Genomic DNA, 111,747 nt, shown 5'->3' on the forward strand with positions numbered 1-111,747 from the left:
CCTTTCGCAGCCTGCGGCAGCGGCTACAAAAGCTTCATCAGGTGGTCATGAAAGTGTGGGCGCCTTACCCCCAATCTCTGTGGAGCTGCTTGTGGACAACCTGAGTGCAAGCGGCTACAGGCCATGTTGGCTGTGCCCTACAGACAGGCGATCATTTTTTGATCAGGCCTGGTAAGCACGGCTGAACGCGGCGGAGTTGGAGCGCTAATAGTGATTCCGCTGGAGGTCCTTCGGACCTTTCGCAGCCTGCGGCAGCGGCTACAAAAGCGTCATCAGGCGGTCATGAAATTGTGGGTGCCTTACCCCCAATCTCTGTGGAGCTGCTTGTGGATAACCTGAGTGCAAGCGGCTGCAGGTCAGGCTGGCCGTGCCCTACAGACAGGCGATCATTTTTTGATCAGGTCTGGTAAGCACCGCTGAATACTGCGAAGCGGGAGCATAAATAGTGATGCCGCTGGAGGTCCTGCGGACCTTTCGCAGCCTGCGGCAGCGGCTACAAAAGCTTCATCAGGNGGTCATGAAAGTGTGGGTGCCTTACCCCCAATCTCTGTGGAGCCGCTTGTGGATAACCTGAGTGCAAGGGGCTGCAGGCCATGCCGTACAAGCCCTGCAGAGCACTGAACATTTTTTGATCACCCCTTGTATAAGCCACTGCGGGGCGCATGGAGCATTGGCGGCGGGCCTGCCTCGGGTAGAATGCCTGGCTTATTCCGCCACGCCGCCGCCCGCCATGACTTTATCCAGCACCACCCTGCCCCATCACGTCGCCATTATCGGTGGCGGCCCCGCCGGCTTGATGGCGGCCGAGGTGCTGAGCCTGGCAGGCATCCGCGTCGATCTCTATGACGGCATGCCGTCGGTGGGCCGCAAGTTTTTGCTGGCCGGGGTCGGCGGCATGAACATCACGCATTCCGAGGCCTACCCGGTCTTTCTCTCGCGTTATGCCGAACGGGCTCCGCAGATGGCCCCGCTGTTGCGCGAGTTCGGCAGCGAGGCGCTGTGCCAATGGATTCACGGCCTGGGCATCGAGACTTTCGTCGGCAGCTCGGGCCGGGTGTTCCCCACCGATATGAAAGCCGCGCCGCTGCTGCGCGCCTGGCTCAAGCGCCTGCGCGATGCCGGCGTGGTTATCCACACCCGCCATCGCTGGCTCGGCTGGAATGTCGATGGCAGCCTGCGCATCCACAGCCCGGAAGGTGAAAAGTCGGTCCAGGCCGACGCCCTGCTGCTGGCGCTGGGCGGCGGCAGCTGGGCACGCCTGGGTTCGGATGGGGCCTGGATGCTGCCGCTGGAACAGCACGGCGTGCAACTGGCGCCCCTGCAACCGAGCAACTGCGGGTTCGAAGTGCAGGACTGGAGCGATCTGCTGCGCAGCAAGTTCGCCGGCGCCCCGCTGAAGAATGTGGCCATTGGCCTGAACGACGATATCCCCCGCCTCGGCGAATGCGTGATCACCACCACCGGGGTCGAGGGCAGCCTGATCTATGCGCTGTCGGCGCCGATTCGGGACGCGATCAACCGCCACGGCTCGGCCACCGTGCATATCGACCTGCTGCCGGGCAAACCCCATGACCGGATCCAGGCCGCGCTGAGCAAGCCACGGGGCTCGCGCTCCATGGCCAAGCACCTGCACAGCCAGCTGGGCATCGACGGGGTAAAGGCCGCACTCTTGCGCGAACTGACCACTGCCGATTGCTTCGCCGACCCGGCGCTGCTGGCCAAGGCGATCAAGGCCCTGCCGTTGACCCTGGTGAGGACCCGGCCGCTGGACGAAGCCATCAGCAGCGCCGGCGGCGTGACGTTCGAGGCCATGGACCAGCGCTTGATGCTCAAGCAATTGCCCGGCGTGTTCTGCGCCGGGGAGATGCTCGACTGGGAGGCGCCCACCGGCGGCTACCTGCTCACCGCGTGTTTCGCCAGCGGGCGGGCAGCGGGATTGGGGATGATCGAGTGGTTGCGGGAAAAGGCCTGAGGCCTTTCGTGTAGCCGCTGGCGCAGCCTGCGATCGGTCTGGGCGGCATTGCGACGTAACGGCGTAAAACCAAACGCCCCGGTTTTCCAGGAAAACCGGGGCGTTCGTTTTTGCGAGGACTTCGTCCTCGATCGCAGGCTACGCCAGCGGCTACAGAAGCGAGCGGTGTTGAACGCTCGCCAGGCTTACGGCTTGCGCTTGCGCGGCCCGGTGTTGAACGCCGGCACCTTGCGCACCGGTTTCACCGCCGGGGCTTCGGCCACTTCGCCGCTGTCCACCCACTTGCCCAGGTTGCGCTTGCCGCCACCGCCGGAAGCCTTGGGCTTCTTCGGCTTTTTCGGCTTCTTGATCACCTGGCCGCTGGCGTCGGTTTCCGGCACCCGGTGATCCGGAATGAAGTCCGGCTCGTCATGGCGCTTGAGGGTCTGGCGGGTCAGCATCTCGATGGCCGACAGCAGGTTCACTTCATCGGCGCACACCAGCGAGATCGCCTCACCGGTGGAGCCGGCGCGGCCGGTACGGCCGATGCGGTGGATGTAATCCTCGGCGACGATCGGCAGGTCGAAGTTGACCACCAGCGGCAGGTCCTCGATGTCCAGGCCACGGGCCGCCACATCGGTGGCCACCAGGATCTGGATCTCGCTGGCCTTGAAGCGGTCCAGCGCACGCTGGCGGGTGGCCTGGGGTTTGTCGCCATGGATGCCGTCGGCATTCACGCCCTGGCCCTGCAGCCTTTCCACCAGCGCGTCCACGCCGTTGCGGGTCTTGGCGAATACCAGCACCTGCTTCCAGCGGTTCTTGCGCAGCAGGTGGCTGAACAGCTCCGGCTTGCGCTTCTTGTCCACCGTCACCACCCATTGCTTGACGGTGTTGGCGGCAACGTTGCGCGGGCTGACTTCAATGCTCAGCGGATCGTTGAGCATCTGCCCGGCCAACAGGCGGATGGCGTCGGAGAAGGTCGCGGAGAACAGCAGGGTCTGGCGCTTTTTCGGCAATGCCGCGTAGATGTCCTTCAGCTCTTCGGAGAAACCCAGGTCGAGCATGCGGTCGGCTTCGTCCAGCACCAGGGTCTGCAACTGGCTGAACTTCACCGCGTTCTGCCGGTACAGGTCGAGCAGGCGCCCCGGGGTCGCCACCAGCAGGTCGATGCCTTTGCGCAGCTTCATCATCTGCGGGTTGATGCTGACGCCGCCGTACACCGCGTAGGTGCTCAGCGGCAGGTGCTCGGCGTACTGGCGCACGCTCTCGTGCACCTGTTCGGCCAGCTCGCGGGTCGGCACCAGGATCAGCGCGCGTACCGAGTTGCTGGCCACTTTCGGCCCTTCCAGGGTCAGCGATTGCAGGAGCGGCAAGGCGAAGCCGGCGGTCTTGCCGGTGCCGGTCTGGGCCGCGGCCATCAGGTCGCGACCGCCCAGCACCGCCGGAATGGCTTGCGCCTGCACCGGTGTCGGGGTCTGGTAGCCAAGCGTTTCGAGGGCGCGCAGCAAGGGTTCGATCAGGCCAAGAGTGGCGAATGTCATGGGGATACCGTAGGGAAAAAAGTCAGCGCAGGTGTGCAATGGGCGGCAGTTTACCCTAATTCAGGCGGGTTTCTTTCGGGCTGACGAGTTGCCCTGCCTCCCGCCGTTACGGGGCCCCGGGCGGTGAGCAGCGATAATCTTTGTAGACGCGCCTGGAGCTGCCGGGAGAGGATTCAGTTCTTTTATCCCCATCGCCCCGTCGAAGATCCAGGAGCCTGACCCGTATGGACACCCCCAACCCCTTCCAGACACCGGCCGCCGAGTTGCAGACCCCGGCTGCATCGACCGAGCCATTACGCCTGTACAGCATCAACGCCGTCGGCCTTGCCACCTTCCTCGGCACTTCCCTGGCGGGGTCCTACATCATCGCTGCCAACCTCAAGACGCTCGGCCGCGAAAGCGAAGTGAAGAAGGCCTGGTATGTCGGTATCGGCCTGCTCGTCCTGATGATGGTGTTGAGCGCAGTGTTGCCGGAAAGCGTTCCAGCCGTGGTCTTCGTACTGCCACCGCTTTTTGCGATGAACACCTACGCGCGCCAGCTCTTCGGTCCGGTCGTCATCGAACACAAACTCAGCAAGGGGCCTTTCTTCTCCTTATGGCGCGTCGCCGGGATCAGCCTGCTGTTCATGCTGGCCTTCGTCGTGGCGCTGATACCGCTGGTGATGCTGTTCAACCCGGCCTGAGTACGACAGGCTGGAACAAAAACGCCGGGCAATGCCCGGCGTTTTCGATCGTGCGCCAACCGGCCACTTCAAGCGGTGGCTTCTTCCTGTATCGCGGCGGCTTTTGGCTTGCGCCATTGCGGCAGGCCGATCAACACCACGGCACTGATGATCACCACCATCGCCAGCGCCTCCTCCAGGCCGATGGTCTCGCCGACAAACACGATCCCCAGCAGCACCGCCACCGCAGGGTTGACGTAGGCATAGCTGGTGGCCGCCGCCGGGCGCACGTGCTTGAGCAGGTACATGTAGGCGTTGAAGGCGATGATCGAGCCGAAGCCGGTCAGGTACGCCAGGGCCGCCCAGCCTTCGATCGGCGGAACGGCGGCCAGTTGTTCACCGCTCCACCAACTGCCGATCAACAGCACCGCGCCACCCACCAGCATCTCGACGGCACTGGCCATCGCCCCTTGCGGCAACGGCAGGTGCTTGCTCCACACCGAACCGAAGGCCCAGGCCGCCGCCGCGAACACCAGCAGGGCCGCGCCGGTCGGGCTCGACTGCAGGTTGGAACCGAGGTTGAGCATGGCGATGCCGATCAGCCCGAGGACGATCCCGGCCCATTCCAGGCGGGTGTTGCGCGCGCCCCAGAAGTAACCGCACAGCAGGGTGAACAGCGGCACCGTGGCCACCGCCAGGGCTGCCACTCCGGACGCCACGCCCATGTGTTCGGCGACGGTGACCGCGCCATTGCCGCAGCTCAGCAGCAGGATGCCGATCACCCCTGCCGCCCGCCATTGCGCCCAGGTCGGCGCCGGTGCCCCGCGCCAACGCAGGAAGCCGTACATCAGGCTGCCGGCGATGACAAAGCGGATGCCCGCGAGCATCAGCGGCGGCCAGTATTCGACACCGATACGGATCACCAGGTAGGTCGACCCCCAGATCACGTACAGCGCAAAAAAAGCGGCAATCAAAGGCAAGGGAAAACGGCGTAGACCAGGCATGGGAAGCTCGAAGACAGGCAAGGGAGAGGGCTTATTCTAGAAAGCCGGCCGGCGGAACTTAAGTTACAAAACCTGTTTAAAGCGCCAGTACACTTTTCAAAACACGGAGATTGTGGCTATAACCCATGCTTTCGAAAGTCGCTGTATTTGGAAGCCTTATCATGGACAAATATGACCGCATGCTCCTCGCCGCCCTGCTGGAAAATGGCCGGGCGAGCTACGCCGAACTGGCGCGCAAGGTGAACCTCTCCGCTCCGGCCGTGGCCGAGCGGGTGGCCAAACTCGAAGCCAGCGGAGTGATCACCGGCTACCAGGCCAAGGTCGACCTGGCCAAGCTCGGGCTGCCGATCCAGTGCGTGATCGAACTGCGCATGGCCCAGCACGGCAATCAGAAGGCCTATGACGAACTGAGCCGGATCCCGCAACTCACCGAATGCCAGCGGGTCACCGGCGATCCGTGCGTGATCATGCGCGCCGCCGTCGGCTCGATGCCGGAGCTGGAAGAGCTGATCAACCGCGTTGCCCAGTTCGGGTTCAGCAAGACCTCGATCGTGCTCTCCAGCGCCATCGAACAGCGCGTGCCGCTGGGGCATCTGGAAAGCAACGGCAAATAAGCCAATCCACGCCGCCTGTAGCCGCCTGTAGCCGCTGCCGAGCCCCAGCGAGGCTGCGATCGGCTCCGCAGGAGACGCGCTCTTGAGGGCCTTGGAAGGCTCTTCGAGCCTTATCGCAGCCTCGCCAAGGCTCGGCAGCGGCTACAGATGGCTACAGGCGGCTACAGGGATTACGGATCAGGCGTCGCGATGACGCTTGAGGTGTTCGCCGATCTTGGCGGCCGGCACTTTCTGCAATTTGCACAGGAAGTCGTGGGACAGCTCGCGCAGCCCGTGTTTCTGCCGCAGCTCCAGCGCCAGGTGCGCGGTGAGGTTGGCGGCCATTTCCGCGTCGGCCATGGCCCGGTGAGCCTGGCCGGTATGGGGCAGGCAGGCGAACGTGGTGAGAGTGCCGAGCTTGTGGTTGGGCGCCGCTGGCATCAGGCGCCGGGCCAGCAACAGGGAACAGGCAAAGTTCTGCAAGCGGGTGCGCTTGATCCGGCCCAGCTCGTAGTCCCAGAACTTCTGGTCGAACGCGGCGTTGTGCGCCAGCAGCGGCGTGGTGCCGACGAACTCGTTGACCTCGTTCATCACCTGCTCGGCCGGCGGCGCGCTGCGCAGCATGGCGTTGCTGATGCCGGTCAGCTGTTCGATGAAGGCCGGCACCCGCACGCCGGCATTCATCAGGCTCTGGTAACGCTCGACGATGCGCCCCTGCTCAAGGATCACCACGGCGATTTCCGTGGCCCGGCAACTGCTGCTCGGGGAGATCCCGGTGGTTTCAAAGTCGATGACTGCGATGCGTTCCAAACCTGTCCAGCTCCATACAAAAAATAGTCAGCTCAGCTTTTGAGCAGTAGCGCGCCTTCGATCGGCACGTAGCGCGTGGCCGCGCGAATCAGCGAATTGGCGGTGAGTCCCGGTACGCCATAGGCAACCGCTTCGACGCCGTGCTTGCTGATGATGCGCTCCAGCAACAGGTCGAAATCGCCATCACCGGAGGCCAGCACCACTTCGTCGACATGGTCGGCGGCGTCCATGATGTCGATGGTGATACCCACGTCCCAGTCGCCCTTGGCCGAGCCGTCGCTGCGCTGGATATAGGGTTTGAGTTTTACCGTGAAGCCCAGGTTGCGCAGGATCTGCTGGAACTGCTGCTGCTTGCTGTCGCCCCGGTCGATCGCATAGGCATAGGCCTCGACTATCTGCCCGCGTTGGCTGATGTCGGCCCACAGGGCGGCATAGTTGAAGTGGCAGCCATAGGCCTGGCGCACGGTGTAATAGAGATTCTGGACATCGGCGAACACAGCGATTTTTTTCACCGCTTATCCTCATGGCGCTCACGCGCGCGAACTGGGCCGGGACTCAAACCCTGAAAAGTCGCCCAGTATGCCAGCCAGAAGGAAGGTTCCGCGAATAATCGGTCCGGGACGCAGTGGCGTTCCGGACCGATGGCGGATCAGACGAAGGAATCGTCGTCGGAAAAGAACGAGCTGTCGTCGTTGCCGTAGTCGGCATCGCTGAAGCCGCCCTGGTCGTTGTTGCCCCAGGAGTCGTTGTTGGCCATGCGCTGCTCGTCATTGCCCCAGCCACCCGCGTTGTCGCTGGCGGGTGCCGGTTCTTCCTTGATCACTTCGACGATTTCCTGTGGCTGCTGGTTGCCATGGAACAGGCTGCTGAGGCCTTGCGCCAGCATCACGCCACCCGCCACGCCGGCGGCGGTCTTCAGCGCGCCGCCGAGGAAGCTGCTGCCAGCCGCGGCCGGAGCCTGCTGGGGCGCTGCATAGTTTTGCTGGGGATAGCTCTGTTGCGGGTAATTCTGCTGCGGCGCGCCGAAGTTCTGCTGCGGCTGCGGGCTGAACGCCGGCCGCGCCGGCTCGCGCCAGCCACCGCCGGACGAGGCCGGAGCACTTTGCGTCGGCGCCGGCTGCGGATCGCGGGAACCACCACCGAAGATGCTCGAAAGGAACCCGCCACCGCTGCTGGGCGCCGGTGCCGCGGCCTGGGACCTGGCCTGCTGCAGCTCGGCCTGCAATTGCTGGACCTGCTGGGTGAGTTGCTTGTTCTGCTCGTCGAGGCTCTTGATTGCCGCCTCTTGCACCAGAATCGCCTGGGTCATGAAATACCCGGCGGCAGGCTGCCGGGCCAGATGCTCCTTGATCCGCGTCTCGGCCTGGGCGTCACGCGGGGCTGAATCCTTCTCGGCTTGCTGCAACCGTGAAAACAGTCCATCGATCAGGGTTTGCTCTTCGCTGTTCATGGCGACCTCTTTAGATTGCCGGTAAAAAACTGGGCCTTGCCTGTCATGCACAAGGTGCAACCAGTAATGGGGCTGCCCAGCGGGCTTTCAATAGCCTTTACCTAACGTTTACGTTTGCTCGCCCGGGGGCTGCATCGGTTAAAGTGTCCAACCGCTTTTTGTGATCTGCGATAACCACTGATGAATCCGTTAACCGTTCTGCGCGACTCCCTGTACTTCTGCCAGCGCAACCTGGGGCGCATCGTCCAGCTGTGCCTGCCGCTGGTGGTCCTCGAAGCGCTGCTGCAGCAGGCGGTGGACAGCTCGCTGGGCCCCGAGGCCTTTCCCGGCTACAGCGTGGTCGTCGGCCTGCTGATCTACCCGCTGTACACCGGGGTGCTGATCCTGTTCCTCGATGCCCGCAGCCGTGGCGAATCGCCACTGGCCCGCGACCTGCTCGCCGCGACTGTCAGCCTGTGGCCGCGTTTTGCCCTGCTGACCGCCATCAACACCCTGCTGATCCTGCTGGGCCTGTCGCTGTATTTCCTGCCCGGGCTGTGGCTGATGGTGACCCTGGCCTTCGCCGAATACCTGCTGGTGCTCAAGGGCCTGCAACCACTGGCCGCGATCAAGGAAAGCTTCCGCCTGACCCGCGGGCACTTCCTGCGGATCCTGGTCTGCATCCTGGCCGTGATGGCCCCGCTGTGGGTGCTCAAGGGGGCCAGCCTGGCGGCGTATCCCGAGCCGGGTCCGATGCTGTCGCTGCTGATCGAAAGCGCCCACAGCTTCCTGCAATTGTTCACCAGCGTAGTGGTGTTCCGGCTGTTCATGCTGATCGGTGACTCGCCCGAACAGGCGTGACGCCAAGGTCCGGCCGCTCTACCCCTTGGGCCGCGGCCCCGCTCTCGGTTATGCTCGGGCTCAATCTTGCAACGCCATAAGCCGAGCCGATGCCCCGTCCACTTCGCCTCATCCTCCTGGGCCTGCTGATCAGCGCAGGCCTGTTGTCAGCCCTGGTCTACAGCCTGACCTGGCGCCCCGACGCCAAGGAGCCGCTGCCAGTCGCCTGCACGGGCAAGGTGCCCAGCCTGGTGCCGGGCCAGGCGCTGAAGGTGATGACCTGGAACGTGCAGTACCTGGCGGGCAAGCGCTACGTGTTCTGGAACGACCAGGCCCGGGGGCCGGACGAGCGCCCGACCCCGGAGGACATGGCCTTCAGCCTGGACGAGGTGGCCCGGGTGATTCGCGACGAGCAACCGGACATCGTGCTGGTGCAGGAACTGGACGACGGCGCCAAGGCCAGCGATTACCAGGACCAGCTCAAGCTGCTGCAGGAACGCCTGACCGACCTGTATCCCTGCAGTACCCGGGCCTTCGACTGGAAGGCCGATTTCGTACCCTCCCCGCACATCTTCGGCAGCGTTGGCCGGCAACTGGCGACCTTGAGCCGCTACAACATCAAATACGCCGAACGCCTGCAATTGCCGGTGCCCGAGGCCAATTTCATCAGCCGCCAGTTCCAGCCGAAAAATGCCGTGCTGGTCAGCTACCTGCCGTTAAGCGACGGCGGACAGATGGCGGTGCTCAACACCCACCTGGACCGCGCGACGAAGCCCGACGACACCCTGCAAGCCCAGGTGAACGCGGTAACCAGGATCCTCGACCGCTTCGAAGCCCGCGGCACGCCCTGGCTGATCGGCGGCGACTTCAATCTGCTGCCCCTGGGCCAGTACCAGCGGCTCGCCCCCGAGCAACGCACGCCCTACTCCGCCGACAGCGCGTTGCACAGCCTCTGGGACAAGTACCCGATGATCCCCACCAACAACGAAGCCAGCGGCATCGACCGCGCCCTGTGGCTGACCCACTACCCCAACGACCCGGCCCTGAACGGCCCGGATCGCACCGTCGACTACCTGCTCCACAGCCCACGGATCAAACGGGTCGAGGCCCAGGTACGGCAGGACGACACCCTGCGCATCTCCGACCACCTGCCGCTGATCGCCCGCTTCCTGCTGCCCGCCGCGCAGTAACCTGTAGCCGCTGCCGCAGGCTGCGATCGACCTGGGCGGCATTCCGACAACGCGGGCGCAGGATCTTGAGACCGCTGAAGGCCTTCGGCCTTATCGCAGCCTGCGGCAGCGGCTACACGGTAGGTTACTTGCGCGGTTTGGCGCGGGCCGTGGCCTCGGCCACCAGCGGGTCATCCGGCCAGTAGTGTTTCGGGTAGCGGCCCTTGAGGTCCTTCTTCACCTCGGCGTAGGTGCTGCGCCAGAAGTTCGCCAGGTCCTGGGTGACCTGCACCGGCCGCTGTGCCGGGGACAGCAGGTGCAGCTTGACCACCTGCCGGCCACCGGCGATCCGTGGTGTTTCCGCCAGGCCGAACAGCTCCTGCAAACGCACCGCGAGAATCGGTGGCTGCTCGCTGTAGTCGAGGCGGATCGACGAGCCGGACGGCACCGTCAGGTGGTGCGGCGCCAGCTCGTCCAGGCGCTGTGGCAATGGCCATGGCAGCAGGTTGTGGACAATGCTGGCCAGCTCCAGGTTGGCGAAGTGGCTGAGGCGCGAAACCTTGCCCAGGTACGGCAACAGCCAGCTCTCCAGGCTCTTGAGCAAGGCCACGTCGCTGACATCCGGCCACTGGCTTTCGCCCGTGGCCTCTAGATCGAGCTGGCGCAACAAGGCCACCCGCGCCTGCCACTGGCGCAGTTCCGGGGTCCAGGGCAACAGCTCCAGGCCCTTGCGCCGCACCAGATTGACCAGGGCCTGGCACCGCGCCGCCTCGTCCAGCCCGGTCAGCGGCTCACGGCTGAGCACCAGTTCGCCGACCTTGCGCTGGCGCTCGGCACGCAACACCCCTTCGCGCTCGTCCCAATCAAGCTGGTCGACGCTGCGCACCTGCTCGGCCAGGACCGAGTCGAACAGCGCCGGATCGAAGTCCGCCGCCAGGTAGATGCGCTCTTCCCGCTGCCCCTGGCGACTGCCCAGGTCGGCGATCACCAGCCAGGGTTGCTTCATCAGGCTGTCGGTTTCGCTGAACAATGCCGCGCGGCCGTTGGCCAGCCGGTACTCGGCACCGCCAGGACGGCGTTGCTGGGCGACCCGATCCGGATAGGCCAGCGCCAGCAAGGCGCCCAGCCAGCGCGGATGGTCCGGGTCCGCCACCGCCTGGCTCGGCTGCCCACGCAGATAACCGCGGTACTGCCGGGCCAGTTGCCGAGCCCGCTGTACGCCGCCCTGGGCGCCGCGGGCCGCGCGCTCTTCGCCGGACAGCAGCACCAGACGGCTATGCAGGTCGGCACCGCCGCCGCGCAGGATGTCGCGCTCGCCGAGCAAGGCGGCGACGTCGCAGGCCATGTTCGCCAGCCCCAGGGCCTGGCCGCGCAACAGCAGATGGGCAATGCGCGGATGGGCCGGCAACTCGGCCATCGCCTGGCCATGGGCTGTCAGCTTCCAGTCTTCGCCGGCTTTGGCGGTCAGGGCGCCGAGGCGTTCAAGCAGATCCTGGGCCTGGGCATAGGCCGCGCCAGGCGGCACATCCAGCCACACCAGTTGCGCTGGCGTCACCCCCCAGCGCGCCAATTGCAGGGCCAGGCCCGCCAGGTCCGCCTGGAGAATCTCCGCGCTGCCATAGGCCGCCAGCTGTTCGTGCTGGTCCTGGGACCACAGGCGATAACACACGCCCGGTTCCAGACGCCCGGCCCGACCGGCGCGCTGGGTGGCGCTGGCCCGGGAAATACGCTGGGTGTCGAGACGGGTCATGCCACTGCCCGGGTCGAAACGCGGCACCCGCGCCAGACCGGCATCGACCACCACGCGCACGCCGTCGATGGTCAGGCTGGTCTCGGCGATATTGGTCGCCAGCACCACTTTGCGCTTGCCGGGCGGTGCCGGTTCGATGGCCGCGCGCTGCGCCGCCAGGTCCAGCTCGCCGTGCAGCGGACAGAGCAGGATTTCCGGGCGCTCGCCCACGGCATCGGCCAACTGCTGATGCACCCGGCGGATCTCGGCCTGCCCCGGCAGGAACACCAGGACGCTGCCGCTTTCATCGTTCAACGCTTCAAGGATGGTCTGCACCAGCCGCGGCTCGATGAACTCGCCCGGCAGGAAAGGCCGCCCCCAGCGCACATCGACCGGGAACATGCGGCCTTCGCTGCGCAGGATCGGCGCGTCGTCCAGCAGCCCGGCCAGGCGCTCGCCTTCCAGGGTCGCCGACATCAGGAGGATTTTCAGCGGCTGCTCGTCACGGAACAGATCACGGCCATTGAGGCTCAAGGCCAGGGCCAGGTCGGCGTCGAGGCTGCGCTCGTGGAATTCGTCGAAGATCAGCAGGCCGACGCCTTCCAGCGCCGGATCGTCCTGCAGGCGGCGGGTCAGGATCCCCTCGGTGACCACCTCGATGCGGGTGTTCGGGCCGACCTTGCTGTCGAGGCGAATACGGTAGCCCACGGTTTCGCCGACCTTTTCCCCCAGTTCGCTGGCCAGCCGTTCGGCCGCCGCCCGCGCCGCCAGGCGCCGTGGTTCGAGCATGAGAATGCGTTGTCCGGCCAGCCAGGGTTCGTTCAACAGGGCCAAAGGCACGCGGGTGGTCTTACCGGCGCCGGGCGGTGCTTCGAGCACGGCCTCGTGGCGTGTCGCCAGGGCTTCACGCAGGGCAGGTAAAACTTCATCAATTGGCAAAGAATTCATACTGGCTCCCAAACAGAGGCGCGAGTATAACGGCGAACTGCCTGGCGTTAATCACGGTCTGAATTCATACCGGCAACGCTTCAGCCTTGCTCTTTCGTGTCTGTTCAGGAGATTTACATGCGTATTCCTTTCCGCATCATCGGTGGCGTCCTGGTTGCCACCCTGCTGACTCAGCTCACCGCCTGCGGCTCGATCTTCTTCCCCGACCGGCGCGGCCAGATCGACGGCAAGATCGACCCGCTGGTAGCCGTGCTCGACGCCGTGGGCCTGCTGTTTTATGTGATCCCGGGGCTGATCGCCTTTGGCGTCGACTTCGCCACCGGCGCCATCTACCTGGAGCCGGGCAAGACCGCGCAGGTCGACCCGCACAAGCTGCAACAAGCCATAGGCGCCGACGGCCAGGTCGATAACCACAAGTTGCAGGCTATCCTCGAAAGCGAGCTGGGCCGCAGCTTCCCGCTGGACGATCCACGCCTGATCCAGCACAAGGGCAGCGCGCAGCAGCTGGCCCTGTACGGTCTGCAACCGGCAGCCTGACCCTCGCGTTTCTTGAAGGAACAAGCCTTGTATGAGCAGTAGCCCGGAACACGCGCGCCTGTTGCGCCTGGCGACCCGCGCCTCGCTGGCGGTGGCCAGTATCCTGATCGTGGCCAAGGCCATCGCCTGGTGGCTGAGCGGCTCGGTCAGCCTGCTGGCGGGCCTCACCGACTCGCTGCTCGATGGCGCCGCGTCGTTCCTCAACCTGCTGGCCGTGCATTACGCCCTGCGCCCGGCCGACGCCGATCACCGCTACGGCCATGGCAAGGCCGAGTCCTTGTCGGGCATGGCCCAGGCGCTGTTCATCGCGGTGAGCGCGGTGCTGATCGGGGTACAGGCCGTCGAGCGCCTGCAGAACCCGGAACCGCTGGGCGCTCCGTGGGTCGGTATCGGCGTGATGCTGCTGTCCCTGGCGCTGACTGTTGCATTGCTGATGGTGCAACACCGGGTGATCCGCGAAACCGGCTCCACGGCGGTGCGTGCCGATTCGCTGCACTATCGCTCCGACCTGCTGCTCAACGGCAGCATCCTGCTGGCGCTGGTGCTGGCCAGTTTCGGCTGGCAGCAACTGGACGCCTGGTTCGGCCTGGCGATTGCCGTCTACATCCTGTGGAGCGCGATCCAGATCGCCCGCGAAAGCGTGGCGGTGCTGATGGACGAGGAGCTGCCGCCCGAGGTCAGCCAGCACATGCTGGAACTGGTGTGCGCGGTGCCCGGGGTACTCGGCGCTCATGATCTGCGCACGCGGATTTCCGGCAACCACTGGTTCGTGCAACTGCACCTGGAATTACCCGGGGAGCTGACCCTGTCGGTGGCCCACGGCATCAGCGATCAGGCCGCCGAGGCGATTCATGCGGCCTATCCGCGGGCCGAGGTGCTGGTGCACGCCGACCCGCAGGAAGTGGTGCAGGCCGCCCGGGCTCAGTAAGTCACCTGATAGCCGCGCGAGCTCAGGCAACCACCCTGGGCCTGGCGGTAGGTCTGGACCACTTCCGGCGCCGGTGGATAGGTCATTGCCGCCGGATCGAAGCCACTCTGCTGCACCGCCCAGCGATAACAGTCGTAGCGATCCTGATTGATCTGCTGCGGGCTCTGCCCCCTGACCGGGTAGGCCAGCACGTTGTAATCATTGCCGGCCTGCGGTGGCGGGCTGGCCGCAGGCGGCTCGACCACCACGTACTGCTGGGTACTGGCCTCGTAGCTGTAGTAGGCACCCGCGGCCAGGAAGAACAGCGCGCTGCCGATCCACACTTCCCGCGCGTAGTCCGGCAGGTAGGCCACACGGATCCCGTAGGGTGGGCGCACCACCACATACCGTGGGCCTTGCGGGCGGTACCAATAGCCACCGGAGAAGTAATAGTCCCGGCCGCGATAAGGAACGCGGTAATGCCGGTCCGGGAAGCGATCGATCACATAACCCGGCCGATATTGCGGACCTGGCCCCCAGCCATTGCCACGCCCCTCCGGACGGCCCGGCCAGCGATAGTCGTAAGGACGCGAGCCCGGTCCGCCGGTCTGCCAATGCGGGTTGTAGTCGTTACGGCGCGGGATGTCCTGGTAATAACCCTGGCGCGGTTCCTGGGTCTGGCGGACGGTATCGGGGCGGCCCTGGATCGGCAGGTTGGCGGATGGCTGTGCCAGTCGTCCCCGCCCTTGATCATTCGGCCCGTGGTTCTGCCAGCGCCCGTTCTCGACGTTGCGCTCGAACTGCTGGCTGTTGTCGCCGCGAATGATTTCAGTCTGCTGGCGCGACTGATGGCTTTCGCCTCGCCCCTGGCCGTTGCCCGGATAGCCGTCGTTGCTGCGCTGGCCGCCATTGGACCAGCCACGGCCGTCATTGCGGTCATCGGCGAGCCCCTGCGCACTGACGCCCACACAGAGCAAACCAACACCTGCCAAACGCCAGATGCGCGATTTCATGCTATTCCTCACTACGGATAGGGGCCTGTAGATAAGACTGGAAAAGCCCAGGCCGGTTCTGCCACAGGTTATCAGTCGCAACACTTATTTATTGAGGGCGCCACGGGATATTTCCTGGCGCGCAGGCAATAAAAAAGAGGGACCCGTCGGCCCCCCTTTGAGAATTTCGTCCGTGCTCGACGCTTATGACGCCGGCTCACCTCACGCCGTCTTCTGGACAGTGTGTAGCCCGGGGGCCGGCTCAACCCTGTGGGATTGGCGGCCGCGGCAGGCCTGATTCGGCGGGCCGCAGTGGACTCTATGTCCGGGCAGTGATTCTGGTGATAAGAATAGGCCTGGCGCGCCGACAGAGGATTGCGAAGATTGCTCCAATAAACATGACTTGCGCAATTTTTAACCCAGGATAGATAATATCGCGCAATAGTTATGACAAAGGCCTGATCCATGAGCAAACTCGACCGATACGACCTCAGCATTTTGGCGGAATTGCAGCGCGACGCCCGCATCTCCAATCAGGAACTGGCCGAACGTATCGGCCTGTCGCCTTCGCCGTGTTCGCGTCGGGTCAAGCAACTGGAAGACGACGGCTACATTTCCCGCCAGGTCGCCCTGCTGGACCGCAAGATGCTCGGCCTGAGCCTGACCGCCTACGTGCTGATCGGCATGGACCGCCACACCCCCGAGCGTTTCGAGAACTTCGAGGCGGCGATCCGCAGCCTGCCGCAGGTCCTCGAATGCAGCCTGGTGACCGGGATGGACGCTGACTACCAGCTCAAGGTGGTGGTGCCGGACATGGACCACTACCAGAAACTGCTGCTGGGCCATCTGACCCGCATCGAAGGCGTGACCAGCGTGCGCTCCAGCTTCGTGCTCAACCAGGTGCTCAACAGCACCGAATTGCCGCTGACCCACCTGCGCAACTGATCTGTATCTGTAGGAGCAAGGGGGACGCCCAGTTCTTGCTCGCGATAAATGTTCCTGGCTACACATCACCTGAACCCAGAGATTGCTATCGCGAGCAAGCTTCGCTCCTACAGAAGATCCCGATGGTGTGACGACGAAGCGCACCTGGATCAATGCCCGGCCGCGGCCCCTTGGCGTATACTCGCCCGCGCCTTTTAGCCTTGCCTGTGCTGGAGATATTCGATGGATCCTGCAGTATTCGAAGAGTGGATGATGACCGGCCTGGTAACCATCCTGATCATTTTCATGGCCTTCATCGTCTGGGATCTGGCGAAGAAGTCCAAGGCCGGACGCTTCGGCTCGTTCATCCTGTTCTTCGTCCTGGGCCTGGGCGTGGCCGCGTTCATCATCAAGAGCGTGGTGATCGGCCTGATCGAATCCGGCGCCTTATAAACGCGCCGGAACCTCCTTCCACTGGCCCTGATCGAGCCCTTCGATCGTCCAGTCGCCGATCCTGACCCGCACCAGGCGCAATGTCGGCAAACCCACGGCAGCCGTCATGCGCCGCACCTGGCGATTGCGCCCTTCACGAATGATCAACTCCAGCCAGCTGGTGGGCACGCTCTTGCGAAAGCGTACCGGCGGGTTGCGCGGCCACAGCTGCGGTTCCTCCAACTGCCGGGCTTCGGCCGGCAGGGTCATGCCGTCATTCAATTCCACGCCATCGCGCAGACGCTGCAATTGCTCGGCCGTGGGCTCGCCTTCCACCTGCACCCAATAGGTCTTGGCCAGCTTGTGCTTGGGATCGGCGATGCGCGCCTGCAACTGGCCGTCGTTGGTCAGCAGCAGCAAGCCTTCGCTGTCGCGGTCCAGGCGGCCGGCCGGGTAGATGCCGGGTATCGCGATGAAGTCCTTGAGGGTCGCCCGCCCTTCGCCGTCGCTGAACTGGGTCAGCACATCGAAGGGTTTGTTGAACAGGATCAGCTTCGGCTCGGCCGGTGGCGCTTTGGCAACACGGCGTGGCGCGGAGGAAGACGAAGGACTCTTCACGCCAGGGCGGCGGGAAGCGGGACGCGGAGGACGAGACATGGCGGACAGAACATCTAACGGTCAGGGCCGACCATGCTAGTGGCCCGACCGTTAAATGACCATCCCGCGATCAGCGGAACGGCGGCTCGTCGAAGCTGCGCAGCTTGCGCGAGTGCAGCGAATTGAGCTCGGTACGCAGCAGGTCCACCGCGGCGATACCGATCTTCAGGTGCTGGCTGACCGCGCGCTCATAAAAGGCGTTGGCCGAACCCGGCAGCTTGATTTCGCTGTGCAGCGGCTTGTCCGAGACGCAGAGCAACGTGCCGTACGGCACCCGCAGGCGATAACCCTGGGCGGCGATGGTGCCGCTTTCCATGTCCACCGCCACGGCGCGGGACAGGTTGATCAGCGGACGCTCCTGGGCCCAGCGCAACTCCCAGTTACGGTCGTCATAGGTCAGCACGGTGCCGGTGCGCAGGCGTTTTTTCAGGTCGTCGCCCTTCTCGCCGGTGACGTTGGCGGCGGCCTGCTGCAACGCCAGTTGCACTTCGGCCAGGGCCGGAATCGGAATGTTCGGCGGCACCACGCGATCGAGAATGCCGTCGCGACGCATGTAGGCGTGGGCCAGCACGTAGTCGCCGATGGTCTGCGACTGCCGCAGGCCGCCGCAGTGGCCGATCATCAACCAGCAATGCGGACGCAATACCGCCAGGTGGTCGGTGATGTTCTTGGCATTGGACGGGCCGACGCCGATGTTCACCAGGGTCACGCCGTGGCCGTCGCTGGCCAGCAGGTGATAAGCCGGCATCTGGTAGCGGTGCCAGACCACCCCGGCGGCGATCGACGAGGCTTCGCCGTGGTCCATGCCCTTCTCGATGATCACATTGCCCGGCAGGACCATGCGCACGAACCGCGGATCGCTGCGCAGCTGTTCAAGACCGTGGGTGATGAACTGGTCGACATAACGGTGGTAGTTGGTCAGCAGGATCCATGGCTGCACATGGCGCCAGTCGCTGCCGGTGTAGTGCACCAGGCGGCGCAGGGAGAAATCCACCCGCGCGGCATCGAACAGCGCCAGGGGCAGCGGGTTGGTGTTTTCCCAATCGTACAGCCCGTCGGCGATGCCATCGGTGGCGGCGGACAGGTCGGTGCTGGGGAATACCCGCGCCAGCACCGCGGCGGTGACGCCGGAACCGGCCAGTTCATCGCCCTGCTCGACCACGTACGGATACGGGATGTTCTGCTCGCTGACACCCACTTCCACAGTCACGGTGAAGTCGTGCATCAACGGCACCAGCTGTTCCAGCAGGTACTTACGGAAGGCGGCGGGATGGGTGACCGTGACGCTGTAGGTGCCCGGCAACTGGACCTTGGCGTAGGCGCGGGTGGTCTGCGGGACCTCGCCCTGGCAGTGATAGGTCAGGCGCAATTGCGGGTAACGAAACAGGGCGCGCTGTTCGGCGTCGGGTTCGACGCGGTCCTTGAGGTAACGCTTGAGCGCCTGGCTCAGCGACGTGGTGGCCCGCTCATGCAAAGCGGCAAGCCGGTCCACGGCTTGCTCGGCGGTTTGAACGACAATAAAAGCTTCGGTCACGGTAAGCATCCTGTGTTCTGATCTTGCAGGCCTTCATCTTGCCTGCAACGCCGTCTCACGGGAACAACGGAATATCTGCCAGGAACGAGCCTGCTCGCGAAAGACCTTTCAAGCCCCAAGGAATCGGTGGCCCGGAATATTTATCGCGAGCAAGCTCGCTCCTACACCTGGCGGCGTCAGAAGCCTGCCGGGGTCGAGCGCGCGACTATCGCCTCGACATCCAGCCCCCGCGGCAAGGTGCCGTAGACCCTTCCTCCCGAACCCAGGCGACTGGCAATAAAGGCATCGCTGACCACCGCGTTGCCGGCTTCCAGCAACAGCTTGGCCTGCAGGCCCAGGGCGATGTCCTCGGTCAGTTGGCGGGCGCGGTACTGAATGTCGTCGGTGTCCTGGAAGGCGCCTTTCAGGTTGGCGATATGCGCGGCCAGGCGCCTGTCGCCATGGCCGTCACCCAGCTCGGCGAACAAGGCATCGAGCACACCCGGCTCCTTGGACAAGGCGCGCAGCACGTCCAGGCACTGCACGTTGCCGGAACCTTCCCAGGTCGAGTTGACCGGCGCTTCGCGGTACAGCCGCGGCAGGATGCTCTCCTCGACATAACCGGCGCCGCCCATGCACTCGGCGGCCTCGTTGATCATCGCCGGGGCCCGCTTGCAGATCCAGTATTTGCCCACCGCGGTCACCAGTCGCGAGAACATTGCTTCTTGCGGGTCATCCAGATTGTCCAGCGCGCGACCCATACGCAGGCTCAAGGCCAACGCCGCCTCGCTTTCCAGCGCCAGGTCGGCCAGCACGTTCTGCATCAAGGGCTGCTCGCTGAGCACCCGCCCGCCCACCAGCCGATGGGCGCAGTGATGGCTGGCCTGGGTCAGGGCCTGGCGCATCAGCGAGCTGGAACCGACCATGCAATCGAAGCGAGTCATGGCCACCATCTCGATGATGGTCGGCACACCGCGCCCCTCTTCCCCGACCATCCACGCCAGAGCCCCGCGGAACTCCACTTCGCTGGAGGCATTGGAGCAGTTGCCGAGCTTGTTTTTCAGGCGCTGGATATAGAACTGGTTGCGGCTGTCGTCCGGACGGTGGCGAGGCAACAGGAAGCAGGTCAGGCCTTTTTCGGTCTGGGCCAGGGTCAGGAAGGCGTCGCACATCGGCGCCGAGCAGAACCACTTGTGGCCCACCAGTTCATAGGCCTGCCCCGGCCCCGTAGCGCCCACCGGATATGCCTTGGTGGTGTTGGCGCGCACATCGGTACCGCCCTGTTTCTCGGTCATCGCCATGCCGATGGTGACGCCGGCCTTGTGGGCCATGCCGACATTGCGCGGGTCATATTCGGTGGCGAGCACTTTCGGCAGCCATTGCTCGGCGAGGTCCGGCTGCAGCTTCAGCGCCGGCACACAGGCGAAGGTCATGGTCAGCGGACAACCGCTGCCGGCTTCGGCCTGGCTGTGCAGATAGGACATGGCGGCGCGGGCGACATGCGCCCCAGACTGCGGATGAGTCCAGGGCAAGGACGTCAGGCCGTGCTCGATGGCGGTACGCATCAGCTCGTGATACGCCGGGTGAAACTCCACCAGGTCGAGACGATGCCCATAACGGTCATGGCTGGTGAACACCGGCTTGTTCTGGTTGGCCAGGAACCCCGCCTCCATCAACGGCCCACCAGCCAGGGCACCGTAAGCGTCGATCCGCGATTCGGCCCAGCCGGCGCCAAAACGCCGTGCCCACTCCTGCAACGGCAGATCGATTCGATAGAGGTTGGTACCGTCCAGGGAAGGTGGCTGGTTGGTGACTTCGTGGGTCTCGGCGAACTGGTGCAGGTTCATCTCGGGGGCTCCTTGAGGGGTGTGCCAGAACCTCAGTTAAGCACCCCCTCCCCGACGAACAAAGTGGCATACCCGCCTAAATACCGGCGCTTTCGCCCTGTTCCGGAGCCAGCACACGACGCGCCAGAACGCTTTGCAACTCTTCGAATTTCACCGGCCAGGAGAGGTAATCGAGCAGGCAGCGCTCAGCCTCCAGGCCATGTGCCGAGGCCGACACCAGCAGCACCGGCAACCCGGCGCAACCCGGCATGCCATGCACCTGGTCGCACAGTTTGAGCGCCTCGGCCTGCTCGATCTGGCAATCGAGCAGCACCGCATCCACCGACTCTCGGCGCAGCAACGCCAACGCCCCGCGAGCATTCTCCGCCGTGCGCACCTGATACCCCAGCTTGAGCAGCATGCCGCGGATCACCAGCTGATTGATGCTGTTGTCGTCCACCAGCAGCACGCTGCAATCCTGCGGCAGGCGCCGGACGGAGCGGACCCGCAAGGCCGGCTGGGACGCCATCGGCTGTTCGCCGTCCAGATCAAAGGTCACCTCCAGGCGGAAACAGCTGCCGCGCCCCGGCTCCGATTCATGGGTCAGATGGCCACCCAACAGATCCACCAGTTGCCGACAGATCGCCAGCCCCACGCCCAGCCCGCCATATTCGCGGGTCATCGAACCATCGAGCTGGAAGAAACGCTGATACAGCGAAGCCTCATCGAGATTGACGAAACCGATGCCGGTGTCGATCACCGCGAAGGTCATCGCCAGCCGTCCCGGCGCCGTCGGCTTGCCGGTCACTCGCAGGACCAGGCCGCCCACCCGGGTGAACTTGATGGCATTGTCCAACAGGCACTCCAGGCACTGGCTCAACTTGCCGCGATCGCCTAAAAGCCGGTCAGGCAGCCCGGCGGCCAGGTCGACATCGAAGCCCAATCCCTTGGCCGAGGCATTGGCGCAAAACTGGCCCCGCAAGGCATCGAGCAGCGAACGCAGGCTGAAGGTCTCACGCTGGGCGCTGAGCTTGCCGGCCTGCAGCTCGGTCAGGGTCAGGATGCCGTTGACCATGCGCATCATGTCCCGGGCCGAACCGGCGGCGGTCTGCTGGTACTGCTCCAGCTCCGGGTCGAGATCGACGGTCTGCATCAGCTCCAGGGAACCGATCACGCCATTCATCGGCGTGCGCAGTTCGTGGGTCAGGGTGGCGAGGAATTCATCCTTGAGCCGGTTGCTGTGGGCCAGCTGCTGGTTGAGCACTTCGAGCTTCTGCCCGGCATCGAACAGGGTCTGGGCCTGCTGTTCGCGCATCGAATTGATGCGGTCGGCCAGGGCCAGTGACAACAGCGCCACTTCGATGGCCGAACCGATCTGGCTGGAATACATGGTCAGGAACATATTCGGCAGATAGCCCAGCACCATCAGAGTATTGATGATCCCGCCCACCAGGAACGCCGACCAGGCGATGATGAAGTAGCGCGCCACGCGCATGCCGCGGCACCAGGCGACGATGCCGGAGACGAAGATCACCACGGTAAAGATCAGCGCCAGGGCCGTGGCCAGGCGCAACGCCAGGGCGTAGCTGGTCATCAGCGACAGGGCAACCACCACGGCGCTGCACAGGATCAGCACCAGCAGCAGGCGATCGACCCAGCGGCTGTGGCGGGCGGTCTGCAGGAAGCTGCGGGCGAACAGGCTACCGAACAGGGCCGCCGCGCCAATGAAGAATGGCGTCGCCGCGTTGGCCCACCACGGGTTGTCCGGCCAGAAGTACTCCACCGCGGCGCCGTTCACCGACACCTGGTACAGCCCGAACGAGGCGATGTAGAGGATGTAATAGAGGTAACTGGTGTCGCGCACGCTCAGGTAAATGAACAGGTTGTAGACCAGCATCCCCAGCAGCACGCCGTAGATCAGGCCGAGCACATACAGGCGCACCGGCTGCGCTTCCAGGTACGCCGTGCTGGACCAGAGCGTCACCGGCGCCTGGACCGAGCCCTGGCTCTGCAGGCGCAGGAACAGGGTCTTTTGCTCGTAGGGCGCAAAACTCAGGTCGAACAGGTAATTGTTCTGGCGGATCTGCCGGCTGTCGAACGGCAAGGCATCGCCGGTACGCTGGGCCAGGCGGTAGCCACCGGCCTCATCGGGCAGATACAGCTCCAGATGATCGAGCGGCGGATAGGCCAGTTCCAGCAGCCAGGTGTGTCGTATGGAGGGGTTGGCGGGACGGTAGCCGAGGTCGATTTTCAGCCAGAATGCCGAGCGGGAGTAACCGGCGTTGAGGGTGGGCTTGTCATGGGCTTTGAAACTGCCGGCCATGGCCGGTGAACTGACATCCGCGATCGTTGCCTGACCACTCGCGTCTTCAAACACTTGCATCACCCGACCCAAGGGCAGGCTCTGGGTGAACTCGTCGAACTCGACCGCGCCAGCCAGCATCGGCAAGCTCAACAGCAACATCAGCAAATAGCGCATAAAGCCCCAGCGTGGCCTGTCCGGTGGTGTCAGGAAGCCCCCCATTTCCCTTTGAGTAGACGTGAAACCGGCATGACCTGTTATTGGTTTGGATCCACTCTAGCATAGCCGTTGGTGGCCAAAGAACACCATGAAAAGTTTTAGTTTAAAGGCTCTAGAACGGGCGTTTCAGCGCTATCCGTTGATCTAGAGCTGTTGCCTCGGTCAACTTGTCGGCAAGGTGGAAAATCCAGCCCCGGCCGACACGCGAGGAGCCGTGCAAAAAAGACGTTTGGTGGTAAGCTCGCGCACCATGAATATCTACAGCTCTCGCCCCGTTGTCCTCTGTCTCTCCGGCCACGACCCCAGTGGTGGCGCCGGCCTGCAGGCAGATATCGAAGCCCTGCTCGCCCAGGGTTGCCATGCAGCTCCCGCTGTGACCGCGCTGACCGTGCAGGATACGGTCAACGTCAGCGACTTCCGTGTGCTGGATCGCGAGTGGGTGCTGGCCCAGGCCAACGCGGTGCTCAACGACTCCACGGTCGCGGCGGTCAAGCTGGGCATGCTCGGCTCGCTGGAAATGGTCGACACCGTGGTCGAGCTGTTGCAGGCGCACCCGCATCTGCCGATGGTCTGCGACCCGGTGTTGCGCGCAGGCGGCGGTGGACGCCTGGGCAAGGACGAGGTCGGCTACGCCATGCGTGAACGCCTGCTGCCACTGGCGACCATCGCCACCCCGAATCTTCCGGAAGCGCGAATCCTCGCCGAGTTGCCCGAAGGCAGCGCGGATCAGTGCGCGGAAAAGCTCCTGCCGTTCGTCAAGCACCTGCTGATCACCGGCGGTCATGGTGACGAGCATGAAGTGCATAATCGCCTGTACAGCCGCGATGGCAGTCGTCACACCTACACCTGCCAGCGGCTGCCGGGCAGCTATCACGGTTCCGGTTGCACCCTGGCCAGCGCCCTGGCCGGACGCTTGGCCCAGGGCGAAAGCCTGGCCAGCGCCGTGAAGTCGGCCCTCGATTACACCTGGCGCACCCTGCGCGACGCCGAGCAACTGGGCCAAGGCCAGTTCGTACCGCGCCGTCTGCCGCTGGACTTCTGCTCGTAAGCCATGAGGCCCGCTCGATGAAACTACGTGGTCTGTATGCCATTACCGACAGCCAATTGTTGGCCGGCAAATTCCTGCAGTACGTGGAGGCGGCGCTCGACGGTGGCGTGACCCTCCTGCAATACCGCGACAAGAGCAGCGACGAAGCCCGCCGCCTGCGCGAAGCCGAAGCCCTGCACAGCTTGTGCGAGCGCTACAAGACCCAACTGATCATCAACGACGATGCCGAACTGGCTGCGCGCATCGGCGTCGGCGTGCACCTGGGCCAGACCGACGGCCCGCTGACTCCGGCCCGCGCCCTGCTCGGCCGCCAGGCGATCATCGGCTCGACCTGCCACGCCCAACTGGAACTGGCCGAGCAAGCCGCCAAAGAAGGCGCCAGTTATGTCGCCTTCGGTCGCTTCTTCAATTCCAACACCAAGCCCGGCGCACCGGCGGCCAACCTGGAGCTGCTGGACCAGGCCCGCCCCCGGCTGCACCTGCCGATCTGCGCGATCGGCGGCGTCACCCTGGAGAACGCCGCGCCGCTGGTCGCCCATGGTGTCGACCTGCTGGCCGTGGTCCATGGCCTGTTCGGCGCCGATAGCACCCAGGAAGTGACCCGCCGTGCCCGCGCCTTCAACGCCCTCTTCTAACCGCTGATTTCCGAGAGCCCGATCATGTCTCGTTCCGAAACCCTGTTTGCCAATGCCCAGAAACACATCCCCGGTGGCGTGAACTCGCCCGTGCGCGCGTTCAAGAGCGTGGGTGGCACGCCGCTGTTCTTCAAGCACGCCGAAGGCGCCTACGTCACCGACGAAGACGACAAGCGTTATGTGGACTACGTCGGTTCCTGGGGCCCGATGATTCTCGGCCACAGCCATCCGGACGTGCTGGACGCGGTGCGCAAACAGCTGGAACACGGTCTGTCCTACGGCGCCCCAACCGCCATGGAAACCGAAATGGCCGACCTGGTCTGCTCCATCGTGCCGTCCATGGAAATGGTGCGCATGGTCAGCTCCGGCACCGAAGCGACCATGAGCGCGATCCGCCTGGCCCGTGGTTTCACCGGCCGCGACAGCATCATCAAGTTCGAAGGTTGCTACCACGGCCACTCCGACAGCCTGTTGGTCAAGGCCGGCTCCGGCGCGCTGACCCAGGGCGTGCCTAGCTCGGCCGGCGTACCGGCGGCCTTCGCCAAACACACCCTGACCCTGCCGTTCAACGACATCGACGCGGTCGAGAAGATGCTCGCCGAAGTCGGCCAGGAAGTAGCCTGCATCATCGTCGAGCCCGTGGCCGGCAACATGAACTGCGTGCCACCGGCGCCGGGTTTCCTCGAAGGCCTGCGCAGCCTGTGCGACAAGCACGGCGTGGTGCTGATCTTCGACGAAGTGATGACCGGTTTCCGCGTCGCCCTCGGCGGCGCCCAGGCGCACTACGGCGTTACCCCGGACCTGTCCACCTTTGGCAAGATCATCGGCGGCGGCATGCCGGTGGGCTGCTTCGGCGGCAAGCGCAAGATCATGGAACACATCGCGCCGCTGGGCCCGGTCTACCAGGCCGGCACCCTGTCGGGCAACCCGCTGGCCATGGCCGCCGGCCTGACCACCTTGCGCCTGATCAGCCGCCCGGGCTTCCACGCCGAGCTGAGCGACTACACCAGCCGCCTGCTCGACGGCCTGCAGCAACGCGCTGACGCCGCCGGTATCCCGTTCGTGACCACCCAGGCGGGTGGCATGTTCGGCCTGTACTTCAGCGGCGCCGACGACATCGTCACCTTCGACGACGTGATGGCCAGCGATGCCAACCTGTTCAAGCGCTTCTTCCACCTGATGCTCGAAGGCGGTGTCTACCTGGCCCCGAGCGCCTTCGAAGCCGGCTTCACCTCGATCGCCCACGGCGACGCCGAGCTGAAACTGACCCTGGATGCGGCCGAACGCGCTTTCGCCGCCCTGAAGTAACCCTCCCCGTAAAACCGGCTCCAGCACTTCCTGGCGCCGGTTTTACGCGGCATTCGCGCCCCAACTCCCGAAACAGCCCCGAAAGCGGCGGATATCGCGCCCGCGCAGCAGAAAAACGAGTAAAGACTTTGTAAGGTTGGCCCTGCTTATTTCATAATGCGCGCTTATTGGATCCCTCGATGGGTCCGCGCGCCCTTCAGAGGTAAGTCGATTCCCATGAACCGCACCGGCCGCGCCCTTGCACTGGGCTGCCTGTTGCTCCTTCAGCCCCTGCTCGCGCACGCACAAGCAGGCGGCAACTCGTTGTTGATCCCAGCGATGGGTCGCTGCACCCTCAATACTCAGTCACAGGATCTGTCCGAGGCCCTGGCGGTCTGCCAGAAGGCGGCTGACGAAGGGGATGCGCAAGCGCAATACGAGTTGGGCGAGTTCTACTACGAAGGTAAAAATACCCCGCGCGATCTCAATCAGGCCCTGAGCTACTTTGAAAAGGCCTCGCTGCAAGGCCACGCCCAGGCGCAATTCAAGCTCGGCACCATGTTCTTCCGTGGCGAAGGCGTACCGGCCAACAACGTTCAGGCTTATATCGTGCTGAAGATGGCGGCGGTCAATGGCGCCGAAGAGGCACTGGACACGGCCGACGAAGTGGCCGAGCACATGCAGCGCGATGAGCTGGAAGTCGCCACCCAGGTGCTGGGGCAGATTTTCCGCAAATACCTGATGGAACTGCAGAGCGCCGACGGGCGTTCGCCCTTCTCCCCCCTGCCTTGATGACATCGCGAGCAAGCTTGCTCGCGATAACACACTCGATACAGCCCTTACTTCTCAGGCATCGGCATCGGAAACGGCATGACGTTGCTCACGCCACGCGCCTCGCTGATCTTCGGCGTGCCCAGGCGCTCGACCTCGTCGATACGCACGATCGAATGCATCGGCACAAAGCTGCGCACCACACCTTCGAACTGGGCCTTGAGCTTCTCTTCGCTCGGATCGACGACCACTTGCGTGCGCTCGCCAAAGACGAACTCTTCCACCTCCAGGAAACCCCACAGATCACTTTGATAGATCTGCTTGGCGTACATTTCGAACACCTGTCCCTGGTTGAGGAAAATCACCTTGTAGATTGGAGCTTCACGTTTGGTCATGGTGGGCGGGTAACACATCGGGGATATAAAAGAGGGCGCGAACTATAGCATAGCCACCGGACGCGCAGCGGTAGGAACCTAAGGCCATGTTCCCTATAATGCGCGGTTCTTTGAATCACGTGATGACCCCTTCCATGGCCAAGAAGCTTTACATAGAAACCCACGGTTGCCAGATGAACGAGTACGACAGCTCGCGCATGGTCGATCTGCTGGGTGAACACCAGGCCCTGGAAGTCACCGCCCGCGCCGAAGACGCGGACGTCATCCTGCTCAACACCTGCTCGATCCGCGAGCGGGCCCAGGACCGGGTGTATTCCCAACTGGGTCGCTGGCGCGAGCTGAAGCTGGCCAACCCGGACATGGTCATCGCCGTCGGCGGTTGCGTGGCCAGCCAGGAAGGCGCGGCGATCCGTGACCGGGCACCGTACGTCGACGTGGTCTTCGGCCCGCAGACCCTGCACCGCTTGCCGGAAATGATCGATGCAGCCCGCAGCAGCAAGCTGCCGCAGGTCGACGTCTCGTTCCCGGAAATCGAAAAATTCGACCACCTGCCAGAGCCGCGCATCGACGGCCCGAGTGCCTATGTCTCGGTGATGGAAGGCTGCAGCAAGTACTGCACCTTCTGCGTGGTGCCCTACACCCGTGGCGAGGAAGTCAGCCGGCCGTTCGACGACGTGATCTCCGAAATCATCCACCTGGCGGAAAACGGCGTGCGCGAAGTCACCCTGCTGGGGCAGAACGTCAACGGCTACAGGGGCCAGACCCATGACGGCCGCCTGGCCGACCTCGCCGAACTGATCCGCGTGGTCGCGGCGGTCGATGGCATCGAGCGCATCCGCTACACCACCTCCCATCCGCTGGAGTTCTCCGACAGCCTGATCCAGGCCCACGCCGAGGTTCCGGAACTGGTGAAACACCTGCACTTGCCGGTGCAGTCGGGCTCCGACCGGATTCTCGCAGCCATGAAGCGCAACCATACGGCGCTGGAATACAAGTCCAAGCTGCGCAAACTGCGCGCCGCCGTGCCGGGTATCTGCATCAGCTCGGACTTCATCGTCGGTTTCCCCGGTGAGACCGAAAAAGACTTCGAACAAACCATGAAGCTGATCGAAGACGTCGGCTTCGACTTCTCCTACTCGTTCGTCTACAGCCAGCGCCCGGGCACCCCGGCGGCAGATCTGGCGGACGACACCCCGGAAGAGTTGAAAAAGGAACGCCTGAACGCGCTGCAACACCGGCTGAACCAGCAAGGATTCGAAATCAGCCGACAGATGGTCGGCTCGATCCAGCGCATCCTGGTTACCGATTACTCGAAGAAAGATCCGGGCGAACTGCAGGGGCGGACCGAGAACAACCGTATCGTCAACTTCCGCTGCGACAATCCAACCCTGATCGGCCAGTTTGCCGACGTGCATATCGACTCGGCCCAGCCTCACTCGCTGCGCGGATCGCTGCTGCAATAACCTCCTGCCGATGCTGGCTGACCAGCGGTAGCGGCCTCGGGCACGCCATCGCCGGGAAGCCGGCCTCCAAGGAAAATGTGGCGAAAGACATTGCTTCGTATAAGAGCTTTCGCACCCAGGCCTCTGGCGTTATCCTTGATTTCATCCTTTATTGCCGTTGGGCGGCTAAAAAACGACCTTGAACGCACCCATAGAACCACATCGTTTTATCCTCGAGCCCTTTGAGGCTCGCCGCTTCGCCAATCTGTGCGGGCAATTCGACGAGCATTTGCGCTTGATCGAACAGCGCCTGACCATCGAGATCCGCAACCGCGGCAATCAGTTCGAGCTGATCGGCGAACCCAAGCACACCACCTCCGCGGAAAACCTCCTGCGCCGCCTGTACCGGGAAACCAAGGGTACCGAGCTGTCGCCGGACATGGTGCACCTGTTCCTCCAGGAATCCGCCGTCGAAGAGCTGAACAACCACCCTGTCGCCGAAGCGGCCGTGGCCCTGCGCACCAAAAAAGGCATGATTCGCCCACGCGGTTTGAATCAGCAGCGCTACGTCAAGGAAATCCTCGGCAACGACATCAACTTCGGCATCGGCCCGGCCGGTACCGGCAAGACCTACCTAGCCGTGGCCTGTGCGGTAGACGCACTGGAGCGCGAGCAGGTACGGCGCATCCTGCTGGTGCGCCCGGCGGTCGAGGCCGGCGAGAAACTCGGCTTCCTGCCTGGCGACCTGGCCCAGAAGATCGACCCGTACCTGCGCCCGTTGTATGACGCCCTGTATGAAATGCTCGGCTTCGAGCATGTCGCCAAGCTGATCGAGCGCCAGGTCATCGAGATTGCGCCGCTGGCCTACATGCGCGGCCGTACGCTGAACAACAGCTTCATCATCCTCGACGAAAGCCAGAACACCACCGTCGAGCAGATGAAGATGTTCCTGACCCGGATCGGCTTCGGCTCCACTGCCGTGATCACGGGCGACATCACCCAGGTCGACCTGCCCAAGGGCACCAAGTCCGGCCTGGCCCATGTGATCAACGTCCTCAAGGATGTGCCGGGCATCAGCTTCACCCACTTCATGCCCAAGGACGTGGTGCGCCATCCGCTGGTGCAACGCATCGTCGAAGCCTACGAGCGTTTCGAACAGCGCGTGGCCGACGAGTCCGCCCAGCCCGCCGCGGAAAAAGGCAATCGCCACGATGCTTGAGCTTGATCTGCAACTGGCAAGCGACAAGCCTGCTCCCAGCGAAGCCCTGTTCCGCCAATGGTGTGAGCTGGCCTTGCGCCAGCGCACCGCCGACTCGGAACTGACCATCCGTCTGGTGGACGAGCCTGAAGGCCGCGAACTGAACCGCACCTGGCGGCAGAAGGACTATGCCACCAACGTCCTGTCGTTCCCCGCCGATGTACCGGACGAGCTGCTGGACATTCCATTGCTCGGCGACCTGGTGATCTGCGTCGAAGTGGTCGAGCGCGAAGCCGCCGAACAAGGCAAGGACCTCCAGGCCCACTGGGCCCATCTGGTGATTCACGGCTGCTTGCATCTATTGGGTTACGACCACATAGATGACGACGAAGCCGAAGAAATGGAAGCACTGGAACGAACGTTGCTTGCAGAACTGGGTCATCCCGACCCTTATGCGGACGACGAAACCGAAGAACATCCATCTGTAACAACCAAGGATTTAGAGTAATCGCTATGAGCGAAGACCGATCGAGCAGCGGGCAAAAGTCGTGGCTGGGAAAACTGACCCAGGCTTTTGCCCATGAGCCGAAAAACCGCCAGGAGCTGCTGGAGCTGCTGCGCGAAGCCCATCAGAACAAGTTGCTGGACAGCGAAGCGCTGGCCATCGTCGAAGGCGCCATCCAGGTCGCTGACCTGCAGGTACGGGACATCATGGTTCCGCGCTCGCAGATGATCAGCATCAAGGCGACCCAGACTCCCCGCGAATTCCTGCCGTCCGTCCTCGATTCCGCGCACTCGCGGTATCCGGTGATCGGCGAAAGCCATGACGACGTCATGGGCGTTCTGCTGGCCAAGGACCTGCTGCCGCTGATCCTCAAGGAGAACGGCGACAGCTTCAACATCAAGGACCTGCTGCGTCCAGCGACCTTCGTGCCCGAGTCCAAGCGCCTGAACGTGCTGCTGCGCGAGTTCCGCGCCAACCACAACCACATGGCCATCGTCATCGACGAATACGGCGGCGTGGCGGGGCTGGTGACCATCGAGGACGTGCTGGAACAGATCGTCGGCGACATCGAAGACGAGCACGACGTCGAGGAAGACAGCTACATCAAGCCCCTGCCGAGCGGCGATTTCCTGATCAAGGCGCTGACGCCGATCGAGAACTTCAACGAGTTCTTCGACAGCGAGTTCTCCGACGACGAGTTCGACACCGTCGGCGGCCTGGTGATGAGCGCGTTCGGGCACCTGCCTAAACGCAACGAAATCACCGAAATCGGTGCCTATCGCTTCCGTATCCTGAATGCCGACAGCCGTCGGATTCATCTGCTGCGACTAACACCTATCCCCCGTTAAGGATCGACATGCTGCGCTTAACCCGCCCCGGCTGGCCCGGTAACCTGCTGGCCATGGCGGCTGGCGCAATCACCACCCTGGCCCTGGCGCCATACGACATCTGGCCGCTGGCACTGCTGGCGGTCGGCTTCTTTTATGCCGGCCTGCGCGAGCTGAGCCCGCGTCAGGCGCTGTGGCGCGGCTGGTGTTTCGGCTTCGGCCTGTTTGCCGCCGGCACGAGCTGGATCTACGTCAGCATCCATACCTACGGTGGCGCCTCGGTGCTGCTGGCCAGTTTGCTGATGCTGGCCTTCATTGCCGCCATCGCCTTCTTTTTCGCCCTGCCGGCCTGGATCTGGGCGCGCTGGCTGCGGCGCAATGAGGCCCCCCTCGCCGACGCCCTGGCCTTCGCCGCCCTCTGGGTGGGCCAGGAAGCCTTCCGCGGCTGGTTCCTGACGGGCTTCCCCTGGCTCTACTCCGGCTACAGCCAGCTCGACGGCCCTCTGGCCGGCCTGGCCCCGCTGGGTGGCATGTGGCTGATCTCCTTTACCCTGGCGCTGACCGCCGCCCTGCTCTACAACCTGCCGGGCCTGATCCGCGCCGGACGCAAGGGGTTTATCGCCGCCGGCCTAGTGCTGCTGGTCGCCCCCTGGGTGATCGGCATCGCGCTCAAGGGACACGCCTGGACCAGCCCGTCGGGCGAGCCGCTGACCGTGGCGGCGATCCAGGGCAATATCGAACAGAGCCTGAAGTGGGACCCCGCACAGCTCAACTCCCAACTGGCGCTGTACCGCGACATGAGCTTCGGCTCCAAGCGCGTGGATCTGCTGGTGTGGCCGGAAACCGCGGTGCCGGTGCTCAAGGAGTCGGCCGAAGGTTATCTGAACATGATGGGCAACTTTGCCGCCGACCGGCATTCGGCGCTGATCACCGGCGTACCGATCCGCCAGGAAGTGCACCACCAGAAACGCTACTTCAACGGCATTACCGTGGTCGGCGAAGGCGATGGCGAATACCTCAAGCAGAAGCTCGTGCCCTTCGGTGAGTATGTGCCCCTGCAAGACCTGCTGCGCGGCCTGATCGCGTTCTTCGACCTGCCCATGTCGGACTTCGCCCGCGGCCCTGCCGACCAGCCTTTGCTGCAAGCCAAGGGCTACCAGATCGCGCCGTTCATCTGCTATGAGGTGGTGTATCCGGAATTCGCCGCCGGCCTGTCAGCCCGCAGCGACCTGCTGCTGACCATCAGCAACGACACCTGGTTCGGCACTTCGATCGGCCCGTTGCAACACTTGCAGATGGCCCAGATGCGCGCCCTGGAAGCCGGCCGCTGGATGATCCGCGCTACCAACAACGGGGTGACCGGCCTGATCGACCCGTTCGGCAAGATCACCGTGCAGATTCCGCAGTTCGAACGCGGGATCCTGTACGGCGAAGTGGTGCCGATGCACAACCTGACGCCTTACCTGCAGTGGCGCTCCTGGCCACTGATCATCCTGAGCGTCCTGCTATTCGGCTGGGCCCTGCTGGCCAGCCGGATCGCCAAGACCGTCTGACCTCATCGCGAGCCTGCTCGCTCCTGCCGGGGATTTGCGATTCCCGTGGGGGCGGACTGGCTCGAGATGAACCTAGTCCTCTCCACGATAAAACAGCTTGTAGCCCACCAGCCCCACCGCCTCGTTCAGTAACTGGCCGCTCTGCCAGATCGACTTGAACTCCGGCATCCAGCCGCCCAGCGGCCTGGCGTTATCCACCCCGAGGAATCCCACGGGGGCCGGCACCACGGTGAATCCTGCCTGCTCGAAACTCCAGACAGCCCGCTGCATATGCCAGGCCTGGGTGACCAGCACTATGCGTTTGACACCTTGCGGCTCCAGCACTTGTGCGGTGAATTGGGCGTTTTCCCAGGTCGTGCGGCTACGCCCTTCCTGCCAGCGCACCTTCACGTCGAAATCGTTCAGCAACGACTCGGCCATCAGCGCCGCTTCCGTAGGCGGCGTGCCGTAGTGCAGGCCTCCGCTGGTCAGGATCGGCAACCCGGAAGCCTTGGCCAGGCGCGCCGCGTAACGCTGACGCTCGAGCCCGACCCCGGTCGGCTGGTCGGATCCCCAGGCCGGATCGCCACGTTCCCGCCCCGAGCCCAGCACCACGATCGCATCGGCCTGTTCGGCCAGGGTCGACCACTGGCTTTGCGTCAGCGCCGGCTCACTCTCCAGGGCACCCGCGCCCCACTCCACCATCACAGGCAGGCTCATCAACCAGAACCCGCCCAGGCCGAGGGCAAAACACACACCGGCCAATCGTGGCCTAGAGCGGCGAAACCACCAGGCGAACAGAAGCAACAGCAACAGAAGGCCGGGCGGCAGGAGTAGTTGTTTGACGAAATAACGAAAAGGCATCGAGCATCTCCAAAGATGCTCGAAGCCTAAGTGGGTAAAAGCAAAGCAACAACAGATACGAAACAGATTTTGCGCACAAGGTACGCGGCGTTGACGCTGCGCAGATGCCCGAACGGGCTGCGCAGACTCACTTGAAGTGCAGGGATCGGACCTTTACCGCATCCCGGGCGGGCACCTTGTCTTTCAACCAGATGACCTTGGCCGAATGTGGAGTCACTTCGTGCCTCAGGCATTCGAGCACGCTCAATTGCGTCTCACGTTCGCTACGATCCAGATAGGCTTTGATCACCTCGAGCTCGGCATGACTCAGGCCCCGCAACTCCAACTCCGCAGGACGCTCATTACGCAAGCTTCCTGCTGTTCTCGCTGTATCCAGGGCCAAAGCCAGACGATCTATCAATCGTTCGTACAACTCGGGTTTTGTAACTTTCCGCTGCGACTCAACCATCCACTCACCTCATGAAAGTAAGACTCACTCCCCTTTTTGAGCTTAGCCGCACTGCCGAAACCGGCCGGGTGCCGCGACCAACGGCCCACGGCGCGTAATCAGGGTTTCCCTCGGTAGAGCGCGGTCATGTATGCTACGGCGCTTCCTGTAACTCCACTTCCAGCTCGACTGGGTAGCGAAAACGCCACATTTGGCGTCATCACCGCCCAACGTTGCATTGAAGAGGATTAGGCCACCCCTATTCAGTTCAAAAGTAGCCATGCACGAACACTATCAGCCCCGTGAAATCGAAGCCGCCGCCCAGTCGTTCTGGGATGAGCAAAAGTCCTTTGAAGTCAGTGAACAGCCAGGCAAGGAGACTTACTACTGCCTGTCGATGTTCCCTTACCCCAGCGGCAAGCTACACATGGGGCATGTGCGTAACTACACCATCGGCGACGTGATCTCCCGCTACCAGCGCATGCAAGGCAAGAACGTGCTGCAACCCATGGGTTGGGACGCCTTCGGCATGCCGGCGGAAAACGCCGCGATGAAGAACAACGTCGCACCGGCCAAGTGGACCTACGAAAACATCGCCTACATGAAGTCCCAGCTGCGCAGCCTGGGCCTGGCGGTGGACTGGTCCCGCGAAGTCACTACCTGCAAGCCGGACTACTACCGCTGGGAACAGTGGTTGTTCACCCGCCTGTTCGAAAAAGGCGTGATCTACCGCAAGAACGGCACTGTGAACTGGGACCCGATCGACCAGACCGTCCTGGCCAACGAACAGGTGATCGACGGTCGCGGCTGGCGCTCCGGCGCGCTGATCGAAAAACGCGAAATCCCGATGTACTACTTCAAGATCACCGCCTACGCGGATGAGCTGCTGGAGAGTCTCGACGAGCTGCCGGGCTGGCCCGAGCAGGTCAAGACCATGCAACGCAACTGGATCGGCAAATCCCGTGGCATGGAAGTGCAATTCCCCTACGACCAGGCCTCCATCGGCGAAGCGGGCGCACTGAAAGTCTTCACCACCCGCCCTGACACCCTGATGGGAGCGACCTATGTTGCCGTGGCCGCCGAGCACCCGCTGGCCACCCTGGCGGCGCAGAACGATCCGGCGCTGCAAGCCTTTATCGCCGAGTGCAAGGGCGGCAGCGTCGCCGAAGCCGATATCGCCACTCAAGAGAAGAAAGGCCTGCCGACTTCGCTGTTCGTCGAACACCCGCTGACCGGTGAAAAACTCCCGGTATGGGTCGCCAACTACGTGCTGATGCACTATGGCGATGGCGCGGTAATGGCTGTTCCGGCGCACGATGAGCGCGACTACGAATTCGCCACCAAGTACAACCTGCCGATCAAGAACGTGGTGCGCACCAGCGCTGGCGACGAAACGCCTGCGCCTTGGCAGGACGCCTACGGCGAGCACGGCGAACTGATCAATTCCGGCGAGTTCAACGGCCTGGATTTTGCCGGTGCCTTCGACGCCATCGAAGTGGCCCTGCTGAAGAAAAACCTTGGCCAATCCCGTACCCAGTTCCGCCTGCGCGACTGGGGCATCAGCCGTCAGCGCTACTGGGGCTGCCCGATCCCGATCATCCACTGCGACAGCTGTGGCGATGTACCGGTACCGGAAGACCAGCTGCCGGTAGTACTGCCGGAAGACGTGGTGCCGGACGGCGCCGGTTCGCCACTGGCGCGCATGCCCGAGTTCTACGAGTGCAGCTGCCCGAAATGCGGCAAGCCTGCCAAGCGTGAAACCGACACCATGGACACCTTCGTCGAGTCCTCGTGGTACTACGCCCGCTACGCCTCGCCAAAATACGAGGGTGGCCTGGTCGACCCGGCCGCGGCCAACCACTGGCTGCCGGTGGACCAGTACATCGGCGGTATCGAACACGCGATCCTGCACCTGCTCTACGCTCGCTTCTTCCACAAGCTGATGCGCGACGAGGGCCTGGTCAGCTCCAACGAGCCGTTCAAGAACCTACTGACGCAAGGCATGGTGGTCGCCGAGACCTACTACCGCCGCGAAGCCAACGGTGCCTACACCTGGTACAACCCGGCCGATGTCGAGCTGGAGCGTGACAGCAAGGCCAAGATCGTCGGCGCCAAGCTGATCAGCGACGGCCTGCCGGTGGAAATCGGCGGTACCGAGAAAATGGCCAAGTCGAAGAACAACGGCGTCGACCCTCAGTCGATGATCGAGCAGTACGGCGCGGACACCTGCCGCCTGTTCATGATGTTCGCTTCGCCACCTGACATGAGCCTGGAATGGTCCGACTCCGGCGTCGAGGGTGCCCATCGCTTCCTCAAGCGCGTCTGGCGCCTGGCCCAGTCTCACGTAGCCCAGGGCCTACCGGGCGCACTGGAACTGGGTGCGCTGAACGACGAACAGAAAGTCATTCGTCGCGCCATCCACCTGGCGATCAAGCAAGCTAGCCAGGACGTCGGCCAGAACCACAAATTCAACACCGCCATCGCTCAGGTCATGACGCTGATGAACGTGCTGGAAAAAGCACCGCAAGCCACCCCGCAGGACCGTGCCCTGTTGCAGGAAGGCCTGGAAACCGTGGCCCTGCTGCTGGCGCCGATCACCCCGCACATCAGCCACGAGCTGTGGAGCCAGCTGGGTCGCAGCGGCGCCATCATCGACGCCGGCTGGCCGGTGCTGGATGAGAACGCGCTGGTTCAGGACAGCCTGCAACTGGTCATTCAAGTGAATGGCAAACTGCGTGGCCAGATCGAAATGCCAGCCAGCGCCAGCCGTGAAGAGATCGAAGCCGCCGCTCGGAGCAACGAGAACGTGCTGCGCTTCACCGAAGGCCTGACGATTCGTAAAGTGATCGTCGTGCCTGGCAAGCTGGTCAATATCGTCGCTAGCTAATTGGATCAGGCGTCAGCCCAAGGCTGACGCCGAATAAAACCTCCAGGGCCGCCCTGTCGGCCCACATGGTTTCAAGGGGAGCAACAAGATGATCAAACGCAACCTCCTGGTGATCGGCCTGGCCGTACTGCTGAGCGCCTGCGGCTTTCAGCTGCGCGGTACCGGCACCACCGAACTGGCGATCAAGGAACTCGACCTGAGCGCCCGCAACGCTTACGGCGAAACCGTGACCCAACTGCGCCAGGTCCTGCAGAGCAGTGGCGTCAAGGTCTATGCCGGCGCGCCTTACAAGCTGGTGCTGACCCGCGAACAGGAATCCCAGCGCAGCCTCAGCTACGCCGGTGCCGGTCGTTCGGCCGAGTATGAAATGACCACCGTGCTGAACTACGAAATCCAGGGCCAGAACAACCTGTCCCTGCTCAGCGACAAACTGCAAGTGCAGAAGGTCTACATCCACGACGGCAACAACCTGGTGGGCTCCGACCAGGAGTCGCTGGAAGTGCGCAAGGAAATGCGTCGCGACCTGGTGCAGAACATGATGCTGCGCCTGCAACTGCTGACCCCGACCCAGCTGGATCAACTGCAGCAGACCGCGGATGCTCGTGCCAAGGCCGAGGCCGAGGCGCTGGAAGCCGCGCAGAAGGCTGAGGCGGAAACCCCGCAACAGTCGCCCATGCAGTTGCCGAACCAGTAAGTCTCGTGGGGCGCGCAAGCGCCCCGCTTGCCCTTCCTTATGAAACTCGCCCCCGCTCAACTCGGCAAACACCTGCAAGGCACGCTCGCACCGGTCTACGTCATCAGTGGCGATGATCCGTTGCTGTGCCAGGAAGCCGCCGATGCCATTCGCAGCGCCGCCCGCCAGCAGGGCTTCGATGAACGCCAGGTATTCAGCGCCGACGCCAATTTCGATTGGGGCACCCTGCTGCAAGCCGGTGCGAGCATGTCGCTGTTCGCCGAAAAACGCCTGCTGGAACTGCGCCTGCCTTCCGGCAAGCCCGGCGACAAAGGCGCAGCGGCCTTCATCGAATACTGTTCACGGCCGGCCGAAGACACCCTGCTGCTGATCAGCCTGCCCAAGCTCGATGGCAGCGCGCAAAAGACCAAGTGGGGCAAGGCCCTGATCGATGGCGAGCAGACCCAGTTCATCCAGATCTGGCCGGTGGATGCCAGCCAGTTGCCGCAGTGGATTCGCCAACGCCTGTCCCAGGCCGGGCTTTCCGCCAGCCAGGACGCCGTGGAACTCATCGCGGCCAGGGTAGAAGGCAACCTGCTGGCCGCGGCCCAGGAAATCGAAAAGCTCAAGCTGATGGCCGAGGGCGGCCAGATCACGGTGGAAACCGTGCAAGCGGCAGTCGCCGACAGTGCGCGCTTCGACGTTTTCGGGCTGGTGGACGCGATCCTCAACGGTGAGGCCGCGCATGCCCTGCGCATGCTCGAAGGCCTGCGCGGCGAAGGTGTCGAGCCTCCGGTGATTCTCTGGGCACTGTCCCGGGAACTGCGGTCGCTGGCCAATATGTCGCTGCAGTACAGCCATGGCACTCCGCTGGATAAAGTGTTCAGCCAGGCCCGCCCGCCCGTCTGGGACAAACGCAAGCCGCTGATGAGCAAGGCCCTGCAGCGCTATTCCGCGCCACGCTGGGCGCAATTGCTGCTCGATGCCCAGCGCATCGATGCGCAGATCAAGGGGCAGGCTGCTGGCTCGCCCTGGAGCAGCCTGAGCCGCCTGTCGCTGCTGATGGCCGGACAACGCTTGCCTCTCCCCGCCGAATAAACCCAACGCCCCGCCGAACGAGCAAGCCCATTCCTACAGGGAATGGGGGAATCCGTGATGTTTGCTGAAAAACCCTACACATCGAAGGGCTGGACAGCAGGACAAAGCTGGCCGATCATCTGCCGCGCAAACCCACCTCAAGCGAGAACCCAAAATGAGCAAGCCATCCAAGCATGGCCCCAACAAGGCCAAATCCATCATCGCCCAGCCCCTGTTCCGCAGTCGTCAGGAACGACCCGCCAAGGGCAAAGGCAGCTACCGCCGCGAAGCCTTCCAGTCTAAAAGCTGGGAGGCTTCTTACTTTCTGGCTGCCTAAAGCAGAGAACCCCGCCGGCGTGATAAGGTCTGTATCTGATTCGTATTCTCTGGACCTGTGCATGCCCTTCTGTCTTTCCCGTCGTTGGCACCTGCGCCAACTGATCGCTGCCTCCAGCCTTGCCCTGCTCGTCGCCTGCGCGGAAAAACCCACCGCCGCCGATGCCCAGCCACTCCAAAGCATTCAAGCCGCCCCTCTCGCCGCGCCTGCAACCGTCGCTCCGCTGGCCGTCGACAACCTGGACATCCAGCCAACCCAGACCTTTGCCCAATGGCAGGCAGGTTTCCGTGTCGAAGCCCTGAACGCGGGGATCCGCGCCGATCTTTTCGACCGGGCGTTCGCCGGTATCACCCCGGACATGGGCGTGATCAAGGCCGACCGCAGCCAGCCGGAATTCACCCGGCCGGTGTGGGAGTACCTCGACGGCGCTCTGTCGCCGCTGCGTGTGCGCAAAGGCCAGGCGCTGATCAATCAGTACGCCGACATCCTGCAGCAGATCGAACAGCGTTATGGCGTCGATCGCCAGGCGCTGGTGGCGGTCTGGGGCATGGAAAGCAATTTCGGTGAGTTCCAGGGCAACAAATCGGTCATCCGCTCCCTCGCGACCCTGGCCTACGAAGGCCGTCGCCCGGCGTTCGCCAACAGCCAGCTGCTGGCCGCCCTGCAGATCCTCCAGCACGGCGATATTCAACCCGAGAAGATGCTCGGCTCCTGGGCCGGCGCGATGGGGCAGACCCAGTTCATCCCGACCACCTACAACACCCACGCCGTGGACTTCGACGGCGATGGCCGTCGCGATATCTGGAACAGCCCGGCCGACGCCCTGGCCTCTACGGCGCATTATCTGCAAAGCTCCGGCTGGCAGAAAGGCCAGCCATGGGGTTTCGAAGTGGAGTTGGCGAGCGGCTTCGACTATGCGCTGGCAGACGGTGCGATCCGTAAACCGGTGGCCGAGTGGCTTCGCCTGGGCATGAAGCTGCCCAACGGCGCCAGCGTTCCGCCAGGCTCCGAGCAGCTTTCGGCGGCCTTGCTACTGCCAGCGGGTTATCGCGGGCCGGCGTTCCTGATCCTCGACAACTTCCGCGCCGTTCTGAAGTACAACAACTCCTCGTCCTATGCCCTGGCGGTGAACCTGTTGTCGCAACGCTTCAACGGTTCAGGCTTGATCAACGGCGTCTGGCCGAAAGACGACATGCCCCTCAGCCGCTCCGAGCGCATCGAGTTGCAGAGCCTGCTCAGCGCCAACAATTACGATGCCGGCAACCCGGACGGCATTATCGGCGCCAATACCCGCAAGGCGATTCGCAGCGCGCAGCAATCGCTGGGCTGGCCTGCCGATGGCTACCCGACCCACAAGCTACTGGAGAGCCTGCGCTCGCGCTGAGCCGGCCTGCGCGCCAATCATCAGGGTAATCGTCTTGGACACGCTCGCTCCCACAAGGGGAGCGGGCACGGGCTGATCAGCCGAACACCACGTCCTGTTCCAGGATCAACTGCTTCTCCCCCGCATCCAGCCTGACCATCGCTCCCAACGGCAGGGTCAGGTTCGGATCGCAGTGACCACTGCGCCATCCAGCCAGCACAGGAATGCGCAGGGGTTCGAAGGTCTGCTTGAGCAGCCCGGCAAGCGCCTGGGGCTCCACGCCCGCCACATCTCCCACCAGCACACCACGAAGCCTGTCGAGCGTGCCGGCCAGGCGCAGGTGCGTCAGCAGACGGTCGATCCGGTACAGCGGCTCGTTGATGTCTTCGATGAACAGAATGATGCCGTCAGCATTGATCTCATACGGCGTGCCCATGGTCGCGGCGATCAACGACAGATTGCCCCCCAGCAACTGGCCGCAGGCGATGCCAGGTTCGATGGTGGTCAAGGGATAAGCCGCCGGATGCGCCAGCAGGCTGCCAGCCTTCAGTTGCCCCCTGAGCAGGCTGAACAGCGAGGACTCGGTCGGTGGCTGCTTGTCGCCCAGCAGGTCGGCATTGAGCATCGGCCCGTGAAAGGTCACGAAACCGGCATGACGATTGATGGCTAGGTGCAGCGCGGTGATGTCGCTGTAGCCGACAAACGGCTTGGCGTGGCGGCGCAACAGGTCGTAATCGATCCGGTCGAGCAAGCGTGGGCTGCCGTAGCCCCCCCGCAGGCACAGGATCACATCGACATCGTCATCGGCGAAAGCGGCGTGCAGGTCGTTCAGGCGGATCTCGTCGCTACCGGCCAGATAGCCGTCCTTCTGCTGGACTCCGGGGTAGATCCGCAGCGAATAACCTCGAGCGCGCATCCAGCGGGCGGCTTGCTCGGTATCCAGGGCTGCAGGCCCGGCGGGTGCAATCAAGCCGATCAGCCCTTGCGAAGGCAGCGCCGGCACCGGCCGTTGCGCACAAAGGACGTCAGTCGGTTGGAGGGTCATCCAATGGTTCTCCCTGTGTGGATTCTCTAGTGCACAGTAGCCATGAAAGCGGGCAAACAGAAGTGCCGAAACGCCACGGCGCTTGCAGGAAAAGTCTATGAAGGGAGGGAGGCGCGGGCGTAACGGAAGATGACGCCCGCAAGGAAAGACCTTGCGGGCGCATTACATCAGGAGACCAGGCCTTCTTTGGCCAGCTTCGCCTGCTCGTCGGCGTGGTAGGAGGAACGTACCAGCGGGCCCGAGGCGACGTTCTTGAAGCCCATCTTGTAACCTTCCTCGGCGAACCAGGCGAAGGTGTCCGGGTGCACGAAACGCTGCACCGGCAAGTGGCTGCGGGACGGTTGCAGGTACTGGCCGAGGGTCAGCATGTCGATGTCGTGCTCGCGCATGCGCTTCATGACTTCGATGACTTCGTCGTCGGTCTCGCCCAGGCCCAACATCAGGCCGGACTTGGTCGGTACGTGCGGCACCAGTTGCTTGAACTTCTGCAGCAGGGTCAGCGACCACTGGTAGTCCGAACCCGGACGCGCGGCCTTGTACAGGCGCGGCACGGTTTCCAGGTTGTGGTTGAACACATCCGGCGGCTCGGCGGCGGTGATTTCCAGCGCAACGTCCATGCGGCCACGGTAGTCCGGGACCAGGGTTTCCAGCTGCACGTTCGGCGACAGCTTGCGGATTTCGCGGATGCAGTCGGCAAAGTGCTGGGCACCACCGTCGCGCAGGTCGTCGCGGTCGACCGAAGTGATCACCACATACTTCAGGCGCAGGTCGGCGATAGCCACCGCCAGGTTCATCGGCTCATCGACGTCCAAAGGCTTCGGACGGCCGTGACCGACGTCGCAGAACGGGCAGCGACGGGTGCAGATGTCGCCCATGATCATGAAAGTCGCGGTACCGCCGGAGAAGCACTCACCCAGGTTCGGGCAGGAGGCTTCTTCGCAGACGCTGTGCAATTTGTGCTTGCGCAGCAATTGCTTGATCCGATCGACTTCCGGGGACACCGGAATTCGCACGCGAATCCAGTCCGGTTTCTTCGGCAGTTCGGTGGTCGGGATGATCTTCACCGGGATACGTGCGACTTTCTCGGCACCGCGCAATTTAACGCCGGTTTCAACTTTCGCACGGGCCGGGCGCTCGGAAACATCCAGCGTCGGGATCAGGGTTTGCACAGCGTCTTGCGCAGTAGTCATATCAGTCGATTCCGCCCGTTAGGGTCGTCTGCTCAGCATAGTCGAGGTGTTTGACGAGCTGCGCACGCAGCCGGGCACTTACCTCGGCAAATTCAATCGGTCCTGTGTGGTCGCTCAGCTGGGTCATTGCCAGCCCGGCATAGCCACAGGGGTTAATCCGTCGAAACGGCTGCAGATCCATGTCCACGTTCAAGGCCAGGCCATGAAAGGAACAACCATGGCGGATCCGCAGGCCCAGGGAGGCGATTTTCGCGCCATCGACGTAAACGCCGGGGGCATCCGGCTTGGCCGCCGCAGCCACGCCGTAGCCGGCCAGCAGCTCGACCAGGCACTGCTCCATCCGGCTGACCAGGTCTCGCACGCCAAAACCCAAACGGCGCACGTCCAGCAGCAGATAAGCCACCAGTTGGCCAGGACCGTGATAGGTCACCTGGCCACCCCGGTCGACCTGCACTACCGGGATATCCCCGGGAAGCAACAGGTGTTCGGCCTTGCCCGCCTGGCCCTGGGTAAAGACCGGTGGATGTTGCACCAGCCAGACTTCATCGGGAGCGTCGGTGCCGCGTTCGTTGGTAAAGCGTTGCATGGCCTGCCAGACCGGCTCGTAGGCCATCTGGCCGAGCTCGCGAAAGCCCAGCGTTTGTGGCATCACAGCACCATGTGCACGAAACCGGTGGCCCGCAACTCGCTGTTGATGTCGTACAGCTGTTCTTGACCGGTGGCGATGATGTGCAGCTGGATGGTCGTGTACTTGCCGTTGGTGCTCTGGCGCTCGGCCAGGGTCTTGTGGTCAACGGTCGCGTGTTTTTCAAGGATCGCGATGATCTTGTCCTTGAAACCCACGCCGGTGTCGCCGATCACCTTAATCGGGTAATCCGCGCAGGGGAATTCGATCTTTGGCGCCTTTACTTCGGTGTCTGTCATGGCGTAACGGCCTCGTAAGCCGTGGCGACGGACGCGGCCCCCGCTCTACTTCAGAGCGAGGGCCACGCGGGTCGACAATATCAGTTGAACAAGCCGTAGAAGAATAGGCGGATGCTATCCCACATGCGGCGGAAGATACCACCTTCGTCGACCGCGTCCAGAGCGATCAGGTCGGCACTGTGCACCACCTTGTCGTCCAGTTTCACTTCGACTTTACCGATCACGTCGCCCTTGGCGATAGGCGCGATCAATTGTGGATTCATGGTCATGCTGGCCGCGAGCTTCTTCAGCTGGCCTTTTGGCATGGTCATGCTCAGGTCCTGGGCCAGACCGGCCTTGACCTGGGAGGCAGTGCCTTTCCAGACAGGCGCCTGAGCCAGCTCGGTGCCCTTCTGGTAGAAGGTCTGGGTTTCGAAGAAGCGGAAACCATAGGTCAGCAGCTTCTGGGTTTCGGCTGCACGAGCCTGCTCGCTGTTGGTACCGAACACCACGGCGATCAGGCGCATGCCGTCACGCACGGCCGAGGACACCATGCAGTAGCCGGCTTCGTCGGTGTGGCCGGTTTTCAGGCCATCGACGGTCTTGTCACGCCACAGCAACAGGTTGCGGTTAGGTTGCTTGATGCCGTTCCAGAAGAACTCTTTCTGCGAGTAGATCGCGTAGTGAGCCGGGTCTTCGTGAATGATGGCGCGAGCCAGGACCGCCATGTCGTGCGCCGACGAGTAGTGCTCGGGGTTCGGCAGGCCGGTCGGGTTCATGAAGTGGCTATTGGTCATGCCCAGGTCGCCGGCGGTCTTGTTCATCATGTCGGCAAAGGCGTCTTCGCTGCCGGCGATGTGCTCGGCAACCGCGACGCTGGCGTCGTTACCCGACTGAATGATGATACCGTGCAGCAGGTCGCTGACAGTGACCTGCGAACCGACCTTGATGAACATCCGCGAACCGCCGGTACGCCAGGCGTTCTCGCTGACGGTCACCGGGTCGTTCTCACCGATCTGGCCGCGACGGATTTCCAGGGTCGCGATGTAGGCCGTCATCAGCTTGGTCAGGCTGGCTGGCGGCAGACGCTGGTCACCGTTGTTCTCCACCAGCACGTTACCGCTGCTGGCCTCCATGAGCACATAGGACTTGGCGGCCAGCTGCGGTGGCGACGGCATCACTTCTACCGCCCAGGCGGCAGGCGTGATGATCAGCGGGACAAGCAGACACAGGCGTTTGGCAAAGGTGGTGATGTTCATCCGTCTCTCGAAATTGCTAATGGAAACTTGTCCTCGCGGACAAAACTATTCAGACAGCCTTCGAAAGGGCTGTCGCGTGTTCAGTTGTTCACTCACGACCCTTGCCGGGCTTTTGTTGTACGACGAGCCAACAACCTGGGTTCCCCCCCAAATACCGCGGGTGAACCATGAATCAGAATCCGATTACTCGGCGGTTACCAGGCTCGGCTGCCCCAGATTGGCCAGCCGGACACTGTTCTGCACTTGCTGGATCTCACCCTGCGAGCCGATCGGCCCCAGGCGTACCCGGTGCAGGGTCTGTTGATTGCGCACGATCGAGCTGATGAACACCGGAGCGCTCACCATCCCGCTCAGCTTCGAGCGCAGGAGCTCGGCAGCGTCCGGGTTGGCGAAGGCGCCCACCTGCAGATACTGGCCAGAGGCTTGCGCAGAAGCGTTTTTTTTTGCATCCAGCTGCACCGGCACGACGGCCGCGGCGTGCTGCTGCGCAGGTGGAGTCCATTGTTCGACGGTCCCCGTGGACGCCGTCATCACTGGCGCGGCTTTCGGCTCGTTGAGCATCAAGGGCGCCGGCCGGCCGCGCTGGGCCCACCATTCCTGCGGGTCGATGCCCTCGACCTTGACCCGGGCAGTGCCGATCTCGGCATAACCGAGCTTCTTGGCCGCGGCATAGGACAAATCGATGATCCGGTCCGAATAGAACGGCCCACGGTCGTTGACCCGCAGGATCACGCTCTTGTGGTTGTCCAGGTTGGTCACTCGGACATAACTCGGCAAGGGCAGGGTCTTGTGCGCGGCACTCATGCCGTACAGGTCATACACCTCGCCATTGGCGGTGTTCTGCCCGTGGAACTTGGTGCCGTACCAGGAAGCCGTGCCCGAAGCGACATAACGCTTGGATTCGGCCATCGGGAAATAGGTCTTGCCCAGCACCGTATAAGGGTTGGCCTTGTACGGGCCGGTGTGCAGGGTCGGCGTGGCGTCAGGGATACGCGATACATCGACGTCCCACCAGGGCGCGCCGTCTTTGTGGGCGCGGTTGATGTCCAGGACCGGTTTCGAACGTGCGGCCGTCGCCGGGCCTTTCTGTTTCGGCGCCTGGGTTGACGAACAACTGACCACCAGCAAGGACAACGCGGCAAGAGCCACCAGCTTCAGGGGTTTGCGGATTGGCGATGCCAGCATTACTTGACGCCCCGTGCTTGGACCAGCTGTTCAGAGAGCTGATGTACGGCCATGGCGTACATCACGCTGCGGTTATAACGCGTGATCGCGTAGAAATTCTTCAGGCCCATCCAGTATTCGGGGCCATTGTCACCTTCCAGGCGAAAAGCCGTGACCGGCATATCATCGCGCAGCGCATCATGACTCGACCAGCCCAGCGCCCGCAACTCCCCAACGGTTTTCGTCGGTTCGATACCGGTGGTCAGACCCTCGTCGACCTGATCGCCACGCACTTCGGCCCGGCTGACCACCGGCTGCCCGGCCTCCCAGCCGTGACGCTTGAAATAGCTGGCAACACTGCCGATGGCATCGTCCGGATTGGTCCAGATATTGATGTGGCCGTCGCCGTCGAAGTCCACAGCATAGGCGCGAAAACTGCTTGGCATGAACTGCGGCAAGCCCATGGCGCCGGCGTAGGAGCCTTTGAGGGTCAGTGGATCGACCTGTTCCTCGCGCGCCAGCAGCAGGAATTCGCGCAATTCCTTGCGGAAGAACTCGGCACGTGGCGGGTAATCGAAGCCCAGGGTCGACAGCGCATCGATCACCCGATAGTTACCGGTGTTGCGCCCGAAGAAGGTTTCAACGCCGATGATCGACACGATCACCTGGGCCGGCACCCCGTATTCCTGCTCGGCACGGGCCAGTACCGCCTCGTGCTGGCGCCAGAAGTCCACACCGCGGGCGATACGCGCGTCGGTAATGAACATCGGCCGGTATTCTTTCCACTGCTTGACCCGCTCGGCGGGCCGGGAAATGGCATCGAGGATCGACTGCTTGCGCTCGGCCTCGCGAAACACCCCCATCAGCTGTTCGCCCGCGAAGCCATAGTCGCGAGTCATTTCGCCCACGAACTCGGCCACTTGGGGCGAACCTTCGTATTCGCCGCCGGCCAGCGCTTCCTGCGCTGCACCAAGGATGCCTACCAGACCGACCCACGGCGCATACCGAGCGGTCCAGCCACGCATTGCTTGCATTGAATTCTTCACCTTATTCAAACCTGCGCGATCCACTTGCGATGGGTATGGATCGACATCAAAACCCCAAACGCTGACAGCAGCGTCACCAGCGAAGTTCCTCCGTAGCTAATGAACGGCAACGGCACCCCCACGACCGGCAACAGGCCACTGACCATACCGATGTTGACGAAAACGTAAACAAAAAACGTCATGGTCAGGGCGCCAGCAAGCAATTTGCCGAACAGCGTCTGCGCCTGGGCGGTGATTACCAGCCCACGACCGATCAGCAGCAGATAGATCAGCAGCAGGGCGCAAATGCCCACTAGGCCGAACTCTTCGCCCATGACCGCGATAATAAAGTCGGTGTGGCTCTCGGGCAAAAAGTCCAGGTGGGACTGAGTGCCCAGCAACCAGCCCTTGCCGAAGACGCCACCGGAACCGATGGCCGCCTTGGACTGAATGATGTTCCAGCCGGTGCCCAGCGGATCGCTTTCCGGATCGAGGAAGGTCAGGATCCGCTGCTTCTGGTAGTCGTGCATGATGAAGAACCACATGGCGATCGCCACCGGCACCGCGGCAGCCAGCACGCTGAGGATCCAGCGCCAGCGCAGGCCGCCCATGAACAGCACGAAGGCGCCACCGGCAAGGATCAGCAGCGAGGTGCCGAGGTCCGGCTGGCGCACGATCAGAATGAACGGGATTCCGATCAGGATCAGGCTGATGCCCACATGCTTGAGCTGCGGCGGCAAGCTGCGCTTGGCCAGGTACCAGGCGATGGTCGCCGGCATGATGATCTTCATGAACTCCGAGGGCTGGAAGCGGATCACCCCGGGAATGTTGATCCAGCGGGTGGCGCCCATGGCGTTGTGTCCCATGACATCCACCACCACCAGCAGCACCACGCCGAACACATAGGCCAGTGGCACCCAGCGCGCCATGAACCGGGGCTCGAGCTGGGCGATGATGATCATCGACACCAGGCCGATGCCGAATGACGTCGCCTGCTTGCCCAGCAAGTCCCAGCTCTTGCCGCTCGCCGAATACAGGACGAACAGGCTGCCGGCCGCCAGGGTCAGCAGCAGGATCAGCAATGGGCCGTCAATGTGCATGCGCTGCAACAGCGTCGCACGGCGACGCATCACATCCTCGCTGGACAGGATGCGATCGAAATTACTCTTCACGGGCCGTAGCCTCCGCACTGATAGGGCCGGCAAACTCAGGCTTGAGCAGGCCATCCGGGCCGAGGAGCCAGGCGTCCATCACCTGGCGCACCACCGGGGCCGCCACGCCGGAGCCGGACTCGCCGTTCTCGACCATGACCGAGACCACGATTTTCGGGTTTTCCGCCGGCGCGAAGCCGACGAACAGGGCGTGGTCGCGATGGCGCTCCTGGACCTTGGAGCGGTCGTACTTCTCGCCCTGCTTGATCGCGACCACCTGGGCCGTACCACTCTTGCCGGCGATCCGGTATTGCGAACCGATGGCCGCCTTGCGCGCCGTACCACGGGCACCGTGCATCACCTGCTGCATGCCGTGGTTGACCTTCGTCCAGTCCGACGGATCGCGCAGGACAATGTCCGGCATCGGGTTTTCATCCACCGGCTTTTCGCCCTCGATGGTCCTGGCCAGGTGCGGACGGTTCCATTTGCCCTTGTTCGCCACCAGCGCCGTGGCCTGGGCCAACTGCAACGGGGTGGACTGCATGTAGCCCTGGCCGATCCCGAGAATCAGCGTCTCACCCGGGAACCAGGCCTGGCGGCGGGTGGCGCGCTTCCATTCCCGCGACGGCATCAGGCCCGGCGATTCCTCGAACATGTCCAGCGAGACCTTCTGGCCGATACCGAACTTGTTCATGTAGGCCGACAACCGATCGATCCCCAGCTTGTGGGCCAGGTCATAAAAGTAGGTGTCGTTGGACCGCATGATCGCGGTGTCGAGGTCGACGTAACCGTCACCGCTGCGGTTCCAGTTACGGTACTTGTGGTCGTAGTTGGGCAGTTGGTAGTAGCCCGGGTCATAGACCCGCGTGGAGGCCGTCACCACTCCGGAATCGAGGCCGGCGATCGCCACCGCCGGCTTGATGGTCGAACCCGGCGGGTACAGGCCGCGCAGCACCCGGTTGAACAGCGGACGGTCGATGGAGTCGCGCAGCTCGGCATAGGCCTTGAAGCTGATGCCGGTCACGAACAGGTTCGGGTCGAAGCTCGGCTGGCTGACCATGGCCAGCACTTCCCCGGTGTTCGGGTCCAGCGCTACCACCGCGCCACGCCGCCCGCCCAAGGCAGCCTCGGCGGCTTCCTGCAGCTTGATGTCCAGGCTCAGGACAATGTCCTTGCCGGGAATCGGGTCGGTCCGCTTGAGCACCCGCAACACACGACCGCGAGCGTTGGTCTCGACCTCTTCATACCCCACCTGGCCGTGCAGCTCGGGCTCGTAGAAGCGCTCGATGCCGGTCTTGCCGATGTGGTGGGTGCCGCTGTAGTTCACCGGGTCCAGGGTCTTCAGCTCTTTCTCGTTGATCCGCCCCATGTAGCCCACCGAGTGCGCGAAGTGCGCGCCCTGGGGGTAATGGCGGACCAGCTGCGCCACCACTTCCACCCCGGGCAGGCGGAACTGGTTGACCGCGATCCGGGCGATCTGCTCTTCGTTGAGCTCGAACAGGATCGGCACCGGCTCGAACGGCCGGCGTCCCTGCTTCATGCGTTTCTCGAACAGCACCCGGTCTTCCGGCGTCAGCTCCAGCACTTCGACAATGACGTCGAGCACCTGGCGCCAATCGCCGGAACGCTCGCGGGTCATGCTCAGGCTGAAGCTCGGCCGGTTATCGGCCACTACTACGCCATTACGGTCGAAGATCAGGCCGCGGGTCGGTGGAATCGGCTGAACGTGGACCCGGTTGTTTTCCGACAGGGTCGAGTGATAGTCGTACTGGATCACCTGCAGGTAATACAGGCGCGCGATCAGCACCCCGATCAGGCAGACCACGGCAATAGCCCCGAACACGACCCGGCCACGCACCAGACGGGCGTCTTTTTCGTGGTCCTTGATACGGATCGGCTGGGACATTAGGGGCGCGGGCTATTTGTGATAAGGGTGCCCGGACAGGACTGTCCAGGCGCGATACAGCTGTTCACCGATCAGGATCCGTACCAGCGGGTGCGGCAAGGTCAAAGGCGACAGCGACCAGCGCTGGTCCGCCCGCGCGCAGACTTCCGGCGCCAGCCCCTCGGGGCCGCCGACCATGAAGTTCACGGTGCGCGAGTCGAGGCGCCAGCGATCCAGTTCCACCGCCAGCTGCTCGGTGCTCCAGGGCTTGCCGTGGACCTCGAGGGTGACGATCCGCTCGTTCTGGCCGACCTTGGCCAGCATGGCTTCGCCTTCCTGACGGATGAAACGGGCCACATCGGCGTTCTTGCCACGGGTATTGAGCGGTATTTCCACCAGTTCCAGCGCCAGTTCGGATGGCAGACGCTTGGCATACTCGTGCCAACCCTCTTCCACCCACTTGGGCATGCGTGAACCGACAGCGATCAGACGCAGGCGCACAGCCGTCCCTTATTGCTGGTCTTTGTTGAGCTTGGTGAAGTGCTCATGGGTGTGTTCCGGGCTGTGGTGCTTGCCATCAGCCGCACGGCTCTGCTCGGCGCCCTGCCACAGGCGTTCCAGGTCGTAGAACTGGCGTGCGGAGGCGGTCATCATGTGCACGATCACGTCGTCCAGGTCCAGCAGCACCCAGTCGCTGTCGCCCTTGCCTTCTTCACCCAGCGGCTTGACGCCCTGGGCCTTGACCATCTCGCGGACCTTTTCCAGCATCGCGCCGATCTGGCGATTGGAAGTACCGGTGGCGATGATCATGTAGTCGGTGATGCTCTGCTTGTCGCGAACATCGATCACCAGGACGTCCTGGGCCTTGACGTCTTCCAGCGCGGCGACTGCCACCTTGACCAGATCTTCGCCTTTCATTACTTGGTTAGTCATATAAAACTCGTTCAGCTCGTATGTTTGGCGCGTTGCACGGCATCGGCCGGCAGCGCGCCTTCAGTTCGGCCCACGGTAAAGACCGTGTGCATCGATATAGGCCAGGACCGCATCAGGCACCAGGAAACGTACCGACTTACCGCTGGCCAGCAGTTGACGGATCTGGGTGGCGGACACCGCGAGCGGTGTCTGCCAGACGAATGCAATGTGTCCTCCAGGCCCTTGCAGGGCCAGGGGATCGCTCACCGAGCGCGCCGCCAGCAGGTTGCGCAACGCATCCGGCGGCTCGCTATCGGCATCCGGGCGTTGCAGCACCAGGATGTGGCAATGCTGGAGCAACTCTTCCCAGCGATGCCAGGTAGGCAGGCCGCAAAAAGCGTCCCAGCCCAGCAACAGGAACAACTGGTCATCCGCGGCCATCTCGGCCCGCATCTGTTCCAGGGTGTCTATGGTGTAGGACGGTTTGTCCCGTTTCAGCTCACGGTCGTCCACCACCAGGGGTGAAACGCCCGCCACCGCGCACTCGACCATCGCCAGACGGTCCAGGGCCGACACCTGCGGCGTATCGCGATGCGGCGGCCGCGCGCTGGGCGTCAGCCGCAGCTCATCGAGCCCCAGCGCATCGGCCACCTCCAGCGCGCTGCGCAGGTGACCGATGTGCACGGGGTCGAAGGTACCGCCCAGCAGACCGATACGTTTGCTCATCAAGTGCGCACATGGCCGTCGCCGAAGACGACATATTTCTCGCTGGTCAGCCCTTCCAGGCCGACCGGACCACGGGCGTGCAGCTTGTCAGTGGAAATACCGATCTCCGCGCCCAGGCCATATTCGAAACCGTCGGCAAACCGGGTCGAGGCATTGACCATCACCGAGCTGGAATCCACCTCGTTGAGGAAACGCCGGGCGTCGGTGAAGTTCTCGGTGACGATGGCGTCGGTGTGCTGCGAACCGTAGGTGTTGATGTGTTCGATGGCCGCGTCCAGGCTGTCGACCACCAGGATCGACAGGATTGGCGCGGTGTATTCGGTGCGCCAGTCTTCTTCGGTGGCCTCGATCACATCGTCGCCCAGCAAGGCACGGGTACGCGGGCAACCGCGCAGCTCGACCTTCTTGTCGCGATAGATCGCCGCCAGCGGCGGCAATACGCGCTCGGCAATACCGGCGTGGACCAGCAGGGTCTCCATGGTGTTGCAGGGCGCGTAACGCTGGGTCTTGGCGTTATCGGCGATGCGAATCGCCTTGTCCAGGTCGGCCGCCACGTCGATGAACACATGGCAGACGCCGTCCAGGTGCTTGATCACCGGCACCTTGGCGTCGCGGCTGACCCGCTCGATCAGGCTCTTGCCGCCACGCGGCACGATCACGTCGACGAACTCGGGCATGGTGATCAGCGCGCCAACGGCCGCGCGATCGGTGGTTTCCACCACCTGCACCACTTGCGCCGGCAGGCCGGCCACCGCCAGCCCTTGCTGGATACAGGTGGCAATGGCGCGGTTGGAATTGATCGCCTCGGAGCCGCCACGCAGGATGGTCGCGTTGCCGGACTTCAGGCACAGGCTGGCAGCATCGATGGTCACGTTGGGACGCGACTCGTAGATGATGCCGATCACGCCCAGGGGCACGCGCATCTTGCCGACCTGGATGCCCGAAGGCAGGTAGCGCATATCGCGGATTTCACCGATGGGGTCAGGCAGCTTGGCCACCTGACGCAGGCCTTCGATCATTTCGTCGATACGCACCGGGGTCAGCGCCAGACGATCGAGCAATGCCGGTTCCAGACCATTGGCCCGGCCGTTGGCCAGGTCCTGCTCATTGGCCGCGCTCAGCTCGGGGCGAGCAGCGTCCAATGCATCGGCAGCCGCCAGCAATGCGCGGTTTTTCTGCGCAGTGGTGGCACGGGCGATTACCCGCGAGGCTTCGCGGGCAGCGCGACCCAAACGGGTCATGTAGTCAAGAACGGACTCAGTCATGGTCTGCTGTGGTCTTGGCAAAGAGGAAAGCGGCTGATTATAGCTGTCGCGCCGGTCCACGGACAGCGGTCACGGGCGGATGGTCGAAATGGACGGCAAATACCTCTCGTTCAGCCTGAATTAAGCCTGGAATTGATATTATTCCGACCCAATTCCCGTCATCGCTCCTGGCCACCATGTCCATTCTGTCCACTCCGACGCTGCCCAAGGCCCTGCCCGACAGCTTTTTCGATCGAGACGCCCAGGTCCTGGCCCGTGAACTGCTCGGTAAAATCATCCGCCATCGGGTCGGCGACCTGTGGCTGTCGGCGCGCATTATCGAAACAGAAGCCTATTACTGCGAGGAAAAAGGCAGCCATGCCTCCCTCGGCTACACAGAAAAGCGTAAGGCTTTGTTTCTGGACGGTGGCCACATCTATATGTACTACGCCCGCGGCGGCGACTCGCTGAACTTCAGCGCCCAGGGGCCGGGCAACGCGGTGCTGATCAAGTCGGCCTACCCCTGGGTCGACGAAATCTCGGGCCCCGCCAGCCTGGCGCAGATGCTCCTGAACAATCCCGACGCCAGCGGCCGGCCGCGCCCCTCGCAGAAGCTCTGCGCCGGCCAGACCCTGCTGTGCAAGGCACTGGGCCTGAAAGTTCCGGTGTGGGATGCCAAGCGCTTCGACCATGAGGTGCTGTTCGTCGAGGATGTCGGTACGCCCGTCGCCAGCGTCATCCAGACCACCCGCCTGGGCATCCCTCACGGCCGCGATGAGCACTTGATGTACCGCTTTGTCGACGCTGCCTACGCCCCCTACTGCACCCGGAACCCGCTACGTCGCGGGCAGGTCGAAGGTCGCGACTATTTGCTGCTCGATTGATCCCTTTCGCAGGAACCGGCGTGCCCGCGGATGGTTTTATCGCGAGCAAGTCCGCTTCTACAGTTAACCCACCGAATAATCGGAGTTGAAAACCTATGGGCCAATGGCTCGACGGAATAACCGGCTGGCTGACGATGAATCCCCAATGGCTGGCGGCAGCCGTGTTCATCGTCGCCTGCGTCGAATGCCTGGCGATTGCCGGCCTGATCGTGCCTGGCACCGTGCTGCTGTTCGCCATTGCCGTGATGGCCGGCAGCGGCGCGCTGTCCCTGGGTGAAACCCTGGCGCTGGGGTTCTTCGGCGGTTTGCTCGGGGACGTGGTGTCCTACCTGCTGGGCCGGCGTTTTCACCAGAACATCCGCCGCTTGCCGGGGCTGCGCCATCACCCGGAATGGATCAACGGCGCCGAAGCCTATTTCCAGCGTTACGGTATCGCCAGCCTGTTGGTCGGACGCTTTATCGGTCCCTTGCGCCCCATGCTGCCGATGGTCGCCGGCATGTTCGACATGTCGTTCCCGCGTTTTTTCGCCGTCAGCCTGCTGGCCGCGGCCGGCTGGACAGTCGCCTACCTGCTGCCGGGCTGGGCCACGGGCGCGGCGATCCGCCTGCCCTTGCCTGAAGGTTTCTGGCCGCAAGCGGGAATAGTCGCCGCCAGCATCGCCGTGCTGCTGGGCCTGAGCATCAACAGCACCGTGCGCCGCCATCGCAAGGCCAGCCCGTTGGTGGCCGGCCTCAGCCTGGCGATCCTGGCAGGCCTGTTCATCGGTTACCCCTACCTGAACCATTTCGACCAGGGCCTGATGGCGCTGGTCCAGGAGCACCGCAGCCCGGCAATGGACGAGGTGATGGTGGTGCTCACCCAGTTCGGCGAATTCCGCACCATGCTGCTCGCCAGCGCCCTGGTCACCCTGCTGTTGCTGGTTGCCCGGCAATGGCAGCAGGCGATTTTTGCGGGCGCCACGCTGCTGTGCACTGCGCTGGCCAACACCGGCACCAAGCTGTTCTTCGCTCGCGTGCGCCCGGAAGTCCTGACCGACCCACTGACCAGCTACAGCATGCCCAGCGGCCACAGTTCCGGCTCGTTCGCCCTGTTCCTGACCCTGGCGGTGCTCGCCGGTCGCGGCCAACCGCCACGCATGCGCCTGACCTGGCTGCTGCTGGGCTGTCTGCCGGCGGCCGCGATTGCCGTGTCGCGGATTTACCTGGGCGCGCATTGGCCCTCCGACATCCTCGCCGGCGCCATGCTTGCCGCCTGCGTGTGCGCTGCCAGCCTGTGGGTCGCCCAGCGCCAGACCCCGCTGGAACCCATGCCGGCCAAGATCTGGTGGCTGGTATTGCCGGCGCTGATCGCGTTGTTCGGTTTCGAGGCGGTCAGGCATCTACCGCACGCCATGCTGCGTTATGCGTATTGAGGTGTTGTAGCCGCGAGGATCAGGCGAACAGCTCGCCCTGCAATTCGTCCAGCAAGGCCTGGATCGCATCCAGGCGTTGTTGCGGATCGTCCAGTTGCAGCAGGTCGATCTTGTCCAGTTCGGAGAATGGCAACAGATAAGCCAACTGGTTGGCCAGCGACTGCTGGCCGGTGGCTTCGGTACCCATGTTCAGGGCTTCGACCATCGGGTGCTCGGCCAACGCCTTGAGCAAGGCGATCAGGTCCCCGTCTTCCTCCTGCAGCGGCCTCTCCGGCGCCTCGCCCAGCCACTCGACTTCAGCCACCCGCAACTGATCGCGCTGCACTTCGCTGCTCAGCACCCGAAAACGCCGCCCGCCCTTGACCCGGATCCCCAGCAGGCCGTTGTCCTGCTGATGAAAGTCAGTGATCAGCGCTTCGCAGCCCACCCGCGCAAAACCTTCCGGGGCGATGCCCACCTCTTCGCCCTCAAGGATGCACACCACGCCGAAGCCACTGCCCTGTTTCATGCAGCGACCGATCATGTCCAGGTAGCGCGCCTCGAAAATCTGCAAATCGAGAATGCAGTCGGGGAACAGCACCGTGTTCAGCGGGAAAAGCGCCAGGCTCATACAGGTTTCCTTAAACCACCAACGACACCGCCAACGGCAGGAAGACCGCCGTGGCCACACCCATCAGACTCATCGCCAGCGCCGCGAAAGCACCGCACTCGTCACTTTCCTGCAAGGCCACCGAAGTGCCCACCGCGTGAGCCGTCATGCCCAGCGCCATGCCTCGGGCTTCCGGGCTGTGCACCTGCAGGCGGTTGAGAATGGCCGGACCGAAAATCGCCCCGATCACCCCGGTGATCAACACGAATACCGCGGCCAGCGCTGCGACACCGCCAATCTGTTCAGCCACCAGCATGGCGATCGGCGAGGTCACCGATTTCGGCGCCATGGTCATCAGGATCATGTTCTCGGCACCGAACCACCACCCCAGCAGTACGCCCAGGCCGGTGGCGACCACCCCTCCAATCACCAGCGTAGTAAATATCGGCCAGAACAACTGCCGAATCCGCCGCAGGTTGAGGTACAGCGGTACGGCCAGCGCCACTGTGGCCGGGCCCAGGAGAATACTGAGGATCTCCGTGCTCTTGCGGTACTCGGCATAGCTCAAGCCACAGCCCAGCAGCACACCGATCACCAGCAACATGGAGACCAGCACCGGTTGCAGAAAGATCCAGCGGGTTTTCTCGAAGGCCGCGAGCACCAGTTGATAGGCGCCCAGGGTAATGCCGATGCCGAACAAGGGATGGTGGATCACCGACGCCCAGGCGCCCTGCCAGTCGAACATCATTGGCCGCCCTCCCGATGTCCGTGGCGCTTGACCAGTCGCTGCATCAACACGCCGACGAAAGCCATGGAGATCACCAGCGACAACACCAGGGCGCCGACTATCGCCCAGAAATCCGCGGCGATATCCGCCGCGTACACCATCACCCCCACCGCGGGCGGCACCAGCAACAGCGGCAGGTAACGCAGGAGGCTGGAGGCGGCCAGGTTCAGCGGCTCGCCCACCTCGCCGCGCGCCACCAGGAAAATCAGCAGCAACAGCAGACCAACAATCGGCCCCGGCAGGATCGGCAACAACAGATGATTGATCGCCGTGCCGAGCAATTGAAACAGCACCAGCCATGTCAGACCGCGTAACAACATCTCTCATCCCCCCCCCGAAAAAACGCCGGGCATTATAAGCACGCGAACGCTATGCACCGGCATTCGCCAAAAGCATGGAAGGTTGACCGGAGCAAACCCCCATGATGATCTACAGTGGGTTGTCAGGGGGTACGCCCCCGCCCCTTTAGAACGATAAAACCGATGAACCCAAGGAGAGTCTCAATGCCGTATGTTCCTGTTGCAGAGCTCAAAGATTATGTCGGAAAGGAACTAGGACGTTCCGAATGGCTCACCATCGATCAGCAGCGTATCAACCTGTTCGCTGAAGCCACGGGTGACTTCCAGTTCATCCACGTAGACCCGGTAAAAGCCGCCCAGACACCGTTCGGCGGCACCATTGCCCACGGTTTCCTGTCGCTGTCGCTGATCCCGAAACTGATGGAAGACATCCTGATCCTGCCCGAGGGTCTGAAGATGGTGGTCAACTACGGCCTGGACAGCGTGCGCTTCATCCAGCCGGTCAAGGTCGATTCCAGGGTCCGCCTCAAGGTCGACCTGGTGGACGTCACCGAGAAGAAACCCGGCCAATGGCTGCTCAAGGCCACCGCCACACTGGAAATCGAAGGCCAGGAAAAACCAGCCTACATCGCCGAGCCATTGTCCCTCTGCTTTGTCTGAAACCTTCCTGATGCGAAACAGCTCATGCTGTTTCGCGCAGCCTCTCTATATATAAGCCTCGTTGCTGCGGCATACTCGGTCCCCTAATTATCCGGATCCCGCTATGCGCCCACTTGTACCCCTGGCTCTGACCCTGTTGCTCACCGCATGTGGAGACGGCGAATCGCTGCTGCCTCCCGATGCCCGTCTGCCGGACGGTGGTCGCTACCGCGGCGATGTGGTCAACGGGTTGTTGCAGGGACAAGGCCGCATCGACTACCCCAACGGCAGTTGGTATGCCGGCCAGTTCGACAGCGGCCAGTGGCATGGCCAGGGCGAATGGCACGGCAGTGACGGCGAGGTCTACCGCGGACAATTCCAGCAGGGCCTGTTCCACGGCCAGGGCAGCCTGACCACCAAGGACAGCAGCTACACCGGTGGTTTCAAACTGGGCCGGCGCGACGGTGAAGGCACCCTCAAGGAACGCGGCATGACCTACCGCGGCGAATTCAAGTCCGACCTGTATTCCGGGCTCGGCCGCCTCGAGCTGGAAGACGGCAGCCAGTACCAGGGCCAGTTCTCCCGCGGCAAGCCCAACGGCCAGGGCCAGCGCAGCGATGCCAGCGGCAACCAGTTCAGCGGCCAGTTCGTCGACGGCCAGCTGGAAGGCAACGGCACTTTCAGCAGCGCCGAGGGCGATCTCTACGTTGGCGGCTTCAAACAGAACCAGCTCAGCGGTAAGGGTCGCTACGAAAACGCCGACGGCGATGTCTGGATCGGCCAGTTCAAGGAAGGCGCCCTCAGTGGCAAGGGTGAACTGATCGGCGTCGACGGCAGCCATTACATTGGCCGTTTCAGCGACTGGCGCTTCAGCGGCCAGGGCCGCCTGAACCTCAGCGACGGCAGCTTCTATATCGGTGGCTTCGAAGGCGACAACTACCAGGGCCACGGCGTGCTGGTACTGCGCGATGGCACCGTGCAAAGCGGCGACTGGATCAACGGCCTGCGGGTTCGCGATGCCGACGGCCGACTGTTGCCCGACCCGTTGGAGACCGGCCTCTTAGCCCAGGGCCGCCTGCTCGACGACGCCCTCGGCGCGGTGCCGGCGTCGACGCCCGCCATCGAGCTCTACAGCCTGACGCTGGCCGGCGATGGCAAGCAAAGCGTATTTCTGCGCGAGGCCGACTATGTCAGCAACATGCTCGCCACCCGCTTCGGCGCCTATGGGCAGATCCGCCTGGTCAACCACCGCGACCGTCTCGACAGCCGCCCTATGGCCACCCGGGAAAACCTGCGGCGCGCGGTACAGGTCCTGGCCGAACGCAGCGGCCCGGAAGACCTGCTGTTCATCTACCTGACCAGCCATGGCACCAGCGAACACGAACTGGTGCTCGACCAGCCACGCCTGGAGCTGGCCGACCTGCCGGCCGACGAATTGGCCGCGGTGCTGGCGCCCCTGAAAAACCGCGACAAGATCATCGTGATCTCGGCCTGTTATTCCGGCGGGTTCATTCCCGCGCTCAAGGATGAGCGGACCCTGATCATGACCGCTTCGCAGGCCGACCGCGTATCGTTCGGCTGCTCGGAAGAGGCCGACTTCACCTACTTCGGCGATGCCCTGTTCGCCCAGGCGCTGAACCAGACCGACGACCTGGAACAGGCCTTCAAGCTGGCCCGGGCGACCGTGGCCGAACGCGAACTGGCGGATAACTTCGAAGCCTCCGAACCGCAGATCTGGGCGCCCAAGGGGGTCTTGGCGCACTGGCAGCATCTGCGCAAGCAGCAAGCACGAAAGGCGCTGCAAAGCGCCGCCAACGACAGCAAGGAAGCAAAGAGCAACTAAGCTGAAACAGTATCAAGGGGGAAACACTATGTACTTGACGCCTCAGCATATCTTGCTCGCCGGCGCGACCGGCCTGACTGGCGAGCACTTGCTCGACCGCCTGCTCAACGAACCCACGGTAACCCGCGTACTGGCGCCCAGCCGGCGTCCCTTGAGCGAACACCCACGCCTGCAAAACCCGGTCGGCGACCCGGCGGTACTCCTGCCGCAACTCAGCGGCCGGGTGGACCTGGCGTTCTGCTGCCTGGGCACCACCCTCAAGAAAGCCGGCTCCGAACAGGCGTTCCGCGCCGTCGACCTGGAGCTGGTGGCGGCCTTCGGCAAGCGCGCGCGGGAGATGGGTGCGCGGCACCTGGTCGTAATCAGCGCCCTGGGCGCGGACGCGAAATCCTCGATCTTCTACAACCGGGTCAAAGGTGAAATGGAACAGGCGCTGAAGGCCCAGGACTGGCCGCAACTGACCATTTGCCGGCCATCGCTGCTGCTGGGCGAACGCCTCGAGCCGCGTCTCGCCGAACAGCTGGCCGGGCCGCTGTCCAAACTGATTCCCGGCAAATACCATGGCATCGAAGCCTGCCATCTGGCCCGGGCCATGTGGCGCCTGGCACTGGAAGAACAGGATGGCGTGCGGATCGTTGAGTCCGACGAATTGCGCAAGCTGGGTAAATAACGAGTATCAGAAAGCATCGCGGGCACGCCTCGCTCCTACAGAAACAGGAGCGAGCGGGCGGCGATCCGACTTGCCCGCGAAGGAACTACAACCCGCCCGTAGCCTGAAACCCAACCCCCAATACCGTCAGCACCGACAGCGGCAACAGCAGCGTGTCGAGCAAGGCGCTGGCCGGCAGGTCGACACCCGGATAGCTCGGCGCTTCAGCCCCGAAACGATCCATCGGGCAACAGCCGCCCTGCATCACATACAGATCCAGGCGCGTCCCGGAATACACCACCGGCGCCCCCGGTTTGGCCGCGTTCAGCGTACGCGCCGTGGCGCAACCGCCCAGCTGCAGGGCGACCAGCAGGATCAGCAGCGACTTACTCATCGCTGCTCAGATGATGCTCGCCCCACCGCGGCAACATGTCCTGCGGGATGTTCAGCAGATTGAGAATCCGCGCCACGACAAAATCCACCAGGTCGTCAATGGTCTGCGGCTGGTGATAGAAACCCGGAGAGGCCGGCAGAATGGTCACGCCCATGTTCGACAGCTTGAGCATGTTCTCCAGATGGATACTCGAGTAAGGCGCTTCGCGCGGCACCAGGATCAACTGGCGGCGCTCCTTCAGGGTGACGTCCGCCGCCCGCTCGATCAGGTTGTTGCAGGCGCCCGTGGCGATGGCCGACAAGGTGCCGGTGGAGCAAGGCACCACCACCATCGCCGCCGGCGAGCCGGAGCCCGAGGCCACCGGCGACATCCAGTCTTCCTTGCCATACACGCGGATCTGCCCGGCAGCGGCACCGGTGTACTCGGTGAGGAAGGCCTGCATGGTCTGCGGCTTGGACGGCAGGGTCACGTCGGTCTCGGTCGCCATCACCAACTGCGCGGCCTTGGAGATCAGGAAGTGCACTTCACGGTCTTCGCGCACCAGGCAATCCAGCAGGCGCAGGCCATACTGGGCGCCCGAGGCGCCGGTCATCGCCAGGGTGATGCGTTCCGGGCCGTTGTTCATCGCAGTGCCTCGGCCAGTTTGCCGTGCAGGCCACCGAAGCCGCCATTGCTCATGATCACCACGTGAGTGCCCGGCTTGGCCTGGCTCTTCACCCGCTCGATGATGCCTTCCAGGGAATCGCTGACAATCGATGGCACGGTGCACTGCGCGGCGGTGGCACCCAGGTCCCAGCCAAGGTTGGCCGGCGAATACCAGACCACTTGATCGGCCTGGTTGACGCTTTCCGGCAGCCCGTCACGGTGAGCGCCGAGCTTCATGGAGTTGGAGCGCGGCTCGATGATCGCAATCAACGGCGCATCGCCGATGCGCTTGCGCAGGCCGTCCAGAGTAGTGGCGATGGCGGTCGGGTGGTGAGCGAAGTCGTCATAGATGGTGATGCCATGGACTTCAGCGACCTTCTCCATCCGCCGCTTGACGCTCTTGAATGCGCTCAGCGCAGCGATGCCCATGGCCGGCACCACACCGACATGGCGCGCCGCGGCCAGGGTGGCCAGGGCGTTGGCAACGTTGTGCTGGCCGGTCAGGTCCCACTCGACCACGCCTTGGGCCTCGCCCTCGAACATCACTTCGAACTTCGAGCCGTCTTCGCTGAGCAGCTTGACCTGCCATTGGCCGCCCGCGCCGGTGGTTTGCACCGGGGTCCAGCAGCCCATGTCGATCACCCGCAACAAGGCCGGTTCGGTGGCCGGGTGGATGACCAGGCCTTCGCTCGGGATGGTCCGCACCAGGTGGTGGAACTGCCGTTCGATAGCCGGCAGATCGGGGAAGATGTCTGCGTGATCGAACTCGAGGTTGTTCAGGATCGCCGTGCGCGGACGGTAGTGCACGAACTTCGAGCGCTTGTCGAAGAAGGCGCTGTCGTATTCATCGGCCTCGATCACGAAGAACGGTGTGCCACCCAGGCGGGCCGACACCGAGAAGTTCTGCGGCACGCCGCCGATCAGGAAGCCAGGGCTCATGCCCGCATGCTCCAGCACCCAGGCCAGCATGCTGCTGGTGGTGGTCTTGCCGTGGGTGCCGGCGACCGCCAGGACCCAGCGGCCTTGCAGCACATGGTCGGCCAGCCATTGCGGGCCGGAAACATAGGGCAGGCCCTTGTTCAGCACATACTCCACCGCCGGGTTGCCGCGGGACATGGCGTTGCCGATCACCACCAGGTCCGGCGCCGGGTCAAGCTGGGCCGGGTCGTAGCCCTGGGTCAACTCGATGCCCTGGGCTTCGAGCTGGGTGCTCATCGGCGGGTAGACGTTGGCATCGGAGCCGGTGACATGATGGCCCAGCTCTTTGGCCAGAACCGCCATCGAGCCCATGAAGGTGCCGCAAATACCGAGAATATGAATGTGCATAGAAGGCCTCGTAAAACATCGAGGCAGGTTAGCGTAGAGGGCTGCAAATCGCACTCTTTAGCTGATGGGGGAACACGCGGTTGTCACTGCCGGAGGCTATGACGAGTTCTGTGGGGCTTTTACCGGGGAATCGCCCGAACGCGGTTGGGGGCTTGGACCGCGGTTACCGGTGTATCGGCGGCTGCGCCGCCTGTCGCGAGCAATCGAGCGTCGACCGGCTGCTCCTACAGAAGATGCGTATTGCTCTGTAGGAGCGAGGCTTGCCCGCGATGAACGATGACACGGTGCCAGGCCTAGCGAGCGATCCCATGCTTGCGCAGCTTTCTATAGAGGGTGTTGCGGCTCACCCCCAACTGCTCGGCGGTGTGGGTCATATGCCAGCGCTGTTGTTCCAGGGCGTTGAGCAAGGCCAGGCGTTCGGCATCGTCCAGCGGGTATTCGCCCGCCTCCTCGACAGCTGCCGGCACCGGCGCCGGGCGGCCCTGGCGAATCATCGCCGGTATATCCTCCAGGCCGATTCGCCCGTGGTCGCAGAGCGCCGCCAGGGTGCGCAACACGTTGCGCAGTTGCCGCACATTGCCTGGCCAATGGAAGTCCAGCAGGGCCTGGCGCGCCGGGCCGTCGAGCGACACCTGCTGATCGCCGGCTTCCTCCGCCAGGAGAAAGTCCAGCAGCTGGGATTTGTCGCTGCGCTCGCGCAGTGCCGGCAAGGCGATTTCCAGGCCATTGAGCCGGTAGTACAGATCCTCGCGGAAGCTGCCATCCCGTACCCGCTCCAGCAGGTCTCGGTGGGTGGCGCTGATGATGCGCACGTTGACCGCCTGCGGCTCGCCGCCGATAGGCACCACCATGCGATCTTCCAGCACCCGCAGCAGACGGGTCTGCAAGGCCAGCGGCATATCGCCGATTTCATCGAGGAACAGCGTGCCGCCATCGGCCTGCTGCAACTTGCCGCGCATGCCTTCCTTGCGCGCCCCGGTGAAGCTGCCGCCGCGATAACCGAACAGCTCGCTTTCGATCAGGCTTTCGGGAATCGCCGCGCAGTTCAAGGCAACGAAGGCTTTCTCCGCCCGCTGGCTGGCCTGGTGCACCGCCTTGGCGAACGCCTCCTTGCCGGAGCCGGTCTCGCCGTTGATCAGCAGCGGCACATCGCGCTCGAACACGCGCAAGGATTTGCGGAAGTCTTCTTGCAGGGCCGCATCGCCCAGGCAGATCCCGGACAGGCGCGGCCGCTCTTCCACCAGCGCCCTCGGCGGCAACGGTTTCGGCACGCTGCGCGGCTGGCCGCGCAACACCGCGAACAGATGCCGGCCATCGCGGGTACGCAGCGGCCAGCTGGCGCTGGCATTGATACTGGCGCGGCCCAGCAACTCGTCCAGCGAGCAGTCGAAAAAGGCTTCCACCGGTTTGCCCAGCAAGCCACCGCGAATATGCCCCAGCAGGTTCAAGGCGCTCTGGTTCACCGCGCTGATCCGCCCTTCCCCGTCGAACGCCAGCAGGCCTTCGCTGAACAAGCCGACGGACTCGGCCTGCAGGTGAAAACGCAGCAACCATTGATTGTCGAAATAGCGCAGGAAATAGCAGCTCTCGATCATCTTCGCCGAGAGATTGACCAGGGCCATGGTGTGGAACTGGCTCTGCCGCGACACATCCGGGCGCGCCGAGGAAACGTCGAGCACCGCCAGCAGTTCGCCGTGGGGGTCGAACACCGGGCTGGCCGAGCAGGTCAGGCCGGTGTGACGGCCACGGAAATGCTCGTCCTGATGGATGGTCAGGGACTGGCGCTCCACCAGGCAGGTGCCGATGCCATTGGTGCCCTCGCAAGCCTCGCTCCAGTCGGCGCCGAGCCAGAGCCCGGCGCGTTCGAAAATCTTGCGCTCGGTGGGCGCGGTGACGCAGTTGAGGATCACCCCGCGGGCGTCGGTCAGCAGCACCGCATGGCCAGCGCCGGATAATTGCTGGTGCAGGCTGGTCATCTCGTTGCCAGCGATCTGCAGCACCTGCTGCAGGCGTTCGCGGCTTTCCAGCAGGCGGCCATGTTCGAGCACGGTAGGCGCCATGCTCAGCGCCGGGTCGAGGTGATAGTCCTCCAGGCAACGCAGCCAGGAACGGGCGATGGAAGGATCGCTGCCAGGCCCCTGCAGATGGGCCTTGCCTTGGGTCACGGTCAGCACTTGCTGGGCGTGCCGGGTGAGGTGATTGCTGTGCATTTCTTATTGTTCTCCCCGAGAGGTAAGACCCGGATCGCTCGTCAAGCGAACCCTGTAGCCGCTGCCGAAGGCTGCGATAAGGTCCGCAGGGCCTTTAGCGGTTGCCAGAACGACGCCCGCTTTGCGGTCGATCGCAGCCTTCGGCAGCGGCTACATCGACCCCTTCAGATCAAGGCGAAGCCCAGCATCCTCCAGCCATGGACGCATTGCAATGCCGCTTCGACCAATGAGTCACGGGCTGTGCCATAAAGGGTACAAAGTGTCACCCGCCCTGTGCCACAACTGCCACAGACACTCGGCGCAGGGCCGCTGAAACATTCGCAAACCCTTGATTTACCTGGCCTGCAACGCAGTGGCCCGGGCTTTGCTCTACGCTTTTACAAGCGCAACAGCGCGTCCTCCCAATAAGCACAAAAGCCAGGAGATACCCACCATGCGTTATGCACACCCCGGTACTGAAGGCGCTATCGTTTCGTTCAAGAGCAAATACGGTAACTACATCGGCGGCGAATTCGTCGCGCCTGTCAAAGGTCAGTACTTCACCAATACCTCGCCAGTAAACGGCCAACCGATCGCCGAATTCCCGCGCTCCACCGCCGAAGACATCGAGAAAGCCCTGGACGCCGCCCATGCCGCCGCCGATGCCTGGGGTGCCACCTCGGCACAGGCCCGCTCGCTGATCCTGCTGAAAATCGCCGACCGCATCGAGCAGAACCTCGAACTGCTGGCCATCACCGAAACCTGGGACAACGGCAAGGCCGTGCGCGAAACCCTCAACGCCGACATCCCCCTGGCCGCCGACCACTTCCGTTACTTCGCTGGCTGCCTGCGGGCCCAGGAAGGCAGCGCCGCGGAAATCGACGGCAACACCGTGGCCTATCACATTCACGAACCGCTGGGCGTGGTCGGGCAGATCATCCCGTGGAACTTCCCGCTGCTGATGGCCGCCTGGAAACTCGCGCCCGCCCTGGCCGCCGGTAACTGCGTGGTACTCAAGCCGGCCGAGCAGACCCCGCTGGGCATCTGCGTGCTGATGGAGCTGATCGGCGACCTGCTGCCGCCGGGCGTGCTCAACGTAGTGCAAGGTTTCGGCAAGGAAGCGGGCGAAGCCCTGGCGACCAGCAAACGCATCGCCAAGATCGCCTTCACCGGCTCAACCCCGGTGGGCTCGCACATCATGAAATGCGCCGCCGAGAACATCATCCCGTCCACCGTGGAACTGGGCGGCAAGTCGCCGAACATCTTCTTCGCCGACATCATGCAGGCCGAGCCGAGCTTCATCGAAAAGGCCGCCGAAGGCCTGGTGCTGGCGTTCTTCAACCAGGGCGAAGTCTGCACCTGCCCGTCCCGCGCCCTGGTGGAAGAGTCGATCTACGACGAGTTCATGCAAGTGGTGATGAAAAAGGTCGAACAGATCAAGCGCGGCGACCCGCTGGACACCGACACCATGGTCGGCGCCCAGGCATCCGAGCAGCAGTTCGACAAGATCCTCTCGTACCTGGAAATTGCCAAGGGCGAAGGCGCGCAGCTGCTGACCGGCGGCAAGGTGGAAAAACTCGAGGGCAACCTGGCCAGCGGTTATTACATCCAGCCGACCCTGCTCAAGGGCAACAACAAGATGCGCGTGTTCCAGGAAGAAATCTTCGGCCCGGTGGTGAGCATCACCACCTTCAAGGACGAAGCCGAAGCCCTGGCCATCGCCAACGACACCGAGTTCGGCCTCGGCGCCGGCCTCTGGACCCGCGACATCAACCGCGCCTACCGCATGGGCCGGGCGATCAAGGCCGGTCGTGTGTGGACCAACTGCTACCACCTGTACCCCGCCCACGCGGCGTTCGGCGGTTACAAGAAGTCCGGCGTCGGCCGTGAAACCCACAAGATGATGCTCGACCACTACCAGCAGACCAAAAACCTGCTGGTGAGCTACGACATCAATCCGCTGGGCTTCTTCTAAAGCCAATCAAGCCAGGGACAAGGGTGGAGCCGCCAGTGCGGCTTCACCCTTGGGGGCCGGTCGCGAACACGCTTGCGATGACGGCCTCAAGGCAAAACACACCATCGCCTTGCAACACCGATCCGGTCTGCCGACCGGGCACAACAATAAGAACAGGTGAACCCTTATGCCTAGCGAACATACCGGCGTGCAGCCGGCTGGCTCTTCGGTCGACTTTGAAAAAGTCGGCTCCGACTATTTCCAACAACGCGAACTGAAAAAAGGCGCGGCAGGCTGGGTCCTGCTGGTGGGCCTGGGTGTGGCCTACGTCATCTCCGGCGACTATGCCGGCTGGAACTTCGGCCTGGCCCAGGGCGGCTGGGGCGGCATGTTCCTCGCCACCTTGCTGATGGCCACCATGTACCTGTGCATGTGCTTTTCCCTGGCCGAACTGTCCTCGATGATCCCTACCGCCGGCGGCGGCTACGGTTTTGCCCGCAGTGCCTTCGGCCCCTGGGGCGGCTTTCTCACCGGGACCGCGATCCTCATCGAATACGCCATCGCCCCGGCGGCAATCGCGGTGTTTATCGGCGCCTATTGCCAGTCGCTGTTCGGGATCGGCGGCTGGATGATCTACCTGGTGTTCTACATCGTGTTCATCGCCATCCACATCTTCGGGGTCGGCGAGGCGCTGAAGCTGATGTTCATCATCACCGCAGTCGCCGCCCTGGCCCTGGGCGTGTTCCTGGTGGCGATGGTGCCGCACTTCTCCGTCGCCAACCTGCTGGACATCCCGGTCACCGAGGCCGTGGGCGCCAGCAGCTTCCTGCCGTTCGGTTATGTCGGTGTGTGGGCGGCGATTCCCTACGCTATCTGGTTCTTCCTGGCGGTCGAAGGCGTACCGCTGGCCGCGGAAGAAACCAAGAACCCCAAACGCGACCTGCCGCGCGGCCTGATCGGCGCCATGCTGGTGCTGCTGAGCTTCGCCCTGCTGATCCTGGTGATCGGCCCGGGCGGCGCGGGGGCCAACGCCCTGCTGACCTCGGGCAACCCGCTGGTGGAAGCCCTGGCCAAGGCCTACGGCGGTTCGACCTGGATGGGCAGCTTCGTCAACCTGGTGGGCCTGGCCGGCTTGATCGCCAGTTTCTTCTCGATCATCTACGCCTACTCGCGGCAGATTTTCGCCCTGTCCCGCGCCGGCTACCTGCCGCGCAAGCTGTCGGAAACCAACAAGAGCAAGGCGCCGGTCCTGGCGCTGGTGATCCCCGGGATCATCGGTTTCGGCCTGTCGCTGACCGGCCAGGGCGACCTGCTGATCCTGGTGGCGGTGTTCGGCGCGACCATCTCCTACGTGCTGATGATGGCCGCGCACATCACCCTGCGCATCCGTCGCCCCAAAATGGATCGTCCGTACCGCACCCCGGGCGGTATCTTCACCTCCGGCGTGGCCCTGGTACTGGCCTGCATCGCCGTGGTGGCGGGCTTCCTGGTGGATCCGCGGGTGGTCATTGGCGCCGCGATCATCTATGGAGTATTAATTGCTTACTTTGCTTTCTACAGTCGGCATCACTTGGTAGCAGGCACGCCCGAAGAAGAATTCGCGGCCATTCAGAAAGCTGAAGAAGCCTTGCACTAACCGCCGAAAACCTCGACGCAGGGTTGGTTCCCTGCGTCGTCACGGAGAACCTGTATGGCAAGTTTCGCCCACACCGTCGGCGCCCAGACCTACCGCTTCGACAGCCTCAAGGACGTCATGGCCAAGGCCAGCCCGGCACGCTCCGGGGACTTCCTGGCCGGCGTCGCCGCCCTCAACGACGGCGAGCGGGTCGCCGCGCAAATGACCCTGGCGGACATTCCGCTCAAGCATTTCCTCGAAGAAGCACTGATTCCCTACGAAACCGATGAAGTCACCCGGTTGATCATCGACACCCACGACAAGGCCGCCTTCGCCACCGTCAGCCACCTCACGGTCGGCGGTTTCCGCGACTGGCTGCTCAGCGACGCCGCCAACGAACAGAGCCTGCGTGCCCTGGCCCCCGGGCTGACCCCGGAAATGGCCGCCGCCGTGTCGAAGATCATGCGCGTCCAGGACCTGGTGCTGGTGGCGCAGAAGATCCGCGTGGTCACCCGGTTCCGCGGCACCCTGGGACTGCGCGGGCGGCTGTCGACGCGCCTGCAACCCAACCACCCGACCGACGAACCGGCCGGCATCGCCGCGAGCATTCTCGACGGCCTGCTCTACGGCAACGGCGACGCCATGATCGGCATCAACCCGGCCACCGACAGCATCGCCTCGATCTGCGCCCTGCTGGAAATGCTCGACGCGATCATCCAGCGTTATGAAATCCCCACCCAGGCCTGCGTGCTGACCCACGTCACCACCTCCATCGAGGCGATCAACCGTGGCGTGCCGCTGGACCTGGTGTTCCAGTCGATCGCCGGCACCGAGGCGGCCAACGCCAGTTTCGGCATCAACCTCAATGTCTTGCAGGAAGGCTACGAGGCTGGCCTGAGCCTCAAGCGCGGCACCCTGGGGCAGAACCTGATGTATTTCGAAACCGGCCAGGGCAGCGCACTGTCGGCCAACGCCCACTTCGGCGTCGACCAGCAGACCTGCGAAACCCGCGCCTATGCGGTGGCCCGGCACTTCAAGCCGTTCCTGGTGAACACCGTGGTCGGCTTCATCGGCCCGGAGTACCTGTACAACGGCAAGCAGATCATCCGCGCCGGCCTGGAAGACCACTTCTGCGGCAAGCTGCTGGGCGTGCCCATGGGTTGCGACATCTGCTACACCAACCACGCCGAAGCCGACCAGGACGACATGGACACCCTGTTGACCCTGCTGGGCGTGGCCGGGATCAACTTCATCATGGGCATCCCCGGCTCCGACGACATCATGCTCAATTACCAGACCACCTCCTTTCACGACGCGCTCTACGCCCGCCAGACCCTGGGCCTGAAACCGGCGCCGGAGTTCGAGCAGTGGCTGGCGAAAACCGGCATCTTCACCCAGCCCGACGGCAAGGTGCAGTTCGGCCACAACCTGCCGCCGGCCTTCCGCCAGGCGCTGGCACAGCTTCAGTAAGGACAGGCTTATGGACAAACACCCGACCGACAGCCAGAACCCCTGGCTGGAGCTGCGCCGCCTGACCCCGGCGCGCATCGCCCTGGGCCGCACCGGCACCAGCCTGCCCACCGGCGCCCAGCTGGACTTCCAGTTCGCCCACGCCCAGGCCCGCGATGCGGTGCACCTGCCCTTCGACCATGCCGGGCTGAGCAGCCAACTGGCCGAACGCGGCCGCGGCAGCCTGCTGCTGCACAGCGCCGCCAGCGATCGCCACAGCTACCTGCAACGCCCGGACCTGGGGCGCAAGCTCAGCGATGCGTCGGCCCAGGCCCTGCGCGAGCACGCCTGCGCCAACCCGGGCGGGGTGGATCTGGCGGTGGTGGTAGCAGACGGTCTGTCGGCACTGGCAGTGCATCGCCATACCCTGCCGTTTCTCGCCCGTTTTGAAGAGCAGACCGAGGCCGAGGGCTGGTCGCTGTCACCGGTCATCCTGGTGGAACAGGGCCGGGTGGCGGTGGCCGACGAAATCGGCGAGCTGCTCGGCGCGAAAATGACCGTGATCCTGATCGGCGAACGCCCGGGGCTCAGCTCACCGGACAGCCTGGGGCTGTATTTCACCTACAACCCGAAGGTCGGGCTCACCGATGCCTATCGCAACTGCATCTCCAACGTGCGCCTGGAAGGCCTGAGCTACGGCATGGCGGCCCACCGTTTGCTGTACCTGATGCGCGAGGCCTGCAGGCGGCAGCTCTCGGGGGTCAACCTGAAAGACGAGGCCCAGGTGAACACCCTGGACAGCGACGCGCCCGACACCCTCAAGGGCAATTTCCTGCTGGGGCCTGCAAAGCCGTGACTTTTCGAGACGATTGCGCTTTTTCCACGCTTTAGGCAGCATCGAAACACGGCTGCCCGAGTAATGAACCGTTTGCCGTCGTATCCATTCGAAGTTGAGGACAACTCATGCGGATTACTCAAGCGACCCTCGAACACCTGGATCTGTTGACCCCCCTGTTCGTCAAATACCGCGAGTTCTATGGCGCCCTGCCGTTTCCGGACTCGTCCCGGGCCTTCCTGGAAAAGCGCCTGCGCCGCAAGGAGTCGGTGATCTACCTGGCCCTGCCCGACGATGACGACAAGAAACTCCTCGGTTTCTGCCAGCTCTACCCCAGCTTCTCCTCCCTGTCCCTCAAGCGCGTATGGATCCTCAACGACATCTATGTCGCCGAAGACGCTCGCCGCCAGCTGGTGGCCGACAACCTGATCCGCACCGCGAAGAAAATGGCCAAGGACACCCATGCCGTGCGCATGCGTGTTTCCACCAGCAGTGATAACGAAGTGGCGCAGAAAACCTATGAATCCATCGGTTTTCGCGAAGATACCGAGTTCAAGAACTACATATTGCCGATCAGCGACGACTAAGCCCCCATCTGGAACACCCCCATCCCCCCTTCGACAGCGCCTGCCAAGACGCTGTCGAAGGCCATGCTCTTTCGCCTCTGGCCAGTCAGCGCCGCCAAGACACTCCCCGCTACAAACTCAACGCCCATTTCACCTATCAGGTCTTATAATGCCGACCTTTTCGGGGCGTAAGATGAATCTGCGCCAGCTGTAAGTTTTTGCCCCAGTCATTGCACAGACCCGCCGAGTCGGGCCGTCACCACAGGTGCCTCAATGGATTTCAACCCGATCGACCTCATCCTCCATCTCGACGTTTACCTCGACATGTTGGTGACCAACTACGGGCCATGGATCTACGCCATCCTGTTCCTGGTGATTTTCTGTGAAACCGGCCTGGTGGTGACGCCGTTCCTGCCTGGCGACTCCCTGCTGTTCATCGCCGGCGCGGTCGCCGCCGGTGGCGCCATGGACCCGGTGCTGCTCGGCGGCCTGCTGATGCTGGCGGCTATCCTCGGCGACAGCACCAACTACATCATCGGCCGAACGGTCGGCGAGCGTTTGTTCAGCAACCCGAACTCGAAGATCTTCCGCCGCGACTACCTGCAAAAGACCCACGACTTCTACGACCGCCACGGCGGCAAAACCGTGACCCTGGCGCGTTTCCTGCCGATCATCCGCACCTTCGCCCCGTTCGTCGCCGGCGTGGCCAAGATGCCTTACCCGCGTTTCTTCGCCTTCAGCGTGGCCGGCACCATCCTCTGGGTCGGCGGCCTGGTGACCCTCGGCTACTTCTTCGGCAACGTACCGTTCATCAAGAAAAACCTGTCGCTGCTGGTGGTGGGCATCATCCTGCTGTCGCTGGTGCCGATGATCATCGGCGTGGTGCGCAGCCGCCTGGGCCGCTCGGCAGCAAAGGCCGAAAGCCACTGATCGGTATGTGGCCCCTCAGCACCTGGCGCCGCCGGCGTCGGCTGGCCAAGCACCCGATTGCCGATGAAATGTGGCAACGGGTGCGCCAGCACCTGCCCTTTCTCGATGGCCTGAGCGCTGCCGAGGACCAATGGCTGCGGGAAACCAGTGTCCTGTTTCTCGCCGACAAGCACCTGAGCGCCCTGCCCGGGGTCGAGCTGCACCAGTTCGAGCGCCTGCTGCTGGCCGCCCAGGCCCAGTTGCCGCTGCTGCACCTGGGGGATTTGAACTGGTACCAGGGCTTTCACGAAATCGTCCTCTACCCCGACGACTTCCTCAGCCCCCAGCGCCATCGCGATGCCAGCGGCGTCGAACATGAATGGGACGGCGAACACAGCGGTGAAGCCTGGCAACAGGGCCCGATCATCCTGGCCTGGCCCGGCGTGCTCGCCAGCGGCGGCTGGGAAGCCTACAACCTGGTGATCCACGAGCTGGCGCACAAGCTGGACATGCTCAACGGCGATGCCAACGGCCTGCCGCCGCTGCACAGCGACATGCGCATCAGCGACTGGGCCCAGGTAATGCAGGCGGCCTACGACGACCTCAATCGCCAGCTCGACCACAACCCGGACGCCGAAACCGCCATCGATCCTTACGCCGCGGAAAACCCCGCGGAGTTCTTCGCCGTCACCAGCGAATACTTCTTCAGCGCCCCGGACCTGCTCCACGAGGCCTATCCGAAGGTCTACGAGCAACTGCAGCTGTTTTACCGGCAGAATCCCCTGGCCCGGCTCCAGCAACTGCAGGCCAGCGACCCGCACTACCAGCAACACTGAGGTGTCCACCAGAGCCAGTCTGCTGGCGAAATAATCGCCGGCCCTGACGAGTGCCGCTGAACTAAACGCGCCGCAGCGACTCTTCTTTTCGCAAGCAATCGAGCGTCGCGAGCCGCTCCTGCGCAGGGTTTTCGGCGTTTGGCCCAAGGCGTCCATACGTCCTTCGGTACGTGGCATAGCCCTTGGAATATGCCTATAATCGCCGCCACTTTTTGGTCAATCCGGCCAAGACATTTTGGTCAACTAACGGGGGCATCGCCCAATGAGCTACAGCAAGATTCCGGCTGGCAAAGACCTGCCGAACGACATCTACGTCGCAATCGAGATTCCGGCCAACCACGCGCCGATCAAATACGAAATCGACAAAGACAGCGATTGCCTGTTCGTTGACCGTTTCATGGCCACCCCGATGTTCTACCCGGCCAACTACGGCTACATCCCGAACACCCTGGCCGACGACGGTGACCCCCTCGACGTACTGGTAGTCACTCCTTACCCGGTTGCTCCAGGCTCGGTGATCCGCGCCCGTCCGGTCGGCATCCTGAACATGACCGACGACGGCGGCGGCGATGCCAAAGTCATCGCTGTTCCTCACGACAAGCTGTCCCAGCTGTATGTCGACGTGAAGGAATACACCGACCTGCCAGCACTGCTGATTCAGCAGATCGAGCACTTCTTCGCGAACTACAAGGATCTCGAAAAAGGCAAGTGGGTGAAGATCGAAGGCTGGGACGGCGCAGACGCCGCCCGCGCCGCGATCACGAAGTCGGTTGCCGCCTACAAAGGCTAAAAAGCAGCTGCACGCATCCAGCGACAAGCCTCAAGAAAAAGCCCCGGTCATCCGGGGCTTTTTTATGCCTGCCGAATATTGCCCCTCCCTCAAACGCCAAACACCTGGGTTTTCTGCCCGCCAACAGCTCTTCGCGCTGGGAATTCTCCTCGAATATCAGTATGCTGCGCCCCACCTTTGCGCATCGACCTGTTCAACCGGTCAGATCCGCCCGACGCGGCAGATGATTTTCTCGCCAAGTCCCACAGCCAGCCGCAAGAGCTGGGTGTACGTTTTGCAGGCTGGTGCGGTTTACCAAAAATGAACCAAGCCAGTCCCCGAGAAGCCGGCCACAAGCCGGCTTTTTAATGCCTGGAATTTGCCCTCCCCTGCGCGAACGGCCCTCAGCGCCCGGAGCGGCAGCCGCTGCGCGCCGTTAGGCCGTCAATGGCTGAGCATCTGCAACGGGGCGCTGCGGGTAATCGACTCTATGCGCTGCGCGCCAAGCCCGAACTCCTTGAACCATTGCCGGCTCAGGTCCAACCATGGGCGAATGTCCGGCTGGCTGGTCTGGCCCAGGTCCGAGCTGTAGACCACACGTGGCAGCTCGCGCAATACCTCGCCGAAATCCTCCTTGCTCTGGTAGCCCAGCAAGTAGGTCAGCGCGGTCTGCTCGATGTAGAGCGAAGGCAGGCTCTTGAGCTCAAGAAGGTCGGCCGCGCTCAGCCCGGTCAGCGGATTGGCCGGCTGGTTGAGCATCAACCGCGGCACCTGCAGCCGATCCGCCGCCGCTACCAGCAAAAGCACCTCCTCGCGATTGGCGTGGCCGGTGGAGATCACCACCGGATAATCCCGGCTCATCCGCAACACATCCAGGGTGGCGCGGTTCAATCGCTGGCGGTCATCGCTGACGGTCAGCGGCTTCACGGGGCGCTGGCCAAGGATCGGGTGGCTCAACTCCCGAGCCAGCCGGCTGGTATGCGAACGCCCCGTCACGGTGGGCAAATGCACGATAAAACGCAGGTCGGCGGCGCCATGCTGGCACAGCGAGCGTTCGACCACCCGCCAGTCGATACCGCCGGCAATCTCGTTGAGCACGATCGAACCGGACACCGGAAACCCTTGCTGGCGGGCCTCCCAGGCCTGGGCCGCGGTACAGCCCAGGTGGTTCTTGAGCACCACCCAGCCGTCCTGCGCCTGATACTCGCTACCGGCCCGCAGCGCGCTGTGACGCCGCAGATAAGCATCAGGGCCGGCATGGTAATGGACATCGATGAAGCGTGCCCGGGCGGGCTCGGTTACCGCTGTCGACGCGCTCATGCATGGGCCTCCAGGTCGATCCCCAGATGGCTGCGCACGCTGGCGCGCACCCGCGCCAGGTCATCCAGCAGCGGACGCATGCCCGCACCGGGAACGCCCACCGCCAGATGCTGCGCGGACGCCTGGAAACTGACATTGGTCGCCCTGACCAGCTGCGAACTCTCGCCGAAGATGCTCAACAAGCGCCCCGGCCAGGCCGAGACCTGCGGCTCCACATTGAGTTCGTTCAACAGGCGGAACCCCTGGTCCAGGCGCCGCCCGGCCTGCTCGTCGGCCGTCGCCGCTGACGCCGGCTGGCGCGCCGCCGGTTTCGCCCGGGCCGGCAACACCCATTGATCGAGCAGCATCAGGGCGGTATCGACATCCCCGGCGCTGGCCAGGTCGGCCATCGCCCCCAGGCGCCGGTCGAGGATCTTGTCGGCCCGGGTCGGCGAGGAAATCAGTAGCGCCTGCGCCGCCTGCCGGCCCACAGCGGTCGCCAGCAGCCCCTGGACCACCGCACCGCCCAGGGCGGACCCGGCGATCAGGGCGATCGGCCCCAACGGTTCGAGCACCCCGGCCCAGCGCTGGGTGAAGTCGGTGAACGGCTCATCGTCGTCGGTCAGCAGCGAGAGCGTGTCGAAGATGACCACCCGATAGCCTTTATCGACCAGCGACTGGGTCAGGGGGGCAAAAAACTGGCCTTCGTCCCAGGTGGGCATGACCGGCGACATCACCACCACCAGTTCCAGGCCCAGGCCAAACTGCACATGTACGGGAGCATTGCTGTTCATATCGATTCCTTTGGGCAAGAACACAGGGCGTGCGGCTCAGGCGAACCGTCGGCCGGCAACACGCAGCGCCTGCTCCGCGCCCCGCACGGTCTGCTCGACGATGGTGGCGGCGGGCAGGACATCGTTGATCAGGTCGGCGACTTCACCGGTCCAGATGGCGCGCACGTCGGTGTTGTCTTCGCGCAGCGCTTGCGCGTAGTCCTCGGCCACGCTGGCCGGCGCCCGCACCAGTTCCTGTTCGAACCCCACCCAGCGTGCGGTGAAGTCGTTGGCCAGGGCCCGACCGCTGTACTGCTCGGGCCATTCGATACCGCGCACCAGATCGAACGCACGGGTGCGCACCAGGTCGCCAGCGGTGGCCTGGAGCAGGCGCTGCTTGACCTTGGCGGACGGCAGCGCTTCGTCGCTGGCCAGGAAACGCGTGCCCAGCATGGCCCCGTCGGCCCCCAGCAAAAGTGCCGCGGCCAGCCCCCGGCCATCGGCGATGCCGCCGGCGGCGATCAGTACCGCATCCTCGCCCACCGCATCGCGCACGGCCGGCAGCAAAGGCAAGGAGGCTCGCCGCAGGCTATGCCCGCCGGCTTCGGCGCCCTGCACGATCAAGGCATCGGCCCCGGCATCCAGCGCGGCCAGCGCCTGATCGACGTCATGCACCTGAACGATGGCCAGCGCGCCGCTGTCCTTGATCGGGGCAATAAAGGGCCGGGCATCGCCAAACGACAAGGCAACCACGTCGGGCCCATAGGACAGAGCCAGGTCCAGCAGTTCGAAGCGTTTGGCCACGGTGAACATCACCAGGCCGACGCCCCAGGGTTCCTCGACGTCGCTCATCAGCGCCAGCTCGGTTTTCATCCAGTCCGGATCGCCATAGCTGGCCCCGACCAGGCCAAGCCCGCCGGCCCGGGAAACCGCAGCGGCGAGTCGCCCGCCAGCAGCACCACCCATGGGCGCCAGCACCACCGGATGGCTGATGTTCAACAGTCGGGTCAGCGCGGAATCAAAATTGCTCACGGTGTATCTCCTTGATGTACCGATAAAAGTCGCTGAACGACGGGCCCGCGACACCCAGCATGGGCGGGCCCGCCTTCCCCTCAGGCGAGCGCCGCGGCCACCGGGGCAGTGGCGGCCGGAATGTAGTCGTTGACCTTGTAGAGGTGGAACTCCCAGGTGCCGGTTTCCTTCAGCCGGGAATAACGCGACATGAACTGCTCATCGGAGAACAGAGAGTCAAACTCCTCCTTGCTGCTCCATTGCGCCTGATTGATCACGGTCTTGCCGTCGATACTCTTGAACAGGCGGCTCCACTGGAACGACGGATAGTTCTGCGCCACATAACCCACGGCCGAGCGCAGTACATCGAGGGCGGCGTCCTGCTGCCCCTCGAATACATGTACGACGTTGACCAGGAAAATCGCATCGCTCTCATCGGCGCTAGGTGCATCGAATGCAGTCAGGTTGCTCATGTTGCCTCCAGGAAAAAACAGAATGGTCGGGGCCAGATCAGTGAATCAGCTCGCAGGACTGGGCCGGCTTGCCGTCCTGCCAGAGCAGGGGCGAAATGCGCTCGTTGACGCGCGACTTCTCGACCCGTCCGACAATCACCTCGTGGGTGGCGTAGGACAGCCGCGCATCGACGCTGCAGAACAGCGTCGCCTGGGCATCCGACAGATACGGCAGGTCGTCGGCAGACTCCCATTGGCCATGTTCGAAGCGCGCACTGCCCTTGAGCTGGCCGGCGAAGATGCCGACCAGCCGGCTTTGCGTGGCATCGAGCAGGTTCACGCTGAAACGCTGGTTGGCCAGCAGCGGCTGGTACAGGCTGGCCGTGCGGTTGATGCAGATCAGCAGCGACGGCGGTTCGGTGCACAGCGAGCTGACCGCTGTGGCGACCATGCCGCTGCGCGTGCCATCGACGCCGGTGGCGATGATGGAAACCGTGCTGGTCAGGCGCCGCATGGCGCGCTTGAAGTCCTCGGCCAGCGCCTGCTCGGAGGGCTCGACGGCCAGCGCCAAAGCGCTGCGGGCACTCATGCGACCGCTCCGATGATGACCCTGGAGCTGTTATGGGGCTGGCGCAGGCCGGCCTCTTCCATGCGTGGCAGGACGTCCTGGAGAAACTCGTCGAGGCCGCTCTTGTAGTCGAGCCAGGTCAAGCAGATGCCGTCGATGCCCAGGTCGCTGTAGCGCTGGAACTGCTCGGTGATCATTTCCGCGGTCCCGACCAGGGGCACCCCGGCGAACCCGGCCTTGAAGTGGAAGCGGAAGCGCTCGGCGTCCTCGGTGTTGGCGAACATGCCGCTCTGGATGCCGATCTCCGAGGTGACGTTATCCAGGGCGACTTCATCGCCGTGCTGATTGACGTAGTAGTCGAGGTACTTCTCGGCTTCTTCCAGGCTGTCCTTCTGCACCACGTAGGAGTAGACCCAGATCTGGATCTCGCGGCCGAATTCCAGGCGAGCCAGGTCGCGGTAGGCCTTGATCTGCGCGCGAATGGTGTCGTCGTCATCCTCGTGCTTGAGGATCAGGAACGCCGCGTCGCAATGCTCGGCGCAGAACCTGCGGCCGCGCTCGGAACCCCCGGCATTCATCAGGAACGGCTGGTTCAGCGGCTTGGGCTGGGCAAAGCCCTGGGCGATATTGAAGAAGTCGCCCTTGTGGTCGAAGTTGCCCGGTTCGTTCCAGGCCAGCCGGGCGATTTTCAGCCACTCGTCGGCGTGGTCGTAGCGCCGGTCATGCTCCAGCTGCACCCCGCCGTTGAACATGCCCATCTCCTTGCCGTACCAGCCGCAGATCATGTTCAGGCCGAAGCGACCGCCGCTGATATGGTCGATGGTCGCGGCCTGCTTGGCAGCGAACAGCGGATGCACGGTCGACAGGTGCGAGGTGGTGAACAGCGCGATCTGTTCGGTCACCGACGCCAGCCCCGCCGCCCAGGTATAGGTTTCGAACGACACCCCCATCGGATCGCTGGCACCGCCCCAGCCGCGCCAGCGGCCCACCGGCAGCAGCAGTTCCAGGCCGGCCTTGTCGGCTTTCTTGGCGACTTCCAGGTTGCCGCTCCAGTCAGAGGCGTCCAGGCGCTCCGGGACCGTGGTCAGGGTGCAGCCACCCTCGATATTGAGGGCGAAGACCCCCAGCTTGATTTTGTTGGTGCTGCTGCGCATCGGGTTGGTCTTGATCTTTGCCGGATGATTCGAAGTCATTACTGCTCTCCTTGATCGAGGAACGTGACGCGTCGTTTCGCATCACGCCTGTGCATCGCACGCAGGTTGCCGCTCAGGCGGCACTCGGGGTTTTCGCCTCGGCCGCGAGCCATGGCTGGTCATAGCGGTGCAGGCGGCGCGCCTCCGCCAGCGACAGGCCCTGGCTGACCGACGCGATGATGTCGCGCTCGGTCTTTTCCACGGCAATGGCGCGCTTGATGACCTCTTCGGCCTTGTCGATGGGGATCACCAGGCAACCGCTGGCATCGCCGACGATCAGATCGCCGGGATGGATGGTCACGCCGCTGACCTCGACCGCCACCTGGGTCGCCTTGAGCTGCACGCGGTTCTTGCCCGACTGCATGAACCGCCCGCGGCTGAACAGCGGGTAATTGAGGCGGGTCACGGTGTCGATATCCCGCGCGACCCCGTCGATCAAGGTGCCGCGCACATTCCGCTGCACCGCCACGTGGGTCAGGATGTCGCCCCAGACCGTGGCGTCCAGCCGCCCGGCGTTGCTGGAAACCACCACCGAGCCAGGCGGCACCTCATCGATGTAGTTGGCGGCGTTCTTGAAGCCGTCGTTCTGGTTGACCGGCTCGTAGAGCACGGTAAAGGCGAAGCCGCTGCAACGGGTGCCGGGCACTTGCTGGATGATGCCCAGCAACCCGGCGTCGATGCCGAGGCTGTCGAGGGCATCGCTCAGCGAGGCGGTATCCAGCGCGGCGCATTGTTCCAGCAGGGAGGCGCGTTGTTGCTCCGAGAGTGAAGAGGTGCTCATGCATGACTCCTTGCGGGCAAAGCCCGAGCGTTTTCGGTATTCGGGATGAGTTGACGAAGGTTGGTCACGCTCCGCCGGATGATGGCCGCGGCGCATTGCCCGGTGGTCGCCTGGCCGCCACTGTCGTAGGTCTGGCAGTCGTGCCTGACCACCTGCGTCACCGCCTGCTCGATGGCCTGGGCCTGGGCGTGGTAACCCAGGTGTTCGAGCAGCAGGGCCAGGGATAGGAACATCGCGCTGGGGTTGGCCTTGTCCTGGCCGACATGGGCCGGGGCGCTGCCATGCACCGGCTCGAAGTAGGCCCCGGCGTCGCCGATGTTCGCGCTGGGCGCGAATCCCAGCCCGCCCATAACCCCGGCCCCGAGGTCGGAAAGGATGTCGCCGAACATGTTCTCCGCGACGATCACCCCAAAGCGCTCCGGACGACGGATCATCCACAGCGCCACGGCGTCGACGTTGTCGATGTTGTAGGCGATATCCGGGTAGTGCGCGGCCACCTCCTCGAGGATCCCCCTGGCGAACGCACCGCTGTAGCGCAGCACATTGGGCTTGTCCGCCAGGGTCACGCGCTGGTAGTCATGCTGGCGGGCGTATTCGAAGGCGAAGCGAAACAGCCGGGTCAGGCCGGCCCGGGTCTGCAGCCGCACCGTCATGGTCGCGTCCTCGGCGCTATCGCGGCTCCACGGCGCCCCGGCCAGCTCCCGTGCCTTGAGCAACGGCTCGAACTCGGCGGGGATCGAGGCAAAGTCGAGACCGGCGTAAAGCCCCTCGGTGTTCTCGCGGATCACCGTGAAACGGAACCGCCCCTCACCGAGTACATCGGTGACCGGCCGCACGTTGGCATACAGGCTCAGGCGCTGGCGTAGCTGGATCACCGGCGAGACGTACACCCGCGAGGTGTTGCGCAGGGCCTCGGGCAATTCCTTCTCGGCTTCCTGCAGGGCCTTGCTGGTGATGGCGCCGAGCAGCGTGGCGTCGGCCGCGGCGATCTTCGCCCAGGTCTCGGCCGGGACCGGGTCGCCGCCGGTGCGCCAGCACTCCCAGCCGATCTGGCCGAAGTCCAGCTCGATGGGCAGCTCCAGGGCATCGAAGATCGGCAGTATGGCCTCGACGACTTCACTGCCGATGCCGTCCCCGGGCAGCACGCAGACTCGATGACGCATCGGTTTGCCCGACTGCGCCGATTGCTGGAGTGCGCTCATCACATTTTTCCTTCGGCGGACAGATGAGCCGGGAAGCTGGACCGGGAAATCACCAGCGGCCGTACCGCGTGCCGCTGGATCAGGTCCTGCTCGTGCATCGCCCGGAGCGCCTGGAATGTCGAGCTGATCTGCAGCCGGGACATGGTGTCCTCCAGCCGCTGCTGAACATCGAAAGGCAAGTTGTAGGCACCCAGCATCACATCCATGAGCGGGGTCGGCAGGCTGCTCAATGGAACGCTCTGCGCGGTGTATTCGGACAACTGCAGGGCCTTGACCAAGTCGTAGCCATTGGCACTTCCGACCCGTTCCAGATAGGCGATAAACATGCCCAGGTGCAAGTTGCCCGCGCCCTTGCCCATGCCGCAAATCGAAGTGTCGATATATTCGGCACCGGCCTCGACGGCCGCGATGGAGTTGGAAAGCGCCAGGGAAAGATTATTGTGCGCATGGAACCCCAGGGGCACATGGACTCTTCTGGATATCCGACTGACTAGCCGTTCGACATCATCCGGAATCATATTGCCATTAGAGTCGGCGAAATAAATGACATCGGCCCCGGCGCCTTCCGCGCGCAATGCCATATCCGTCACGGTTCCCGGTGTTTGCGTGGTGATGTGGGTGATATTGGCGCTGGCCTGAAAGTTGAACGACTTGGCCAACTCGATAGTTGCCACGCCTTGTTCAAGTTGCTCGGCACGCAAACACACCCGGATCATTCCGACGCCATGTTCGGCGAGCATTTCAAAGTCTTCGCCCGTCACATTACGCGGATGCACCATGACACACAGCCCTAGTTGACCGCGCGCGGCACGACGCAGCGATTCAATATATTCAGGGCTGACCGAACTGCTCAGTCCGTGTTCTTTCTTGCGTATGAAAGAACCGTTGCAATAACCGATCTCGGCATGCCCAACCCCCACGTCGACAAGGTGTCCGACGGCATTGGCGGCATAATCGGTGGTGAACTCGAAGTTGTTACGATAACCACCATCACGGAGCGTTACATCAATAATCTTTACGTTATTCATGATCCCAATTCCTTCTGTGAGCTCGCTATAAAACTCTGGAAGCGCACGCAAGTACGTCCCGGGTTTCGTTAGTAGTAACGTGACCGTAATGCAGGATTATTCCCAAACGCTTTTTACAGGCATGAGTCGAGGGCCAGAGAGGCCAAGAGCAGAACTTGATAAATGTTTTTTCAACATCAGAGCTTCGACGGCCAGCGAATCAATATCGTTGGACAATCGAATTCTTCGCTGTTTTTTTTATTATGGTTTCAGACCGCAACCGGAGAAGCGTGTGCCGTATCCGGGTGGGGGACTTTTGAAAACCCTGGCATGGGTTTTCAACCGTCGGGGGAGCAAGCATGTTTCTTGTTATGGGGCTGATACTGAAATCTGCCCGCTTGTTTGTAAACTCCCCGTATTTACCCTGGGGGGTTAAAAAATTCACCTTGTGTTAACACCAGACTGAACTACGCCCCCCTGTAAAAACGCTTTTAAAAGAATTGCTCAGTTGGAAAGCAGCTGACCAGGAAGTCCATTAACGAACGAATGGGTGCCTCTTTGCGCAAATCCTCATGAACCACTAGCCAGATATCGATCATCAAGTCCGCATAATGAAACTGCGCCTTTGCCAATTCGGGGTCTTTCAGGCCATAGAAGTTGGGCAGCAAGGCAATGCCGATGCCGGCGCGGGCCGCCGAGGCCTGGACTTCGAGACTTCTGGCGCGCAGCACCACCGGGCGCTCCCCGGCAACCTCGCGCAACCACATCTGTTGCCGGGAGTGCTCCATGCTGTCGTCATAGACGATGTATTCGTACTGCTCGCTGGTGTGCTCCGCCAGGTAGCCCTGGCTGCCGTACAGGCCAAAAGACACCGTCCCTATCTTGCGCGCCACCAGGTCCATCTGGGTCGGCCGGCACAGGCGGATCATCAGGTCCGGCTCGGGATTGCACAGCGTGCCGATATCGTCCTGCATCAACAGGCTGACATTGATCGACGGGTGTTCACGGCGCAGGCGCCCCAGGTGCGGGGCGATGAATTCCGAGGTCAGCAACGGCGGCGCGCTGACCGCGAGATCGGCGACCATCTCGGTCTGCACGGAGAGCGCCACCTTGGAAATCGCCTTGGCGTCCTTCTGCATCCGCCCGGCGATTTCCGCGATGCGGTGGCCGAACGGCGTGATCTCGTAGTTGCGTTTACGCCGGTCGACCAGCTTGAGGTTCAGCGACGATTCCAGCGCCGCTATCCGTCGCGCCACCGTGGCATGCTCGACGCCCAGCTCGCGTGCCGCGCTGCTGAGCGACTGGGTGCGGGCGAAGGTGACGTAATGGCGAAGGTTTTCCCAGTCGAACATGCTGCTGTCGCGCGACTCCAGCCCCGTGGGCCAGTTGCAGGAGGGGTTGGACACAGTCAAGGGATTCATGAGGCCTCGATCGATTCTCAATGGAAAAACAACCCAGGCGGTCGACCCAAAGGCTTCCATCCTGGAGATCCTTGGTTGGGAACGTAAAGCCGATGCCAGCCGCGCACGGATGAAAAAACCCTCATCCGTGCGGGCCACCCTGCATCGTAGAACTCAGTCTGCCGCGACGGGCGCGCCTCCCTTGCGCGGTGCGGCACTGAAAAACAGGACTTTGACCACGATGACCATCAAGGCCAGCGCGGCGAACAGCAAACCACTGTAGAGAGTGCCCTGCAAGCCCAGGCGCGCCAGGAACCAGCCGCCAGTTGTCGACCCTATGGTCACGCCCAGATTGATGAACGAGATGTAGATGCCGGTGGCGAACTCCGGGGCCTCCGGCGCTTCGGAGGTCAGCCAGATCTGCGTGACGATCAGCCCGCTGGTATGGGTCGCGCCCCAGATCACCACGATCACCAGCATGGTCAGCAGCGACGGGCCGGCGAACAGGTACAGCAAGCCGTAGGCGCCCGCCAGCAGGATCGGGTGCAGGATCGTCGTGCGGACCATGTTCTGGCCGATCAGCTTGCCGGCATACAGGTTGCCGGCAACGCCGCCGATACCGAAGACCACCAGCAGGATGCTGATCAGTTGTGCGCTCATCCCGGCTTCCCGGGCCAGGTACTCGGCCGAATAGCTGTACACGGAGAACATCGCGGCAAAGATCAGCGTCGAGGCGGTAATGTTCAGCCACAGCGGGAACTTGCGCAGGATGGCCAGTTGGTCGCCATAGGACACGGCCCGATTGCCGGGCGCGTCCGGCAGCCTGGCGATGATCCCCAGGCCGGCGATGCAGTTGACCAGGGCGCAGAACAGGAACGACGCCTCGTAGGAGAATTGCGCGGCGACCAGCGTCGTCAGCGGCACCCCCAGCACCATGCCCATGCTGGTGCCGACGAACGCCTTGGCCGCGGCACGGGTCGACTCTCCAGGCGGATAGAGCGAGGTGGCCGCGACGAAGGCCAGGGAAAAATACACCGGGTGAAACAGCGCCGGGATGATGCGCAACACCATCAGCGATTCGAAGTTCGGCGCATAGGCCGACAACACGCTGGTGCCGGCAAAGACGAACAGCGCGAGGGTCAGGACCTTCTTGCGGTTGAAGCGCGACAGCAGCAACACCATGATCGGGCCGCAGGCCGCGATGATCAGCGCGAACAGCCCCACCAGCAGCCCCGCCTGCGAAGCACTGATGGCGAAGCGCTCGATGATCACCGGCAGGATCCCGACCACGCCGAACTCGATGGTGTAGACGCCGAACAGGCCCAGGGCCAGGAAGTAGATCGGATGGAGCATTTTCATGACACGGACTCCAGCGTGACCACCACCTTGCCGAACTGATCGCCGGCCTCCAGGTAGCGGTGGGCATCGACGATCTGCTCGAAGGCGAAGGTCCGGGCAATCACCGGGCGCAGCGTCCCCGCCTCCAGGCCGGCGATCACATAGGCCTTGCCGGCCTCGAGCAACTCAGGCCGGGAAGTGATCTCATGCAGCAGGTAGCCGCGCAGCGTCAGGCTCTTGCTCAGGACCTTGAACAGCGGGAAAGGCGACGGCTCGCTGCTCAAGGCGCCATACACCAGGATGATCCCGCCGCGGGCCGCGGCATCGACCAGTTGCTCCAGGAACGGCCCACCCACCGGATCGAAAATCACCCGGGCGCCCTGGCCCGAGGTAATCCGCTCGACCTGTCGATTGAAGTCCGCCTGCTCGCTGGTCAGCACATGCGCCGCGCCGGCCGCCAGCAACTGTTCGTGCTTGGCCGCGGTGCGGCTGACGGCGATCGGGATCGCCCCGACCTGGTTGGCAATCTGGATCGCCGCCAGGCCGACACTGCTCGAAGCGGCCGTGATCAGCACGAATTCCCCCGGCTGCAGGGCGGCAACCTGGATCAACGCGCCCCAGGCCGTGACGTACTGCATCCAGACCGCCGAGGCCTCGGCGAACGACAGGCTGGCGGGATGCTTGACCAGCATCGCGGCCGGCAGCACCGCGAGTTCGGCATAGGTGCCCCACTGCGCGATCGAGATCGGCGGCACAAGGCTGACGATATCGCCCACCGCGAACTCGCCGGCCCGGGCCCCGACGGCCTCGACGATGCCCGCCGCCTCATACCCCAGCCGGGAAGGAAACTCGGCCTGTTCCAGGTACTGGCCGGAACGGAACATCGACTCCGCCCGGTTCAGGCCGATCGCCTTGACGCTGATCCGTACCTCGTCGGGCCCCGGTGCGGGGACCTCGATGTCATCGATCCTGAGTACTTCAGGACCACCGTATTGGCTAAAACGCACGACGCGTGTCATTGACTGTCCCCTTGTTTCATTGATTGCAGATGACTGTAGAGTGCTTGCGAATCCTGAAAAACCGCCTCCCGTTCCGTTCTCAACGGACCGTCAGCTCCGCAATGGGCGACTCGGGCGCGGCCTGGACCGCAGGGGTCCGGCGGGTGGCGAGCAGCCGCAGCGCGACATAGAACACCGGGGTGAACAACAGCCCGAACAGGGTTACCCCGAGCATGCCGAAGAACACCGCGACGCCCATGGCATGGCGCATCTCGGCGCCGGCGCCGGTGGAGAGCACCAGGGGCACGACGCCCATGATGAAAGCGATGGAGGTCATCAGGATCGGGCGCAGGCGCAGCTGGCTGGCCTCGACGGCGGCGCGGACGATGCCCTGCCCCTGCAGTTCGAGTTCCCGGGCGAACTCGACGATCAGGATGGCGTTCTTGCTGGCCAGCCCCACCAGGACCATCAGGCCGATCTGGGTAAAGATGTTGTTGTCGCCCTGGGTCAGCCAGACACCCAGCAGCGCCGACATGATGCCCATGGGCACGATCAGCAGGATGGCCACCGGCAACAGCAGGCTTTCGTACAGCGCCGCCAGCACCAGGTACACCAGCAGCATGCAGATCAGCAGGATCCACACGGTGGAGTCGCCGGAAATGATCTGTTGGTAGGTCAGCTCGGTCCATTCGAACTTGATGCCCTTGGGCAGCGTCTCGGCGGCAATCCGTTCCACCGCGGCCTGGGCCTGGCCGGACGAATAACCGGGGGCCGGGCCACCGTTCAGGTCGGCGGCGGTGTAGCCGTTGTAGCGCACCACCATTTCCGGCCCGTACGTGGGATGGACCTCCACCAGGCTGCCCAGCGGCACCATGTTGCCGTCGGCGTTGCGCGCCTTCAGCTGGCCAATATCGTCGGCATGGGCCCGGAACGGCGCATCGGCCTGCACCCGCACCTGGTAGACCCGTCCCAGCAGGTTGAAATCGTTGACGTACAGCGAGCCCAGATAGACCTGCAAGGTGTCGAACACATCGGTCATCGCGACATTCGATTGCTTGGCCTTGATCCGGTCCAGATCGACCTTCAGTTGCGGAACGTCGATCTGGTAGCTGGAAAAGCTCGGCCCCAGCTCGGGTGCCTGCGCGGCTTGCTTGAGGAAGGCACGTACCGCTGCATCGAGCTTTTCGAAGCCCAGCGCGCCACGGTCTTCCAGTTGCAGCTTGAACCCGCCCAGGGTCCCCAGCCCCAACACCGGAGGCGGCGGAAAGACCCCGGTGAACGCCTCCTTGATGGCGGAGAATTGCTGGTTCAATGCCGCCGCGATGGCCGTGGCGCTGGTTTGCGAACCGTGCCGGTCGGCGAACGGCTCGAGGATGACGAAGATGATGCCCGCGCTTGACGAGTTCATCAGGCCATTGACCGACATGCCGGGAAATTCCAGGGTGTGGGCCACGCCCGGTTGTTTCAGGGCGATTTCGTTCATCCGCTGGATCACCTGCTCGGTGCGTTCGAGCGAGGAGCCGTTGGGCAGCTGGGCCAGGCCGACCAGGAACTCCTTGTCCTGGGCCGGGACGAAACCGCCGGGCAATGAATGGCCGAGCCAGGCCGTCAGGCCGAGCAACACGGCGTACAGGCCCAGGGTCATGCTTTTGCGCTGGATAACCCGGCCCAGGTTATTGCCGTAGGACTGCTCGCCTCGCGCCGACAGCCGGTTGAAGCGGCTGAACAAGGGCCCCAGCAGCCGGTCGATCCCGCGGCTGAGCCGATCCCGCGGCTGGTCATGGCCCTTGAGCAGCAGCGCACACAGGGCGGGCGACAAGGTCAGGGAGTTGAACGCCGAGATCAGGGTCGAGATGGCGATGGTCAACGCGAACTGCTGATAGAACTGCCCGGTCAACCCAGGCATGAACGCCAGCGGCACGAACACACTCACCAGGGTCAGGGTGATCGCGATGATCGGCTTGCTGACTTCGTCCATCGCCTTATAGGAGGCGGCCTTGGGCGTAAGGCCCAGGGCAATGTTGCGCTCGACGTTCTCGACCACCACGATCGCATCGTCGACCACGATGCCGATGGCCAGCACCATCCCGAACAGCGACAGCGCATTGATCGAAAAACCGCAGGCCAGCATCAGCGAGAGCGTGCCGATGATCGACACGGGCATGGCCAGCAGCGGGATGATCGAGGCGCGCCAGGTCTGCAGGAACAGGATGACCACCAGCACCACCAGCAGCGTCGATTCGAGCAGGGTCTGGATCACCGCCAGAATGCTGGAGCGAACGAACTGGGTGGGGTCGAACACGATCTTGTAGTCGACCCCGGCGGGCATGTCTTCCTTGGCCTGGCGCATGATTTCGCGCGCCTGCGCGGAGATCGCCAGGGCATTGCCGCCAGCCATCTGGAACACCCCGAAACCCACCGCTGGCTTGCCGTCGACCAGTGAGCGCAAGCCGTAGTCCGAAGCCGCCAGTTCGACCCGCGCCACATCGCGCAGGAACGTCACCGCGCCGCCGGCAGAGCTCTTGAGGATGATGTCGCCGAATTCCTTTTCCGATTTCAGGCGCCCCTGGGTATTGACCGACAGTTGTTGCGCGACATCCGTGCGCATCGGCTGACCGCCGATGACCCCGGCGGCCACCTGGACGTTCTGTTCGCGGATCGCCGCGACCACATCGTTGGCGCTCAAGCCGCGCTGGGCGACTTTCTGCGGGTCCAGCCAGATGCGCATCGCGTAGTCGCCACCGCCCCAGATGCGCACCTCGCCGACGCCCGGGATACGCTCCAACTGGTTCTTGATATTGAGAATGCCGTAGTTGCGCAGGTAGGTAGCGTTGTACTGGTCATCGGGGGAAACCAGGTGGATGGCCAGCGTCTGGGTCGACGACGACTTCATCGTCACCACCCCCAGCCGGCGCACGTCCTCGGGCAGCCGCGGCAGCGCTTGCGAGACCCGGTTCTGCACCAGTTGCTGGGCCTTGTCCGGATCGGTGCCGACCTTGAACGTGACGCTGAGTGTGAGGTTGCCGTCGCTGTTGGCCTGCGACTGCATGTACAGCATGTCCTCGACACCGTTGATCTGCTCCTCGAGCGGCGCCGCGACCGTCTGCGCCACCACCGCCGGGTTGGCGCCCGGGTACTGGGCGTTGACCACGATCAGCGGCGGCACCACATCGGGATACTCCGAGACCGGCAGGCGGAACAGCGAGATGATCCCGGCCAGCAGGATCAGGGTCGACAGGGCGCCGGCGAAGATCGGCCGGTCGATGAAGAAACGGGAGAAGTTCATGGCTGGGTGCTCGCGTCCGCGCGCTGGGCCAGCAGCGGCCTGACGGTATCCCCAGGCCGTGCCCGGTGCAGGCCGTTGATCACCACCCGCTCGCCGGGCTGCAGGCCGGAATCGATGATGCGCAGATTGCCGACCAGGTTGCCGGGGCTGATGCGGCGGTACTCCACCTGATCATTGGCGGTCACCACCAGCACGAATTTCTTGTCTTGATCGGTGCCTATCGCACTGTCATCGATCAACACCGCCTGGCGCTCAGGGCCACCGCCGAGCTTGATCCGGGCCAGCATGCCGGGCCTGAGCAGGCCGTCGGCGTTGTCGAAACTGGCGCGCACGCGCAACGTGGCCGACTGCAGGTCGAGCTGATTGTCCAGCGAGGCCAGCTTACCCACCCGCGGGAAATCCGTTTCGTTGGACAGCCCGAGCATGACCGGCACCGCATCCGGCCGGGCACTGCTTTGGTTGAGGTAACGCAGGAACGTCTGCTCGTCGACGTCGAACGCGGCGTAGATCGGCGACAGCGATACCAGGGTGCTCAGCGGCGCGGCATTTTCCCCGGCGCTGACGATATTGCCTGTCGTCACCAGGGCATTGGACATGCGCCCGCTGACCGGGGCAGTGATCCGGGTGTGGGCCAGGTCCAGCCGAGCGCTGTCGAGTATCGCCTGGGCCTGCCTGACATTGGCCTGGGCTTCGCTGGCGGCGTTCTGCTTTTCGTCCAGGTCGCGCATGGCGATGGCATTGGAGTTGATCAGCCGCTGGGCCCGGCCCAGGTCGGTGGCGGTGTACTGGCTTCGCGACTTGGCCGCGGCCAGGCTCGCCTGGGCTTCCTCGACCCGTGCGGCATAGGGCCTGGCGTCGATTTCAAACAGCAGGTCGCCCTCCTTGACGATCGCCCCGTCCTTGAAATGCACGGCGACGATCGTCCCCGATACCAGGGGGCGGATGACGACCTTTTCGACCGCCTCCAGCCGCCCGGAATAGTTCTGCCAGTCCGTCACGGGCCTGGACAGCACCATGGCCACGTCGACTTCGGCGGCCGGCGGCGCCACGCTGGCCTTCGCCGTGGTGGACGGTTCGCCGCGCAGCACGACTACCAGCGCGACCACCACGGCGCAGGCCAGCGTGGCGCGAATCATGAGAGCGCTGCCCGAGCGCCCGGATCGTATCGAGTCCATAAAACAACTTCCCTGTTATGAGGCCATCGGTTGAGAGAGGGTCAGGACGTGGCTTCGGGCTGGGCCAGGCTGCCGCCCAGCACCCTGGCCTTGCCGGTCCGGCCCCAACGCTGCATGACGGGGCGCTCGACAAAGTTGAACAGCAGCCAGCCGCCGAAGATGGAGAGCGCGAAGGTGAGCGCGACGATCAGCGTGGCGCTGCCGTTATCGAACAGGCGGCCGCCGAGCAGCTGGGTCGCCAGGGTCATGATCAGCAGGTGGATCATGTAGAAGCCGAACGAGATCTCCCCCAGCCAGACCATCCAGCGCGTGTTGAGCAACCCTTTGCGATCCTTCAGGTCGCTGGCGGCGATCGCGGTGATCAGCGCCGCGACCGGCACCAGCGTCACCAGGTTGAGGCTGTACTGGAAAGGCACATACATCGCCGCCACGTAGCTGCCGACCAGCAGCGCGAAGGCCCAGGGCACGCTCAGGTCGATCCAGCGGCCGGCCATGAGGATCCGCGCCATGAGCATGCCCAGCACGAACTCGAACAGCCGCGCGGGCGGGAAGTAGTAGGCCCACCACCACTGGCTCAGGGAAATCGGGTACTCATTGATCAGTGGCGTGGCCGGGGCCAGCAGGCGTATGGCGACTTGCGTCAGGGCCAGGCCCGCGACCATCGCCCAGGCCCAGCGCCACAGCCGCTGCTCGGCAATGTTCCAGACCAGCTTGAGCGCCAGGGGAAACAGCAGATAGAAGAACATCTCGCAGCACAGCGACCAGGACGGGCCGTTGACGCTGAGGAAGGTGTCCATCCGTGGAATCCAGGAATGCACCAGCAACAGATTGGGCAGCCAGATCGCCACGCTGGCCGCCGGCACGCTGAACAGCAGCATCGCCAGCAGCCAGGTGGCGATGTGGTTGGGGTAGATCTTCAGTAAGCGGCGCTTCCAGAAGCCGGTCAGGCTGTCGCCCTTGCGCGCCGACCAGGTGATCACAAAGCCACTGAGCACGAAAAAGAACGACACGCCGAGCCAGCCGCCACCGCTGAAGATGCGCTGGAAGACATCGATCACGTCGCTGTCGGCGTAGGGGTTGAAACCGATGATCCGGGTCAGCGACGCATGGAACATGAACACCATAGCCGCGGCGAAAAAGCGTATTCCCGTGAGCGAATCGAGTTTGCTGTGCACATGCGAATGGTAGAACTCTGCTTTTTTCATTATCCGATCCCCATAGAGTCACGGCGCGCCCGACGACGCGTGCGCGTGCCGAGCGTGCTCCCGATAAAAACCATCAATGGCGTTGCGAACTTGCAGGCAATGTTGCGAGGGGTACGGCAATGCAGATCGCTGAGCGAACCGTCTTTATTCGATGTTTGCGTGCCGGCCCCCAGCTGGCAGGGGCCGGCACCTGTTCACTGGCCGTAGACGGCGTTGCACAGGTCGACAGTGAACTGCCCGAACATGCCTTCGAAGGCGGTGTTGGTGAAGGCGACCACCGTCAATTGCTCGGCCGGGTCGACGAACCACGAATGCCCATAGGCGCCGCCCAGCCGCCAGCTGCCGGCCGACTCGGCGGTCTGCGCCGCCGCCGGGTCCTTGAGCACCGTGAAGCCCAGGCCAAAGCCGCGTCCGGGCCAGTTTTCCAGCTCCAGATCGGCGGTCTGGTTGCTGGTCATTTCATCGACCAGGGCTTGAGGCAGCAGCGGCGCGCCACCCTTGCGCAGGGTTTCGAGCAGCGTCAGGAACTCACCGGCGCTACCGATCAGGCCCGAGCCACCGGAGTCATAGGCATGCGGGTCCAGGGCCCGGGCCGGGTCCAGCTTGATGCCCGCGGTGCCCTCGAAGACCGGGACCACTTCCAGCGCCTCGATACGATGCGGCCGTGGCTGATCGTTCAGGTACGCCGCGGTCAGGCGGCTGACGTCTGAAACCTTGAAACTGGTGTCGTGCAACTGCAGTGGCTGGACCACCAATTGATCGATCGCCACGGCGAGGGTCGTGCCATGCACGGCGGCGATCAGCCCGCCCAGGACGTCGGTGGCGATCGAGTAGCCCCAGTTGCTGCCGGGTTTGTACTGCAATGGAATCTGGCCCAGGCGGCGCAGGTTCTCTTCCAGCGAAAGCTCGCTGCGCTCCAGCCCGTCGGACACCCCGGCGGCGTGATAAGGGCCGCCCTCGGCGCTTTCCAGGAAGCCATAGGAAAGACCGGCGGTATGGCTCAGCAGCTGGCGCAGGGTAATGGTCGCGGGCTGGCCGTCGTTCAGGGTTGGCTTGAAATACGGCAACCAGCGGCTGATGTCATCGTCCAGCTGGATCTTGCCCTGGGCGACCAGCACCAGCGCCGCCACCGAAGCGATCGGCTTGGAAACCGAAGACAGCCGGAACAAGGCATCTTCACGCATCGGCACTTGCGCTTCCCGGTCGGCCAGGCCCGCCGCGCGGCGATAGATGAGTTCGCCGCGATGAGCCACCAGCACCACGGCGCCCACCAGGCGCTGGTCGTGCAGGGTCTGCTCGAGCACGGCATCGATCCGTGAGGCCACCTGGGTGGACTCGAACGAGCGAAGAGACTGTAGCGGGCGAAGCGGTTCGTTGACTGACATAGCTGACCCCAAATTGCTGAATGGTTGAACTGGATGCAGCGATGGTAGAACCGGCCACGGTAGGGAAACAGAGGTTACAATTCCGGGGTCCACGGACATTTTTGTCCGCAATCAAAGGAGTGAGTGTTGGATAAGCTCAATGGCATCACCGTGTTCGTCCAGGTCGCCGAAAGCCGCAGTTTCGTCGCGGCGGGCCGCTTGCTCGGGATCTCCGCCTCGGCCGTGGGCAAGAGCATCGCCCGCATGGAAGAGAAACTCGGCACCCGGCTATTCCACCGCAATACCCGCAGCATCAACCTGACCAGCGAGGGCTCGCTGTTCCTGGAACGCTGCCGCCGGGTGCTCAACGAGCTGGAAGCCGCGGAGCAGGAACTCTCCAGCTCCAGCGAGACGCCACGCGGCAAGCTGCGCATCAGCCTGCCGCTGCTGGGCAACGTTTTGTTCATGCACCTGTCGCGCTTCATGCAGCGTTATCCGGACATCCAGCTGGAGCTGGACTTCACCGACCGGCTGGTGGACGTGGTCGAGGAAGGCTTCGACGCCGTGCTGCGCACCGGCCAGTTGCACGACTCCCGCTTGATGGCCAGGAAACTCGACAGCTTCGGCTTCTACCTGGTGGGCGCACCCAGCTACTTTGCCAGCCACGGTTACCCGGTCACGGTCGAGCAGCTGCAGGAGCACCACTGTCTGCATTACAAACTGCCGTCGACAGGCAAGCTGGAAAAATGGCCGCTGACGGGCCTCGCCGAAGGCGCCGAGCTGAAAGTGCCGGCGACCATGGTCTGCAATAACCTGGACATGCTGATCCACATGGCCAGGCAAGGCCTGGGCATCGCCTGCGTCCCCGAATTCGCGGTGCGCGAGGCACTGGATGCCGGCGAACTGGAATCGATCCTGCCCGACCGGGTGCAGCGCACCCTGAACATCCAGGTGGTATGGCCATCGAGCCGCCACCTCACACCGAAACTGCGGGCGTTCATTGACTTTATCTGTGACGGCGGGGGGCGGGGGTGAGGGTTGCCGACCTTTTGGCAGCCCGCGCAGCGTTCGAAACATCAAGGCGGCCTTTGGCTTGGCCAGGTCCAGATGTAAGGCTCTTCGCTTTCTATTGAGCGATTTTTCCTAGAATCTCCAACCCGCTTGCGCCTGCCAAACCTGCTGCCTAGGCTCGGCCTGTCACTGCCAATTCAGTGATCGGGTTTAGCAGCCCACCGGACTAGGCGCAAAGTGCCCCCTCAGCGAGGCGCTTTTATTCGGCCCAAGCTTTTATGGTGGCCGTGCGCAGGGCACCCTCGGGTGCGCCGGTTTTCCTAGTCACCGGTCTGCTAACCTGCAAACGGCTGCCACCCTATCGTTTAGCAGCGATGGTGATGGCTCCTAATCTGTACTAGGAGTTAAACCATGAAAAAGCTCGTCCCCGATCCACCCATGCCCCTGCCCGGGCAATTCAGAACCCCCGAACACGACCTCGCCACCCAGCGCATCCGCCTGGCCCTGGCCGCGAACAACGCCGAACCCTCGACCCTCGACAGCCTGAAAGACACCGCCGCGGCAGCCGTGGGTCACGACTCGCCGTTCAACGTCCGCCCCGGCGTCAGCGCCGAAGAAGCCTTGGTGCATGTGTCGCTGCTGCTCGATTGCGCGGTGCAGGTCAGCGATGAAATCAGCGAACGCACCAGCGGCGTGGAACGCGGGCTGATCTGGTCGATGATCCATTCAGTGGAAATGGCCAATGCCGTAGTGAACGCATTGCTCGATGCCAACCGGCCGGCCAAGACCACTGCCTTGCGTTAAAAGCTCAAGTATCCGCAGGGCAGGAACGGGGCGAACGGTCATTCGCCCCGTTTTTATAGAAGCCCTCTACAGGCCTTATCCCCTCTCAGTTCCCCTCAAGACGCCCCATGCACCCGCGCCGTCATGTCCAGCCCCAGGGCGCGCATCACCGCCAGCAGGGTCTTCAGGGTCGGGTTGCCCTTGTCGCTGAACGAGCGGTACAGCTGCTCGCGGGACAGCCCGGTTTCATGGGCCAGTTCGGTCATGCCCTTGGCCCGCGCCACCACGCCCAGGGCTTTGGCGATGTAGCCGGCATCGCCGGTCTCGAAGGCGTCCGCCATGAACAGGGCAATGGCCTGCGGGTCACGCAGGGACGTGGCGGGGTCATAGTCGAAAAGCGGTTCGTTCATGATCGGCTCCAACGACGGGCCAGCTGTTTGGCCAGTTCGATATCTCGGCTCTGGCGACTCTTGTCGCCGCCGCATAACAGGATGACGAGTTGCAGGCCGCACTGCTGGAAGTAAACCCGGTAGCCCGGCCCGTAATGGATGCGCAACTCACTGACGCCTTCGCCCACCGGAGACACGTCCCCGGCAAGGCCGTTGGCCAGGCGAAAAATCCGCGCAGCGATCAACGCCCTGGCTCTGGAATCCTTGAGCCTGTTTTCCCACTCCATAAAGGTCGCGGTCTGTTTGATCTCGATCATGCCGCGACTGTAGTTTCAAGACTACAGCATTTGAAAGCGTATTTGTATTGCAAAGCACTGCCAGCGCACAGGCCGATAGCGATCCGGGCCACAGCGTGTTGAAATCGAGCACTCGGCCACAACCTGATGTCTCAACGGCTCAATGTCTTAACTCCTGTAAGGACGTCCCCATGAGAAAGCTGTTCCCCCTGCTGCTCCTCGCCGCGGCTTTCCATCAACCCCTCGCCCTCGCCGACTGCGCCAGCTCGCCCAAGCCGGTGGCCGAGGCCTTCTACAACTGGTACCTGGAAAGTTTCAGCAACGAAAAAGACCCGATCACCGATGACCTGCCGCACCTGCAGCAGTACGTCACCCAAACGCTGATCGAACGGATCAAGAAGCAGATGAGCAGCCCCGAAGGGCTGGAAGAGGACTACTTCCTCAAGACCCAGGACTACATGGATGAGTGGCTGACCCAGATCAAGGTCAGCGAACCGCAGGTGCAAGGCGCCTCGGCGCGCGAGTCGGTGACCCTGGGCAATACGCCGGACACCACGCAGATCGTCGACCTGCTGCTGGTCAAGGACAAAGGCTGCTGGAAGATCAACGAGGTGCTGGCCACCACGGATCAGAGCGAGTGATCCGCAGCGGCCGGCCAGGCAGGGTCAGATATCGAGAATGATCTTGCCGAAGTGCTGGTTGCTTTCCTGGTAGCGGAAGGCATCGACTATTGCATCCAGGGCGAAATGCTTGTCGAGGATCGGATGCATGCCGTTGGCATCGATGGCGCGGACCATGTCCTGCTGCTGCCGGCGGTTACCCACCAGCACGCCTTGCAGGCGCAGTTGCTTGACCAGCGCGGTGACGATCGGGAACTCACCCGCCACGCCGGTCAGGATGCCGATCACCGAGATATGGCCACCGGCCCGGGCGGCGATCATCGACTGTTCCAGGGTGGCCGGGCCGCCCACTTCGATCACGTGGTCGACGCCACGGCCGGCAGTGAGTTTCTGCACGGTTTCGCCCCAGGTAGGGTCCTCGCGGTAGTTGATCAGGTGATCGGCACCGAGGGCTTTCAGCCGTTCCAGCTTGGCATCGCTGGACGAGGTGGCGATCACGGTGGCGCCGAGCATCTTGGCGAATTGCAGGGCGAAGATCGACACGCCGCCGGTGCCTTGCACCAGCACGGTGTCGCCAGCAGTCACCCGGCCGTCGTCCACCAGCGCACGCCAGGCAGTGAGACCGGCGGTGGTCAGGGTCGCGGCTTCGGCGTGGCTCCAGCCCTTGGGCGCACGGGTGAAGGCGGTGGCGCGAGCGGTAACGACTTCACGGGCGTAACCGTCCAGGCCGTCGCCCGGCACCGTGGCAAAGCCGACGACATTGGGCCTGCCATCCAGCCATTCAGGGAAAAAGGTGCTGACCACCGAGTCGCCAACGGCGAATTCACTGACCCCCTCGCCCACGGCGATCACTTCACCGGCGCCATCGGCCATCGGGATGCGCGACTCAGTCGGCCCCCACATGCCGCTGACCACCGCGAAGTCGTGGTAGTTGAGGGAGCTGGCGCGCAGGCGCACGGTGATTTCGCCCGCTTGTGGCGCCGCGGCCGGAGCCTCGCCGACCACTACGTTGTCGTAGCCACCACCGGGTTGTACGTAGATTGCTTTCATGAACAGATCCTCCTGGGTTGCTTTTTCATTTCGAAAAATAACGAAATGTTCAAGTAAAAAAACTCAGAGCTCGCGCTTCAGTTGCTCGGTAAAGGCCGCAATGGCGGCTTCGTTACGGCGAAAGTAAGTCCACTTGCCGATGCGCGTGGCCTCGACCAGACCCGCCTGCTGCAGGATCGCCAAATGGCTGGAGGTGCTGGACGCCGAAAGCGCGGCCTTGTGCTGCAGGTGAGTCATGCAGATGCCGATTTCTTTCGGTGCGTCATGCCCCTGGGGCGGAAAGTTGCCTTCCGGGTCCTTCAGCCATTCAAGCATCTGCATACGGATGTCGCTGGCCAGCGCTTTGATTTGATCGATGAGCATGGCGGGGATATTACGGACTTTTACGAAATGATCAAGACCTGAGCAATATCCCCGCCCCTCTTCCTATTGCTTGGGCTCGACGATTGGACCCGGCGCTTTCACCTGGGTCATCAGGTCATCGTCCCACTGCCCCTCCACCTTGATCTGGGCCAGGGCCCCCAGTTCCATGGCCTCGATCAGGTTGTGGCTGAGGTACACGTAGGTCCCCGGTTGCTTGAAGGTGTACAGCGCCGCCACCGCGGAACCGCCAGGGATAAACCAGGTTTCCATGTTGCGTTGCGGCGGGTTGGCGAACTTGCCGGTGGTCCAGACCCAGTCGCCGTGGCCGCCAATCAGGTGCGGACGGCTGTCGCGGTTGGCCTGGGAGTGGATGAACAGCACGCTCTCCCCAACCTTGGAGGTCAGCGCGTTGGCCCCGGTCAGGGCGCCGACACGGCCGTTGAACACCACGTGGCTCGGGGTCAGGGTGCGCATGACCGCGCGGGTGTCCTGGTAACTGGACGCCAGGTCCGGGTAGTCCTTGTAGTGGCCGTCCTTGTCCTTGGGGATATACAGGTCGGACTCGCCGATGGTGTAGACGCGGTCGTAATGCAGGGGTTTGCCCTGCGGGTCGCGCAGGCCGTCACGGGGCAGCACCATCAGCGCGCCGTTCATGCCCGACACCACGTGCCACGGCACCATGCCTTGCGGCGCGCAGTGATAGACAAAGGTGCCGCTGCGGTCGGCCTTGAAGCGCAGCACCACTTCCTGCCCTGGCACCACCTGGGTCAGGCCCGCCCCGCCCAGGGCGCCGGTGGCCGCGTGAAAGTCGACATTGTGGGGCATGCTGTTGGTCGCCGGATTGACCAGCGTCAGCTCTATATAGTCACCCTCGTGCACCACCAGGGTCGGGCCGGGCATGGAGCCATTGAAGGTCATGGCCTGGAGCGTGGTGCCCTGGTCGTCGATGACCATTTTTTTCTCTTCGATACTCATGCGGAACTGCACCACCTTGGGCGGCCCGCTGACCACCTGCTCATGGGGATGCACCAGCGGCGGCGCGACCAGGTCGACCTTCACCCGCTGCAAACCCTCGGCCCCACCGGCCAGCGCCAGGCTGCTGGCACAGCTGCCAAGCAGCACACAGGCCCCCAATACACTTCGAAAAACACTCATTGCAGCTTCTCCTTGCCAATCAACGATGGGGCATTGCAAGGCAAGTGCGCGCAACTTTCCTTGTCGTAAAGCAAGAAATGGCGACACAGGACTGTGGACACCAATCTGCTACAAGAGAAGGCAAGGTCTGGGGACTGGTCGGTACAGATCAGAGTGATCAACTGTACAAATTTGACTCACTGTCAGCGCTGTCTGTCGAACCTGTGAATCACTTGGAAGGAGCTCATTTGAATGGGGCTCAGACGAGCCCCTCATGGCTGCTACTTTTTAGCTTTTTCGGCTTCCATTCGCTCACGTTGTTTTTCCATGGCTTCAGGAAGGTTCTTGATCATTTCGATTCCCAACTTTCCTGCCCAAATCGAGGTATTGAATAAGGTCTTACCCGCTAGCACAGCACCAGTGATCGCTGTTTCCTTCGCGCCACTGGCACCTTTCACCTCGTTATAGGCATCGCCCAAATCGTAATAGATCGAGCGTTTTTCCTGCTGTTCTTCATCGTCCATAATTCAGCTCCGTCAGCTCTACCGAACAACATCGTTGAAACCGCTGAAAAAGCGGAGCAGAGAGTCACCCACCCCGCCTGATCGAACTTGAGTGTCTTATTGCTCTACTGCCGAGATGATTTTGGCCTTTCCACGCTCTCTTTCCTTGATTTTTTCCTTTGCCTGGCTAGCGCTCGAAGCTTGGACAGTACTGGTGATAACAGAAGAGCTATCGCCGCGAGTGAACGTGACTCGGAATGACTTATTACTCATGTACTTCTCCCTGAAGTTAGAAATATGGCTTCATCATCCTAAGCCTCATCAATACCAAAATGCCACCACCCAAAAGGCATACCAAAGCCCAATTGCCTGAAACCCACCACGATCCACCGAAAACAGACGCCTTATCAAGGCGACTGAAGAAGGCCTCCGCCCCCTGCTCATTTGCCCCAAACCCCCATGTCTGCTAGTGTCGCGCCGGTTTAACGTCAACCGGGATAGCCGCCATGGCCCGCAAAAAAGCTGCCTTAGATTTCGAACAATCCCTCGCCGACCTGCAAACGCTGGTCGAGCGTCTGGAGAACGGCGAGCTGTCGCTGGAAGACTCGTTGACCGCCTTCGAGCAAGGCATCGGCCTGACCCGCGATTGCCAGGCGGCGCTGGCCCAGGCCGAGCAGAAGGTGCAGATCCTGCTGGAACGCGATGGCGAGCTGGCCGAAGAACCCTTCGACGCGGAACAGCCAGAATGATCGCGGCCTATCAGGCCAGCAGTCAGGCCCGGGTCAATGCTGCACTGGAAACCCTGTTCCACGCGCCAAGCCCGGAGCTGGCCCGTCTTTACGAGGCCATGCGCTACAGCGTGATGAACGGCGGCAAGCGCGTACGCCCGCTGCTGGCCTACGCCGCCTGCGAAGCCCTCGGCGCCCGGCCGGAGCAAGCCAACGGCGCCGCCTGCGCGGTGGAGCTGATCCACGCCTATTCCCTGGTGCACGACGATTTGCCGGCGATGGACGACGACGATCTGCGTCGCGGCCAGCCGACCACCCACAAAGCCTTCGATGAAGCCTGCGCGATTCTCGCCGGCGACGGTTTGCAGAGCCTGGCCTTCAGCGCCCTGCTCGACCCGCGCCTGAGCGATTCGAGCGCCGAGGTCCGCCTGCAGATGGCCAGCGCCCTGGCGCTGGCGGCGGGCCCGGCGGGCATGGTCGGCGGCCAGGCCATCGACCTCGGTTCGGTGGGCCTCAAGCTCGACCAGAAAGCCCTGGAATACATGCACCGGCACAAGACCGGCGCGCTGATCGAGGCCAGCGTCAAGCTCGGCGCCCTGGCCAGCGGCCGGGCCGAGAAAGACGAACTCAAGTCCCTGCAGACCTATGCCCAGGCCATCGGCCTGGCCTTCCAGGTGCAGGACGACATTCTCGACGTGGAAAGCGATACCGCGACCCTCGGCAAACGCCAGGGTGCCGACATCGCGCGGGACAAACCGACCTACCCGGCCCTGCTCGGCCTGGAAGCGGCCAAGGCCTATGCCCTGGAGCTGCGCGATCAGGCCCTGCACGCACTGCGACCCTTTGACGCGGGCGCCGAGCCCCTGCGGGAGCTGGCGCGTTATATCGTCGAACGACGCAGTTGATCGACCCCGGCGCGGCAGACCGCATATCGGCCAAGTTCCGCGCTCTGCGTGGGCAGCTTGCGATGCATAAGGTAAACTGCCGCCTCTTTTATACCTATAACGATTCGCCTGATGCCCACGACGTTTCATGAGATTCCCCGCAAGCGCCCGACCACGCCCCTGCTCGACCGTGCCAACACGCCGGACGGCCTGCGCCGGTTAGGCGAAGCCGAGCTGGAAACCCTGGCCGATGAGTTGCGCCTGGAGTTGCTCTATACGGTCGGCCAGACCGGTGGGCATTTCGGTGCCGGCCTGGGCGTCATCGAGCTGACCATCGCGCTGCATTACGTCTTCGACACGCCGGACGACCGTCTGGTGTGGGACGTGGGTCATCAGGCTTATCCGCACAAGATCCTCACCGGTCGCCGCGAGCGCATGGCCAGCCTGCGCCAGAAGGACGGCCTGGCCGCCTTCCCACGGCGTTCCGAGAGCGAGTACGACACCTTTGGCGTCGGCCATTCCAGCACCTCGATCAGTGCGGCGCTGGGCATGGCCATTGCCGCCCGCCTGCAGAACAGCGAGCGCAAGGCGATCGCGGTGATCGGCGACGGCGCCCTGACCGCGGGCATGGCCTTCGAGGCGCTGAACCACGCGCCGGAAGTGGACGCCAACATGCTGGTGATCCTCAACGACAACGACATGTCGATCTCGCGTAACGTCGGCGGCCTGTCCAACTACCTGGCCAAGATCCTCTCCAGCCGCACCTACGCCAGCATGCGCGAAGGCAGCAAGAAGGTGCTGTCGCGCCTGCCCGGCGCCTGGGAAATCGCCCGTCGCACCGAAGAATACGCAAAGGGCATGCTGGTTCCCGGCACCCTGTTCGAAGAACTGGGCTGGAACTACATCGGCCCGATCGATGGCCACGACCTGCCAACCCTGATCGCCACCCTGCGTAACATGCGCGACCTCAAGGGCCCGCAGTTCCTGCACGTGGTGACCAAAAAGGGCAAGGGTTTCGCCCCGGCGGAAGTCGACCCGATCGGCTACCACGCTATCACCAAGCTCGATCCCCTGGACAGCCCCGCCGCCGCGCCGAAAAAGGCCGGTGGGCCGAAGTACTCCGGCGTGTTCGGCGAATGGCTGTGCGACATGGCTGCCGCCGACCCGCGCCTGGTGGGCATTACCCCGGCGATGAAGGAAGGCTCGGACCTGGTGGCCTTCAGCGAGCGTTTCCCGCTGCGCTACTTCGACGTGGCGATTGCCGAGCAGCACGCCGTGACCCTGGCGGCCGGCATGGCCTGCGAAGGCGCCAAGCCGGTGGTGGCGATCTATTCGACCTTCCTGCAGCGCGGTTACGACCAGCTTGTTCACGATGTGGCAGTGCAGAACCTCGACGTGCTGTTCGCCATCGACCGCGCCGGCCTGGTGGGCGAAGACGGCCCGACCCACGCCGGCAGCTTCGACCTGTCGTTCCTGCGCTGCATCCCCGGCATGGTGGTGATGACCCCGAGCGACGAGAACGAACTGCGCAAGATGCTCAGCACCGGCCACCTGTACAACGGCCCGGCCGCCGTGCGTTACCCGCGCGGTACCGGCCCGAACGCCACCATCGAGAAAGACCTGCAGCCGATCGAGATCGGCAAGGGCGTGGTGCGCCACCAGGGCAGCAAAGTCGCCCTGCTGGTGTTCGGCGTGCAACTGGCCGAGGCGCTGAAAGTCGCCGACAAGCTGGACGCCACCGTGGTCGACATGCGTTTCGTCAAGCCGCTGGATGAAGCCCTGGTGCGCGAGATCGCTGCCAGCCACGAACTGCTGGTGACCGTCGAAGAGAACGCAATCATGGGCGGCGCCGGCGGCGCGGTCAGCGAGTTCCTGGCGCGCGAGGCGATCCTCAAGCCGATCCTGCACCTGGGCTTGCCGGACCTCTATGTCGAGCACGCCAAGCCGGCGCAGATGCTGGCCGAATGCGGCCTGGACGAAGCCGGCATCGAAGCCGCCGTGCGGGAACGCCTGCGCCTGCTCGGCCTGTAAGCCTCAAAAGCGACGGCCCTTCGGGGCCGATCGCAGCCTTCGGCAGCGGCTACAGGAGTTATCCCCGGCCCCTGCCTCGCTCGCCAAGCGCCACGGATTGTCGATGAAACCCGCCCTCCTCGCCCTGCCCCTTGCCTTGCTGCCCACCGGCCAACTGCTGGCCGACAACCTCGATCGCGAACAGGCCCTCAAGCTGCCCGACACCCTGATCAGCGCCAACCGCCAGGTAGAGGCGCGCAACGACAGCAGCGCCGCCAACACCGTGTTCACCCGCGACGATATCGACCGCCTGCAACCCTCCAACGTCACCGACCTGCTGCAACGGGTGCCTGGCGTGCAGGTGGCGCAGAGCGGCGGCCGGGGCAGCGTGCCGGGGATCTATATCCGCGGCACTTCGTCGGCCCAGACCCTGGTGCTGGTGGACGGCCAGCGCATCGGCAGTTCGAGCTCCGGCGACAGCAACCTGCAGCACCTGAATATCCAGCAGATCGAACGGGTAGAAGTGCTGCGCGGTTCGCGTTCGGTGATCTACGGCAGCGATGCCATTGGCGGGGTGATCCAGATCTTCACCCGGCGCAGCGCCGAGCAGGGCCTGCAACCGCGCCTGCACCTGGGGGTGGGCAGCCACCAGAGCTGGGAACGCAGCATCGGCCTGTCCGGCGGCGACCAGCAGACCCGCTTCAACCTGGGCGCCAGCCTCGACGACACCGCCGGGAGCAATCGCACCCATGAGTCCTATGCCAGCGATCGCGATGATGACGCCTACCGCAACCAGGCCCTCAGCCTGAGCCTAAGCCACGCCTTCAACGACGACTGGGAAGCCGGCCTGAACCTGCTGGATAACCGCGGCAAAAGCGAGTTCGACAACCCTTTCGGGCGCTTCGACAGCCGCACCTTCGAGAGTCTCCCCCAGAAGCCTTACAGCGAATTCGCGGTCAGCAGCTTCAGCAGCTATATCGACGGCCGTATCAACGAAGCCTGGAAGTCGCGCCTGGAACTGGGCCACAGCGAGAACCGCGAGAAGACCTTCGACAAGCTCAGCGACGAACGCACGGTGTTCAACACCTATCGCGACTCGGTCAACTGGCAGAACGACCTGAGCCTCGACGAACGCAACAGCCTGATCGTCGGCGGCGACTGGTATCAAGACCGGGTCAACAGCAGCACCGCCTTCGCCGAGGACAGCCGCTGGAACCGCGCGGCCTTTGTCCAGCATCGCTTCAAGGCCGACAGTTTCTCTACCGAGCTGGGCCTGCGTCGCGACCAGAACCAGCAGTTCGGCGGCCAGAACAGCTGGAGCGGCACCCTCACCTTGCCGCTGAATGCCGACAATGATGTCCTGCTGACCTACAGCGAAGGCTTCCGCGCCCCGACCTTCAACGACCTGTATTACCCCGACTTCAGCAACCCCGACCTCAAGCCCGAGACCTCGAAAAGCTACGAGCTGCAATGGCGCAGCCAGTTGAGCGAAAGCACGCGCCTGGAAACCTCGCTGTACCGCACCGACCTGGAAGACGCGATTATCTTCGGCAGCAACTCGCGCCCGCAGAACGTCGCCTCGGCACGCATCAACGGCTTCGAGGCGGCGCTGCGCCAGGAGCTGTTTGGCTGGCAGAGCAATCTGGGGCTGGCAATCATCGATCCCCGCGACCGCGACACCGGCCACACCCTGGCCCGCCGCGCCCGGCGCACCCTGAGCCTGGACCTGGACCGGCAGTTCGACCGCCTGGGCCTCGGCGCCAGCTGGCAGGCGGTGAGCAGCAGCTATGACGACCTGGCCAACCAGCAACGCCTCGGCGGTTATACCCTGCTGGGCTTGCGCGGCAGCTGGGCGCTGAATCGCGAGGTCCGGCTGGAATTGAAGGTCGACAATCTGCTGGATAAGTCCTACAGCCGGGTGCTGTACAGCCATGACGGCGCGCAATACGGGTATCGGGAGCCAGGCCGGGCCTGGATGTTCGGGGTAACCTGGACGCCGGAGCTTTAGTCATGCGGCGCCAGTGAGGGCGCTCGCGGGCAAGCCTCGCTCCTACAGACTCAACGAGGCTTGCCCGCGATGCGCTAGCCGCGGCTACTCAGGATCAAGCAATTGGCAGAGCTTGGCCGTCGCGGCGATCATCTGCCCGCTCGGCCGCTCCAGGCCTTTATCGCTGATCAGCAACAACCGGCCTTGGGCCACAGCCTTCAGCTGCGGCCAGGCTTTCCAGGCATCCAGCTGGGCCTGGGTGCTGGCCAGGATCACTTCAGGGTTGCGCTGCAACACCGCCTCGACGCTGACCTGGGGCGCCGGCAGCGGCAGGTCGGCAAACACGTTGCGCGCGCCGCACACACTCAAGGCATCACTGATGATTTGCCCGCCGCCCACGGTGTACAGCGGCTGGTCCCAGACTTGATAAAACACCGCCAGAGGCGCGCTGCGGGCATAGCGCTGACGCAGGTTGGCCAACTGCTGCCGTAACGTATGGGCACGTTCCAGGCCGCGTTGTGGGCGCCCTAGCCGGGCGGCGATGGTTTCGATCTGGGTGATGAGCTGGTCGAGGCTGTGGGGTTCGGCCACCAGGGTCGGGATACCCAGCCGGCTGAGCTGCTCGCGCTGGGCCGGGCCGACGCTGCCGGGCCAGAGCAGGAGCAGATCCGGCTTGAGGCTGAGCAGCCGCTCCATGTCCAGCTGGCCGTAGCGGCCCACCGACGGCAGGTTGTGCAATTGAGGGGGACGCTCGCCAGCATCCAGCACGCCGACCAGCAGATCGGCGGAATCCAGTTCGACGACGATTTCCGACAGTGAAGGCGCCAGGCTGACCACGCGTTCCACGGCCAGCGCCGGGCCGGCGAGGGCCAGCAGCAGGACTGCCAGCCAGCGAGACATCAACCGAGCTGACGCGGGATGCGGTAGAGGTAGAACAGCACGGCGGTGGACAGTGCCAGCAGGATCAGCGGCACCGCCTCCAGGCCGACGAACACCGCCAGGGCGCCGATCCAGGCCGGCAGCGCCGCGGCCAGGAACGCCGCACGACGGCGGGCCGCCAGCTCGATCCAGGCAGCCGGTTCTTCAAGGGTATCGAGGGCTTTATGGGTGGCGATCAACGCGCGCTTGTAGCCGCCAAAAAAACGCAGGCTGACAAACATCGAGGCCACGCCAGCGATGAAAAACGGCATCGCCAGGATCGGCAGCAGCGGCTCGCCCTGGCCAAACACCAGGTTGAGCACGAACAGCGGCAGCAGCGCCAGCGCCAGGTATTGCCACCAGCTGACGGCCAGGCGCCGCCGGACCTGACCGCGGGTCACGCCCGGTCTACCTCGCCCTGGTGCTCGTTGCCCATCATGTGGTCGAGCTTGCTGGCCTTGGTGGCCAGGTAGAGTTTGTTGTGCGGGTTGTGGCCGGTATGCAGCGGTACGCGCTCGGCGACGACTATGCCCATCTCGGTCAGGGCTTTGACCTTGCGTGGGTTGTTGGTCATCAGGCGCAGGGACTTCACCCCCAGGTGCTCGAGCATCGGCAGGCACATGGCGTAGTCACGCTGGTCGGCGGCAAAACCGAGGCGCTCATTGGCTTCCACGGTGTCGGCGCCGCCGTCCTGCAACTCATAGGCGCGGATCTTGTTCAGCAAGCCGATACCGCGGCCTTCCTGGCGCAGGTACAGGAGCACGCCACGGCCTTCGCGGGCGATCGCCTGCAGGGCGGCTTCCAGTTGCGAACCACAGTCGCAGCGCTGGCTGAACAGGGCATCGCCGGTCAGGCATTCGGAGTGCAACCGGCCGAGCACCGGAGCGCCATCGGCAATATCACCCAGGCTGAGCACGACGTGCTCGCGGCCGGTGGCTTCATCGAGAAAACCATGCATGGTGAATTGCGCAAAAGGGGTGGGCAGCTTGGAAGCGGCAACAAAAACGACGGGCACCGTTGTGCTCCTGATCTGTATGGGACTGGAGATTCGCAGAGGCGGCATTGTAACAGCAGCTTCCGACAGACGCTTAGGCTGAATTATCGGACATAAAGATCGAGAAGTTAGATCAACGGTCTTCAGGCAGACGCCCGGTATCGAACGGATAGGGCTGCTGCCAGCGCTGGAAAATCGGACGCAAACGGCCGTTTTTCACCAACTCGTCCATCCGCCGATCGAACAGCGCGCGCAGCACCCGGCCCCGTTCATTGTCGGCAAAGCCCAGGAACAGCGGCAGTTCGGCCAGATGGGTGCGTCGGAACTGTGAGCGGTCCTCGGCCTGGGACAGGACAAAATCGACCTCGGTCAGGGCATCGATATAGAAGTCGGCGCGACCTTGCTGGAGCATCGGCAAGATACCGACCCGCCGGCGGATTTCATTGAAACGCTGAATATTGGGCAAGTAGTCCTGATAGCGGTAGCCGCGCACCCAGACCAGGCGGTAGTTGCCGAGCGTGGCCAGGGTCGGCGGCGAACTCGTCGCCAGGCCCAGGCTGTAGATATGGTCGGTGTCGTAGTTCCAGCGCGGATACAGGGCGCCATCGGTTTCGTCCCGATAGGAGCCGACCAGGGCATCGACTTCACGCCGCTGCACCAGCCCGACCGAGCGGGTGTAGGGCACACTGCGCATGTCGAGCTTCACGCCCTGGGTCTCGAAGACTTCGCGCAGGATATCCCAGGCCATGCCCTGGCCATCGGCCTGGGTGTAGTTGTCCCACTCCTCGCTGGCCACCCGGATTTCCCCGGGCAGCGCCGCCGGCTCTGCGGCCCGGACCAGGCCGGCGGTCAAGACACAGAGCGTTACCAGCAGAGCGCGAGCGACCGGCATGGCTGATTCCTCAGGCAAAGCACCACACCAGCCCCTGCATCGCCAACCAGGCGAAGACACCGGCCAGCACGTCGTCGAGCATGATCCCGATACCGCCGTGCACATGCCGGTCGATCCAGCGAATCGGCCAGGGCTTGAGAATGTCGAAGAAGCGGAACATCAGGAAGCCCGCCAGCAACCACTGCCAGCCTTCCGGCACCAGCCACAGGGTGATCCACATGCCGACCATTTCGTCCCAGACGATGCCTTCATGGTCATGCACCCGCAGGTCGTCGGCCACCTTGCCGCACAGCCAGAAGCCGAACAGCATGGTGATGCCGAGCATCAGCCAGTAGCCCCAGTCCGGCAGCATCTGCCACAGCGGAATGAACGGTAGCGCCACCAGCGAGCCCCAGGTCCCCGGGGCCTTGGGCAAGGTGCCCGAACCGAAGCCGAAGGCCAGGAAATGCCAGGGATTACGCCAGACGGAGGGCGGCACGAACTCTGCCGGAACCTGTTTGGGATGATCTGTCACGGTGTCTCCCGAAAATGTTGATAGCCCCGAGTGCTCGGGGTGATGTCCCGCCCCTCGGCATCCAGCAGCACCACGCCCTGCCCGGCCACGACCCGGCCCAGCACATGCACCGGCCAGCCGGCGGCGAGCAGCGGCGCCAGCTCGGCTTCGGGCAAGGTGAAGACCAGCACGTAGTCGTCGCCGCCGCTGAGGGCCGCCGAGCGGGCCTCATTCTCACCGAGAAAGCTCAACAACGCCCGGGACATCGGCAGTTTTTCACTTTCGATCAGCAAGCCGACAGCCGAAGCCGCAGCAATGTGCCCGCAGTCGGCCAGCAGGCCATCGGAGATATCCAGGGCCGCGCTGGCCTTGCCACGCAGCGCCTGGCCCAGGGCCAGTTGCGGTTGCGGCGACCAGTAGTGGGCCAGCAAGGGCTCGGCGATATCCGGATCGGCGCTGCGCTGTCCGAGCACCAGGGGCAAGGCCCCAGCGCCATTGCCCAGTTCGCCACCCACACACAGCAGATCGCCCGGACGGGCACCGCTGCGGGTCAGGGCCTGGCCGGCGGGTACGCGACCGAACACGGTCATGGTCAGGGTCAACGGGCCACGCGTGGTGTCGCCGCCTACCAGGCGTACGCCACAGCTCTGCGCCATGGCGCTCAGGCCATTGGCATAGGCTTGCAGCCAATCGGTTTCAACCGTCGGCAAGGTCAGGGCAAGGGTGAAGGCGACGGGCGCAGCGCCCATGGCCGCCAGGTCGCTGACCGCCACTGCCAGCGAGCGCTGGCCGAGCAGGAAAGGGTCGCAGGGGTCTGCGAAATGCACACCGGCCACCAGGGTGTCGGTGGAAATCGCCAACTGTTCGCCGGGGGGAACAGCCAGCAAGGCGCAGTCGTCGCCAATCCCCAGTGCAACGCCCTCGCCGCCCTGCGCACAAGGCGCGGCAGCGAAGAAGTTACGGATCAGCTCAAACTCGCCCATGGCAGCTGCAAGCGCGGATCAGCGCTTGAATGCCTTCACTTCAGCTTCACGCAGACGCGGGGCCAGCTTGTCGAGTACGCCGTTGACGAACTTGTGGCCGTCGGTGGAACCGAAGACCTTGGCCAGTTCGATACCTTCGTTGATCACAACGCGGTACGGCACGTCGACGCGCTTGAGCAGTTCCCAGGTGGACAGGCGCAGGACCGCCAGTTCGACCGGGTCCAGCTCTTCGATGGTGAGGTCCAGGCAAGGGGCGAGAGCGTTGTCGATCTCGTTCTTGTTGGCCGGAACGCCGTGCAGGATCTCACGGAAGTAGGCACCGTCGATGTCGGTGAAATCGTTGTCGACCCGGAACTGCGCTTCGATCTCGTTCAGCGAGTGCTTGGCCATGTGCCATTGGTACAGCGCCTGGGTCGCGAGCTGACGGGCTTCGCGACGCTTGGCGCTCTTGGATGGCTTGCCAGCGTCCGCAGGTTTCGGATCGCGCGGGTTGAAACGATCGCTTTCGTCGCTAATCACTTGGCCTCCAACTGCGCCAGCAGGCTGACCATTTCCAGAGCGGACAAGGCAGCTTCAGCACCTTTGTTGCCGGCCTTGGTGCCGGAACGTTCGATGGCTTGCTCGATCGAGTCGACGGTCAGCACGCCGAAGGCGACCGGTACGCCGAACTCCATGGACACCTGGGCCAGGCCCTTGGTGCATTCGCCCGCCACGTATTCGAAGTGCGGAGTGCCGCCACGAATGACCGCGCCCAGGGCGATGATCGCCGCGAACTCGCCCTTCTGCGCGACTTTCTGCGCAACCAGCGGAATCTCGAAGGCGCCAGGGGCACGGATCACGGTGATGTCGCTTTCGCTCACGCCGTGACGGACCAGGGCGTCAACGGCGCCGCTGACCAGGCTTTCGACGACGAAGCTGTTGAAACGGCCGACCACCAGGGCATAGCGGCCTTTGGGGGCGATGAAGGTACCTTCGATGGTCTTCAGGGTCATTCGACAAATCTCTTAAAGAGCCGGAGCGCGTTCACTACGCGCTCACTAGTGATATTTGAACCGCGAATTTCAAGCCCGCAACAACCGGCTTTTATTCGGAGGGCACGTATTCTACAACTTCCAGGTCGAAACCGGATATCGCATTAAATTTCATCGGCGCACTCATCAGGCGCATTTTACGTACGCCCAGGTCGCGCAGGATCTGCGAACCGGCACCGACGATGCTGTAGGTGGTCGGTTTTTTCGCAGGCGCGTGCTCGGCCGTTTCGCGGATATGCGCCAGCAGCACGTCGCCGTCCAGCGGGTGGCCCAGCAACAGCACCACGCCGCTGCCGGCCTCGGCCACCGTGGCCATCGCGGCCCGCAGGCTCCAGCGGCCAGGCTGCTTGACCATCAGCAGGTCGCGTAGCGGGTCCATGTTGTGCACGCGAACCAGGGTCGGCTCTTCCGCGCAGATGTTGCCCAGGGTCAGCGCCATGTGCACGTCGCCTTCCACCGAATCACGGTAGGTCACCAGGTTGAACTGGCCCAACTCGCTGTCCAGCGGCTGCTCGGCAATCCGCTGAACGGTACGTTCGTGGATCATCCGGTAGTGAATCAGGTCGGCGATGGTGCCGATCTTGATGTTGTGTTCGGCGGCGAAGGCTTCCAGCTCGGCGCGACGGGACATGGTGCCGTCGTCGTTCATCACTTCGCAGATCACCCCGCTCGGCTCGAAACCGGCCATGCGCGCCAGGTCGCAGGCGGCTTCGGTGTGGCCGGCACGGGCCAGGGTGCCACCCGGCTGGGCCATCAGCGGGAAGATATGGCCCGGGCTGACGATATCTTCGGCCTTGGCGTCCTTGGCGGCAGCCGCCTGCACCGTGCGCGCACGATCGGCGGCGGAGATGCCGGTGGTCACGCCGGTGGTGGCCTCGATGGACACGGTGAACTTGGTGCCGAACCCGGAACCGTTGCGCGGCGCCATCAAGGGCAGCTTGAGCAGCTCGCAACGCTCGCGGCTCATCGGCATGCAGATCAGGCCGCGGGCGTGCTTGGCCATGAAGTTGATGTGCTCGGCCTTGCAGCACTCGGCGGCCATGATCAGGTCGCCTTCGTTCTCGCGGTCTTCGTCATCCATGAGGATGACCATCTTGCCTTGGCGGATGTCTTCAACCAGTTCTTCGATGCTGTTGAGCGCCACGCGGCACCCCCCTTCTTTCAAAATTTGAGGTTCAGGATTTGAGGTAGCCGTTAGCGGCCAGAAAACTTTCGGTAATGCCGCCGCTCGAAGGCTCCGCGGCCTTGTCGCCCAGCAGCAGGCGCTCCAGGTAACGCGCCAGCAGGTCGACCTCGAGGTTGACCTGACGGCCCGGCCGGTAGTCGGCCATGATGGTTTCGGCCAGCGTGTGCGGGACGATGGTCAGCTCGAACTCGGCGCCATTGACCGCGTTGACCGTCAGGCTGGTGCCGTCGACGGTGATCGAGCCCTTGTGGGCGATGTACTTGGCCAGGTCCTTGGGCGCGCGGATGCGGAACTGGATAGCGCGGGCATTTTCTTCCCGGGCCACCACCTCGCCGACACCGTCGACGTGGCCGCTGACCAGATGGCCGCCCAGGCGGGTGGTCGGAGTCAGGGCCTTTTCCAGGTTGACCCGGCTGCCGGCCTTCAATTGATGGAAAGCGGTGCAATCCAGGGTCTCGCGGCTGACGTCGGCCCAGAAGCCGTCGCCCGGCAGTTCCACCGCCGTCAGGCAGACGCCGTTCACCGCGATGCTGTCGCCCAGCTTCACGTCGCCCAGGTCGAGCTTGCCGGTTTCCACATACACCCGCACATCGCCGCCTTTGGGGCTCAATGCGCGGATGCTGCCGATGGATTCGATGATGCCTGTAAACATGGAGTCCTCCTCGAGAACAGGGTCGCCGCGTGGCGAAGGCCCGAAATTATACGCTCGCTGCTGGCAGAGGAATGGCAATGACTCGCCAGTCATCGCCTACGGCGCGCATTTCAATGATTTTCAGCTGCGGCGCCTCGCGCATCTGCGTCAGCGGCCAGTCGAGCAGCGGTCGCGCCGAGGAACCAAGGAACTTGCCGGCGACAAAGATCTGGTACTCGTCCACCAAGCCTTGCTGGGCAAATGCGCCCGCCAGGCGCGGGCCGGCTTCCACCAGCACCTCGTTGACGCCGCGGGCGGCCAGCTCGCTCAGCAGCCGACGCAGGTCCACCTGGCCATCGGCACCCGGCACGATCAGGCACTCCGGACCGTTGGCGTACTGTTCCTCCACCGCGGCGCAGGTAGCGACCAGCGCCGGCCCCGCCTTGAAGAACGGCGCATCGAG

General features: G+C 63.6%; 111 protein-coding genes (1 of these 111 only partly in view). 44 read left to right on the forward strand and 67 right to left on the reverse strand.

Annotated features, from left to right (window positions below; all coding sequences use genetic code 11):
* Positions 1-730 precede the first annotated feature (730 nt).
* Positions 731-1,972 (forward strand): TIGR03862 family flavoprotein, encoded by a 1,242-nt coding sequence (locus PVZ80_RS10355; RefSeq protein WP_103330774.1) that lies wholly within the window; start codon positions 731-733, stop codon positions 1,970-1,972.
* Between the two features lie 185 nt (positions 1,973-2,157).
* Here the strand turns inward: PVZ80_RS10355 and PVZ80_RS10360 are convergent, their stop codons facing one another.
* Positions 2,158-3,492 carry a DEAD/DEAH box helicase gene (locus PVZ80_RS10360; RefSeq protein ID WP_016703731.1) on the reverse strand — a complete coding sequence of 445 codons (1,335 nt, stop codon included), beginning with the start codon at positions 3,490-3,492 and terminating at the stop codon, positions 2,158-2,160.
* 224 nt (positions 3,493-3,716) lie between these two features.
* Between PVZ80_RS10360 and PVZ80_RS10365 the strand changes: the two genes are divergently transcribed.
* The gene (locus PVZ80_RS10365; RefSeq protein WP_273863866.1) at positions 3,717-4,175 is read left to right on the forward strand and encodes a hypothetical protein; all 459 of its coding nucleotides are present in this window, start codon (positions 3,717-3,719) and stop codon (positions 4,173-4,175) included.
* Positions 4,176-4,243: 68 nt separating this feature from the next.
* Here PVZ80_RS10365 and yedA read toward each other — a convergent pair whose 3' ends face one another.
* The gene (gene yedA / locus PVZ80_RS10370) at positions 4,244-5,158 is read right to left on the reverse strand and encodes a drug/metabolite exporter YedA (protein WP_009051005.1); all 915 of its coding nucleotides are present in this window, start codon (positions 5,156-5,158) and stop codon (positions 4,244-4,246) included.
* Between the two features lie 161 nt (positions 5,159-5,319).
* Here yedA and PVZ80_RS10375 point away from each other — a divergent pair, with 161 nt between their 5' ends.
* Entirely contained in the window at positions 5,320-5,772 is a 453-nt protein-coding gene (locus PVZ80_RS10375) for an Lrp/AsnC family transcriptional regulator (RefSeq protein WP_009051006.1), read from the forward strand.
* A 177-nt stretch (positions 5,773-5,949) separates the two neighbouring features.
* Here PVZ80_RS10375 and PVZ80_RS10380 read toward each other — a convergent pair whose 3' ends face one another.
* The 3 genes from PVZ80_RS10380 to PVZ80_RS10390 form a co-directional block, all read right to left on the reverse strand.
* Positions 5,950-6,561 carry a 3'-5' exonuclease gene (locus PVZ80_RS10380; RefSeq protein ID WP_273863867.1) on the reverse strand — a complete coding sequence of 204 codons (612 nt, stop codon included), beginning with the start codon at positions 6,559-6,561 and terminating at the stop codon, positions 5,950-5,952.
* A 32-nt stretch (positions 6,562-6,593) separates the two neighbouring features.
* On the reverse strand, positions 6,594-7,073 hold the full coding sequence (locus PVZ80_RS10385; protein WP_016703734.1) for a LabA-like NYN domain-containing protein: 480 nt from the start codon (positions 7,071-7,073) through the stop codon (positions 6,594-6,596).
* 137 nt (positions 7,074-7,210) lie between these two features.
* Positions 7,211-8,011 (reverse strand): DUF2076 domain-containing protein, encoded by an 801-nt coding sequence (locus tag PVZ80_RS10390; protein WP_273863868.1) that lies wholly within the window; start codon positions 8,009-8,011, stop codon positions 7,211-7,213.
* A 180-nt stretch (positions 8,012-8,191) separates the two neighbouring features.
* Between PVZ80_RS10390 and PVZ80_RS10395 the strand changes: the two genes are divergently transcribed.
* A complete protein-coding gene (locus tag PVZ80_RS10395; RefSeq protein ID WP_009051010.1) occupies positions 8,192-8,851 on the forward strand; it encodes a membrane protein in 660 nt (219 codons plus the stop codon).
* Positions 8,852-8,940: 89 nt separating this feature from the next.
* The gene (locus PVZ80_RS10400) at positions 8,941-10,020 is read left to right on the forward strand and encodes an endonuclease/exonuclease/phosphatase family protein (protein ID WP_273863869.1); all 1,080 of its coding nucleotides are present in this window, start codon (positions 8,941-8,943) and stop codon (positions 10,018-10,020) included.
* 124 nt (positions 10,021-10,144) lie between these two features.
* Here PVZ80_RS10400 and hrpB read toward each other — a convergent pair whose 3' ends face one another.
* Positions 10,145-12,676: an ATP-dependent helicase HrpB gene (gene hrpB / locus PVZ80_RS10405; protein WP_273863870.1), complete on the reverse strand. Its 2,532-nt coding sequence runs from the start codon at positions 12,674-12,676 to the stop codon at positions 10,145-10,147.
* Positions 12,677-12,793: 117 nt separating this feature from the next.
* Between hrpB and PVZ80_RS10410 the strand changes: the two genes are divergently transcribed.
* Both PVZ80_RS10410 and PVZ80_RS10415 read left to right on the forward strand, forming a co-directional pair.
* Positions 12,794-13,213 (forward strand): hypothetical protein, encoded by a 420-nt coding sequence (locus tag PVZ80_RS10410; RefSeq protein ID WP_007927053.1) that lies wholly within the window; start codon positions 12,794-12,796, stop codon positions 13,211-13,213.
* Between the two features lie 31 nt (positions 13,214-13,244).
* Entirely contained in the window at positions 13,245-14,141 is an 897-nt protein-coding gene (locus tag PVZ80_RS10415; protein ID WP_009051013.1) for a cation diffusion facilitator family transporter, read from the forward strand.
* On the opposite strand, the gene PVZ80_RS10420 is transcribed toward PVZ80_RS10415, so the two are convergent.
* Positions 14,135-15,133, reverse strand: coding sequence for a DUF6515 family protein (locus tag PVZ80_RS10420; RefSeq protein ID WP_124315427.1), 999 nt, complete (start codon positions 15,131-15,133; stop codon positions 14,135-14,137). The two genes, PVZ80_RS10415 and PVZ80_RS10420, sit on opposite strands and share 7 nt — an antisense overlap.
* 444 nt (positions 15,134-15,577) lie before the next feature.
* Between PVZ80_RS10420 and PVZ80_RS10425 the strand changes: the two genes are divergently transcribed.
* Together PVZ80_RS10425 and PVZ80_RS10430 are read left to right on the forward strand one after the other, a co-directional pair.
* Positions 15,578-16,057, forward strand: coding sequence for an Lrp/AsnC family transcriptional regulator (locus tag PVZ80_RS10425; protein WP_009045772.1), 480 nt, complete (start codon positions 15,578-15,580; stop codon positions 16,055-16,057).
* A 222-nt stretch (positions 16,058-16,279) separates the two neighbouring features.
* Positions 16,280-16,489 carry a DUF2788 domain-containing protein gene (locus tag PVZ80_RS10430; protein WP_007927060.1) on the forward strand — a complete coding sequence of 70 codons (210 nt, stop codon included), beginning with the start codon at positions 16,280-16,282 and terminating at the stop codon, positions 16,487-16,489.
* On the opposite strand, the gene PVZ80_RS10435 is transcribed toward PVZ80_RS10430, so the two are convergent.
* The 4 genes from PVZ80_RS10435 to PVZ80_RS10450 all read right to left on the reverse strand — a co-directional run bounded on the left by PVZ80_RS10435 (position 16,484) and on the right by PVZ80_RS10450 (position 22,943).
* Positions 16,484-17,125 carry a pseudouridine synthase gene (locus PVZ80_RS10435; protein ID WP_009051015.1) on the reverse strand — a complete coding sequence of 214 codons (642 nt, stop codon included), beginning with the start codon at positions 17,123-17,125 and terminating at the stop codon, positions 16,484-16,486. The two genes, PVZ80_RS10430 and PVZ80_RS10435, sit on opposite strands and share 6 nt — an antisense overlap.
* Before the next feature lie 70 nt (positions 17,126-17,195).
* Positions 17,196-18,668, reverse strand: a complete 1,473-nt coding sequence (gene amn / locus PVZ80_RS10440) for an AMP nucleosidase (protein WP_162098616.1) — start codon at positions 18,666-18,668, stop codon at positions 17,196-17,198.
* A gap of 167 nt (positions 18,669-18,835) precedes the next feature.
* Complete coding sequence (locus PVZ80_RS10445) at positions 18,836-20,485, reverse strand: acyl-CoA dehydrogenase family protein (protein WP_124302183.1); 1,650 nt, start codon at positions 20,483-20,485, stop codon at positions 18,836-18,838.
* A gap of 76 nt (positions 20,486-20,561) precedes the next feature.
* Positions 20,562-22,943: a hybrid sensor histidine kinase/response regulator gene (locus tag PVZ80_RS10450; protein ID WP_016703743.1), complete on the reverse strand. Its 2,382-nt coding sequence runs from the start codon at positions 22,941-22,943 to the stop codon at positions 20,562-20,564.
* Between the two features lie 292 nt (positions 22,944-23,235).
* Between PVZ80_RS10450 and PVZ80_RS10455 the strand changes: the two genes are divergently transcribed.
* From PVZ80_RS10455 to PVZ80_RS10470, 4 genes are all read left to right on the forward strand, one after another.
* The gene (locus tag PVZ80_RS10455; RefSeq protein WP_028683498.1) at positions 23,236-24,033 is read left to right on the forward strand and encodes a hydroxymethylpyrimidine/phosphomethylpyrimidine kinase; all 798 of its coding nucleotides are present in this window, start codon (positions 23,236-23,238) and stop codon (positions 24,031-24,033) included.
* Between the two features lie 17 nt (positions 24,034-24,050).
* On the forward strand, positions 24,051-24,668 hold the full coding sequence (gene thiE, locus PVZ80_RS10460; RefSeq protein WP_273863871.1) for a thiamine phosphate synthase: 618 nt from the start codon (positions 24,051-24,053) through the stop codon (positions 24,666-24,668).
* Between the two features lie 24 nt (positions 24,669-24,692).
* Positions 24,693-25,976 (forward strand): glutamate-1-semialdehyde 2,1-aminomutase, encoded by a 1,284-nt coding sequence (gene hemL / locus PVZ80_RS10465; protein ID WP_009045779.1) that lies wholly within the window; start codon positions 24,693-24,695, stop codon positions 25,974-25,976.
* A gap of 216 nt (positions 25,977-26,192) precedes the next feature.
* Positions 26,193-26,747 (forward strand): tetratricopeptide repeat protein, encoded by a 555-nt coding sequence (locus PVZ80_RS10470; protein WP_007927077.1) that lies wholly within the window; start codon positions 26,193-26,195, stop codon positions 26,745-26,747.
* Between the two features lie 47 nt (positions 26,748-26,794).
* On the opposite strand, the gene PVZ80_RS10475 is transcribed toward PVZ80_RS10470, so the two are convergent.
* Positions 26,795-27,121, reverse strand: a complete 327-nt coding sequence (locus tag PVZ80_RS10475; protein WP_007927079.1) for a DUF1820 family protein — start codon at positions 27,119-27,121, stop codon at positions 26,795-26,797.
* 134 nt (positions 27,122-27,255) lie between these two features.
* Here PVZ80_RS10475 and miaB point away from each other — a divergent pair, with 134 nt between their 5' ends.
* The 5 genes from miaB to lnt all read left to right on the forward strand — a co-directional run bounded on the left by miaB (position 27,256) and on the right by lnt (position 32,646).
* Complete coding sequence (miaB, locus tag PVZ80_RS10480) at positions 27,256-28,584, forward strand: tRNA (N6-isopentenyl adenosine(37)-C2)-methylthiotransferase MiaB (protein WP_023969267.1); 1,329 nt, start codon at positions 27,256-27,258, stop codon at positions 28,582-28,584.
* A 178-nt stretch (positions 28,585-28,762) separates the two neighbouring features.
* The gene (locus PVZ80_RS10485; RefSeq protein WP_023969268.1) at positions 28,763-29,782 is read left to right on the forward strand and encodes a PhoH family protein; all 1,020 of its coding nucleotides are present in this window, start codon (positions 28,763-28,765) and stop codon (positions 29,780-29,782) included.
* Positions 29,775-30,269, forward strand: a complete 495-nt coding sequence (gene ybeY / locus PVZ80_RS10490; RefSeq protein WP_007927084.1) for an rRNA maturation RNase YbeY — start codon at positions 29,775-29,777, stop codon at positions 30,267-30,269. Before PVZ80_RS10485 ends, ybeY begins: the two co-directional genes overlap by 8 nt.
* A gap of 5 nt (positions 30,270-30,274) precedes the next feature.
* Positions 30,275-31,114, forward strand: a complete 840-nt coding sequence (locus PVZ80_RS10495) for an HlyC/CorC family transporter (protein WP_007927086.1) — start codon at positions 30,275-30,277, stop codon at positions 31,112-31,114.
* 8 nt (positions 31,115-31,122) lie between these two features.
* Positions 31,123-32,646 carry an apolipoprotein N-acyltransferase gene (gene lnt, locus PVZ80_RS10500; protein WP_009051024.1) on the forward strand — a complete coding sequence of 508 codons (1,524 nt, stop codon included), beginning with the start codon at positions 31,123-31,125 and terminating at the stop codon, positions 32,644-32,646.
* 72 nt (positions 32,647-32,718) lie between these two features.
* On the opposite strand, the gene PVZ80_RS10505 is transcribed toward lnt, so the two are convergent.
* On the reverse strand, positions 32,719-33,489 hold the full coding sequence (locus PVZ80_RS10505) for a YdcF family protein (RefSeq protein WP_016702701.1): 771 nt from the start codon (positions 33,487-33,489) through the stop codon (positions 32,719-32,721).
* Between the two features lie 127 nt (positions 33,490-33,616).
* A complete protein-coding gene (locus PVZ80_RS10510) occupies positions 33,617-33,937 on the reverse strand; it encodes a hypothetical protein (protein ID WP_009051026.1) in 321 nt (106 codons plus the stop codon).
* Positions 33,938-34,196: 259 nt separating this feature from the next.
* Here PVZ80_RS10510 and leuS point away from each other — a divergent pair, with 259 nt between their 5' ends.
* From leuS to PVZ80_RS10535, 5 genes are all read left to right on the forward strand, one after another.
* A complete protein-coding gene (leuS, locus tag PVZ80_RS10515) occupies positions 34,197-36,803 on the forward strand; it encodes a leucine--tRNA ligase (RefSeq protein WP_009051027.1) in 2,607 nt (868 codons plus the stop codon).
* Positions 36,804-36,891: 88 nt separating this feature from the next.
* Positions 36,892-37,497, forward strand: a complete 606-nt coding sequence (locus PVZ80_RS10520; RefSeq protein WP_009051028.1) for an LPS-assembly lipoprotein LptE — start codon at positions 36,892-36,894, stop codon at positions 37,495-37,497.
* Between the two features lie 39 nt (positions 37,498-37,536).
* On the forward strand, positions 37,537-38,574 hold the full coding sequence (gene holA / locus PVZ80_RS10525) for a DNA polymerase III subunit delta (protein WP_273863872.1): 1,038 nt from the start codon (positions 37,537-37,539) through the stop codon (positions 38,572-38,574).
* A gap of 154 nt (positions 38,575-38,728) precedes the next feature.
* Positions 38,729-38,890 (forward strand): alternative ribosome rescue factor ArfA, encoded by a 162-nt coding sequence (gene arfA / locus PVZ80_RS10530; RefSeq protein WP_007927093.1) that lies wholly within the window; start codon positions 38,729-38,731, stop codon positions 38,888-38,890.
* A 61-nt stretch (positions 38,891-38,951) separates the two neighbouring features.
* The gene (locus PVZ80_RS10535; RefSeq protein WP_038575505.1) at positions 38,952-40,274 is read left to right on the forward strand and encodes a lytic murein transglycosylase; all 1,323 of its coding nucleotides are present in this window, start codon (positions 38,952-38,954) and stop codon (positions 40,272-40,274) included.
* A 76-nt stretch (positions 40,275-40,350) separates the two neighbouring features.
* On the opposite strand, the gene PVZ80_RS10540 is transcribed toward PVZ80_RS10535, so the two are convergent.
* From PVZ80_RS10540 to PVZ80_RS10600, 13 genes are all read right to left on the reverse strand, one after another.
* The gene (locus PVZ80_RS10540) at positions 40,351-41,298 is read right to left on the reverse strand and encodes a S66 peptidase family protein (protein ID WP_273863873.1); all 948 of its coding nucleotides are present in this window, start codon (positions 41,296-41,298) and stop codon (positions 40,351-40,353) included.
* A 167-nt stretch (positions 41,299-41,465) separates the two neighbouring features.
* Entirely contained in the window at positions 41,466-42,488 is a 1,023-nt protein-coding gene (lipA, locus tag PVZ80_RS10545) for a lipoyl synthase (RefSeq protein ID WP_007927101.1), read from the reverse strand.
* A 1-nt stretch (position 42,489) separates the two neighbouring features.
* Entirely contained in the window at positions 42,490-43,137 is a 648-nt protein-coding gene (gene lipB, locus PVZ80_RS10550; protein ID WP_023969279.1) for a lipoyl(octanoyl) transferase LipB, read from the reverse strand.
* On the reverse strand, positions 43,137-43,412 hold the full coding sequence (locus tag PVZ80_RS10555; RefSeq protein WP_008152827.1) for a DUF493 domain-containing protein: 276 nt from the start codon (positions 43,410-43,412) through the stop codon (positions 43,137-43,139). Before PVZ80_RS10555 ends, lipB begins: the two co-directional genes overlap by 1 nt.
* Before the next feature lie 80 nt (positions 43,413-43,492).
* On the reverse strand, positions 43,493-44,650 hold the full coding sequence (locus PVZ80_RS10560; protein ID WP_009051033.1) for a D-alanyl-D-alanine carboxypeptidase family protein: 1,158 nt from the start codon (positions 44,648-44,650) through the stop codon (positions 43,493-43,495).
* Between the two features lie 183 nt (positions 44,651-44,833).
* On the reverse strand, positions 44,834-45,835 hold the full coding sequence (locus PVZ80_RS10565) for a septal ring lytic transglycosylase RlpA family protein (protein WP_028683489.1): 1,002 nt from the start codon (positions 45,833-45,835) through the stop codon (positions 44,834-44,836).
* Entirely contained in the window at positions 45,835-46,848 is a 1,014-nt protein-coding gene (gene mltB / locus PVZ80_RS10570) for a lytic murein transglycosylase B (RefSeq protein ID WP_025807698.1), read from the reverse strand. The genes PVZ80_RS10565 and mltB overlap by 1 nt, the downstream gene beginning before the upstream one ends.
* Positions 46,849-46,865: 17 nt before the next feature.
* A complete protein-coding gene (gene rodA / locus PVZ80_RS10575) occupies positions 46,866-47,969 on the reverse strand; it encodes a rod shape-determining protein RodA (protein ID WP_041987538.1) in 1,104 nt (367 codons plus the stop codon).
* Between the two features lie 31 nt (positions 47,970-48,000).
* Entirely contained in the window at positions 48,001-49,896 is a 1,896-nt protein-coding gene (gene mrdA, locus PVZ80_RS10580) for a penicillin-binding protein 2 (RefSeq protein WP_009051037.1), read from the reverse strand.
* A gap of 12 nt (positions 49,897-49,908) precedes the next feature.
* Positions 49,909-50,376: a 23S rRNA (pseudouridine(1915)-N(3))-methyltransferase RlmH gene (gene rlmH, locus PVZ80_RS10585; RefSeq protein ID WP_009051038.1), complete on the reverse strand. Its 468-nt coding sequence runs from the start codon at positions 50,374-50,376 to the stop codon at positions 49,909-49,911.
* Positions 50,377-50,385: 9 nt separating this feature from the next.
* Positions 50,386-50,808: a ribosome silencing factor gene (gene rsfS / locus PVZ80_RS10590; RefSeq protein WP_009051039.1), complete on the reverse strand. Its 423-nt coding sequence runs from the start codon at positions 50,806-50,808 to the stop codon at positions 50,386-50,388.
* Between the two features lie 60 nt (positions 50,809-50,868).
* The gene (nadD, locus tag PVZ80_RS10595; RefSeq protein ID WP_023969285.1) at positions 50,869-51,513 is read right to left on the reverse strand and encodes a nicotinate-nucleotide adenylyltransferase; all 645 of its coding nucleotides are present in this window, start codon (positions 51,511-51,513) and stop codon (positions 50,869-50,871) included.
* The gene (locus PVZ80_RS10600; protein WP_009051041.1) at positions 51,513-52,778 is read right to left on the reverse strand and encodes a glutamate-5-semialdehyde dehydrogenase; all 1,266 of its coding nucleotides are present in this window, start codon (positions 52,776-52,778) and stop codon (positions 51,513-51,515) included. The genes nadD and PVZ80_RS10600 overlap by 1 nt, the downstream gene beginning before the upstream one ends.
* Positions 52,779-52,954: 176 nt before the next feature.
* Here PVZ80_RS10600 and PVZ80_RS10605 point away from each other — a divergent pair, with 176 nt between their 5' ends.
* A complete protein-coding gene (locus PVZ80_RS10605; RefSeq protein WP_009051042.1) occupies positions 52,955-53,641 on the forward strand; it encodes a DNA-3-methyladenine glycosylase in 687 nt (228 codons plus the stop codon).
* Positions 53,642-53,736: 95 nt separating this feature from the next.
* Positions 53,737-55,053: a bifunctional DedA family/phosphatase PAP2 family protein gene (locus PVZ80_RS10610; RefSeq protein ID WP_273863874.1), complete on the forward strand. Its 1,317-nt coding sequence runs from the start codon at positions 53,737-53,739 to the stop codon at positions 55,051-55,053.
* 19 nt (positions 55,054-55,072) lie between these two features.
* Here PVZ80_RS10610 and PVZ80_RS10615 read toward each other — a convergent pair whose 3' ends face one another.
* The 3 genes from PVZ80_RS10615 to PVZ80_RS10625 are packed head-to-tail and all read right to left on the reverse strand — an operon-like array spanning position 55,073 to position 56,749.
* Positions 55,073-55,663 (reverse strand): LON peptidase substrate-binding domain-containing protein, encoded by a 591-nt coding sequence (locus tag PVZ80_RS10615; protein WP_009051044.1) that lies wholly within the window; start codon positions 55,661-55,663, stop codon positions 55,073-55,075.
* Positions 55,664-55,673: 10 nt separating this feature from the next.
* Positions 55,674-56,390, reverse strand: coding sequence for an LrgB family protein (locus PVZ80_RS10620; RefSeq protein ID WP_009051045.1), 717 nt, complete (start codon positions 56,388-56,390; stop codon positions 55,674-55,676).
* Positions 56,387-56,749, reverse strand: coding sequence for a CidA/LrgA family protein (locus PVZ80_RS10625; protein ID WP_053269999.1), 363 nt, complete (start codon positions 56,747-56,749; stop codon positions 56,387-56,389). Before PVZ80_RS10625 ends, PVZ80_RS10620 begins: the two co-directional genes overlap by 4 nt.
* 183 nt (positions 56,750-56,932) lie before the next feature.
* On the opposite strand from PVZ80_RS10625, the gene PVZ80_RS10630 reads away from it, so the two are divergent.
* The 3 genes from PVZ80_RS10630 to PVZ80_RS10640 all read left to right on the forward strand — a co-directional run bounded on the left by PVZ80_RS10630 (position 56,933) and on the right by PVZ80_RS10640 (position 59,880).
* Complete coding sequence (locus PVZ80_RS10630) at positions 56,933-57,388, forward strand: MaoC family dehydratase (RefSeq protein WP_009051047.1); 456 nt, start codon at positions 56,933-56,935, stop codon at positions 57,386-57,388.
* Positions 57,389-57,491: 103 nt separating this feature from the next.
* Positions 57,492-59,210 (forward strand): C13 family peptidase, encoded by a 1,719-nt coding sequence (locus PVZ80_RS10635; RefSeq protein ID WP_038635515.1) that lies wholly within the window; start codon positions 57,492-57,494, stop codon positions 59,208-59,210.
* 28 nt (positions 59,211-59,238) lie between these two features.
* Positions 59,239-59,880: an oxidoreductase gene (locus PVZ80_RS10640; RefSeq protein WP_101283681.1), complete on the forward strand. Its 642-nt coding sequence runs from the start codon at positions 59,239-59,241 to the stop codon at positions 59,878-59,880.
* Between the two features lie 85 nt (positions 59,881-59,965).
* Here PVZ80_RS10640 and PVZ80_RS10645 read toward each other — a convergent pair whose 3' ends face one another.
* The 4 genes from PVZ80_RS10645 to PVZ80_RS10660 form a co-directional block, all read right to left on the reverse strand.
* Positions 59,966-60,253, reverse strand: coding sequence for a YceK/YidQ family lipoprotein (locus tag PVZ80_RS10645; RefSeq protein ID WP_009051050.1), 288 nt, complete (start codon positions 60,251-60,253; stop codon positions 59,966-59,968).
* Positions 60,246-60,878, reverse strand: coding sequence for a flavin prenyltransferase UbiX (gene ubiX, locus PVZ80_RS10650; protein ID WP_007927126.1), 633 nt, complete (start codon positions 60,876-60,878; stop codon positions 60,246-60,248). The genes PVZ80_RS10645 and ubiX overlap by 8 nt, the downstream gene beginning before the upstream one ends.
* On the reverse strand, positions 60,875-62,224 hold the full coding sequence (mpl, locus tag PVZ80_RS10655; RefSeq protein ID WP_273863875.1) for a UDP-N-acetylmuramate:L-alanyl-gamma-D-glutamyl-meso-diaminopimelate ligase: 1,350 nt from the start codon (positions 62,222-62,224) through the stop codon (positions 60,875-60,877). Before mpl ends, ubiX begins: the two co-directional genes overlap by 4 nt.
* Before the next feature lie 293 nt (positions 62,225-62,517).
* On the reverse strand, positions 62,518-64,434 hold the full coding sequence (locus PVZ80_RS10660) for a sigma-54-dependent Fis family transcriptional regulator (protein WP_110175889.1): 1,917 nt from the start codon (positions 64,432-64,434) through the stop codon (positions 62,518-62,520).
* 433 nt (positions 64,435-64,867) lie between these two features.
* Between PVZ80_RS10660 and exaC the strand changes: the two genes are divergently transcribed.
* From exaC to PVZ80_RS10705, 9 genes are all read left to right on the forward strand, one after another.
* Entirely contained in the window at positions 64,868-66,388 is a 1,521-nt protein-coding gene (gene exaC / locus PVZ80_RS10665; RefSeq protein ID WP_007924088.1) for an acetaldehyde dehydrogenase ExaC, read from the forward strand.
* A 166-nt stretch (positions 66,389-66,554) separates the two neighbouring features.
* Positions 66,555-68,003, forward strand: coding sequence for an ethanolamine permease (gene eat, locus PVZ80_RS10670; protein ID WP_101283685.1), 1,449 nt, complete (start codon positions 66,555-66,557; stop codon positions 68,001-68,003).
* Between the two features lie 54 nt (positions 68,004-68,057).
* Positions 68,058-69,452 (forward strand): ethanolamine ammonia-lyase subunit EutB, encoded by a 1,395-nt coding sequence (locus PVZ80_RS10675; RefSeq protein ID WP_273863876.1) that lies wholly within the window; start codon positions 68,058-68,060, stop codon positions 69,450-69,452.
* Positions 69,453-69,462: 10 nt separating this feature from the next.
* Positions 69,463-70,287: an ethanolamine ammonia-lyase subunit EutC gene (gene eutC, locus PVZ80_RS10680; RefSeq protein ID WP_009051055.1), complete on the forward strand. Its 825-nt coding sequence runs from the start codon at positions 69,463-69,465 to the stop codon at positions 70,285-70,287.
* Positions 70,288-70,394: 107 nt separating this feature from the next.
* Positions 70,395-70,853: a GNAT family N-acetyltransferase gene (locus PVZ80_RS10685; protein ID WP_009051056.1), complete on the forward strand. Its 459-nt coding sequence runs from the start codon at positions 70,395-70,397 to the stop codon at positions 70,851-70,853.
* A 252-nt stretch (positions 70,854-71,105) separates the two neighbouring features.
* Positions 71,106-71,762 (forward strand): DedA family protein, encoded by a 657-nt coding sequence (locus PVZ80_RS10690; protein ID WP_007924093.1) that lies wholly within the window; start codon positions 71,106-71,108, stop codon positions 71,760-71,762.
* 5 nt (positions 71,763-71,767) lie between these two features.
* The gene (locus tag PVZ80_RS10695; RefSeq protein WP_009051057.1) at positions 71,768-72,577 is read left to right on the forward strand and encodes a zinc-dependent peptidase; all 810 of its coding nucleotides are present in this window, start codon (positions 71,768-71,770) and stop codon (positions 72,575-72,577) included.
* A gap of 262 nt (positions 72,578-72,839) precedes the next feature.
* Positions 72,840-73,367: an inorganic diphosphatase gene (gene ppa, locus PVZ80_RS10700; protein WP_007933577.1), complete on the forward strand. Its 528-nt coding sequence runs from the start codon at positions 72,840-72,842 to the stop codon at positions 73,365-73,367.
* Positions 73,348-73,671, forward strand: a complete 324-nt coding sequence (locus PVZ80_RS10705; RefSeq protein ID WP_273863877.1) for a hypothetical protein — start codon at positions 73,348-73,350, stop codon at positions 73,669-73,671. The genes ppa and PVZ80_RS10705 overlap by 20 nt, the downstream gene beginning before the upstream one ends.
* A 119-nt stretch (positions 73,672-73,790) precedes the next feature.
* On the opposite strand, the gene PVZ80_RS10710 is transcribed toward PVZ80_RS10705, so the two are convergent.
* The 16 genes from PVZ80_RS10710 to PVZ80_RS10785 form a co-directional block, all read right to left on the reverse strand.
* Positions 73,791-74,666 (reverse strand): DUF6282 family protein, encoded by an 876-nt coding sequence (locus PVZ80_RS10710; protein WP_273863878.1) that lies wholly within the window; start codon positions 74,664-74,666, stop codon positions 73,791-73,793.
* Positions 74,663-75,439 (reverse strand): alpha/beta hydrolase, encoded by a 777-nt coding sequence (locus PVZ80_RS10715; protein WP_273863879.1) that lies wholly within the window; start codon positions 75,437-75,439, stop codon positions 74,663-74,665. The genes PVZ80_RS10710 and PVZ80_RS10715 overlap by 4 nt, the downstream gene beginning before the upstream one ends.
* A gap of 36 nt (positions 75,440-75,475) precedes the next feature.
* Entirely contained in the window at positions 75,476-76,450 is a 975-nt protein-coding gene (locus tag PVZ80_RS10720; RefSeq protein ID WP_009051060.1) for an NAD(P)H-dependent flavin oxidoreductase, read from the reverse strand.
* Positions 76,451-76,530: 80 nt separating this feature from the next.
* Entirely contained in the window at positions 76,531-76,902 is a 372-nt protein-coding gene (locus PVZ80_RS10725) for an antibiotic biosynthesis monooxygenase family protein (RefSeq protein ID WP_028683478.1), read from the reverse strand.
* A gap of 37 nt (positions 76,903-76,939) precedes the next feature.
* Positions 76,940-77,470 carry a flavin reductase family protein gene (locus PVZ80_RS10730; RefSeq protein WP_009051062.1) on the reverse strand — a complete coding sequence of 177 codons (531 nt, stop codon included), beginning with the start codon at positions 77,468-77,470 and terminating at the stop codon, positions 76,940-76,942.
* On the reverse strand, positions 77,467-78,642 hold the full coding sequence (locus tag PVZ80_RS10735) for an LLM class flavin-dependent oxidoreductase (RefSeq protein WP_016702683.1): 1,176 nt from the start codon (positions 78,640-78,642) through the stop codon (positions 77,467-77,469). Before PVZ80_RS10735 ends, PVZ80_RS10730 begins: the two co-directional genes overlap by 4 nt.
* Before the next feature lie 73 nt (positions 78,643-78,715).
* Entirely contained in the window at positions 78,716-79,423 is a 708-nt protein-coding gene (locus PVZ80_RS10740) for an RraA family protein (RefSeq protein ID WP_009051064.1), read from the reverse strand.
* Positions 79,420-80,625, reverse strand: coding sequence for an isocitrate/isopropylmalate dehydrogenase family protein (locus PVZ80_RS10745; protein WP_273863880.1), 1,206 nt, complete (start codon positions 80,623-80,625; stop codon positions 79,420-79,422). The genes PVZ80_RS10740 and PVZ80_RS10745 overlap by 4 nt, the downstream gene beginning before the upstream one ends.
* Positions 80,625-81,653 carry a nucleoid-structuring protein H-NS gene (locus PVZ80_RS10750; RefSeq protein ID WP_009051066.1) on the reverse strand — a complete coding sequence of 343 codons (1,029 nt, stop codon included), beginning with the start codon at positions 81,651-81,653 and terminating at the stop codon, positions 80,625-80,627. Before PVZ80_RS10750 ends, PVZ80_RS10745 begins: the two co-directional genes overlap by 1 nt.
* A gap of 470 nt (positions 81,654-82,123) precedes the next feature.
* Positions 82,124-83,053 carry a LysR family transcriptional regulator gene (locus PVZ80_RS10755; RefSeq protein WP_016702681.1) on the reverse strand — a complete coding sequence of 310 codons (930 nt, stop codon included), beginning with the start codon at positions 83,051-83,053 and terminating at the stop codon, positions 82,124-82,126.
* Between the two features lie 153 nt (positions 83,054-83,206).
* Positions 83,207-84,391 (reverse strand): MFS transporter, encoded by a 1,185-nt coding sequence (locus tag PVZ80_RS10760; protein WP_009051068.1) that lies wholly within the window; start codon positions 84,389-84,391, stop codon positions 83,207-83,209.
* Complete coding sequence (locus PVZ80_RS10765; RefSeq protein WP_028683476.1) at positions 84,388-85,389, reverse strand: zinc-dependent alcohol dehydrogenase family protein; 1,002 nt, start codon at positions 85,387-85,389, stop codon at positions 84,388-84,390. Before PVZ80_RS10765 ends, PVZ80_RS10760 begins: the two co-directional genes overlap by 4 nt.
* 79 nt (positions 85,390-85,468) lie before the next feature.
* Positions 85,469-88,654, reverse strand: coding sequence for an efflux RND transporter permease subunit (locus tag PVZ80_RS10770; protein WP_273863881.1), 3,186 nt, complete (start codon positions 88,652-88,654; stop codon positions 85,469-85,471).
* A complete protein-coding gene (locus PVZ80_RS10775; protein ID WP_039968246.1) occupies positions 88,651-89,829 on the reverse strand; it encodes an efflux RND transporter periplasmic adaptor subunit in 1,179 nt (392 codons plus the stop codon). Before PVZ80_RS10775 ends, PVZ80_RS10770 begins: the two co-directional genes overlap by 4 nt.
* Before the next feature lie 41 nt (positions 89,830-89,870).
* Positions 89,871-91,034 carry an acyltransferase family protein gene (locus PVZ80_RS10780; RefSeq protein ID WP_016702677.1) on the reverse strand — a complete coding sequence of 388 codons (1,164 nt, stop codon included), beginning with the start codon at positions 91,032-91,034 and terminating at the stop codon, positions 89,871-89,873.
* A 194-nt stretch (positions 91,035-91,228) separates the two neighbouring features.
* The gene (locus PVZ80_RS10785; protein WP_028683472.1) at positions 91,229-92,419 is read right to left on the reverse strand and encodes a serine hydrolase domain-containing protein; all 1,191 of its coding nucleotides are present in this window, start codon (positions 92,417-92,419) and stop codon (positions 91,229-91,231) included.
* 126 nt (positions 92,420-92,545) lie between these two features.
* On the opposite strand from PVZ80_RS10785, the gene PVZ80_RS10790 reads away from it, so the two are divergent.
* Positions 92,546-93,433, forward strand: coding sequence for a LysR family transcriptional regulator (locus PVZ80_RS10790; RefSeq protein ID WP_273863882.1), 888 nt, complete (start codon positions 92,546-92,548; stop codon positions 93,431-93,433).
* A gap of 387 nt (positions 93,434-93,820) precedes the next feature.
* Positions 93,821-94,213 carry a DUF6124 family protein gene (locus tag PVZ80_RS10795; RefSeq protein WP_273863883.1) on the forward strand — a complete coding sequence of 131 codons (393 nt, stop codon included), beginning with the start codon at positions 93,821-93,823 and terminating at the stop codon, positions 94,211-94,213.
* 95 nt (positions 94,214-94,308) lie between these two features.
* Here the strand turns inward: PVZ80_RS10795 and PVZ80_RS10800 are convergent, their stop codons facing one another.
* The gene (locus PVZ80_RS10800; protein ID WP_041987449.1) at positions 94,309-94,602 is read right to left on the reverse strand and encodes an addiction module antidote protein; all 294 of its coding nucleotides are present in this window, start codon (positions 94,600-94,602) and stop codon (positions 94,309-94,311) included.
* Entirely contained in the window at positions 94,599-94,898 is a 300-nt protein-coding gene (locus PVZ80_RS10805; RefSeq protein ID WP_124312233.1) for a type II toxin-antitoxin system RelE/ParE family toxin, read from the reverse strand. Before PVZ80_RS10805 ends, PVZ80_RS10800 begins: the two co-directional genes overlap by 4 nt.
* A gap of 170 nt (positions 94,899-95,068) precedes the next feature.
* Here PVZ80_RS10805 and PVZ80_RS10810 point away from each other — a divergent pair, with 170 nt between their 5' ends.
* Positions 95,069-95,518: a DUF3828 domain-containing protein gene (locus PVZ80_RS10810; RefSeq protein ID WP_009051078.1), complete on the forward strand. Its 450-nt coding sequence runs from the start codon at positions 95,069-95,071 to the stop codon at positions 95,516-95,518.
* A 24-nt stretch (positions 95,519-95,542) separates the two neighbouring features.
* Here the strand turns inward: PVZ80_RS10810 and PVZ80_RS10815 are convergent, their stop codons facing one another.
* The 4 genes from PVZ80_RS10815 to PVZ80_RS10830 form a co-directional block, all read right to left on the reverse strand.
* Positions 95,543-96,547, reverse strand: coding sequence for a zinc-dependent alcohol dehydrogenase family protein (locus PVZ80_RS10815; protein WP_016702673.1), 1,005 nt, complete (start codon positions 96,545-96,547; stop codon positions 95,543-95,545).
* Positions 96,548-96,610: 63 nt separating this feature from the next.
* Positions 96,611-96,910 carry an ArsR/SmtB family transcription factor gene (locus PVZ80_RS10820; protein WP_009051080.1) on the reverse strand — a complete coding sequence of 100 codons (300 nt, stop codon included), beginning with the start codon at positions 96,908-96,910 and terminating at the stop codon, positions 96,611-96,613.
* A 63-nt stretch (positions 96,911-96,973) separates the two neighbouring features.
* Entirely contained in the window at positions 96,974-98,065 is a 1,092-nt protein-coding gene (gene nirK, locus PVZ80_RS10825; RefSeq protein ID WP_009051081.1) for a copper-containing nitrite reductase, read from the reverse strand.
* A gap of 260 nt (positions 98,066-98,325) precedes the next feature.
* Positions 98,326-98,568, reverse strand: coding sequence for a hypothetical protein (locus tag PVZ80_RS10830; RefSeq protein ID WP_009051082.1), 243 nt, complete (start codon positions 98,566-98,568; stop codon positions 98,326-98,328).
* Between the two features lie 485 nt (positions 98,569-99,053).
* Between PVZ80_RS10830 and PVZ80_RS10835 the strand changes: the two genes are divergently transcribed.
* The 4 genes from PVZ80_RS10835 to PVZ80_RS10850 all read left to right on the forward strand — a co-directional run bounded on the left by PVZ80_RS10835 (position 99,054) and on the right by PVZ80_RS10850 (position 104,177).
* Entirely contained in the window at positions 99,054-99,296 is a 243-nt protein-coding gene (locus tag PVZ80_RS10835; protein WP_007924102.1) for an exodeoxyribonuclease VII small subunit, read from the forward strand.
* Entirely contained in the window at positions 99,293-100,180 is an 888-nt protein-coding gene (gene ispA, locus PVZ80_RS10840) for a (2E,6E)-farnesyl diphosphate synthase (RefSeq protein WP_273863884.1), read from the forward strand. The genes PVZ80_RS10835 and ispA overlap by 4 nt, the downstream gene beginning before the upstream one ends.
* A 111-nt stretch (positions 100,181-100,291) precedes the next feature.
* Positions 100,292-102,190, forward strand: a complete 1,899-nt coding sequence (gene dxs, locus PVZ80_RS10845; RefSeq protein WP_038635539.1) for a 1-deoxy-D-xylulose-5-phosphate synthase — start codon at positions 100,292-100,294, stop codon at positions 102,188-102,190.
* A gap of 103 nt (positions 102,191-102,293) precedes the next feature.
* Positions 102,294-104,177 (forward strand): TonB-dependent receptor domain-containing protein, encoded by a 1,884-nt coding sequence (locus PVZ80_RS10850; protein WP_273863885.1) that lies wholly within the window; start codon positions 102,294-102,296, stop codon positions 104,175-104,177.
* An 84-nt stretch (positions 104,178-104,261) separates the two neighbouring features.
* Here PVZ80_RS10850 and PVZ80_RS10855 read toward each other — a convergent pair whose 3' ends face one another.
* From PVZ80_RS10855 to ribD, 11 genes are all read right to left on the reverse strand, one after another.
* A complete protein-coding gene (locus PVZ80_RS10855) occupies positions 104,262-105,056 on the reverse strand; it encodes a cobalamin-binding protein (RefSeq protein WP_435307272.1) in 795 nt (264 codons plus the stop codon).
* The gene (locus PVZ80_RS10860) at positions 105,056-105,475 is read right to left on the reverse strand and encodes an MFS transporter (protein WP_273863887.1); all 420 of its coding nucleotides are present in this window, start codon (positions 105,473-105,475) and stop codon (positions 105,056-105,058) included. Before PVZ80_RS10860 ends, PVZ80_RS10855 begins: the two co-directional genes overlap by 1 nt.
* Positions 105,472-106,089, reverse strand: a complete 618-nt coding sequence (ribA, locus tag PVZ80_RS10865; RefSeq protein ID WP_007924108.1) for a GTP cyclohydrolase II — start codon at positions 106,087-106,089, stop codon at positions 105,472-105,474. Before ribA ends, PVZ80_RS10860 begins: the two co-directional genes overlap by 4 nt.
* A gap of 112 nt (positions 106,090-106,201) precedes the next feature.
* A complete protein-coding gene (locus tag PVZ80_RS10870; protein ID WP_273863888.1) occupies positions 106,202-106,960 on the reverse strand; it encodes a substrate-binding periplasmic protein in 759 nt (252 codons plus the stop codon).
* Positions 106,961-106,970: 10 nt separating this feature from the next.
* On the reverse strand, positions 106,971-107,474 hold the full coding sequence (locus PVZ80_RS10875; RefSeq protein ID WP_009045821.1) for a phosphatidylglycerophosphatase A family protein: 504 nt from the start codon (positions 107,472-107,474) through the stop codon (positions 106,971-106,973).
* A complete protein-coding gene (thiL, locus tag PVZ80_RS10880) occupies positions 107,471-108,436 on the reverse strand; it encodes a thiamine-phosphate kinase (RefSeq protein ID WP_041987475.1) in 966 nt (321 codons plus the stop codon). Before thiL ends, PVZ80_RS10875 begins: the two co-directional genes overlap by 4 nt.
* A gap of 18 nt (positions 108,437-108,454) precedes the next feature.
* Positions 108,455-108,955 (reverse strand): transcription antitermination factor NusB, encoded by a 501-nt coding sequence (nusB, locus tag PVZ80_RS10885; RefSeq protein WP_009051090.1) that lies wholly within the window; start codon positions 108,953-108,955, stop codon positions 108,455-108,457.
* A complete protein-coding gene (gene ribH, locus PVZ80_RS10890) occupies positions 108,952-109,428 on the reverse strand; it encodes a 6,7-dimethyl-8-ribityllumazine synthase (RefSeq protein ID WP_007924117.1) in 477 nt (158 codons plus the stop codon). The genes nusB and ribH overlap by 4 nt, the downstream gene beginning before the upstream one ends.
* Before the next feature lie 91 nt (positions 109,429-109,519).
* Positions 109,520-110,611 (reverse strand): bifunctional 3,4-dihydroxy-2-butanone-4-phosphate synthase/GTP cyclohydrolase II, encoded by a 1,092-nt coding sequence (gene ribBA, locus PVZ80_RS10895; RefSeq protein ID WP_016702666.1) that lies wholly within the window; start codon positions 110,609-110,611, stop codon positions 109,520-109,522.
* Positions 110,612-110,642: 31 nt separating this feature from the next.
* Positions 110,643-111,305, reverse strand: coding sequence for a riboflavin synthase (locus PVZ80_RS10900; RefSeq protein WP_009051091.1), 663 nt, complete (start codon positions 111,303-111,305; stop codon positions 110,643-110,645).
* Between the two features lie 46 nt (positions 111,306-111,351).
* A protein-coding gene (gene ribD, locus PVZ80_RS10905) for a bifunctional diaminohydroxyphosphoribosylaminopyrimidine deaminase/5-amino-6-(5-phosphoribosylamino)uracil reductase RibD (protein WP_016702665.1) crosses the window boundary here: on the reverse strand, positions 111,352-111,747 show its 3' portion. Its footprint extends 738 nt past the window's final position; only the last 396 of its 1,134 coding nucleotides appear in the window; its start codon lies beyond the right edge, outside the window; its stop codon occupies positions 111,352-111,354.

Source organism: Pseudomonas sp. B3G-3, assembly GCF_028640915.1.
Classification (GTDB): domain Bacteria; phylum Pseudomonadota; class Gammaproteobacteria; order Pseudomonadales; family Pseudomonadaceae; genus Aquipseudomonas; species Aquipseudomonas chlororaphis_I.

Coding starts and splice junctions, on each gene's coding strand:
- PVZ80_RS10355 (WP_103330774.1), top strand. CDS start 731: ATGACTTTATCCAGCACCACCCTGCCCCATCACGTCGCCATTATCGGT.
- PVZ80_RS10360 (WP_016703731.1), bottom strand. CDS start 3,492: ATGACATTCGCCACTCTTGGCCTGATCGAACCCTTGCTGCGCGCCCTC.
- PVZ80_RS10365 (WP_273863866.1), top strand. CDS start 3,717: ATGGACACCCCCAACCCCTTCCAGACACCGGCCGCCGAGTTGCAGACC.
- yedA (WP_009051005.1), bottom strand. CDS start 5,158: ATGCCTGGTCTACGCCGTTTTCCCTTGCCTTTGATTGCCGCTTTTTTT.
- PVZ80_RS10375 (WP_009051006.1), top strand. CDS start 5,320: ATGGACAAATATGACCGCATGCTCCTCGCCGCCCTGCTGGAAAATGGC.
- PVZ80_RS10390 (WP_273863868.1), bottom strand. CDS start 8,011: ATGAACAGCGAAGAGCAAACCCTGATCGATGGACTGTTTTCACGGTTG.
- PVZ80_RS10395 (WP_009051010.1), top strand. CDS start 8,192: ATGAATCCGTTAACCGTTCTGCGCGACTCCCTGTACTTCTGCCAGCGC.
- PVZ80_RS10400 (WP_273863869.1), top strand. CDS start 8,941: ATGCCCCGTCCACTTCGCCTCATCCTCCTGGGCCTGCTGATCAGCGCA.
- hrpB (WP_273863870.1), bottom strand. CDS start 12,676: ATGAATTCTTTGCCAATTGATGAAGTTTTACCTGCCCTGCGTGAAGCC.
- PVZ80_RS10410 (WP_007927053.1), top strand. CDS start 12,794: ATGCGTATTCCTTTCCGCATCATCGGTGGCGTCCTGGTTGCCACCCTG.
- PVZ80_RS10415 (WP_009051013.1), top strand. CDS start 13,245: ATGAGCAGTAGCCCGGAACACGCGCGCCTGTTGCGCCTGGCGACCCGC.
- PVZ80_RS10420 (WP_124315427.1), bottom strand. CDS start 15,133: ATGAAATCGCGCATCTGGCGTTTGGCAGGTGTTGGTTTGCTCTGTGTG.
- PVZ80_RS10425 (WP_009045772.1), top strand. CDS start 15,578: ATGAGCAAACTCGACCGATACGACCTCAGCATTTTGGCGGAATTGCAG.
- PVZ80_RS10430 (WP_007927060.1), top strand. CDS start 16,280: ATGGATCCTGCAGTATTCGAAGAGTGGATGATGACCGGCCTGGTAACC.
- PVZ80_RS10435 (WP_009051015.1), bottom strand. CDS start 17,125: ATGTCTCGTCCTCCGCGTCCCGCTTCCCGCCGCCCTGGCGTGAAGAGT.
- amn (WP_162098616.1), bottom strand. CDS start 18,668: ATGCTTACCGTGACCGAAGCTTTTATTGTCGTTCAAACCGCCGAGCAA.
- PVZ80_RS10445 (WP_124302183.1), bottom strand. CDS start 20,485: ATGAACCTGCACCAGTTCGCCGAGACCCACGAAGTCACCAACCAGCCA.
- PVZ80_RS10450 (WP_016703743.1), bottom strand. CDS start 22,943: ATGCGCTATTTGCTGATGTTGCTGTTGAGCTTGCCGATGCTGGCTGGC.
- PVZ80_RS10455 (WP_028683498.1), top strand. CDS start 23,236: ATGAATATCTACAGCTCTCGCCCCGTTGTCCTCTGTCTCTCCGGCCAC.
- thiE (WP_273863871.1), top strand. CDS start 24,051: ATGAAACTACGTGGTCTGTATGCCATTACCGACAGCCAATTGTTGGCC.
- hemL (WP_009045779.1), top strand. CDS start 24,693: ATGTCTCGTTCCGAAACCCTGTTTGCCAATGCCCAGAAACACATCCCC.
- PVZ80_RS10470 (WP_007927077.1), top strand. CDS start 26,193: ATGAACCGCACCGGCCGCGCCCTTGCACTGGGCTGCCTGTTGCTCCTT.
- PVZ80_RS10475 (WP_007927079.1), bottom strand. CDS start 27,121: ATGACCAAACGTGAAGCTCCAATCTACAAGGTGATTTTCCTCAACCAG.
- miaB (WP_023969267.1), top strand. CDS start 27,256: ATGGCCAAGAAGCTTTACATAGAAACCCACGGTTGCCAGATGAACGAG.
- ybeY (WP_007927084.1), top strand. CDS start 29,775: ATGCTTGAGCTTGATCTGCAACTGGCAAGCGACAAGCCTGCTCCCAGC.
- PVZ80_RS10495 (WP_007927086.1), top strand. CDS start 30,275: ATGAGCGAAGACCGATCGAGCAGCGGGCAAAAGTCGTGGCTGGGAAAA.
- lnt (WP_009051024.1), top strand. CDS start 31,123: ATGCTGCGCTTAACCCGCCCCGGCTGGCCCGGTAACCTGCTGGCCATG.
- PVZ80_RS10505 (WP_016702701.1), bottom strand. CDS start 33,489: ATGCCTTTTCGTTATTTCGTCAAACAACTACTCCTGCCGCCCGGCCTT.
- PVZ80_RS10510 (WP_009051026.1), bottom strand. CDS start 33,937: ATGGTTGAGTCGCAGCGGAAAGTTACAAAACCCGAGTTGTACGAACGA.
- leuS (WP_009051027.1), top strand. CDS start 34,197: ATGCACGAACACTATCAGCCCCGTGAAATCGAAGCCGCCGCCCAGTCG.
- PVZ80_RS10520 (WP_009051028.1), top strand. CDS start 36,892: ATGATCAAACGCAACCTCCTGGTGATCGGCCTGGCCGTACTGCTGAGC.
- holA (WP_273863872.1), top strand. CDS start 37,537: ATGAAACTCGCCCCCGCTCAACTCGGCAAACACCTGCAAGGCACGCTC.
- arfA (WP_007927093.1), top strand. CDS start 38,729: ATGAGCAAGCCATCCAAGCATGGCCCCAACAAGGCCAAATCCATCATC.
- PVZ80_RS10535 (WP_038575505.1), top strand. CDS start 38,952: ATGCCCTTCTGTCTTTCCCGTCGTTGGCACCTGCGCCAACTGATCGCT.
- PVZ80_RS10540 (WP_273863873.1), bottom strand. CDS start 41,298: ATGACCCTCCAACCGACTGACGTCCTTTGTGCGCAACGGCCGGTGCCG.
- lipA (WP_007927101.1), bottom strand. CDS start 42,488: ATGACTACTGCGCAAGACGCTGTGCAAACCCTGATCCCGACGCTGGAT.
- lipB (WP_023969279.1), bottom strand. CDS start 43,137: ATGCCACAAACGCTGGGCTTTCGCGAGCTCGGCCAGATGGCCTACGAG.
- PVZ80_RS10555 (WP_008152827.1), bottom strand. CDS start 43,412: ATGACAGACACCGAAGTAAAGGCGCCAAAGATCGAATTCCCCTGCGCG.
- PVZ80_RS10560 (WP_009051033.1), bottom strand. CDS start 44,650: ATGAACATCACCACCTTTGCCAAACGCCTGTGTCTGCTTGTCCCGCTG.
- PVZ80_RS10565 (WP_028683489.1), bottom strand. CDS start 45,835: ATGCTGGCATCGCCAATCCGCAAACCCCTGAAGCTGGTGGCTCTTGCC.
- mltB (WP_025807698.1), bottom strand. CDS start 46,848: ATGCAAGCAATGCGTGGCTGGACCGCTCGGTATGCGCCGTGGGTCGGT.
- rodA (WP_041987538.1), bottom strand. CDS start 47,969: ATGCGTCGCCGTGCGACGCTGTTGCAGCGCATGCACATTGACGGCCCA.
- mrdA (WP_009051037.1), bottom strand. CDS start 49,896: ATGTCCCAGCCGATCCGTATCAAGGACCACGAAAAAGACGCCCGTCTG.
- rsfS (WP_009051039.1), bottom strand. CDS start 50,808: ATGACTAACCAAGTAATGAAAGGCGAAGATCTGGTCAAGGTGGCAGTC.
- nadD (WP_023969285.1), bottom strand. CDS start 51,513: ATGAGCAAACGTATCGGTCTGCTGGGCGGTACCTTCGACCCCGTGCAC.
- PVZ80_RS10600 (WP_009051041.1), bottom strand. CDS start 52,778: ATGACTGAGTCCGTTCTTGACTACATGACCCGTTTGGGTCGCGCTGCC.
- PVZ80_RS10605 (WP_009051042.1), top strand. CDS start 52,955: ATGTCCATTCTGTCCACTCCGACGCTGCCCAAGGCCCTGCCCGACAGC.
- PVZ80_RS10610 (WP_273863874.1), top strand. CDS start 53,737: ATGGGCCAATGGCTCGACGGAATAACCGGCTGGCTGACGATGAATCCC.
- PVZ80_RS10615 (WP_009051044.1), bottom strand. CDS start 55,663: ATGAGCCTGGCGCTTTTCCCGCTGAACACGGTGCTGTTCCCCGACTGC.
- PVZ80_RS10620 (WP_009051045.1), bottom strand. CDS start 56,390: ATGATGTTCGACTGGCAGGGCGCCTGGGCGTCGGTGATCCACCATCCC.
- PVZ80_RS10625 (WP_053269999.1), bottom strand. CDS start 56,749: ATGTTGTTACGCGGTCTGACATGGCTGGTGCTGTTTCAATTGCTCGGC.
- PVZ80_RS10630 (WP_009051047.1), top strand. CDS start 56,933: ATGCCGTATGTTCCTGTTGCAGAGCTCAAAGATTATGTCGGAAAGGAA.
- PVZ80_RS10635 (WP_038635515.1), top strand. CDS start 57,492: ATGCGCCCACTTGTACCCCTGGCTCTGACCCTGTTGCTCACCGCATGT.
- PVZ80_RS10640 (WP_101283681.1), top strand. CDS start 59,239: ATGTACTTGACGCCTCAGCATATCTTGCTCGCCGGCGCGACCGGCCTG.
- PVZ80_RS10645 (WP_009051050.1), bottom strand. CDS start 60,253: ATGAGTAAGTCGCTGCTGATCCTGCTGGTCGCCCTGCAGCTGGGCGGT.
- ubiX (WP_007927126.1), bottom strand. CDS start 60,878: ATGAACAACGGCCCGGAACGCATCACCCTGGCGATGACCGGCGCCTCG.
- mpl (WP_273863875.1), bottom strand. CDS start 62,224: ATGCACATTCATATTCTCGGTATTTGCGGCACCTTCATGGGCTCGATG.
- PVZ80_RS10660 (WP_110175889.1), bottom strand. CDS start 64,434: ATGCACAGCAATCACCTCACCCGGCACGCCCAGCAAGTGCTGACCGTG.
- exaC (WP_007924088.1), top strand. CDS start 64,868: ATGCGTTATGCACACCCCGGTACTGAAGGCGCTATCGTTTCGTTCAAG.
- eat (WP_101283685.1), top strand. CDS start 66,555: ATGCCTAGCGAACATACCGGCGTGCAGCCGGCTGGCTCTTCGGTCGAC.
- PVZ80_RS10675 (WP_273863876.1), top strand. CDS start 68,058: ATGGCAAGTTTCGCCCACACCGTCGGCGCCCAGACCTACCGCTTCGAC.
- eutC (WP_009051055.1), top strand. CDS start 69,463: ATGGACAAACACCCGACCGACAGCCAGAACCCCTGGCTGGAGCTGCGC.
- PVZ80_RS10685 (WP_009051056.1), top strand. CDS start 70,395: ATGCGGATTACTCAAGCGACCCTCGAACACCTGGATCTGTTGACCCCC.
- PVZ80_RS10690 (WP_007924093.1), top strand. CDS start 71,106: ATGGATTTCAACCCGATCGACCTCATCCTCCATCTCGACGTTTACCTC.
- PVZ80_RS10695 (WP_009051057.1), top strand. CDS start 71,768: ATGTGGCCCCTCAGCACCTGGCGCCGCCGGCGTCGGCTGGCCAAGCAC.
- ppa (WP_007933577.1), top strand. CDS start 72,840: ATGAGCTACAGCAAGATTCCGGCTGGCAAAGACCTGCCGAACGACATC.
- PVZ80_RS10710 (WP_273863878.1), bottom strand. CDS start 74,666: ATGAGCGCGTCGACAGCGGTAACCGAGCCCGCCCGGGCACGCTTCATC.
- PVZ80_RS10715 (WP_273863879.1), bottom strand. CDS start 75,439: ATGAACAGCAATGCTCCCGTACATGTGCAGTTTGGCCTGGGCCTGGAA.
- PVZ80_RS10725 (WP_028683478.1), bottom strand. CDS start 76,902: ATGAGCAACCTGACTGCATTCGATGCACCTAGCGCCGATGAGAGCGAT.
- PVZ80_RS10730 (WP_009051062.1), bottom strand. CDS start 77,470: ATGAGTGCCCGCAGCGCTTTGGCGCTGGCCGTCGAGCCCTCCGAGCAG.
- PVZ80_RS10735 (WP_016702683.1), bottom strand. CDS start 78,642: ATGACTTCGAATCATCCGGCAAAGATCAAGACCAACCCGATGCGCAGC.
- PVZ80_RS10740 (WP_009051064.1), bottom strand. CDS start 79,423: ATGAGCACCTCTTCACTCTCGGAGCAACAACGCGCCTCCCTGCTGGAA.
- PVZ80_RS10745 (WP_273863880.1), bottom strand. CDS start 80,625: ATGAGCGCACTCCAGCAATCGGCGCAGTCGGGCAAACCGATGCGTCAT.
- PVZ80_RS10750 (WP_009051066.1), bottom strand. CDS start 81,653: ATGAATAACGTAAAGATTATTGATGTAACGCTCCGTGATGGTGGTTAT.
- PVZ80_RS10755 (WP_016702681.1), bottom strand. CDS start 83,053: ATGAATCCCTTGACTGTGTCCAACCCCTCCTGCAACTGGCCCACGGGG.
- PVZ80_RS10760 (WP_009051068.1), bottom strand. CDS start 84,391: ATGAAAATGCTCCATCCGATCTACTTCCTGGCCCTGGGCCTGTTCGGC.
- PVZ80_RS10765 (WP_028683476.1), bottom strand. CDS start 85,389: ATGACACGCGTCGTGCGTTTTAGCCAATACGGTGGTCCTGAAGTACTC.
- PVZ80_RS10770 (WP_273863881.1), bottom strand. CDS start 88,654: ATGAACTTCTCCCGTTTCTTCATCGACCGGCCGATCTTCGCCGGCGCC.
- PVZ80_RS10775 (WP_039968246.1), bottom strand. CDS start 89,829: ATGGACTCGATACGATCCGGGCGCTCGGGCAGCGCTCTCATGATTCGC.
- PVZ80_RS10780 (WP_016702677.1), bottom strand. CDS start 91,034: ATGAAAAAAGCAGAGTTCTACCATTCGCATGTGCACAGCAAACTCGAT.
- PVZ80_RS10785 (WP_028683472.1), bottom strand. CDS start 92,419: ATGTCAGTCAACGAACCGCTTCGCCCGCTACAGTCTCTTCGCTCGTTC.
- PVZ80_RS10795 (WP_273863883.1), top strand. CDS start 93,821: ATGAAAAAGCTCGTCCCCGATCCACCCATGCCCCTGCCCGGGCAATTC.
- PVZ80_RS10800 (WP_041987449.1), bottom strand. CDS start 94,602: ATGAACGAACCGCTTTTCGACTATGACCCCGCCACGTCCCTGCGTGAC.
- PVZ80_RS10805 (WP_124312233.1), bottom strand. CDS start 94,898: ATGATCGAGATCAAACAGACCGCGACCTTTATGGAGTGGGAAAACAGG.
- PVZ80_RS10810 (WP_009051078.1), top strand. CDS start 95,069: ATGAGAAAGCTGTTCCCCCTGCTGCTCCTCGCCGCGGCTTTCCATCAA.
- PVZ80_RS10815 (WP_016702673.1), bottom strand. CDS start 96,547: ATGAAAGCAATCTACGTACAACCCGGTGGTGGCTACGACAACGTAGTG.
- PVZ80_RS10820 (WP_009051080.1), bottom strand. CDS start 96,910: ATGCTCATCGATCAAATCAAAGCGCTGGCCAGCGACATCCGTATGCAG.
- nirK (WP_009051081.1), bottom strand. CDS start 98,065: ATGAGTGTTTTTCGAAGTGTATTGGGGGCCTGTGTGCTGCTTGGCAGC.
- PVZ80_RS10830 (WP_009051082.1), bottom strand. CDS start 98,568: ATGGACGATGAAGAACAGCAGGAAAAACGCTCGATCTATTACGATTTG.
- PVZ80_RS10835 (WP_007924102.1), top strand. CDS start 99,054: ATGGCCCGCAAAAAAGCTGCCTTAGATTTCGAACAATCCCTCGCCGAC.
- ispA (WP_273863884.1), top strand. CDS start 99,293: ATGATCGCGGCCTATCAGGCCAGCAGTCAGGCCCGGGTCAATGCTGCA.
- dxs (WP_038635539.1), top strand. CDS start 100,292: ATGCCCACGACGTTTCATGAGATTCCCCGCAAGCGCCCGACCACGCCC.
- PVZ80_RS10850 (WP_273863885.1), top strand. CDS start 102,294: ATGAAACCCGCCCTCCTCGCCCTGCCCCTTGCCTTGCTGCCCACCGGC.
- PVZ80_RS10855 (WP_435307272.1), bottom strand. CDS start 105,056: ATGTCTCGCTGGCTGGCAGTCCTGCTGCTGGCCCTCGCCGGCCCGGCG.
- PVZ80_RS10870 (WP_273863888.1), bottom strand. CDS start 106,960: ATGCCGGTCGCTCGCGCTCTGCTGGTAACGCTCTGTGTCTTGACCGCC.
- thiL (WP_041987475.1), bottom strand. CDS start 108,436: ATGGGCGAGTTTGAGCTGATCCGTAACTTCTTCGCTGCCGCGCCTTGT.
- ribH (WP_007924117.1), bottom strand. CDS start 109,428: ATGACCCTGAAGACCATCGAAGGTACCTTCATCGCCCCCAAAGGCCGC.
- PVZ80_RS10900 (WP_009051091.1), bottom strand. CDS start 111,305: ATGTTTACAGGCATCATCGAATCCATCGGCAGCATCCGCGCATTGAGC.